This is a genomic window from Streptomyces sp. Ac-502 (assembly GCF_045222935.1).
GTDB lineage: Bacteria > Actinomycetota > Actinomycetes > Streptomycetales > Streptomycetaceae > Streptomyces > Streptomyces monomycini.
This window is the reverse complement of the sequence record NZ_JBHFFO010000001.1, coordinates 6,365,984-6,481,326: the sequence shown is the minus strand read 5'-3', so window position 1 is coordinate 6,481,326 and position 115,343 is coordinate 6,365,984. Positions and strand designations below refer to the sequence as shown.

Below are 115,343 nucleotides of genomic sequence, written 5' to 3'. Positions count from 1 at the left end.
GAGGGCCGACTGCCGACGGCCGACGGCCGGCTGCCTGGCCGAACGGTAGCCGCAGCGGACCGTCCACGGCAGTCGGATCGGGGGACTGTCGGCCGATCGGGGGAACGAGGGTCGGTCGGGGGTTGAACGCCAATCGGGGGTTGAAGGTCAATCGGGGTGGTGGAGGTCGATCGAGGCGGTGGAGGCCAGGAGATCAGCGGACCGACGGCACCCAGAATCTGTCGATGTCGGTCAGTACGCCGGCACGGAAGCAGTACCGGGTGAGTTCCAGCCGTCCGCCAATCGCCTCGTCGCCGGTGTACGGGAAGATGCACTCGGTGCCGCTGGGCCGGCGCGGCTCGTGGCCCGCGGCGGCGGCGCGGGCGAGGTCGTTGTCGTACAGGTACGCGGATTCGACGTCCTGCCGGCCCATGCCGACATGGACGCTGTCCGGGGAGAGGGGTTCCTGGACCGGCCGGGAGCTCTGCACCAGGCCCAGTCCGAACACCAGCATCGCCCCCACCCCCACGAGTCCGAGGACGCCGGTCGCCAGGCCGGGCAGGTGGCGCAGGACGCCGGGCAGGGCGCCGGACTGCTGGTGTTCTTCGGCGGTCAGGAGGAGGGGAAGCCTCCGGGTGGGCGGCGGACGCCGAGGGCGAGGCGGGGTGCGCGGGGACCGTCGCCTCGACCAGGAAGCCGCCGGCGCCGGTCGGTCCGGTGCGCAGCTCGCCGCCGAGCAGGCCGACCCGTTCGCGCAGGCCGGTCAGTCCGCGGCCGGTGCCGAGGCCGGTGGCGGCCTCGGGGGGCGCCGGGGGCGCGCCGTTGCGGACGGTGACGCGTACGCGGTCGTCGGTGTGCTCCACGGTCAGTTCGACGGTCGCGCCGGTCGCGTAGCGGTGGACGTTGGTCAGCGACTCGCGGACGACGCGGTGCACCGCGCGCCGTACCCGCGGTTCGAGGGCGTCGAGGTCGGAGCCCTGCCAGCGGACGGTGACGGCGATGCCCGCGGCGCGGGACTCCTCGGCCAGCGCGTCGATGTCCGCGCGGGTGCCGGTGGCGTCGGTGAGGGCCTCGGTGCCGGTGTCGCGGCCGAGCGGGCCGAGGACGCCGAGGACCGCGCGCAGTTCGTTCATGGCGTCCCGGGTGGCGGCGCGGACCTGCGCGGCCTCGTCCTTCAGCTCGGGCGCCTTGGTGGCGAGCGCCATCTCCAGGCCGCCGCTGTGCAGCGAGATCAGGCTGAGGCGGTGGCCCACCAGGTCGTGCATCTCGGCCGCTATCCGGGAGCGCTCCTCGACGCGGGACGCGCTGTCGATCAGCCGCCGGGCCTCCTCCGCGGCGGCGGCACGTTCCCGCAGGGCGACGACCAGGCGGTCCTGTTGCCCGCGTGAGCTGCCGACCAGGCCGGGGACGAGGATGCCGACGCCGCCGACGACCAGGCCCAGGGCGAAGCCGTAGCGCCAGCTCCCGTACCCGGTGCAGACCGTGCCGACGATGGCGGTGAGCACCGGGATCATGGTGGCGGTGAACAGGACGACGGTACGGCGGCGGGGGCCGTCGACGCGGCGGATCGCGTCGAAGGCGACGAGGGCGGTGAGCATCCCGCCGATCGGCAGGATGCCCGCCACCGCGGCGAGGACCAGCAGGCAGGTGACGGGGATGCGCCTGCGGAAGGGCAGCAGCGCCGCCGCCCCGGCGCACAGGGCCAGTTTCCCTTCGAACGGCAGCAGCCCGAAGAAGCCCATTTCGTTGGCACCCTCGGCGCCCAGGGCGGCCAGGTAGACGAACGCCGTGCCGGCCTCCAGGAGGACGGTCGGGCGGCGCCGCTTGCGCCGTCGCGGCGGGGCGGCCTCGTACGGCCGGGGCGTCGGCGACGTGAAGGGCATGGTCTCGATTATCCGTACGACGCGGGCGGAATCGCTGAACCCTGAGAAGGAGGAAGGGCCGGGCGGGTCTGTCCGAAGACAGACCCGCCCGGCCCCGGCCGGTTCCCGGCGGCTACCGCCCGGTTACTTCTTCGGCAGCCACTTCTTCCAGACCTCCGGGTGCTTCTCCACCCACCGCTTGCCCGCCTCGTCGGCGGACAGGCCGTCGGCGGCGATCATCTCGGAGACCTCGTTCTGGTTCTCCTTCGTCCACCGGAAGTTCTTCAGGAAGGCCGCGGCCTCGGAGCCGCCCTTGGCGAATTCCGTGTTGAAGAACTTCTGGAGCGGTGTCGTCGGATAGGCGCAGTCGATGCTCGACGGGTCCTTCGCGCCCTTTTCCGCGCAGGCGTCGGTGTATTCGGGGAGTTTGACCTCCACCATCGGCACCTGGTTGAACAGCCACTGCGGCTCGTACCAGTACGTGAGGAACGGCTTTTTCTGCTTGGCGAACTGCTGGATCTGGGTGATCTGCGCCGCCTCGGAACCCGCGAAGACGACCTCGAAGTCCAGCTTGAGGTTCTTCACCAGCGCCTTGTCGTTGGTGACGTAGGACGGCGAGCCGTCCATCAGCTGGCCCTTGCTGCCGCTCTCGGAGGTGCGCAGCTGGTCGGCGTACTTGTTGAGGTTCTTCCAGTCGGTCACGTCCGGGTGCTGGTCGGCCCAGTACTTGGGGACCCACCACCCGATGTGGCCGGTGACGCCGTTGCCGCCGCCCGCCGTGATCGTCTTCTTGTCCTTGATGTAACGCTTCTCCTGGTCCGGGTGGCCCCAGTCCTCCAGGATGGCGTCCACCCGGCCCTGGCTGAGCGCGTCCCAGGCGGGGATCTCGTCCACCTGGACCGTGTCGACGTGGTAGTCCAGCTCGTGTTCGAGCAGGTACTTGGCCACCGCGACGTTGGCCTGCGCGCCGACCCAGGTCTGCGTGGACAGGGTCACGGACTTGGAGCCGCCCGGCGCCTGGAAGGGCGAGCCCTGCTTGGTCATGTCGGCCTTGCCGCAGCCGGAGAGGGCGAGCAGCGTCGCCCCCGCCAGCGCGGCGGCCCCCAGTACGCGTATACGGGTACGGGCCATGGTTACGCTCCCTTCCCCGTCGTACGGCGCTGCGTCGGCTGGGTGACCCGGTCGAGCATCAGGCCCAGGCAGACGATGGCCACGCCCGCGACCAGACCGAGGGCCAGGTCGCCGGTCGCCAGGCCGGTGACGACGTCGTAGCCCAGCGCGCCACCGCCCACCAGGCCGCCGATGATGACGACGGCGAGGACGAGGACGACGCCCTGGTTGACGGCCAGCAGCAGCGCGGGCCGGGCCAGCGGGAGCTGGACCTGCCGAAGGGTCTGCCATCGGGTGGCGCCGAGCGAGCGGGCGGACTCCATCGCGGCCGGGTCGACCTGCCGCAGGCCCTGGGTGGTGATGCGGATGACCGCGGGCAGCGCGTACACGACGGCGGCGGCGGCGGCCGGGGCGCGGCCCACGGCGAACAGCGCGACCACCGGGATCAGGTACACGAACTGCGGCATGGTCTGCATGACGTCCAGCACCGGCCGCAGGATCGCCTCCAGGCGCTTGCTGCCCGCGGCGAGGATGCCGACGGCGAAGCCCAGCACCAGGGTCACCGCGAGGGCGGCGAGGACCTGGGAGAGGGTGTTCATGGACGGCTTCCAGACGCCGAGGACGCCGATGGCGGCCATCGCGAGCGTCGCGGTCAGCGCGGTGCGCCAGGTGCCGATCACCCAGGCCAGCGCGGCGACGATCAGCAGCGCGCCCCACCAGGGCAGCGCGGTCAGGCCGTCGCGCAGCGGGTCCAGGACCCAGGAGGTGAAGTGCGCGGCCCAGTCGGCGGTGCCGCCGACGACGGGGACTCCGGAGTAGAGGTGGTCGACCATCCACTCCTTGAAGTCGTTGACCGGGCGGGCGACGGCCACCGTCCAGCCGGACGGCCAGACGGTCGAGCCGGCCAGCCGGCCCGCGGCGGTGACCAGCGCGGTGAGGACGGCGATGCCGGCCCAGGCACGCCAGCCGCGCAGCAGCTTCGGGCCGCGCGTGGCCGGGTCGGCGCCCATCCGCTCGCCGGCGGCCGCGGTCGTCCGGTCCATCACGATGGCCAGCAGCACGATCGGTACGGCGGCGGCGAGCGCGGCGCCGACGTCCACCGAGGCGAGGGCCTGGTAGACGCGGTCACCGAGACCGGCCGCGCCGATCATGGAGGCGATGACGGCCATGGACAGCGCCATCATGATCGTCTGGTTGAGGCCGAGCAGCAGTTCCTTGCGGGCCAGCGGCAGGCGGGCGGTCAGCAGCCGCTGCCGGCCGGTCGCGCCGAGCGAGGCGACGGCCTCCAGGACGCCCGGGTCGGCGCCGCGCAGGCCGAGCGCGGTCAGCCGGGCCATCGGCGGGGCCGCGTAGACGACGGTGGCCAGCAGCGCGGCGGGCACGCCGATGCCGAAGATCAGTACGACGGGCAGCAGGTACGCGAAGGCCGGCAGCACCTGCATGGTGTCCAGCACCGGCCGCAGGATCTTGAACAGCCGCTCCGAGAGGCCGCCCGCCAGGCCCAGCAGCGCGCCCACGGCCACCGAGGCGAGCACCGCCACGATCATCAGGGCGAGGGTCTGCATGGTCGGCAGCCACATGTCCAGGACGCCGCTGACGGCGAAGGAGATCAGCGCGGTCGCGGCGATGCGGACACCCGCGACACGCCAGGCGACGAGGGTGACGCCCGCGGTGACGCCGGTCCAGCCGAGCAGCAGCAGGAGCTGGTAGACGGCGCGTACGGAGATGACGACGGCGTTGCTGAGGTGGCCGAGGAAGTACACGAACAGCGGGTGGCTGTCGCGGTTGTCGATGATCCAGTCGCTGGTCCGGCCGAGCGGGCCGGTCAGGTCGACGGTCAGGTCGCTCGGCCAGGTGCCGCTGGACCACTTGGCGTGGGCGAGCGGTACGAGGACCGCCGCGGCGACGGCGAGGACAAGGATCTTGCGGAGGCCGCGGCTCTGGAGGGCGGCTCGCAGGGCGCCCGGCTGGTCGGGCGCGGCGGTGGCGGTGCTCGCGGTGGGGGTGGCGGCCGTCATGCGCGCCCCCGCTTCACCGTGCCGGCCGGTATCTGCATCGCCGCGGCGCGCTGGGCCTCGTGCCAGCGGCGCTGTACGGCGGTGCGGAACCGGTCCGCCAGGGAGTGGACTTCAGGGACGTGCCGGGCCCGGCCCCGGGTCGGCGGCTGGAGCGTCCGCACCTGGGCGGGGGCGACCCGTACGGGCCGCCGGGTCGGTGGCCAGCCGGCCGCCACCGCGGCGGCGTCGGCGGTACTGGAATGCGCGGACATCAGGCAGCCACCTCGCCGGCGTCGATCTTGGCGACGACGTTGAGCAGGCAGGTGCTGTCCACGATGCCCAGGCAGCGCTTGCCGTCCATCACACGGGCCGCGCCGCCGGAACGGGCGACGGCCTCGATGGCGTCGGCGACCAGGGTGTCCGGCGCGAGCGCCGCTCCGGTCTCCGTCTCGCCGCCCTCGGCCGGGCGCATGGCGCGCCGTACGGTCAGCACCTGTTCGCGCGGTACGTCCTGGACGAAGTCGCGCACGTACTCGTCGGCCGGGGAGCCCACGATCTCCTCGGGCGTGCCGAGTTGAACGATTTTCCCGTCGCGCATCAGGGCGATCCGGTCACCGATGCGCAGTGCCTCGGCGAGGTCGTGCGTGATGAAGACCATCGTGCGGCCCTCGTCCTCGTGCAGCCGGACGACCTCTTCCTGCATGTCCCGCCGGATCAGCGGGTCGAGCGCGCTGAACGGCTCGTCGAACAGCAGGACTTCGGGGTCCACGGCGAGCGCGCGGGCGAGCCCGACGCGCTGCTGCTGGCCACCGGACAGCTGCCCGGGGCGGCGATTCTCCAGCCCCGCGAGGCCGACCTTCTCCACCATCTCGGCGGCGCGCTCGCGGCGTTCGGCCCGCGGCATGCCCTGGATCTCCAGGCCGTACGCGACGTTGTCGATCACCGAGCGGTGCGGCAGCAGGCCGAAGTGCTGGAAGACCATCGCGGCGCGGCGGCGGCGCAGTTCGCGCAGCTTGGTCCTGTCCATGGCGCGGACGTCCTCGCCGTCCATGTCCAGGCCGCCGCTGGTCGGCTCGATGAGCCGGGTCAGACAGCGCACCAGGGTGGACTTGCCGGAGCCCGACAGGCCCATGACGACGAAGACCTCGCCCTTGTGGACGTCGAAGCTGACGTCGCGGACGGCGGCCGTGCAGCCGGTCCGCTCGCGGAGTTCCTGCGCGGACAGACCGGTCAGCTCGGCGTCCTCCGGGACGCGCTCGGCCTTGGGACCGAAGACCTTCCACAGGTTGCGGACGGAGAACACGACGTCACGAGGGTCCTGGGGAGACCGGGCTTCCCCGGCCGCCAGGTTGTCGGCGGCCTCGCGGGGCTGGGGTATACCGGCTTCAGGGGCGGCGGCGGCCATCACGCACCACCTCCCTGGGTCGGGGAATCAACCAGCAGCTCAGCTGCCTTCTCCCCCACCATCAGCACGCCGATCATCGGGTTCACGGCGGGCATCGTCGGGAAGACCGACGCATCGGCGATCCGGATGCGGGACAGGCCGCGGATCTTCAGCTCGGGGTCGACGACCGCCAGCTTGTCGTCCTCGGCGCCCATCTTGCAGGTGCCCGCGGGGTGGTAGACGGTGTGCGCCGCCTTGCGGACCAGCTCGCTGATCTCGGCGTCCTCGGTCACGTCCGGGCCGGGGAAGACCTCGCGCTTGAGCCACTTCTTGAACGGCTCGGCCTCGGCGACCTTACGGGCCAGCTTGATGCCGTCCACGAGGGTCTTGCCGTCGTAGTCGCCCTCGTCCTCGAAGTACTTGAAGTCGAGCGCGGGCTTGACCTCGGGGTCCTTGGAGGTCAGGTAGAGCCGTCCGCGCGCCCGGGACTTGGGGATGTTTGGCGTCATCGACACGCCGTGCTCGGGCCGCTCGTACCCCAGCCGCTCCGGGTTGTCGGTGAACGGGATCTGGTAGAAGTGGAACATCAGGTCCGGACCCTTGTGGTCCGGGTCCCGCTTCACGAACAGGCCCGCGTCGGAGTCCATCGCGGAGTTGTCCGGCAGCGGCCCGTTGGTCTCCCAGACGATCACCGACTCGGGGTGGTCGATGAGGTTCTCGCCGACGCCCGGCAGATCGACCTTGCAGTCGATGCCCAGCGCCTCCAGGTCCTTCTTCGGCCCGATGCCCGAGTGCATCAGCAGGCGCGGGGTGTCCACCGCGCCGGCGCACACCAGCACCTCGCGCGCGGCCTCGACGTACGCCTCCTCGCCGTCCTTGGTACGGACGTGGACGCCCTTGGCGGTGGTGCCGTCCAGCTCCAGCTTCGTCGCCCAGGTCTCCAGCATCAGCGTGAGGTTGGGGCGGTCACCCGCCTCCATGTGCGGGTGCAGGTAGGCGACCGAGGCGGAGGACCGCTTGTTGTTCTCCGGGTGGTACGACAGATCGAAGAACCCGACGCCCTCCTCGAACGGCTGGTCGTTGAAGCCGACGACCTCCGGCACGCCCAGCGCGCTCTTGGTGGCCTCGATCCAGTCCGTGGCGATCTGGTTCTGGTCCTTCTTCGCCACCCGCACGATGTTGTTGCGCAGCTTGCCGAAGTAGGGGTCCATGTTCTTGGCGCCCCAGCCGGTGGCGCCCGCCGCCTCCCACTCGTCCCAGTCGGACGGCAGCGGCTTGAAGGAGATCAGGGTGTTGTGCGACGAGCAGCCGCCCAGCACCTTGGCGCGGCTGTGCAGGATGTGCGAGTTGCCGCGGGGCTGTTCGGTGGTGGTGTATTCGTAGTCCAGCTCGCCGCCGAGCAGGCCGAGCCACTTGCGCAGCGTCAGCACGTCCTCGCGGTCGATGTCGGAGGGGCCGCCTTCGATGACGGCGACGCTGATGCCGGGGTCCTCGGTGAGCCGGGAGGCGATCACCGATCCGGCGGTGCCACCGCCGACGATCACGTAGTCGTACACGGGCATGAGGTGGTGCTCCTTCTGCAAAGTTCGTGCGAGCGTGGTGCGGTGAACAGACGGGGCCTCAGCCCGCGAACCAGCGGACCGGTTCCGGCCGGAGGTTCTCGTAAACGTGCTTGCTCTCGCGGTACTCGTCCAGACCCGCGGGGCCCAGTTCCCGGCCGATGCCGGACTTGCCGAAGCCGCCCCACTCGGCCTGCGGGAGGTACGGGTGGAAGTCGTTGATCCAGATGGTGCCGTGCCGCAGGCGGGCGGCGACCCGGCGCGCGCGGGCGGTGTCGGCAGACCAGACGGCGCCGGCCAGACCGTACTCGGTGTCGTTGGCCAGCGCGACGGCCTCGTCCTCGGTCGTGAACGTCTCCACGGTCAGGATCGGGCCGAAGGTCTCCTCGCGGATCACCTTCATGCCGCGGTGGCAGCCGTCCAGCACGGTCGGGCTGTAGAAGTAGCCGGTGGCCGGGCGGACGTCACTGGCCTCGGGGCGGCGTCCGCCGCACCGCAGCTGGGCGCCCTCCTGAAGGGCGGAGGCCACGTACGCCTCGACCTTGTCCAACTGCTGCTGCGAGACGAGCGGGCCGCACTCGACGCCCTCTTCGGTGCCGCGGCCCAGCTTGATCTTCTCGGCGCGCCGGGCCAGTTCGGCGACGAAACGGTCCCGCACCGACTCCTCGATGATCAGGCGGGCACCGGCCGAGCAGACCTGGCCGCTGTGCGCGAACGCGGCGTTCAGCGCCTGGTCGACGGCGGTGTCGAAGCCCTCCTCGGTGGCGCAGGAGTCGGCGAAGACCACGTTGGGGTTCTTACCGCCCAGCTCCAGCGCGATCTTCTTGGCGCCCGCGACCGCCGCCGCACCGGCCTTCGTGCCGCTGGCCAGCCCACCGGTGAAGGAGAACAGATCCACGTCCGGGTGCTCGGCCAGCCGCTGGCCGACCGGCAGGCCCGCGCCGGTGACGATGTTGGCGACCCCGGCCGGCAGCCCGGCCTCGACCAGCAGCTTGATCAGGTACACCGTCGTGAGCGGCGTGACCTCACTCGGCTTGATGACGAAGGTGTTGCCCGCGGCGAGCGCCGGGGCGACCTTCCAACTCGCCTGGAGCAGCGGGTAGTTCCACGGCGTGATCATCGCGCAGACACCGACCGGCTCGTGCACGACGACACTGTGCACGTCCGGGCTCCCGGCGTCCACCACCCGCCCGCCGCTCTCGTTGATCACCAGATCCGCGAAGTAACGGAAGGCGTTGGTGACGTCGTCCACGTCGACCCGGCCCTCTTCGAGGGTCTTGCCGGTGTCCCGGCTCTCGATGAGGGCGATCTCCTCGCGATCCCGCTGGAGCAGGTCCGCGACCCGCCGCAGCAGCGCGGCCCGCTCCGCGACGAGGGTACGGGGCCACTCGCCCGCGCCGTTGTCGAAGGCGCGGCGTGCCGCCTCGACCGCCGCGTCGGCGTCCTCGGCGCCACCCTCGGCGACGACTTCGAGCGTCTTCGCATCGGCGGGGTCCAGAATCTCCCGAGTGGCGCCGGATACGGCGGAGCGCCACACCCCGTCTACGTGAATCGTCTCGCTTGCCGACACGTCTGATCTGCCTTTCGACTTCCGGTTTGCTGCCACTGGTTCACACCAGCAACGAGGACCCCTCCCCGGAACCCCTTTACCTATGCCGAAACGTCGAAGGAAAGTGACCCGACTCACTCTTCCGGCCCCCGGAATGCAGGTTTGCGGGGGCCGATCCGGGTCACTGGACGGTCCTTATGGCCCACCGCCCGAGGGGGCGAACGTCCGTTCAGGAGGGCCTGGTGTCCCCCACCGACGCTGCCCGTCTTCTCAGGTCGCCGGGCCGCCGCGCTGCCGCCCCGCGACGGTCCACGCCCGCACCGGATCGTCGTGCGGCGGCCGCGGCGCACGGCCCACCACGGGGTCGCCGTACGCGCTGCCCTTCCCTGGCTCGTGGCCGCACTCGGTGCCGCACGGGCGCGCTTCGAGGCTCCCTGGACTCGCTGGAACCTCGTGCGCACCCTCACCACCACGGCCGCCCTCGGCTGCCTGATCCGCGGTCTGGTCGTGCACGGACGTCTCACGGGCAACGGTGGTTGAGGCGCCGCAGCCGCCGCTCAGGAAGCCCGAGGATCGAAGAACTTCAGCGCCGTCTGCTGGATACGGCTCTGGGCGGGCCAGTCCGCGTCCGGGCCGAGGACCAGGACGGCGAACTGGCGGCCGTCGGGGACGGTGAAGGCGCGGTCGGTGACGCGGGCGCGGACGCCGAGTTTCTCGCTGTCGTAGGCGTAGACGAGTTCGACCGTGCCGGAGCTGACGCCGACGTCCTTGGCGGGGCCCAGGCTCATCTCGACGTATCCCGGCTTGTCGGCGAGGCTCTGGGAGGTGGCCGTGAGGGCTTCGTGCGGGGTGATGTCGGGCTCGGTGACCTCGAAGATCTGGAGGAGGTACCGCTCGTCGGGGGCGGTGTAGAAGACGCCGTCCGAGCGCTGGGTGCGCTGCCAGTTCCGCGGTACGGCGATGGAGAAGCCGGCGCTGTCCCGGGCCAGACGGTAGCCGGGCGGGACCGTGCCCGAGGGGGACGGGCTGCCGGTCGCCGGGTCGTCCGTGGCGGAGCCGGTCGGTGCGCCGGGCGGGGCGGTCGCCCCGTTCGGGCCCGTCGACGAGACCGCGGTCCCGGGGTCGGTACGTACGGTGGTGTCGTCGCCGCCCCACAGCAGCCAGCCGCCGCCGAACCCCACGGCGACCACGGCGGCCGCCGCGCCGACGACGAGCGGCGTCGGCCAGGTGCGCGGGCGGGTGGCGGACAGGCCCGTGCCGGGTGCCGCCGCCGGGTCGTGGCCCGGCGGGCGGGGCGGCGGGTAGGCCGGGAGGTGCGGCGCGTCGGCCGTGTCGTCGGTGAAGAAGCCCGCTTCCGGTGCGGACGCGGGGCCGGGTACGAATCCGGGCTTGGGCGGTGGCGGGCCCGTGTACGGCGCTGGAGCCGGGCCGCCGGAGTCCCAGCGCTGTTCCTCGTCGTTCCAGCGCGCCCCGCCCGCGCCGCCCCCTGCTCGCCCATGCTCAGCCTCCCAGCATTGCGGCCACGGCCTGCCCCACGGCGGCGCCCGACGCGAGCATGCCGGTGACCGCGCCCGCGTCGGCCAGCGCCGTGCGCAGCCGGTCCAGGCGGCCGGGCGCGGTGCGGCCGGTGGTCTCGATCTCGTCCTGCGCGTCGGCCAGTTCGGCGGTCAGCAGGGTGACCTGCGGGGTGTCGACGACCCTGGCCAGGTCTTCGCGCAACTGGCGTACGGCGGTGAGGAGTTCTTCGTGCGCGGGGTCGGTACCGGGACGGTCCGAGGTGTTCTCGTGGTGGGTGACCGTGTTGTGGTCGCCGATGGCGAAGGCGCCGTGCACCTCGCCGATGTGGATGCCGCGGTTGCGTTCGTCAGCCGTTGCCATGTCTGCCTCCCCGTTCGTCCGCTGCGTTCGTCCGCCGTGGTGCCGTGTGCGCCGGCCGTGGCCCCACGATTGTGCCTCGCCCCGGGCGGGTCCGTACCGCCGGTTCGCCGGGTCCGTACCGGTGGTTCACCGGCCCGTGTCCCCGGGCGCGGCGGGCCCGCCGGCAGCTCTGGGGGCTCCGCCTGCCCCCGCGCCCGCCGCCCCGCCGAGCCCTCCACTGCTGATGATCGTGTTGTGGTCGCCGATGCCGATGGCGCCCTGCGCCGACTCGATGAACACTCCGCCGTTGGTGACGTTGACGACCCGCTGCTCGAATTCGTCGGTCTGCCAGCCCGCTTCGTACAGCGCGCTCCGCACGCCGCCCGCCACCCGGTCCTGGATGCTCTTCAGGTAGCGGGTGACGTCCATCTCCTGGAAGAGCGAGGCGTCCCCGTCGGAGCCCAGTTCGCGCACCGAGGCCGCCGGGCCGTCCGGCAGCGCGCCGCCGTGCCCGCCGGTGAGCAGGCTCCAGGCGGACACGAAGCCGCGCCACAGGCTCGTCACCGCGCGCCCCGCGGAGCGCGGGGTCTGCGCGAGGGCCCACACCGCCTTGCCGAACGGGTTGTTGCCGCGGTGGCGGTGGGCGATCCGGTCGGCTTCGCGGTACAGCGCGCGCACCGGCCACAGTACGTGCGGGGCGACCTCCAGCATGAGCATGCCGCCCTGCGTGTGGACGCGTACGAAGACCGTGGTGACGATGCCTTCGCCCCAGCCGCCGACCCGTACGCGCAGGAAGTGCCGCCGGGTTTCGCCGCCCTCCTCGACCGCGCGGGCCCGGTGCGCGGCGAAGCCGTCGGGGCCGTACGGGGCGGCGTCACGGGACGGCAGCCCGGCCACCGGCAGGAAGACGCACTCGTCGATCTCCAGCTCGCGCAGCCGGTCCCGCACCGCGGCGGCGGCCCGCGGCGAACCGTGCGCCGAGGGCTCGCGGAGCGCCGCCACCAGCGGAATGACCCGCTGGAGGACGGTGTCGTTGTCCAGCGGCACCGGCCCGCCGGCGCCCCCGGCCGGGTCCGGCGCCGCGTCCTTGCGGGGCCGGAGTTCCACCGACAGCGACCAGGTCGCGTACGGGGTGCCCGCGCCGCAGAACGGGTCGGCGGCGCGGTACATGACCAGCGGGCCGTGCTGCTCGGTACGGATGCGGTGGCGCAGCCGGTGGAAGCGCGCGCCCTCGGCCCGTTCGGCGGGGTCGGCGGCCGCGTCCGGGAACCGGTCCCTGGACAGCTCGGTGGTCAGCACCTTGGCGATGTGGCTCTGCTGCGCGCCGACGGCCCAGGCCAGGGCGAAGGGGAGCGCGAGGGCGACCCAGACGTGGAGGTGCTGCGCCGCGTACAGGTGCAGCCCGAAGAGACCGGTCGGCTGGAACAGCAGCAGCGGGTCGACGGGCAGGTTGGCGATGCCGCCGGAGTAGGCGCTCGCCGATGCGCCGGAGCCTCCGAAGGCCATGGTCAGCAGGGCCACGGCCGCCAGCACCAGGCTGAGCCGCCCGTACCAGCGCAGCAGCCAGCCCACGAACCGCCGGTACCAGGGCGGGTGCGCGGCGCGGCCCCGTACGAAGGAGGCCAGCGAGAGCAGCAGCACCGGCAGCAGGTAGAGCAGGGTCAGGCCGGAGGAGAGCGGGACGGACACGATCCACAGCAGCAGGACGGCGGCGGCCCAGGCCAGTTCCATGCGGCGGGCGCGCAGCGCGTGGGCCAGCACGCGGGCCGCGTCGAAGCCCAGCGACGGGGCCGCGACGCGCTCTTCGTGGACGTACAGCTCGTCGATCACCGCGTCGCGGTAGGCGGGGTCGAGGTAGGTGCCGGCGCACAGCAGCCGGGTGGCCTCGCTGGCGCCGGGCGGCCGGGGATCCGGGGCGTGCGGGAGGCCAGGGGCGTGCGGGCCGCTCTGCGAGCCGGAGTGCGAGCCGGTTGGCGAGCCGGAGTGCGAGCCCGACTGCGGTACGGGCTGCGAGCCGGACTGCTGCGGCGCGTGCGGATGCGTCACCTGGTTCCCCCGGGTGGCAACAGCCCGTACGGACGGGCGGGTTGCGTGTCGTGAACGCCGCAGCATAAAGGAGGCCGGTGAGCCGTGCCAGGCGCTTGCCCGGAAGATCACACCAAGGTGTGAATCCGGGGGTGGACAGGAACGCCGGAGCCCGTACGGGCCCCCGAAGGGTTCCGTACGGGCTCCGGTCGTGCGGGCGCGTCGGAGGGCGCCGCCCTCAGCAGGTCAGAGCAGACCGAGACCGCGCACGGCCTCGCGCTCCTCCGACAGCTCCCGGACGGACGCGTCGATGCGCTCGCGCGAGAAGTCGTTGATCTCCAGGCCCTGGACGATCTCGTACTTGCCGTCCTTGGTGGTGACGGGGAAGGAGGAGATCAGGCCCTCCGGGACGCCGTAGGAGCCGTCCGAGGGGATGCCCATGGAGGTCCAGTCGCCGGCCGCGGTGCCGTTGACCCAGGTGTGCACGTGATCGATGGCGGCGTTGGCGGCGGAGGCGGCCGAGGACGCGCCCCGGGCCTCGATGATCGCGGCGCCGCGCTTGGCGACGGTCGGGATGAAGGTGTCGGCCAGCCACGCCTGGTCGCCGACGGCCTCGGCGGCGTTCTTGCCGGCGACCTCGGCGTGGAAGATGTCCGGGTACTGGGTCGCGGAGTGGTTGCCCCAGATCGTCAGCTTCTTGATGTCCGAGACCTGCGCGCCGGTCTTCTGCGCCAGCTGCGAGATGGCGCGGTTGTGGTCCAGGCGGGTCATCGCGGTGAAGCGCTCGGCCGGTACGTCCGGGGCGGCGGCCTGGGCGATCAGGGCGTTGGTGTTGGCGGGGTTGCCGACGACCAGGACCTTGATGTCGTCCGCGGCGTGGTCGTTGATGGCCTTGCCCTGCGGCTTGAAGATGCCGCCGTTGGCCTCCAGCAGGTCGCCGCGCTCCATGCCCTTGGTACGGGGGCGGGCGCCGACGAGGAGGGCCACGTTCGCGCCCTCGAAGGCCACGTTCGGGTCGTCGGAGATGTCGATGCCGCGCAGCAGCGGGAAGGCGCAGTCGTCGAGCTCCATGGCGGTGCCCTCGGCGGCCTTCAGCCCCTGGGGGATCTCCAGGAGGCGCAGCTTGACCGGCACGTCCGCGCCGAGCAGGTGACCGGAGGCGATGCGGAAGAGGAGGGCGTAACCGATCTGGCCGGCCGCGCCGGTGACGGTGACATTGACGGGAGTGCGGGTCATGGCGATCTCCTGCGCGCTGTTTTCTGGGGGCCGAGCCCCCGTGCCGCGTAGGTGGCGGTGGGAACCCCTGCCCATGTACCGAGATCTCTTGGTGTCGAGAGACCCGGCCGTCAGGCTATCGGACCGCCGCGGCGCACCGCCCCCGGGCCGGTGTGGAACGCCTCACCGGCCGGCCCGCGGGCCCCGCGGACGCGGGGCGGGCGGCCGTCCGCTCAAGGAGGGGGAGCGCGGACGGCCGCCCGGTGATGCCGCACCCGTGGGGGTCATTGATCCCCCTGCCCCGGATCCGCGCGGGCAATCCCCCTCACCGTGGATCCTCTCGCTACGGGTGGTATGCGGCGTACATCCTGGTACGTACCGGCTGTTGGCGGCGTCCTGATCGGTTACGACGGGCCGCCGCCCCGGGGCACCTCACCCGGTGGTCTGCCCTGTACCCGTACCCGAACTCGATCCCGACCCGGATCCCGAACCCGACCCCGCCGGCACCGGCTTCGCGCAGCCCTTCCCGCCCGCCGTGGTCGTCCCGCACGCGGTGACCTTGGCCGGGTCCCCGGGCACCGGGACCATCGCGGTGTACGCGTCGCCGTCCTGCCCGGCAGCGGCCTTCTCGGTCCGGCCCGCCGAACTGATCGACGCCTCGTCTCCCGGCGCGGCCCCGGTGATACGCGCCCAGGCGGCGCCGCACACCTTGCTGTAGCGCACCTCTATCAGGGAGCTTCCGGCGAACCCGCGCGACGGGCTGGTGGCGTTCCGGCCGCCGCACCCCATGGCCTCGGGGTCCTTGCCCGCGCAGTCCGTCCCGGCGCACTTCACGCCCGCCGGCAGCACCGGCTTCTTGCTCGGGGACGCCGACGGCGCGGGCGTGGCCTGCTTGCCTTCCTTGCCGCCGCCGATGTCGAGCAGCAGCACCGCGGCGGCGATCATCAGCAGCGCGCCGACGACGCCCGCCAGGAACATGGTCACGCGCCGGCGCCGGAGCTGCCGGTCGGCGTCGTCCGGAGGGCTCGCGGGCGGCACGGGCCCCGCCGGGTGGCGCGCCGCCTCAGGCCCCGTCGTACGGCCGCCGGAGCCCTGCCGCGGCACGTCGTACGGAGATGCCTCGTGGCGGGGCGGCGGGGGCACGGGGGCGGCGACCGGGTCGGCGGACAGGCGGGGCCAGACCACCCGGTCCGGCCGGTCCGGCCGGTCGGTCCGGCCGGGTTCCTTCGCGACCGGCTTCAGCGGCGTCGTGCCCGGTGACGTGGGCGGTGCGGGCGGGGAAGTGGGCGACGCGGGCGGTGCGGGCGGGGACGCTGCCATGCCGGGGAAGTCCGCGGCGGACGGCAGTTCGTCGCCGCGCCGCGGCGGCGCGGCGGGCGACGGCGCCTTCCCGGACCCACCACTCTGCTCTTCGCCCTTGTCGCCCCCTCGGCGTCCCGGTCCTTGGCCTTGGTCTTGCCCTTCTCCTTCGTACGGGACTTGGCCGACTTGCCCGGCACCGGCCCGAACTCCCCCAGCGCGGCCCGCGCCTGGGCCACCCGGATCGCCTCCATGGTGACGTCGTGCCGCATCTCCGAGCGGCTCCAGGCGCGTTCGGCCAGTTCCCACAGGGTGGTCAGGTACCCGGTGTGCGTGCCGGTCGCCTCGGCCAGTGCGATCACGGCGCGCTGCGGCGGCAACAGCCGTCCGTTGAGGTAGCGCTCCCACGAGGTCTTGCTGTACCCGGTGCGGTCCGCGACCGCGGCGACACTCAGGCCGCTGCGCTCCACGAGTCCGCGCAGCTGTCCGGCGAACTCCTTGACCTGTGGGTCGAGTTCTTCCGGTAGCGCCCTCCAGCGAGGCATTGCCTCCCCTAACCCCCCGTGTGCGCCTGGTTGCGCCTGTCGAGTGCTCTGGTGCTCCGCTCCTTCGCCGGGGCGCGACCCCCGCGGCCCGCCCGGCCGTTACTCAAAGAGATGCTCAGAGCCAGGATGCCAGTTCCCTTCTCCCGGGCGCACGGGAGCGTTCGGGTACCGGACACGCGGACGTGCACGCCCGTACACTTCCGCCCTCCCCGCTCCGGCCACGCCGGGCGCGTCCCCGCCCGGCCGCCGCTCAGGCCACCAGGCCCCCATAGCGCCTCAGCCGCCGGCCATCGCCTTCCGCACCCCGATGTCGAGCGCGTCCAGGAACTCCTCCGTGGTCAGGTACGGCTGGTTCGCCGAGACGAGCCGTGCCAGGTCCTTGGTCATCCGGCCGCCCTCGACCGTCTCCACGCAGACCCGCTCCAAGGTCCGGGCGAACCCGACGACTTCGGGGGTTTCGTCCAGTGCGCCGCGGTGGGCCAGGCCGCGGGTCCACGCGAAGACCGAGGCGATCGGGTTGGTGGAGGTGGACTTGCCCTGCTGGTGGCGGCGGTAGTGCCGGGTCACCGTGCCGTGGGCGGCCTCGGTCTGCACGGTCCGGCCGTCGGCGGACATCAGGACCGAGGTCATCAGGCCGGGTGAGCCGAACCCCTGGGCCACCACGGCGGACTGGACGTCGCCGTCGTGGTTCTTGCAGGCCCAGACGTAGCCGCCCGGCCACGTGAGCGCCGCGGCGGCCAGGTTGTCGATCAGCCGGTGTTCGTAGGTCAGGCCGCGGGCATCGAATGCGGCCTTGAACTCGGCGTCGAACACCTCTTGGAAGAGTTCCTTGAACCGGCCGTCGTACTTCTTGAGGACGGTGTTCTTGGTGGTCAGGTACACCGGGTACGAACGGGCCAGACCGTAGCGGAAGGCGGCGCGCGCGAAGTCGCGGACCGACGCGTCGTGGTTGTACATGGCGAGTGCGACGCCGGGCCCGGGGAAGTCGTGGACCTCCAGCTCGACCGGGTCGCCGCCGTCCCGGGGCGTGTAGGTCAGGGTGAGGGTTCCGGGGCCCGGGATCCTGAGGTCGGTGGCGCGGTACTGGTCGCCGAAGACGTGCCGGCCGACGACGACGGGCTCGGTCCAGCCCGGTACGGGCCGCGGCAGGTTCGCCATGATGACCGGCTCGCGGAAGAGGGCCCCGCCGAGGACATCGCGGATGGTGGCGTCGGGCGAGCGGTACATCGCCTTCAGGCCGAACTCCTCGACGCGCGCCTCGTCCGGGGCGATGGTGGCGCACTTGACGCCGACGCCGTACCGCTCGATCGCGTGCGCGGCGTCCAGGGTGACCTGGTCGCCGGTGGCGTCCCGGTGCTCGATGCCGAGATCGAAGTACTCCAGGCCGACGTCGAGGTGGGGCAGGACCAGCCGGTCCCTGATGGACGACCAGATGACGCGGGTCATCTCGTCGCCGTCCAGCTCGACGACGGGCCGGGCAACCTTGATCTTGGCCATGAGGCGCCAAGCTACCCGGCGGCGGGACGCCGCGGCCGCCCCTGGGGGGCGGCGCGCGGGCGGACGTCACGCGAATGGCGTGCGGGAGCCGGTGCGGCCCCGGCTCACCACACCGTGAGGTGCACCAGGTCGTCCAGGAACGAGATCTTCAGCCACGGCTTGGGCTGCGCCATCAGGGCCAGCAGGACGATGGCCAGGCCCAGCCCGCCGTACGTCGCCATGTCCGTGAAGCGGGACCGTACGGCCAGCATGCCCACCTTCGGCAGCACCCGCCGCAGCACCGCTCCGCCCAGCAGGGACAGGCCGATCAGGAGCGTCCCGATACGGAAGCCGTCGAGGGCGACGATGAACAGCCCGAGGGCCACCCCGCCCATGACGGCCAGCAGCGGCCACTGCCGGGCGGGCGGGGCGGCGCTGCCGGGCGCGGTACGGGCGCCGCCCTCCGGCCGTGCGGTGTCGGTGGTGATCCGCGGGAAGCGGCGCGAGGGCCGCTGCGGCTCGGAGGCGCCTTCCGCGTGCGCTTCGGCACTCATGGGTGGCAGTCCTTTCCCTGTCCGTTGTCCCTGTTCCGTTCTGGTGCCGCGGGCGGCCGCCGGTTCAGCCCGCGGCGCGCTCGGCCGCCTCGACGACGTTGACCAGCAGCTGGGCGCGGGTCATCGGGCCGACGCCGCCCGGGTTCGGGGAGATCCAGCCGGCCACCTCGGCGACGCCGGGGTGCACATCGCCGACGATCTTGCCGTGCTCGTCCCGGCTGACACCGACGTCCAGCACGGCCGCGCCCGGCTTGACGTCCTCGGGCTTGATGATGTGCGGCACCCCGGCGGCCGCCACGACGATGTCGGCCTGCTTGAGCTGCGCGGCCAGGTCACGGGTGCCGGTGTGGCACTGGGTGACGGTGGCGTTCTCGGACTTGCGGGTCAGCAGCAGCGGGATGGAACGCCCGACGGTGATGCCGCGGCCGACCACGACCACCTGCGCCCCGTTGATCGTCACGCCGTGGTGGCGGAGCAGCTGGATGATGCCGTACGGGGTGCAGGGCAGCGGCCCTTCGATGCCGAGCACCAGACGGCCCAGGCTCACCGGGTGCAGGCCGTCGGCGTCCTTGGCCGGGTCCATCAGTTCCAGGACGCGGTGGGTGTCGATGCCCTTGGGGAGCGGCAGTTGGACGATGTAGCCGGTGCAGGCCGGGTCCTCGTTCAGCTCCCGTACGACGGCCTCGATCTCCTCCTGCGTGGCGGTGTCCGGCAGTTCCTTCTGGATGGAGGCGATGCCGACCTGGGCGCAGTCGCGGTGCTTGCCGTTGACGTACCAGCGGCTGCCCGGGTCGTCACCGACCAGGAGGGTGCCGAGTCCGGGCGTGACGCCGCGGGCCTTCAGTGCCTCCACACGGACGGCGAGTTCGGACTTGATCGCGGCGGCGGTGGCCTTGCCATCGAGAATCTGGGCGCTCATACCCCCATCCTCCCGGATGAAGCCTCTCCCGTTCCAATCAGGGCGCCCTATCGGGGCGCGCTATGGCCGCTGGCAAGAGCGATGACCGGAGATGACCGAAATGAAATTGCGCAAGCGATCATTGCGCTTGCACAACACCTGCCCCTCTTGACTGGACAAGAATATTGCGCAACTAGAAAGATTGCCGTTCAGTGCCGCAGGCATCATCGGGGGCGGGCCACTGATCCCAAGGTTTCCTCCGAGCACGCCCTGCCGTCCCCCACTGAACACCAACGGAGGAAACCAGCCAATGAGCTTTGGCGACCCGAACAATCCCTACGGCCAGCCGCAGGGGCAGCCCAACCCGTACGGCCAGCAGCCGCAGGCCCCGTACGGCCAGCCGCCCCAGGCACCGCAGGCCCAGCCGGGGTACGGCTACCCGCAGCAGGCGCAGCCCCAGCCGGGCTACGGCTACCCGCAGCAGGCCCCGCCGCAGCCGCAGGCCCCGTACGGCCAGCCGCCGCAGGTGCCCCAGCAGCAGGCGTACGGCTACCCGCAGCAGGGCTCCCCGTACGGCCAGCAGCCCGGAATGCCGGGAATGGGCGGGCCGCAGCCCTACGCCAGCTGGGGTGCGCGGGTCGGCGCGGCGCTGCTGGACGGTCTGATCGTCGGTGTCGTTCCGACGATCCTGTACGTCGTCGCGGGCTTCGTGGCCGCGTCCAGCACCGTCTCGGTGCCGGACACGTCCTACTGCGGCACCGATTACCAGTGCATCTCGGACGCCTACCACAACGCCAACAACACCAGCACGCCCGTCTTCGCCGTCATCCTCATGGTGGTCGCCGCCCTGATCACGCTCGCCGGCGGCCTCTTCCTGATCGCCAAGGAAGGCTCCACCGGCCAGACCCCGGGCAAGAAGGCGCTGAACATCCGCGTCGTGCGGGAGGCGACCGGGCAGCCGCTCGGCTTCGGCCTGGCCCTCGGGCGCAAGATCTGCCACGCGGTGGACGGTCCGCTGTGCGGCCTCGGTTACTGGTGGCCGCTGTGGGACGAGAAGTCCCAGACGTTCGCGGACAAGATCGTCAGCACCGTGGTCGTCCGTACTCAGTAAGACTCCGTACGGCAGCTCATCCAGCCCTGGGCCCCCTCGCGCGAAAATGGCGCGAGGGGGCCTTCGCCGCCCCTTAGGCTCTTACCGATCTCTTACTTCACCCGGGACCGCCGGAACCGTGCAGCACCGGCTGACACCAGGTCACACCGCTCGAAGGACACGCTCGTGAGCTATCCGAACCAAAACCCCTACGGTCCGCCGCAGGGCCAGCCCCAGGGCCCTCCCCAGCCCCAGTACGGCTACCCGCAGCAGCAGCCGATGCAGCCTCAGCAGCCGTACGCGCCGTTCCCGGCCGGTCCCATGGGCCCCGGCGGCATGCCCGGCATACCCGCGCCGCAGCAGATGCCCAGCAGCACCAAGGCCGCCCGCGTCATGCTCTTCTTCCTCGCCGCGACGGGCGTCATCGGCATCATCATCATGGCCTTCAGCCTGAACCAGCTCAGCAGCGCCTCGGCGGACTACAACGGTCTCGGCGGCGACCCCGAGACCATCTTCGCCATCGGCAAGGGCGCCATGGTCTTCGTCATGATCCTCCAGGCCGCCTACGCGGCGGTCGCGCTGGTGCTCGCGCTCCAGTTCTCCAAGGGCGCCAACGGAATCCGTATCGGCACGATCATCTTCGGGTCCGTGTCGATCCTGTGCAGCATTCCCTTCGCCTTCGCGATCTACGGCATCCCGAGCTTCGTGCTCTCCATCCTCATCATCGTCTTCGCGGCGAAGCAGGAAAGCCAGGCGTGGTTCATGCGCCCCCGGTTCTGACTCTCCTGAGCCGGCCGGGCGCGCGCCCGGCACACGCCGAGGCCCGTCCCCGCAGCACGCGGAAGACGGGCCTTTCGGCTGAGGGGGCTCACGGACGGGCCCCGGCGGGCTCAGTGGAAGAAGTGCCGGGTCCCGGTCAGGTACATCGTCACGCCCGCGGCCTTCGCCGCCTCGATCACCTGCTCGTCACGGACCGAACCGCCGGGCTGCGCGACGGCCTTGACGCCCGCCTCCAGCAGCACCTCCAGGCCGTCCGGGAACGGGAAGAACGCGTCGGAGGCGGCGTAGGAGCCGCGCGCCCGCTCCTCGCCCGCCCGCTGCACGGCCAGCTTCGCCGAGTCCACACGGTTGACCTGGCCCATGCCGACGCCGACCGTGGCGCCGTCCTTGGCGAGCAGGATCGCGTTGGACTTCACGGCGCGCGAAGCCCGCCAGGCGAAGGCCAGTTCGGCCAGCTCGGCGTCGCCCAGTGCCTCACCGGCCACCAGCGTCCAGTGGGCCGGGTCGTCGCCCTCGGCCTGGAGGACGTCCTTGACCTGGGCCAGGCCGCCGCCGTCGATCGGCTTGAACTCGGCCGGCGGCTGCGGGCCCTCGGGGCAGCGCAGCACCCGGATGTTCTTCTTACGGGCCAGCACCTCGACGGCGCCGTCCTCGTAGTCCGGGGCCACGATAACCTCGGTGAAGATCTCCGCGACCTGCTCGGCCATCGCCACGGACACCGGGCGGTTGACGGCGATGACACCGCCGAAGGCGGACAGCGAGTCGCAGGCGTGCGCCTTGCGGTGTGCCTCTGCGACGTCGTCACCGATCGCGATGCCGCACGGGTTGGCGTGCTTGATGATGGCCACGCAGGGCTCGGTGTGGTCGTACGCGGCCCGGCGCGCGGCGTCGGTGTCCGTGTAGTTGTTGTACGACATCTCCTTGCCGTGCAGCTGCTCGGCCTCGGCCAGGCCGCCGCAGCCACCGGTGTAGAGGGCGGCCGCCTGGTGCGGGTTCTCGCCGTAGCGCAGCACGTTCTTGCGCGCGTACGTCACACCGAGGAAGCCGGGGAACTCGCCGCCGTCACCCGCGTAGTCCCCCGCGAACCAGGAGGCCACGGCCACGTCGTACTCGGCGGTGTGCCGGAACGCCTCGGCGGCCAGCCGCCTGCGCTCCTGAAGGTCGAAGCCGCCGTCCGCGATGCTCTTGAGCACGTCCGCGTAGCGGTCCGGGTTGACGACGACGGCGACCGAGGGGTGGTTCTTGGCGGCGGCGCGCACCATCGAGGGGCCGCCGATGTCGATCTGCTCCACGCAGGCGTCCGGTTCGGCGCCGGAGGCCACGGTGTCGCTGAACGGGTAGAGGTTCACGACCACCAGGTCGAACGGCTCCACGCCCAGCTCGGCCAGCTGCCGCCGGTGGTCCTCCAGCCGCAGGTCGGCGAGGATGCCCGCGTGCACCTTCGGGTGCAGCGTCTTGACCCGGCCGTCCAGGCACTCGGGGAAGCCGGTCAGCTCCTCGACCTTGGTCACCGGGACGCCGGCCGCCGCGATCCTCGCGGCCGTCGAGCCGGTCGAGACGAGCTGGACGCCCGCCGCGTGCAGCCCCTGGGCCAGTTCTTCCAGGCCCGTCTTGTCGTAGACGCTGACCAGCGCCCGGCGTACGGGCCGCTTCGTTGCTTCGGCGGTCACGGGATCAGTACCTTTCGTCCCTCAATGCGGTAGCCGTGCCGGGCCAGCAGCCCCACGACCTCGACGAGCAGCTTGCGCTCGACTTCCTTGATGCGCTCGTGCAGCGCGGATTCGTCGTCCTCGTCCCGGATGCCGACCACGCCCTGGGCGATGACCGGGCCGGTGTCGACGCCGTCGTCGACGAAGTGGACGGTGCACCCGGTGACCTTGGCGCCGTACGCGAGGGCCTCGCGGACACCGTGGGCACCGGGAAAACTCGGCAGCAGGGCCGGATGCGTGTTGATGATCCGGCCGCCGTACCGGGCGAGGAACTCCGCGCCCAGGATCTTCATGAAACCGGCCGAGACCACGAGGTCCGGCGCGTACGCGGCGACGGCCTCGGCCAGCGCGCGGTCCCAGGCGGCCCGGTCGGCGTGGTCCTTGACCCGGCACACGAAGACCGGCAGCCCGGCCCGCTCGGCCCGCTCCAGGCCGGCGATGCCGTCGCGGTCGGCGCCGACCGCGACCACCTCGGCCCCGTACGCGGCGGCCCCCTCGGCGGCGATGGCGTCCAGCAGCGCCTGCAAGTTCGTACCGGAACCGGAGACGAGCACGACGATGCGGGCCGGGGAACCGGAAACGGCGGCGGAAGCGGATGAAGAGGAAGCGGAGGCCACGGCGGGACTCTTTCTCGCGCGGTCTGCTGTACGGCGGTACTGCTGTACGGCGGTGTGCATGTTGTGCGGTCGTACAAAACCATGGGTAGCCGAAAACCGGGGAACCCTACGAAGGCGCCGACCGTCAGCAACGATACCGGCACACCGCGCGGCCCCCACGGGACGGGGGCGCACGCGAGAGGTAGCGTCGGGCGTGAGAACGCACGCTGTTCGTGGTATCCGCCCGCCCGGCCACCCGTCGGACGTACGGACGAGACAAGGGGAAGACACACTCCAGATGCCGGACCGACGCCGCCGCGCGGCCCTCCTCCTCGCTCCCCCAGCCCTCGCTGGGAGGTACCCCCAGCCAGCAGCCGCTCCCGGGGCGGTGCTGCTGCGCGAGCGCAAGCCGTCCTCCGATGCCGCGGGGGCGGGTGCTTCGGGCTCGTCCGGCTCGTCGGGTTCGTCCGGCTCCGGCTCGTCCGGCTCCGGCTCGTCCGGGGGCCGGCCAGGGAGCGGGCCCATTCGCACCCCTCCAGTCAGGACTCGGGAGGGCAGGGCGGGAGCGGGCCGGGTGGAAGCGGTCAGGACGGAAGCGGCCAGGACGGGCGGGACCGTGACAATCCGTTCGCGCCGCCGCCCGCCGACGCTCCCGAGCAGCCGTGGCAGCCCCGCGACCACGGGCAGGACCAGGACGGCGGCCAGGACGGCGGCCAGGAGGGGCCGGGCGACCGGCAGCAGTCCTCCTGGGGCAGTCACTGGAGCAGTCGGCAGCCGGGCCGCCAGGGCGGCGGCTTCGGTTCGCGCCAGGGCGGCCGCAACAACCAGCAGGGCCAGAGCGGACAGGGCGGTTCCGGAGGCGGGCTGCGCTGGGACCCGACCGACCCCGCCCAGCGCCGCGCGCGCTACGCGCTGCTCGCCGGCATGTGGGGCTTCTTCTTCGTCCTGTTCAACCTGCCGGAGATCGCCCTGCTGCTGGCGGCGCTCGCCCTGTACTGGGGCATCAGCTCCCTGCGCGCCAAGGCGGCGCGTACGGGCAACGGCGCACGGTCCGGCAGCGCGCGCGCCACGATCGCCGACCTCACGGGCCAGGCCGAGCCCCGTACGGACTCCGGCGCGTCCGCCGCAGGCCGCACCCCGCCCGTCTCCACCCGCCCGCAGACGACCGCCGCGGTCGCCGGCCTGGTCACCGCGACACTGGCGCTGGCCATGGTGGCGGCCACCTACACGGTCCAGCTCGTCTACCGCGACTACTTCACGTGCGTGAACGACGCCCTGACCCGCTCCGCCCAGCACGCCTGCGAGAAGCAGCTCCCCGAGCAGCTGCGCCCGCTGCTCGGGGCCGACAAGGAGTAGCCCGGTCGGAGCCGGACCCCGCGTCTCTCTCAGCCGCCGCCCCCGGGGTCGGCGGCTGAGGTGTTTCCGGGGTCTGCGTCATGGGGCGGTGCGGCGGGTTCGAAGGCGGTCATCAGGCCGCCGGAGGAAGCCCGGAGCGCCGACCAGCGGGCCCGGCGGGTACTGGCGTCGTGCCAAGGGGCGGGTGGGGGTGACGGGGATGACGGGGGTGACTGGGAGGACGTAGGTGACAGGGATGACGGGTGTGACGGGGGCGTGAGAGATCCGGGGGCCGTGGACGGCGGCGGGGTGCGGGGGCTCGGGTGGTCGCGGCCGTACGGGACGTCGCTGCCGGCCGTACGGCGGTGCCGGGCCCGGTGGCGGGCCCGACGGCGGGGAGGCCGGGCAGCGGTACGCCGTACGGCCCGTCGTCGGGCTCGGAGGACCGTACGCCGCAGCGCCGCCCAGCAGAGGCGGCAGGCGGCCCCCGCCCACCCTCCGGCAGCGCGGAGAACCACCACGGCGAGCCGTTTTCCACCGCGCCACACCCGCTTGCGGAGCTTTTCGCGCGGCTTCCGTACGGGCTTCGGCGGGCGCGGCACACCGCGCAGCCACCAGGCCCGCACGACGAGAGCGCCCGGAATGCCGATGAGCGCCGTCCAGCTCAGCGCCGCCAGCCCCGTCTGCCACCAGCTGGGCCCGAAACGGGCCAGCGCCGCGGTGCCCAGTGCGCCGCCCGCCAGGCCGGCGAGCAGCGCCGACGCCACCGCGCAGCCGAGCGCCGCGAGCCCGGCGGCCGCGGCGGTCCCGCGCCAGCCGGTCCATGCGGGGGCCGGCGTTGTCGGGGCGGGGGCTGGCGTCGTCGGGGCGGGGGGCGCGGCGTCGGGACTGGTTCCGGGACCGTGCCCGGTTTCGGTCCCGGTTTCGGTCCCAGTCCCGGTTTCGGCCTCGGCCCCGGTTTCGGTTCCGGTTCCGGTTTCGGTCCCGGCCCCCGTCCCGGCTTCTGGCCGGGCAGCGGTTCGGGAGGCGGCCGCGTACGCCTTCGCGGGCAGCGCGGCGTACCGGGCCAGCACCACGCCGACGGCGAGCGGCACCACGGCGGTCAGCCAGTGCAGCGGAGCGGTGTCGCCCGCGTCCGGGACCATGCCGAGCAGCGGGAAGTGTGGCAGGGCCGGATGGCCGGTGGTCGCGAGCGGGCCGACCGTGCTGCCCGCGCCGAGCGTGAAGCCGGGGCCGAGCCCGTAAGCGACTCCCCATACGACGGTGTTCGGCAGCAGTACGAGGCTGAGCAGCAGCACGGTGCACCGGCCCGCCCAGTCGTGGGTGAGCGCGAGGAACTCGGACCGGACCGCGGGCGCGTGCCAGCCGAGCGCGAGGAGCGCCAGCAGGGCGCCGCCCAGCAGCAGCGCCAGGAGAGCCGCGGCACCCGCGCGCGCCGCGGCGGCCAGCCGACGGCCTCGCAGCGAGGCCCGCAGCCCGACCGGCAGCCGGTCGTGCGCGCGCTGGACCGGGTCGGGCAGCGGCACGAAGGCGGCGGGCCCGAGAGAGCGCCAGGCCGCCACGGCCAGGGTCGCCACGGCGACCAGCGGTACGTACAGCAGCGCACTGAGCGGTTCGACGCGCAGCGGGCCCGCCGAGGCGTACAGCAGGGCGGCGGCCGCGACGAGCAGATACCCCGTCAGCAGCCAGCCGAGCAGCTGGCGGGGCGTGGGCTCCGGGTCGATGTCCTCGGGGTGGAGGAGGCTGGGGCAGGCGGGCTTCGGAGGGCGGGCGGGCTGCGGCGGGACTTCGAGGATGTGCCGGCCGGACCGGTACAGCAGCCAGAGGGGCAGGGCCATCAGGAGCAGCGGCGTCACGGCGACGGGCGAGGCGCCGCCGGTGGCGGCCACGGTCCGTACGAGGTCGCTGCCGTGCGCGAGGAACCACAGGTCGGCGGCGAGGTGCAGGGCGCGCGACGGGTCGGTGTCCGGGTACGGGGAGACCACCCAGAGCAGCAGTACCGCGACGGCGAAGGCCCCGAGCCCGAGCCCCGCCGCCAGCACTCCGCCGAGGAAGGCGGTGCCGAGCGCGGAGGACCGCTGGGTGGAGGCCCGGCCGCGCGACGACAACGTCGGGCCGCGGTCGGTCAATTGGCTCACACGGCCATGCTGCCAACAACACACGTTTCCGCCATGGAGCAGGCGATTACCGGCCGTGTCGCTCAATATATGCTTATGTACCTTTTCACGTTGCCGCGACGCGTCGGACGCAGGGAACACACGGAACGCACGGGGAAGACTTCCGGAACGACGCCGGGAGCATCCGACGCCCCGTCAGCAGAGCAACCACAGCCTCGACCTGACGTAGCATCAGCGACCGCACACCTCACCCCCGCAGCCGCCTTCGACGCCCTGTACACCCGGCACGCCCACGACCTGACCCGCCAGGCGATCGTGCTCACCGGCCAACCTCACCTCTCCCAGGAAGCCGTCGAACGGTCGTTCCAGGCGGCCTGGCAGCGCTGGCCCGAGGTGGCGGTCGACCCCGACCCGGCGGGCCGGTTGCGCGCCATGGTGCACGAGTACGCGCTGTCGCCCTGGCACCGTATGCGCCCGGGTCTGCGCGCCGGGCAACGGCCGTCGCCCAGGGTGCCCGCCGCGCCGCCCGCCGCTCCCCCGCAGCGCGCGCTGCGGGACGCTCTGCTCAGCCTGCCCGCGACCTACCGGCGGGCGCTGCTCCTGCACGACGGCCTCGGCCTGGACCTGAGCGAGACGGCGGCCGAGGTGGAGGCCAGTACGCCCGCGACGGCCGGGCGGCTGCTGCACGCGCGCCGGGCCGTGGCCGAACGGGTGCCGGCGTTCGGTCTGGCCGCCGCGACGCCGGTACGCCAGCGGGAGATCCTGCGCGAACGGCTGGCCGGGCTGGCCGCCCTGTATCCGGTGGCGCCGCCTGCCGCCGCAGCCGTACGCACGGGCGGCGAGCGGACGGCCGGCCGGATGACGCAGGGCGCGTTCGGGCTCACCGCTGTCATCGCGGCGGCGACGGCCTTCACCCTCGTCAACGCGACGACGGGCCCGCTCCCCGGTCGCCCCGAGGCCGGCCCCCGGCCCTCTCCGCGTCCCCCACACCTGGCGCGAAGGCCCAGGGCCCCCGTACGGAGCAGGCGCAACACGCCCGCACCCGGCAGCAGGCCGCGGCCGGCGAACCGGTCCGGCGGAAGGTGGTCCGGTCCGGCCTCCTCGCTCCGGAGGCGCGGTAACCGGGGGCAAGGCGGGGAGAGGAGGCGGGGACGGATCACGGGCACGGGCAGGGCCGGGGGGCGGAGGCCAGTGTCAGCGTCAGGGACGGAGGCCGGGGGCAGCCCCGTACAAGAGGCCGGGAGTCAGGCCCGTACAAAAGGCCGGGATCAGGCCCGTACAAAAGGCCGGGATCAGGCCCGTACAAAGGCGCGGGCCCGCACCCCCGCGAGGGGTACGGGCCCGCGTCCGACGCGTGGCGCGATCAGCCGACGAGGATCTCGCGCGCCAGGCGCGCGGTCTCCGACGGGGTCTTGCCGACCTTGACGCCGGCGGCCTCCAGGGCCTCCTTCTTCGCCTGGGCGGTGCCGGAGGAGCCGGAGACGATGGCGCCGGCGTGGCCCATGGTCTTGCCCTCGGGCGCGGTGAAGCCCGCGACGTAGCCGACGACCGGCTTGGTGACGTTGGCCTTGATGAAGTCGGCCGCACGCTCCTCGGCGTCGCCGCCGATCTCACCGATCATGACGATCAGCTCGGTCTCCGGGTCGGCCTCGAAGGCCTCCAGGGCGTCGATGTGGGTGGTGCCGATGACCGGGTCGCCACCGATGCCGACGGCCGAGGTGAAGCCGATGTCCCGCAGCTCGTACATCATCTGGTAGGTCAGAGTGCCGGACTTCGACACCAGACCGATCTTGCCGGGCTTGGTGATGTCGCCCGGGATGATGCCGGCGTTGGACTGACCGGGGGTGATCAGGCCGGGGCAGTTCGGGCCGATGATGCGGGTCTTGTTGCCCTTGCTCGACGCGTACGCCCAGAAGGCGGCGGAGTCGTGCACCGCGATGCCCTCGGTGATCACGACGGCCAGGCCGATCTCGGCGTCGATCGCCTCGACGACGGCGGCCTTGGCGAACTTCGGCGGCACGAAGATGACGGAGACGTCGGCGCCGGTCTTCTCCATCGCCTCGGCGACCGAGCCGAAGACGGGTACGGAGGTCCCGTCGAAGTCGACCTCGGTGCCCGCCTTGCGCGGGTTCACGCCGCCGACGACGTTGGTGCCGTCGCCCAGCATGAGCTTGGTGTGCTTCATGCCCGTGGCACCGGTCATGCCCTGGACGATGACCTTGCTGTCCTTGGTGAGGAAGATAGCCATGGTGGTCTGGTTCCCTCTGTCCCTTACTTCGCGGCCGCGGCGAGCTCGGCGGCCTTGTCGGCCGCGCCGTCCATGGTGTCCACACGCTGGACCAGCGGGTGGTTGGCGTCGCTCAGGATCTTGCGACCGAGCTCCGCGTTGTTGCCGTCCAGGCGGACGACCAGCGGCTTGTTGACGTCCTCACCCTTGGACTTGAGCAGCTCCAGGGCCTGGACGATGCCGTTGGCGACCTCGTCGCAGGCGGTGATGCCGCCGAAGACGTTGACGAACACGGACTTGACGTCCGGGTCGCCGAGGATGATCTCCAGGCCGTTCGCCATGACCTCGGCGGAGGCGCCGCCGCCGATGTCGAGGAAGTTGGCGGGCTTGACGTTGTCGTGCTTCTCACCGGCGTACGCGACGACGTCCAGGGTGCTCATGACGAGACCCGCGCCGTTGCCGATGATGCCGACCTGGCCGTCGAGCTTGACGTAGTTCAGGCCCTTGGCCTTGGCGGCGGCCTCCAGCGGGTTGGCCGCGGCCTTGTCCTCCAGGGCCTCGTGCCCGGGCTGGCGGAAGTCGGCGTTCTCGTCGAGCGAGACCTTGCCGTCCAGGGCCAGGATGCGGCCGTCCTTGGTCTTCACCAGCGGGTTGACCTCGACGAGGAGCGCGTCCTCGGCGACGAAGGTCTCCCACAGGGTCACCATGGCCTCGGCGACGCCCTCGGCCACCTCGGCCGGGAACTTCGCCTGCGCGACGATCTCGCGGGCCTTCTCGATCGTGACGCCCTCGTTGGAGTCGACCGCGACCTTGGCGAGCGCCTCGGGGTCTTCTCCGCGACCTCCTCGATGTCCATGCCGCCCTGCACCGAGGCCATGGCCAGGAAGGTGCGGTTGGTGCGGTCGAGGAGGTACGAGACGTAGTACTCCGCCTCGATCTCCGGGGACAGCTCGGCGATCATCACCTTGTGGACCGTGTGGCCCTTGATGTCCATGCCGAGGATGTCCGTCGCACGGGCGACGGCCTCGTCCGGGTTCGCCGCCAGCTTCACGCCGCCGGCCTTGCCGCGGCCGCCGACCTTCACCTGCGCCTTGACGACGGACTTGCCGCCGAGGCGCTCGGTCGCCGCGCGTGCCGCCTCAGGCGTGTCGATGACTTCACCGGCCAGCACCGGTACACCGTGCTTGGCGAAGAGGTCCCTCGCCTGGTACTCGAACAGGTCCACGCGCGTCCGTCCCTTGTCTACTCAGAATCGCCGTAGTGATCGCGGTTCGTTGTCTGCATGGGCGTGCCGCGAAGGGCAACGTGACTGCGCTGTCACTGAGGGAGGCGTACACGGTGACCGGTACGCGGCATGTCCGTCTCGCAGGTTATCCCCGCAGGACCGGCCTCCCTAAATCGCAGATCACACTGCGGCGGTGATAACAGTCACAGAGACGGTGGTCACAGATCACACAGGGGTACGGGCGGGTGGCCGCCAGGTGGACGAGTCGCTTCGCCCGTCCGCCCGGTCCGCCCGTCCGGTCCCGCGCACAGCGCGAAGCCGGGCGGCTCCCTTCCCAGGGGGAACCGCCCGGCTGCTCACGCACTGCCGTCACGGGCGGCGGTACGGGCGCACGGCACACCACCCTGTGCGCACGCCCGGCCGCCTGGCGGGGAGGGTCAGGCGTTCTGGGTGGAGAGGGTCGGGAGGGTAGTGGTGCCCGGGAGAGTCGGCAGGGTCGTGGCGCTCGGGAGGGTGGGGAGGGTGGTGCCTGGGAGGGTGGGGAGGGTCGGGACGTTGGCGGGGTTGGTCAGGTCGGTGGGGACGGTGGGCACCGCAGGCACGGCGGGCACGGTGGGCACGGCGGGCACGGTGGGCGCGGTCTGGCCCGGGAGCGCACCCCGCAGCCCGGTGGTGGCGCCCTCGGCGATGCCCGAGGCGTCGTCCTTGACGGTGCTGACCAGGCCCTGGGCGAACGGGGTGGCGTCCGTGGCCACGCCCTGCACGAACGGGGCCGCCTGCCCCTCCACGTCACCGGCCAGCTGACCGACGCCGCCGAGGGCCCCTGGACGACCGGCACGAGCTTGCCGACGACACGCTGGGCGACGGGCGGCAGGACGTCGGCGGTGGTGGTGTCGAGGTCGGCGGCCTTACCGAGGTCCGCGACCTTGCCCAGGTCGGTGGCCTTGCTCAGGTCCGCGACCTTGCCCAGGTCGGTGGCCGTGCCCAGGTCCGCGGCCTTGCCCAGATCCGCTGCCTTGCCCAGGTCACCGACCGCGGGCAGTTCCGGGGTGGCGGGCACCTTCGGGGTGGTGGGCAGTCCCGGGGTGGCGGGCAGGTCCTGAGTGTGGACGTCCCCGCCGGTGACCCCGGCGACCTGACCGGCTACGCCGTCCACGGTCTTCTCGGCGGTCTTCTTGACGGCCTTCTTGACGGTCTTCTTGACGGCCTTCTCGGCGGTACCGGCCACGTCACCGGCCGGCAGCTTGTCCCGCACCGCTCCGCCGACTGTGCCGCTCACGGTGTCGGTGACCGTGTCGGTGACGGCGCCCTTCACCGCACCGGCGGCGGGCAGGTCTGCGGTGCCGGGCAGACCGGCCGCGTTGGCGGCGACGGAGCCGAGGGCCCACAGGCCGGAAGCGGCGGCGGCTACGACGATGGAACGACGGATGTGCGTACGCATGGTGGTGAAACTTCCTTCGAATTCAGGGGGTTCGACGGGCAGACCTGTCCCGCCCCCGCGCGGCAGGTCCTGTGCAGACGCGTGGTCTGCGGACGGGGGCCCCGGACGCTGAAGGTCCGGAGGTCTGCCCTAGCCCGGGAATTCGAGGATGTCGGCGGCGCGCTGCCGCGTGGGCGGCTCGGCGGCCGCGAGAACGCCTCCGGGCACCAGCCCGAAGTGTGCGGGATGTGCCGGTACGGCGGCGAACTGGTCCCCGCCACGAGGCCCGTGGCCGTCACCGGTGATGTGCGAGGCCGACGAGGCGGGTGCCTGCGGAAGCTGACCGGGAAGACCAGGGAGCCCGGGGAGCCCGGGAAGGCTGCCGTGGCCCTGGCCGGGCCGCCGCTCCGACGCCGAGTCGGCGCGCTGCACGGGCTGCGACGACGCGCCCATCAGCTCACTCACACTCGCCCAACCAGGCGCACAGTTACCCGAGTTGCCGCTCCCTACGTCCTGCTGATCACCGGCTCCGGAATACTGCGGGCCGGTGCCGCGCTGCGCCCCGGAGCCCTGCCCCGGCTGCTCGCCGTGCTCGTCACCACGCCCGGTGTCGCCGTCGCCGTCCTCGTCGCCGCCGACACCGGGAATCCGGTCCGGCAGCTCTACGGGGAGCGAGTCCGCGTCGGCCATCTGGCGCACCTTGCGCACCACGTCCCGAACCGGCGCGGTGACCGGCGCGGCGACCCGCTCGGCCACTGGCCCAGTGACCGGCTCGGCAGCCTGTGCAGCGGCCGGTGCGGTGCGCTCGGCAACAGGCCGTACGGCCTTGCCGACCGGCGTCTCCGCCACCGTGCCCGCGGCCGTCTTGCCGCCGTGCTGCACTTCCCGTCCGGCGGCGTCCGCCGAGGCCTTGACCGATGCCTGCGGATCAGCCGGAGTTACCGCCCCGACCTGCGGGCCCGTGCTCGCCGAACCGTCCGCCGCCTGCGCGCCGCCGCCGAAAGCGAACCCCAGCACCACGAACCCCGCCAGGAACAGCCCCGCCAGCAGCGCACGCCGCACCGCCGCGGTGCGCGGCAGGCGCGCAGCGGCGAGAGGGGCGGGCGAAGCAGACACGCGAAGATCCTTTGCGACGGGCCGGGGAACGAGGGAAGCCAGGGCGTACGGGAAGCCGGGCATGACCGGCCACGACTCCGCGGCCGATGCAGGCGATGCAGGCCATGCCGACGCTTCGGCGACGCCGACGACCCGGCCAACACGTCGGCGGGCCCCGATCCTTGCACGACAGACCAGGTGCCCCGCAAGCCCCCTGGGGCTCTCGTTACCGTTGCTCCGTCATGTCCGGTATCGGCAGCGGCCGCTTCTCGATCGCGGCCGCCATCACCTCCGGGAAGAGGTCCGGTGTGCAGGCGAACGCCGGTGCCCCGAGGGCCGCGAGAGCTGCCGCGTGGTCCCGGTCGTAGGCGGGTGCCCCTTCGTCCGAGAGGGCGAGCAGTGTCACGAACTGCACTCCGGACGCCTTCATCGCCGCGACACGTTTGAGCATCTCGTCGCGTATGCCGCCTTCGTAGAGGTCGCTGATCAGTACGACGACGGTGTCGGCGGGCCGGGTGATCTGCGACTGGCAGTAGGCCAGGGCGCGGTTGATATCCGTGCCGCCGCCGAGCTGGGTGCCGAAGAGCACGTCCACCGGGTCGTCCAGCTGGTCCGTCAGGTCGACCACCGCGGTGTCGAAGACGACCAGCCGGGTCGCGATGGCCCGCATGGATGCCAGTACCGCGCCGAACACGGAGGCGTAGACGACGGAGGCGGCCATCGACCCGGACTGGTCGATGCACAGCACCACGTCCTTCTTCACCGACTGCGCGGCCCGGCCGTGGCCGATCAGCCGTTCGGGGACGACCGTGCGGTGCTCGGGCAGGTAGTTCTTGAGGTTCGCGCGGATCGTACGGTCCCAGTCGATGTCCCGGTGCCGGGGGCGGCTGACGCGGGCCGATCGGTCCAGGGCGCCGCCCAGCGTGGCGCGGGTACGGGTCGAGAGCTGTGCCTCCAGTTGCTGGACGACCTTGCGCACCACGGCCCGCGCGGTCTCCTTCGTCGTCTCCGGCATGACCTTGTTGAGCGAGAGCAGCGTCCCCACCAGATGCACGTCGGCCTCTACGGCCTCCAGCATCTCCGGTTCCAGCAGCAGCGCGGACAGTCCGAGCCGTTCGATCGCGTCGCGTTGCATGACCTGGACGACGGAGGTGGGGAAGTACGTACGGATGTCCCCCAGCCAGCGGGCCACGCTCGGCGCCGAGGCGCCCAGGCCCGCCGTGCGCGAACCCGGGCCGCCCGGCCCGTCCGGGCGACGGCTCCCGTAGAGGGCGCTGAGCGCCCCGTCCATGGCGGCGTCCTGCCCCCGCAGTTCGCAGCCGGTCCCGTCGGCACCGCCCCCTCCCAGCACCAGCCGCCACCGCCGCAGCCGCTCCTGTGCCTGCGCCTCGCTCGTCCCACTCACTCCGCTCATCCCCGCACCCCCGTTGTCGTCCGCCCCTCCGCGGCGCTCTCCCCGAAGCCCTTCTCCTCGGTGCTCTCCTCCTGGCTCTCCCCGGAGCCCTCCACGAAGCCCTCCTCCTCGGTGCTCTCCCCCTGGCTCTCCCCGGAGCCCTCCACGAAGCCCTCCTCCTCGATGCTCTCCCCCTGGCTCTCCCCGGAGCCCTCCACGAAGCCCTCCTCCTCGATGCTCTCCCCTGGCTCTCCTCGCCTCCCTCGGAGCCCTCCCCGAAGCTCGCCCCGAAGCCCTCTGTGAGGCCCAGCAGGACGCGCAGGGTCGGCAGCACTGCTGCCGCCCGGTCGCGGTCCAGGCCGGGGCCGAAGCCCGGTATCGCCGCTTCCTGGTCGGCGCGCCCCGCGCCGGGCCCGGTGCCTGGCCCGTCGGGGCCGTCGGGTCCGGCCGGGCCGCGGCGTATCAACTCACCGAGCGTGCGCCGCTCTTCGGCCTCGTACTCGGCGAACGTCCGGCGCAGCAGCGGCAGGACGTCCGTGAAGGAGTCCGCCGGCACCTGGGCCAGCCAACGGTCCACCAGGGCGAGCAGGCGTTCGTCGTGCACCAGCAGCAGCCCTCCGGCGTCGCCGCCCGCGAACCCCTCGACCCAGCCCGCCGCCTCGGCCGGCGGGGTGCCGGGTGACAGGGCCAGCCCCATCAGCCGGCCCGCGTCTTCGGAGGTCAGCCGCCCGTCGTCGAGCAGCAGCCGGACCGTGCGCCCACGCAGCAGGCCCGGCACCGTCTCCCGTTCGGCCAGCTTCCGCAGCACCGCCGCCCAACGCTCCCGCAACCCGCCACCCTGGGCCCCCACCTCGCCCCAGGCCCGCGCCTCATCCGGGGTCCCTGCCTCGCCCCGGTCCCCTGCCTCACCCGGACCTGCTGCCCCACCCGAGGCCGCCACCGCCCCCGAGACCACTGCCTCCCCCAGGACCGCGGCCCCGGCCCTGGCCCCAGCTGCCGCTCCCCTCACCGGCCCTTCGTCCATCAGCCCCACCGCGTGGTGCGTCGCGTCCAGGTGCCGGCGCATGTCGGCGGCGCCGTCCGCGTCCAGGCCGGAACAGGCCGGCGGCAGGCCGACGAAGACCCGTTCGGCCAGCCCGGTGGCCACCTCGCCGAGCGCGGCGGCGTCCGTGCCGCGTACGTCGCCGTAGCGGACCGAGCGGACCAGCGCGGGCAGCGCCTGGGCCAGGTGCCCCACGTCCGCGTCGAGTGCGGCCCGGTCCGTGAGCACCCGCACGACCACGGGCAACGCCTCCGGGAGGGTGGCGAGCAGGCAGCGCTCGGCCAGGGCCGTGACGTCGGCGAGGGCGGTGGTCCCCAGGGCGTCGGACGCCGCCTTGGCGGTCGCGGCCGCTTCCACCGTCGTGCCCCAGACACCGGCCTCGGCGGCCCTGACCGACAGTTCGGGCTCCCACCGGAGACGCCAGCTCTCCCGGAACGTGCCGGTGCTCGCACGGGTCCGCACAGGCTCGCCCCACGGCACGCCGAGCAGCCGCAGCCGGTGCAGCAGCCGGCTGCGCCCGGCGTCCGTCTCCTTGCGCAGGTCGAGGTCCAGCTCCCGGTCCGCCGCCTCCGGCTTGAGGCGCAGCGAGCGCTGGCTGCGGGCGATGTCCCGCTGGAGCGGTACGGCCGGGGCGCTGTCCGGCACCTGTCCCAGCACGTCCCCCACCACCAGGCGGTCGTGGATGAGGGCGGACGGCGCGTCGGAGCCCTCGCCGAGCACCGCGCGCACCGCGTCACCGGCCTCGGCCAGTCCCGCCAGCGGTCGGCCGCGCATCGCGGCCAGCGCCTCGGCGAGCCGTACGGCCTCGATGACGTGGGCGGAGGAGACGGCGTAGTCCTCCGCGCGCAGCAGTCCGGCGACCTTGGTCATCCAGCGTTCGACGGGGCGGTCGGGGGCGCTGAAGAGGTGGCCGTACCAGCCGGGCGAGGAGATGCCCGCGCCGTACCCGCTGCGGCGGGAGAGCCTGCGGTGGGTCCACGGCACCCACGTCACCTCGGGCTTCACCTTCGCCAGGCCCTTGAGCAGCTGCCGGTCGGCGGTCACGGTCGTACGCCGGGCCAGCGCCGGGACGTGCCACGCCCCGCACACCACGGCGACGGCGTCCCCGAACTCCCGGCGCGCTTCGCGCAACCGGAGCCGCATATGGGCTTCGCGCACCAGGTCGCGGTCCTGCCCGCCGACGCCGTACGCCTCGCGCAGTGCCCCCATCGCCTCGGCCAACGCCTCGAACGGCGCGAGCGGGTCGGCGACGCCCGCCACACCCCCGCTCCCGGCACCGGTCCCAGCACCGCTCCCGGAACCCTGCCCGCTCCCGGAACCGTCTCCGTGGGCCCGGTGTTCGATCACGTCCTCCCACCAGCGCTCCGGGTCGTCGTACCCGGCGGTCTCGGCCAGCACCGCCACCGGATCGATGCGCGCCTCCACCGCCCGGTCGGCCCCCGTCGTCCCGCCGGGACGGCCGTCCACGCCCGCACCGCCCCCGCCGTCCTCTCCGCCCCGGCCGCCCCCTCCTGCTCCGTCCCCACCATCCCCACCGTCCACGCCGAACGCCCCGTCCTCCCCGAACGCCAGGGAATGCGCCGCGGGCAGATCGATGAAGCGCACCGGTACGTCACGGGCCAGGGCCCACCGGATCGCCACCCACTCCGGAGAGAACTCCGCCAGCGGCCAGAACGCCGCCCGCCCCGGGTCGGCGGGCACATGGGCCAGCAGCGCGACCGGCGGCCGCATCGCCTCGTCGGCGGCCAGGGCCACCAACGCGTCGGCCTCCGGCGGTCCTTCGATCAGCAGGGCGCGGGGCGCGTGGTGCTCCAGGACCTTCCGGACCGCCCGCGCCGAGCCCGGTCCGTGGTGCCGCACCCCCAGCAGCAGCGGCCCGTCCGCCCGGGTGTTCATGCGCCGGCCTCGCGGCAGGCGCGGTAGAAGTCCTTCCAGCCGTCGCGCTCGCGCACCACGGTTTCGAGGTATTCCTGCCATACGACGCGGTCGGCCGCCGGATCGCGTATCACCGCGCCGAGGATGCCCGCGGCCATGTCACCGGACCGCAGTACGCCGTCCCCGAAGTGGGCGGCCAGCGCCAGGCCGCTGGTCACCACGGAGATGGCCTCGGCCGTGGAGAGGGTGCCCGACGGGGACTTGAGCTTGGTGCGGCCGTCGGTGGTGACGCCGTCGCGCAGCTCCCGGAAGACCGTGACGACGCGGCGGATCTCGTCCGTCCCCTCGGGGGCGGGCGGCAGGTCCAGCGAGCGGCCGATCTGGTCGACGCGCCGGGAGACGATGTCGACCTCCTCCTCGGGTGTCGCGGGCAGCGGCAGCACGACCGTGTTGAAGCGGCGGCGCAGGGCGCTGGAGAGCTCGTTCACCCCGCGGTCACGGTCGTTGGCCGTGGCGATGAGGTTGAAGCCGCGCACCGCCTGGACCTCCTGGCCCAGCTCCGGGATCGGCAGCGTCTTCTCCGACAGGACGGTGATGAGCGTGTCCTGGACGTCAGCGGGGATGCGGGTCAGCTCCTCCACCCGGGCGGTCATGCCCTGGGCCATCGCCCGCATGACCGGACTCGGCACCAGCGCGTCCCGGCTCGGGCCGTGGGCGAGCAGCTGTGCGTAGTTCCAGCCGTAGCGGATGGCTTCTTCCGGTGTGCCGGCCGTGCCCTGCACGAGCAGGGTCGAGTCACCGCTGACGGCTGCCGCCAGGTGCTCGGACACCCACGTCTTTGCGGTGCCGGGGACGCCGAGCAGCAGCAGCGCGCGGTCGGTGGCGAGGGTCGTCACGGCGACCTCGACGATCCGGCGCGGGCCCACGTACTTCGGTGTGACGACCGTGCCGTCCGGCAGGGTGCCGCCGAGCAGGTACGTCGCCACCGCCCACGGCGACAGGCGCCAGCGCTCGGGGCGCGGCCGGTCGTCGGCGGCCGCCAGCGCCTTGAGTTCGTCCGCGAACGCGTCCTCCGCATGGGGCCGCAGCACCTGCGCTGAGCCGTCGGCGCCGGGGCCTGCGGCGCCTTCTCCGGTGGTGTACTCGGGCATGGTCTCCCCCTCGTCGCAAGGTCTGCGGCCGGTACCCCGCCTCCGCCGGCCGCTTGCGTGAACCACCTTGCACCACACCACTGACAATCACCGGAGCCCCGGCCCTGACCTGCTACTTCAGCGGCGACATGGCCACGCACCGCGCGGACTCGAAGGCGCCCTTCGCGGTCCGCTTCGTCAGCTGACGGTCCTGGTACGTGACGGAGCAGCTCACCTCGCCGCCGCCCTCGCCGCCGCCCTCGGCGACGACGGCCATGACGGTCGGCGCGGCACCGCGCTTGAGCATGACGGACTCCTGACGAAGAGGGCGGAAAACCCGGAAGACCGCGCCAATCGACCCCGACACGCAAATAGAGTCAAGGTCACGACAAGGGAGTATTTGCTGGTCAGGGCGATTGTCAGTGGGGGCTCGTAGCGTTGGGAACATGAATCCGCAGGGGGAACGCTGGACGTCGGATCACGTGCTCGCGCTCGCGCCCGACGCGCCGTCACGCAAGGCGGGCAGCAGGCTCGCGACACCGGGCTCGTGGCCGGAGACCGGCACACGGGACGGGGCGGTGTGGGGCCTGTGCGAGGGCAGCGGCAGCAAGCCGTACCGCACCGTCGTCGACACGGCCGGGCCGGCCTTCACGTGCAGTTGCCCGAGCCGCAAGTTCCCGTGCAAACACGCACTGGGACTGCTGCTCCTGTGGGCGGGCGAGGAAGGTGCCGTGTCCGGCGGCGAGCCTCCCGCGTGGGTGGAGGAGTGGCTCACCGCCCGTCGGCAGCGCGAGCGGAAGAAGGCAACGGAGCACGTCAACGGCGGTACGGCGGCCGCTGATTCACCGTCAGCGGCAGCGCCCGAGGCCGCGCGGCGGCGGGCGGCGCTGCGCGCCCAGCGGATCGCCGCCGGTGCCACCGAGCTGGAACAGCGGCTGGAGGACCTGCTGCGCTCCGGACTGGCCACCGCGGACCGCGCGGGGTACGGCACCTGGGACGAGACCGCGGCGCGCATGGTCGACGCACAGGCACCCGGCCTTGCCGCCCGCGTACGGGAGTTGGGTCCGACCGTGGCTTCCGGGGCGGACTGGCCGTCTCGGCTCCTCGCGGAGTGCGCTCTGCTCCACCTTCTCGACCAGGCATTCCTGGGCATCGACCGGCTGCCGACCGCGCTGGCCTCGACGGTCCGCACCCGCGTCGGGCTGACCACCGACACGGCGGACGTGCTGGCCGGCCCGGACACCGCCGTCGTGCGCGACCGCTGGCTGGTGCTCGCCCAACAGGACGCCGTGGAGGGCGTACTGACCAGCCGCCGCATATGGATGCGCGGCGAGCGGACCGGGCGTATGGCCCTCCATCTCTCCTTCGGCGGACCTGACCGGGCCCTGGATCTCTCGCTGCCCGGCGGACTCGTCCTGGACGCCGACCTCGCCTACTACCCGGGCGCGCGCCCACTGCGCGTCGTCCTGGGCACCCGGCACGCCGATCCGGTCCCGGTCGCCGGCCCGCCACCGGGCGGCGGCACCGACGCCGCGCTGGCCGCGTACGGCGACGCGCTGCGCGACGACCCCTGGCTGGACACCTGGCCGGTGGTCCTGACCGACGTCGTCCCCATACCGGGGCAGGGGGCGAGCCGTGGCAACTGGCCGACGCGGACGGCGAATCAGCGCTGCCCGTGGACCCGCGCTGTGTGGAGCGGGCGGGGCTGTGGCGCCTGACCGCCATATCCGGCGGCGAACCGGTCACGGTCTTCGGCGAGTGCGGGCACTGCGGCTTCGTGCCCCTGACCACCTGGGACCCGGCGCCGGTCGCTCTGTGACCCGGCCACCCGTCAGCCACCCTCCGCGCCGCCCGCCCAGTCGCCGGTCAGTCGCTCGACCAGCCAACCGCCCAGCCACCCGCGCAGCCAACCGCCCAGCCAACCGATGTCCGATCACCGTCCGGGGGAAGACCATGATCGAAACTCGCAGCACCCACGGCGCCCGCCTCGGCCCCACCGCCGGACCCGGCCCCTCCTGGGAGGAGCTGGTCAGCTCGGCGCTGCTCGGTACGGAGCGCCGCACGCCGCCGGTCGCCGCCCGCGAGGGCCGGAGCACCGCGGCCGCGCTGCTGGACGCCGCCGCGGTGAGCACGGTCCGGCGCCGGGCCGCCCTGCGCCCGGCGCCCGCCCGTGAGCGCCCCGTACCGGCTCCGGCCGACCCGCGGCCGCCGCTGCCACCGGCCGCGCGGCACCGGCTCGCGCTGCTGCTCGCCGACCGGAACGGCACCGGCGGCGGCCACCGCCGCGGCACGGCACCCGACCTGACCGAGCTGCTGCCGCAGTGGCTGGCCACGGCCGCCCAGTACGACTACCGCGCCCCCGAGGCGCTGCTGCCCGCGCTGCTCGACGCGGCCCGCGCGCGGACGGACCTGCGCGCGGCCGCACTGGCCTTCGCCGGGCCGCGGGCCCTGTGGCTGGCGCGGCTCAACGACGAGTGGAAGTTCGCGCTGCGCGGCGTCGGGAGCACGGCCGCGCTGCCCGGCACCGACGAGCCGGAGGCCGTCCACACGCTGTGGGAGGAGGGGCTGTTCGCGGAGCGGGTCTCTCTGCTGGCGGCGCTGCGCCGCCGTGACCCGGCGGCCGGGCTGGCCCTCCTGGCCACCACCTGGCCGAGCGAGCCCGCCGAGGACCGGCTGATGTTCCTCGACTCGCTGCGGGAGGGCCTGTCGATGGCCGACGAGCCGTTCCTGGAGCGGGCGCTGTCCGACCGCAGCCGCAATGTCCGCGGGACGGCCGCCGAGTTGCTGTCGGCCCTGCCCGGCACCGCGCTCGCCGCCCGTATGGCGGACCGGGCCCGCGCCTGCGTCTCCCTCGTCCGTACGGAGGGCGACGCGGATCCGACCGTCACGGGCCCGTCCGTCACGGGCCCGTCCGGCACGGACCCGACCGGCACGAACCCCTCCGGCACGGACCCGACCTGCACGAACCCGACCAGCGCCGCCGGACACGCGGCACGCCCGCCCCGTACGGAAACCGTGGGTACCGACGGCGCCTGGGCGCTCGTCGTCCAGGCCCCGCGTGCGTGCGACGCGGCGATGCAGCGCGACGGTGTGGTGCCCAGGCCGCCGAGCGGCCGGGGCGAACGGGCCTGGTGGCTGAGCCAGCTGCTGGAGGCCGCGCCGTTGGAGTGCTGGAGCGGGTGGCTGGGCGGCCTGGAGCCGGCGGAGATCGTCGCCCTTCCGGTGGCGGACGGCTGGCGGACCGAGTTGCACGACGCCTGGTGCCGGGCCGCCGTACGCCAGCGCGACGCGGCCTGGACACGGGCCCTGCTCGGCCCCCGGCCACCGCCACAACCACCACCGCCACCGCAACAACCACCACCGCCACCGCAACAACCACCACTGCCACTGCCACTGCCACTGCGACGTCCGGCTACGCCTCCCCCGACAGCCCGGCCGGCTCGTCGCGTGACCTGGCGCGGCTGCTGACCGTGCTGCCCGAGGACGAACGGGCCCAATGGGTCGCGGAGTACATAGCGGCCCACGGCTTGTCCGACGCGTTCCGGATGCTCGGGGTGTGCGCGGTGCCGTGGACCGAGCCGCTGGGGCGGGCGGTGGTGGACGCGCTGGACATCGCCCGGGACGCGGGCAGTTATCCGTGGAGTTTCAGCGGCGTGATGGGCCTGGCCGAGCGCTGTCTGGACCCGGACGCCGCGGACCGGCTCGCCATGCTCACGACGCTGACGGACGAGCCGGCGGACGGCTCCCCCGGTGCGGTCGGCTACTGGTCCGAGGCGTTCCTGCGCCTGGTGGGCACGCTACGGCTGCGCGCCACGATGCGGGCGGAGCTGGCCCCGTGACGCCGCCCCGCCCGGTCGGTGTCGCGTCAGGCTGCCAGCTGGCGGACGTTGGCGCGGACCCACTCCACGATCGACGTGGTCGTCGCTCCGGGCGTGAAGATCTCCGCGACGCCCAGTTCCTTGAGGGGCGCGATGTCCGCCTCCGGGATGATCCCGCCGCCGAACACCTTGATGTCCGCCGCGTCCCGCTCCTTGAGCAGCTCTATGACCTTGGCGAACAAGGTGTTGTGCGCACCGGACAGGATGGACAGGCCGATCGCGTCGGCGTCCTCCTGGATCGCGGTGTCCACGACCTGCTCCGGGGTCTGGTGCAGCCCCGTGTAGATGACCTCCATGCCGGCGTCGCGCAGCGCCCGCGCGATGACCTTGGCTCCCCGGTCATGACCGTCGAGTCCCGGCTTGGCCACCACCACGCGGATCGGACCCTGCACACCCATCACTGCCTCCCAGCCCTGCACGGCACGACACGGCTCCTGCACGGGGCAGGGCCGCCGGACCGACATCCGAATGGCGGCCGCGCCGGCCGCCCCAAGCGTGAACGAACGTTATCGCCAGCATCCCGTACCCGGCCGTTTCGTGACACGGAGGGAGGGGGAAATCACACGTTGGGACACGTTCGCTACGCGTTGCGTTCCGCGGTGGTTCACCGGCGGGGCGGACGCCCGGGGAGCCGCAGTGAGGTCGCCGCGCCTCCGCGCCGTCAGCCGCACGGCACGGAGGCCCGGCCGTTGAACGCATCCGTCTTCGTATCCGTACGTCCGGGCAGCAGCTCGTTCACGTACTTGTACGTTGCCGGAAGCGGCTGCCCACGACGGGCTACGGGGGACAGAGTCGTCTCCCGCGTGCCATTCGGGAGGTCGGCCATGATGGCCTTGCCCTTTCTCTGCTGTCTGGCCCGCCCCACCGCGCTGCTGCGCGCGACGGTGATGGAGCTGGCGATCCTCGTCGGGCATCTTCTGCTGTACCCGACCGGCATCCAGCAGGAACAGCACAGCGCCCTCCCCGGCACGCCCCCGGACCCCGGCCCCGACACCGGCCCCACCTCCGGCCCAGAGATCGCCCCTGCCCCCACCCCCGCCTCGCCCCTTTCCCCCGTCCCTTCCCCCTCCTCTCCTCCCCGAGCCCCCCTGCTCCCCACAGAGGGCCGCGCCCACCCACCGGTGCTCCTGCTGCACGGCTTCATCGACAACCGTTCCGTCTTCGTGCTGCTCCGCCGCTCACTGCTGCGGCACGGCTGGCGTCACGTGGAAGCGCTCAACTACTCCCCCTCACCTGCGACCTGCGCAAAGCGGCCGAGCTGTTGGGCCGTCACATCGAGCAGATCTGCGAGCGCACCGGCCACAGCAGGGTCGATCTGGTAGGTCACAGCCTCGGCGGCCTGATAGCGCGCTACTACGCCCAACGGCTCGGCGGCGACCTCCGTGTGCGCACCCTGGTCACTCTCGGTACGCCGCACGCCGGCACCCGCGTCGCGCCGCTGATGTCCGCCCACCCCCTCATACGGCAGATGCGCCCGCATTCCGACGTGATCGAGGAGTTGGCGCGGCCCGCCCCGAATTGCCGTACGCATTTCGTCTGCTTCTGGAGTGACTTGGACCAGCTGATGGTCCCGATCGAGACCGCGCGTATCGATCACCGGGATTTGATCACCCGCAGCGTGCGGGTATCCGGTGTCGGGCATCTCGCCCTCCCGGTCAACGGCGCGGTGGCGGCCGGAATACGGGAGGCGCTCGGTGCCGAGGAGGCCGCGGAGGAGAGCGCGAGCGCCACGTCGGTGGCCTGACCTCCACGGAGCCCGGTCGCCGCCCGCCGACGCCTCGGCGGATCTTCGCCGTGGGCACTTTCCAAGGTCGCGCCCGCCCATTCGATCTTCTGGCGCGCACTCCCGCAGCCCCACGGCGCTTCGAACGCGCTTCGAACGCGGCGCCAAGAACGCGCATAGTGTCCGCCGAAAGGCGGCCAAATGCCCGTTGCCGAGAAGCCCGAAACCTGCCGAAGATTGTCGCCGTCACGTACTGCCGGGTACAGTCGCCGCTAATTCTCCTGCTGCCGAGGCGAAAGAGAAGTGGTGGTGAACGACCGTCACTCGCCGGAGTCCCCTGCTCCGGCTGTCCCCTCTCCCGACGCCTCGTATGCGCACTACCCGGCCTACGGGTCCTACGGACATCAGGACCCCCAGACCGGCCATGCCGCATACGGCGGCGGCGACCCGTACTTCGGCGCGCTCCCCGGCCACCAAGCCCCCGGTGCGCACGACACCGCGCCGTACGGCACCGACGCGTACCGCACCGACGCGTACGGCACCGCCCCGTACGGGACCGACGCGTACGCCGCGTACCCCGCCGATGCCCGGAACGGCGGCTACGACCCGGGTACCCACTCCGCGGGCGCCCATGACACCGGAACGTTCAACTCCGGCGTCCAGGCCACCGGCACCCACCCGGACGCGGCCTACGACCCGTACTCCCACACCGCGTACGACAGCGCGTACGGCGCCACCCACGACGCCTCCTACGACGCCGCGTACAACACCGGTGGCTACCGAGCCGAGGCCCCGGCCGGGCCCGACGGCTACGAGGCCACCGCGGTCTGGGGCGTCGTCGGCGAAGGCCTGATTCCCGGCATCCCCGCGCAGGCGGGCCCGCCGGAGCCGGGCGTTCCGTACGGCGCCGACGCCAGCTCCCAGTGGGAGACCATGACTTGGGCCGGACCGGGCATTCCGGGCCTGGGCCGCCACGGGAACGACCCGTACGAGCCCGGGCAGCCTTACGGTTCCGAGCCTTACGGTTCCGAGCCTTACGCGAACACAAACGATCAGTACCCGTCCGCTTACGGCGGGTACGAGGCGTTTTCCGCCGCCGACCCCGCGGACAACCGATTCGCCGAGGCCCTGACCCAGACCACCCCGGCCATCGGCCCGGACTTCGACGGCGTCAAGCCTGTCGACGACGGCGAGCCCGTCGACGGCCTGGACGACATGCACGGCCCGGACGACATCCACGGCGCCGACGGCGTGTACGCGGACGCCGCCGACATCACGCCCGACGGCAACCCCGCCGCCTCCGCCCCCGCTTCCGTCCCCGGCGCACGCGCCTCCCGCTCACGCCGGGCCGCACCGGGCGGCGGTACGTCCGGCCGCGGCCGCCGCCGTACCGCGAAGCGTTCCGCGCTGCTCACCGTCGCGGTGCCCTCGGTCGCCGCGATGGGCGTGTGCGCCGTGGCCGCCGCCTCCGTCACCAGCGGTGCGGAGAACGGCGCCAAGGACAACACGACGACCCGGGCAGCCGGGGACCCCGCGGCCGTACAGCCGGCCGTGGCCAACAACAAGCTCGACACCCAGCTCGCCAGCCTGAGCGCGGGCGCCGACGATTTCGCCGACCGCGCCAGCCGTACGCAGGAGCGCATCGACCTCAAGGCCCGGCAGGCCGCCGAGAAGCGGCGCAAGATCCAGGAGGCGGCGCGCAAGGAGGCCCTGCGCCCCAAGTTCGCGCTGCCGGTCGCGCAGCACGGGCTGAGCGCGCTGTACGGGCAGGCGGGCCTGAACTGGATGTCCGTACACACCGGTATCGACTTCCCGGTCGACTACGGCACGCCTGTCATGGCCGCCACGGACGGCACCGTACGCACCCAGTTCAACGTCGCTTACGGCAACATGGCGATCGTGACCGCCCCGGACGGCACCGAGACCTGGTACTGCCACCTGAGCACCACGAAGATCCGGGCGGGCAAGGTCAAGGCCGGGGACCAGATCGCCTACTCGGGCGACTCCGGCAACTCCACGGGACCGCATCTGCACTTCGAGGTGCGCCCCGGCGGCGGCTCGGCCGTCGACCCGCTGCCATGGCTGCGCAGCCACGGCCTCAACCCGAACTGACCGGCTGACCGTCCGGCGTCCCGCTCCGGGACGCCGGACGGCCCCGGGACGCCGGACGGCCCCGGGACGCCGGACGGCCCCGTCAGGGCCTCAGAGCTTCTCCACCGGCGCGTACCGCAGCAGCAGCCGCTTCGGCTTCTCGCCGCCGAAGTCGATCGTCGCCTCCGCGTTGTCGCCGCTGCCCTTGACCGCGACGACCGAGCCCAGCCCGAAGCTGTCGTGCGTGACGCGGTCGCCGACCGCCAGCGAGACCACCTCGCGGTCCTTGGCGCGCCGGGTCGCGAAGCCGCTCGGCCCGGCCTTCGTACGCGAGGAGGACAGCCCGGAGCCGAAGCCCCCGCCGCCCGTGCCCGAGAGCGCGCCCATCGAGGCGGAGGGCGTCGCGGGGCCGGTGCGCCGCCAGTCGAGGTACTGCTCCGGGACCTCCTCCAGGAAGCGGGACTGCGGGTTGTACGACGGCTGGCCCCAGGCGCTGCGCATCGTCGCGCGGGTCACGTAGAGCCGCTCGCGGGCGCGGGTGATGCCCACGTACGCCAGGCGCCGCTCCTCCTCCAGCTCCTTGGTCTGGCCGAGGGCGCGCATGTGCGGGAAGACGCCGTCCTCCATGCCGGTCAGGAAGACGGTGGGGAACTCCAGGCCCTTGGCGGTGTGCAGCGTCATCAGGGTGATGACGCCGGAGCCTTCCTCGTCCTCGTCGGGGATCTGGTCGGAGTCGGCGACCAGCGCGACCTGCTCCAGGAAGTCGGAGAGGGTGCCCGGGTTCTCCTCGCCGCGGTCCTGCTCGAATTCCAGGGCGACGGCGGCCAGTTCCTGGAGGTTCTCGATGCGGGTCTCGTCCTGCGGATCGGTGGAGGCCTGTAGCTCGGCGAGGTAGCCCGTACGCTCCAGCACCGCTTCCAGGACCGTGGCGGGGCCCGCGCCGGACTCGACGATGGTGCGCAGCTCTTCCATGAGCGTGTTGAAGCGCTTGACGGCGTTGGCGGAGCGCGCGGCCATGCCGTACGCCTCGTCGACCCGGCGCAGCGCCTGCGGGAAGGTGATCTTCTCGCGGGCGGAGAGCGCGTCGATCATGGCTTCGGCGCGGTCGCCGATGCCGCGCTTGGGCACGTTCAGGATGCGGCGCAGCGGGACGGTGTCCTCGGGGTTGGCGAGGACGCGCAGGTACGCGAGGACGTCGCGGACCTCCTTGCGCTCGTAGAAGCGCACGCCGCCGACGACCTTGTAGGGCAGGCCGACCCGGATGAAGATCTCTTCGAAGACGCGGGACTGGGCGTTGGTGCGGTAGAAGACCGCGACGTCGCCCGCCTTGGCGTCGCCCGCGTCCGTCAGCCGGTCGATCTCGTCGGCGACGAACTGGGCCTCGTCGTGCTCGGTGTCGGCGACGTAGCCGGTGATGCGGGGGCCTTCGCCGGCGTCCGTCCACAGGTTCTTGGGGCGGCGGTTCTCGTTGCGCTCGATGACGGCGTTGGCGGCGCTGAGGATCGTCTGCGTGGAGCGGTAGTTCTGCTCCAGCATGATCGTCGTGGCGTCCGGATAGTCCTCCTCGAACTGGAGGATGTTACGGATCGTGGCGCCGCGGAAGGCGTAGATCGACTGGTCGGCGTCACCGACCACGCACAGCTCACCGGCGGTCTCGGCCGGTCCCACCAGCTCCCGGACCAGGGTGTACTGGGCGTGGTTGGTGTCCTGGTACTCGTCCACGAGGACGTGCCGGAAGCGGCGGCGGTAGTGGTCGGCGACATCCGGGAACGCCTGGAGGAGGTTGACCGTGGTCATGATGATGTCGTCGAAGTCCAGGGCGTTGGCCTCGCGCAGCCGCGCCTGGTACATCCGGTACGCCTCGGCGACCGACTTCTCGAAACCGTCGGCGGCCTGGTCCGCGAAGGTCTCCTCGTCGATGAGCTCGTTCTTGAGGTTGGAGACCTTGGCGCTGAAGGACTTCGGCGGGAACCGCTTGGGGTCGAGATCGAGGTCCCGGCAGACCAGGGCCATCAGGCGCTTGGAGTCGGCCGCGTCGTAGATCGAGAAGGACGACGTGAAGCCCAGCTTCTTGGACTCGCGGCGCAGGATGCGCACGCACGCGCTGTGGAAGGTGGAGACCCACATGGCGTTCGCCCGCGGGCCGACCAGCTCCTCGACGCGCTCCTTCATCTCGCCCGCGGCCTTGTTGGTGAAGGTGATCGCGAGGATCTCGCCCGGGTGCACACCGCGCGCGCCGAGCAGATGCGCGATGCGGTGCGTCAGGACGCGGGTCTTGCCGGAACCGGCGCCGGCGACGATGAGCAGCGGGCCGCCGGTGTGGGCCACGGCGGCCTTCTGCTGATCGTTGAGCCCCTCCAGGAGGGCGGCCGGATCCACCGCGGGGCGGGGGCGCCGTCGCGGTAGTACGGGTCGCGGCCCGGCCCGACGGCGTGCGGGATGCCGCCGGGCACGTCGAAGCGCCCGCCGAACAGGTCGGCCGGGATCTCCTCCGGTGCCGGACCGTCCTCGTCCTCGGGAGGCGGCGGGGGCCCTTCACCCGTGGGTTCGAGGTCCGCCAGGAAGCTGTCGTCAAAGAGGCTGCTCATCGCCCACCGAGTCTAGGCCGCCGCACTGACAGCCCGGCCCGTACCGGCAGAACCGGCCGTGTGAGGTGGCCCGCCCCGCCCCGTCCCGTAGCGGACGGTCACGGTCGGCCACCGCCCCCGTACCGGCCGGGTACGACAGCCACCGTCCCCGTACGGTCACAAGTGACTCGGAACACGCCCCGGACTCGGCAAGATAACGAAAAGGTTTCGGGCATATCGAACATCAGCCTTCACAGGAGCCACACGGGTTGGCTACCGTGCTCGCTCGGGCAGCCCGCGTCCCCGCGGCCGACAGCGTCCGCACGGGCCGCCCCCGCCGAGTCCGGCCCTGCCGCCAGGCACCCGGAGCCGGGGACCCACACGTACCACCGAGGTGAATCGGCCGGTACGGCACACGACGAGAGGCGCCTCGGCGCACCGCCCGGAGCACCACTCGGGGCACCGCCCGGAGCACCCGCTCGGGGCACCGCCCCCGCCCCTCTCCCGCAGCCGTACGGACCGTAGGGCACCCTTCCGTACGCCCGAACCTGACAGCTAACCCGGTAGGCGGTCCACGGAAGGAGTCGCCGGCCTTGGCGTCGCACCGCAAGCCGCGCACCCGCATACTCACCTCCCCCGGCAGCCGCCGTACGGCCGCCGGGCTCACCACCGCCGCCCTCGCCTCCGTCACCCTGCTCTCGCAGACCGCCGAGGCCGCGCCGCGTCAGCCCCGGCAGTCCGTCGAAGAGGTCAGGCAGAAGGTCGACGACCTCTACCGCCAGGCCGAGGTGGCGACCCAGAAGTACAACGGCGCCAAGGAGCAGGCCGACCAGCAGCGCGGCACCGTCGACCGGTTGCTGGACGAGTCCGCCCGGCGCACCCAGAAGATGAACGACGCGCGGCGTGAGCTGGGCGTCTACGCCTCGGCCCAGTACCGCACCGGCGGCCTGGGCCCCACCGCCCAGCTGATCCTCGCGCAGAACCCGCAGCAGTTCGCCGACCGCAGCCACCTGATGGACCGGCTGACCGGCCGGCAGCAGCAGGCCGTCACCGACTACCAGGAGCAGCAGGCCGCCGCCGTACGGCAGCGTGCCGAGGCGACGCGGAGCCTGGAGCGGCTGACCGAGACCCAGGCGTCCCTGAAGGAGTCCAAGAAGGACGTCCAGGACAAGCTGGCCGAGGCCCGGCAGCTGCTGTCGCGGCTGACCGCCCAGGAGAAGGCGCGGCTGGCGGAGCTGGAGCGCAAGAAGGAGGCCGAGGCCAAGCGCAAGGCCGAGGAGCTGGCGCGCAAGCAGGCCGAGAAGGAGCGCAGGGAGCGGGAGGACCGCGAGCGGCACGACGGTCCTGGTCAGGGCACCGGTTCCGGGTCGCCGGGCAGCGGTACCGGCGAGGGCTCCGGCGGCGGGACCGGGGGTGGCTCGGTGGACGACGGTTCGTACGCGACCAAGGCCGCCAAGGCGCTCGCGTTCGCCCGCGCGCAGACCGGCAAGCCGTACGTCTGGGGCGCGATCGGCCCGAACTCCTACGACTGCTCCGGTCTGACGCAGGCGGCCTGGAAGGCGGCGGGGGTGTCCCTGCCGCGTACCACCTGGGACCAGGTGAAGGCCGGCGACCGGGTGGCGACCAAGGACCTGAAGCCGGGTGACCTGGTGTTCTTCTACGACGACATCAGCCATGTCGGGATGTACATCGGCGACGGCAAGATGATCCACGCGCCGAAGCCCGGCGCGAGCGTACGGGTCGAGTCGATCTACTACATGCCGATCTACGGAAGCGTCCGGCCGGCATGAGAAGAGGGCCGTGGGGCACCCGCCCCACGGCCCCCGGCAGGCCCTCGTCAGCCGTCGCTCACGTCCACAGCAGGGCGATGAAGATGTTGACCACCGTCAGCAGCCCGACGGCCAGGAAGAGGGGCTTGTCCACCTTCTCCTCGTCGCGCTTCACGTAGACCAGGCCCAGGATCACGATCAGTACACCGAGTTTGACGCCGAGCTTGACGTTGTCGAGCGAGTGGTCCTGGGCCTGGTTGAGGCCGACCAGGGCGATGCCGGTCACCAGCATCGTCAGCGCGCCGTGCAGCATGGCAGGCGTGAAGCGGGCGGTGCCCGCGCTCATCGGCTTCATCTGGGTCAGGAAGCCACCGAGCAGCGAGGCGATGCCGATGATGTGCAGACCCACGAAGACCTTGGTTACTACGTCCATAGTGGTGGATCGTAGCCCTGGCCTCGCGCCACTTCTCACTCAGGTCTGCCTCTCCTGGCGTTCCGGTGCGGCGTTCCGGTCTGGCATTCCGGCCTGGCGTTCCGGTCACAGCCCGTACTCAGCCCGCCTCCGAGGCGTACGAACCCGGACACCGGCGCCCATCGCCGGACCGAAAACGAGCAATACCCGGCAACCGGCCGCTTTTCCGGGGTCCCGAGGTTTAGCGTCCTTCATCAGGCGGCCGACTCCCCACCGCCGCCGGATTCCGCCCCGGCGGTCGTCGGCCGTCCCCGCCGAGAGGAAGGGCGGCGGCCCGCTCCCCCTGTTACGGGCCGCCGCCTGACCCAGCCGGTGCACCGGGTGCGTACGACGCCCGATCGGCCGGGACGGATATGCACGGGCGCCGCGCAGCGTCCCGTCTTAAGATCGGCCGCATGAACCTCCCTATAGACAACCCCCCTATAGATACGACCGGTTCACCCCTCTCCTCCCTCATCTCCCCCGCGCCTCTCCCGCCCCACCTTCCGGATCTCGTCCGGATCTGGGTGCACGGCTGGACGCGCTGCCGCGGCACCGCCGCCCCCGTCGCCACGCGAGGCGGCTTCCACGTCGAGATCGGCCGTCCGGGCCAGCCGGGCCGTTACGTCTTCCCCACCGCCGACCCGGACGTCCTGCGGAGCCTCACCGCCTCGATCACCGCCCCCAACCTGTGGGTCAAGGTCTGCGCCCCGCGTGCGGTGGTCGCCCCCTTACTGCCGTCGGGCTGGGAGTTCGACGAGCCGCAGTTCCTGATGTCCGTCACGCCGGCCGCCCCCGGCGAGCCCTCGGCCCGCCGCCCCCACGCCCCGGCCCGCTACACGGTCGAAACGGTCGACAAGGACGGCAACGGCATCCTCGACTGCCGGGTCCTGCACACCGCGACCGGTGACCTGGCAGCCCGGGGCCGGGCCGCGGTCACCGACGCCGGGACGCCTCCGGCCGTGATATTCGACATGATCAACACCAGTGCGGGGCACCGCCGCCGCGGTCTGGGCGGCCTCGTCATGAACGCGCTCTCCGCGCACGCCGCCGAACTGGGCGCGGCCCACGGCCTTCTGGTGGCCAGCCCGGAAGGCCAGGCCCTCTACCGTTCGCTGGGCTGGCGGCTGCACGCCCCGGTCACGGCCGCCCGTATCCCGCCGCCTGGCGGCGGGCCCGCTGCCACCCCGCCGCCCGCCGGGACGTGATCACGTCCCCCGTCAGGACGTGACCACACCGCTGAGCCACCGGAAGACCTCCGGTATCTGGTTCTTCCACACGGCCGTGCCGTGGCCGCCCGCGCCCGGCGGGATCAGCTTCACCTTGACCGTGGTCGGGTTCTGGGCGAGCTGCTTGAGAGCGAGCCCGGCCTCGTAGCCGTCCCCGGACGCGCCGGAGACGTAGAGCGCGGTACGCGGCGGCTTGCCCGCCTTGTTGGCGGACTTGAGGATGGTGACCGGGTTGCTCTCGACACGGAGCTTGGGGTCCTTGCCGGCCAGGGAGGCGGGCTCCAGCTTCGGGTCGTTGAAGCCGGAGAGGCTGACGGCGGCGCGGTAGCGGTCGGGGTGGGCCAGCGCGAGCTTGGTGGCGCAGTGCGCGCCCGCCGAGTAGCCCGCCAGCGCCCAGGATTCGGCCTTGTCCTCGGCCCGGAAGTTGTCGATCACCATCTGGCGCACGTCGACGCTGAGCCAGCTGTCGGCGTTCGCCTTGCCCGGTATGTTCACGCAGCCGGTGTCCACGCTGCCCAGGAGGGTGGTGCGCGGCGAGACGAGGATGAAGGGCTTGATCTTGCCCCGTTCCATCAGCGACTTCAGCTGCTCGGGCGCCTTGAGCGTGCCCATCCAGGACTTGGCGGAGCCGGGGAAGCCGGGCAGCATCTGCACGACGGGGAACTTCTTGTCCCGGTACGCCGGGTCGTCGTACTGCGGCGGCAGCCACACGTACACCTCGCCGCTCACACCCGAGATCCGCCCCTTGAACTCGCCCTCCTGGACGCCCGGGCCGACCACCGAGTCCTTCGGCGGCCCGAACGCCACCCGCTGCTTGGGCTCGTCCTTCAGCTTCAGCCCGCCCAGGCCGTCCGGCCCGAGGTCCTTGGCGGCTTCGACGTGGTCGGACGTGCCGAGCAGGTCGTCCCAGTTGTCGTAGAGGCTGTTGGCGTTGTTGACGGCGACGAACACCAGCGTGATCGCGGTGGCCTGGGCGAACAGCAGCATGCCCAGGCGCGCCAGGCCCCGTACGAACTGGGGACCGCGGACGCGGCTCCACAGCGCGAACGGCAGCACGACGGCGACGACCAGCAGCGCGATCGCAGTGAGGAAGAAGGGCGTACCCGTCAGACTCATCGGGGATCTCGCTTCCAGGGGACGGTGCGGCGTGGGCATGGTTCTGGCCCTGCCGTCGGCAGCGAGCCTCTCCGCAAGATTAGATGGTCATCCGACAGCGCTCGGTTGCCCCCTTGGGACCTTCTTTGCACACATCGGCCCACGGGTGTCCGCGCGGGATAAACCTGACAATCGTCATACGAACGTGTGGGCGATGCAGTACTAAAGACAGATGTGCGGGGGCGTCGCAGCCGAGAAGATCGCAGGCAAGCCGGAAACCCGGCCATGCGAAGACCGGCAAGGGCTCGCCGGAGCCCCCGGTCACGACCTGACGGAGATCACCATGCCCCTGCACCCTCCGACCCGCCCGAGTCGCCGCCGGTTGAGACTGGCGGCCACCACCACGGCCGCCACACTGGCTCTGCTCGCACCGGCCCTCCCCGCCTCGGCCGCCGGGACGGCCACCCCACCACGCCCCACGCCCGCCGCGACCGCCTTACCCACCCTGGTCACCGCGCCCACTCCCCCCGCGGTGCCGGCCCCGCCGCACCACACCGGCTCGGACGACCGCACGACACCGGACCGCAAGGCTCTGGACCGCACGGCTTTGGACCGCAAGGCTCTGGACCGCACCTTGCAGAATCTGCACGACGTAGGCATGTACGGCGCCTACTCCGCCGTCCGGGACGGTGACGCGTCCTGGCAGGGCGCCTCCGGCGTCGCCGACGTACGGACCGGCCGCCCCACGACGCCGCAGCTCCAGCACCGCATAGGCAGCATCACCAAGACGTTCACCGCCACCGCCGTTCTCCAGCTGGCCGGCAAGGGCCGCATAGACCTGGACGCGCCGATCGGCCGCTACCTGCCCGACCTCGTCCCCGGCGAGCGCGGCCGGGCGATCACGGTACGGATGCTGCTCAACCACACCAGCGGCATCGCCGATTACGGCTACGCCATCTGGCAGAAGCCGGAGGACCTGGAAAAGCAGCGCTTCCACCGGTGGGACCCGCGCGAGCTGGCCAGGCTGGGCCTGGCAGCGACACCGACCGGCAAGCCCGGCGAAACCCATCACTACGCCAACACCAACTACGTGATAGCCGGGTTGCTGCTCCACAAGGTCACCGGGCAGACGCAGGAGAGGTACATCACCGACCACGTCATCCGCAGGGCCGGGCTCCAGAACACCTACTTCCCGGCCTCCCCCTGGATCGCCGGACCGCACTCCAAGATGTACGAGGGCCTGAACGGGGAGTTCGACCCGCCGCGTGACTTCAGCGTCCACGACATGTCCTGGGCCGGTACGGCCGGTTCGCTGGTCTCGACGATGGACGACCTCAACCAGTTCTTCCGGGCCCTGCTGACCGGCAAGCTGCTGGGCCCGGCGGAGCTGCGCGAGATGCAGACCACGGTGCCGACGGAGAATCCCCTGCTCCGGTACGGGCTCGGCATGTTCTCGCTGGATTCGGCCTGCGGCCGGTTCTGGGGCCACAACGGCATTGTCTCGGGCGCAGCGACCGACTCCTTCTCCAGCCCGGACGGCCGGCGGCAGGTGTCCCTCGGCACGAACCTGGTGCGCTACTACGGCCTGAAGGCGGACGGCACCGAGATACTGGGCCCGATAGACGACGCCAAGGCCATGCACATAGGCCAGGCCCTGTGCGGCACTCCCCCAAGGGGACGGAGGGCTGAAGGAGCGTTCCGGAGTGAGGTCCGCAGGCGGCGGTTCGAGCAGGGCCGTGGACGCCTGGGTTCTAACGCAGCGCGGCGGCGACCAGGCCGTCCAGGGCCGTGCGCTGCACTTCGCCGCCGCTCACCAGTCGATCGAAGACCAGTCCGTCTATGCAGGTCAACAGCGTGTGAGTGCGGTTCTCGACGTCCGTGACGCCGTGCGTGGCGAGGAACAGCCGGACGGCCTCACGGCCGGCGTTCTCGCGGGGCACCAGGATCTCCCGTAGCTCCGGGTTGCGCACGCTCTCGATGGCGCAGGCATGGCGGGCGAGCGAGCGGCGGCGGCCCTCGCCGGTGAGTCGCTGCCGGGTGAGCAACACCATGCCGTTCACCAGCTCCTCGACGGTACGCAGGGGGAAAGCTCTTCGGCCATCGTCTGAAGTTCCGCCTGGTCGAGGTGGACCAGCCGGGTCACGAGCCCGGTCAGCAGTGCGGCACGGGTGCGGAAGTAAGCCGAGGTGGTGCCGGGCGGCATGGCGGCTTTCCGGTCGACCGCGCGGTGGGTCAGGCCGCGTATCCCTTCGTCGACGAGCACGTCGAGAGCCGCATCTGCCAGAAGGGTGCGCCGGTTCGAAGCCATACCCCCTTTCTACACCCGTAGAGACTCGGCTTAAGGTGGCTTCTACAGGTGTAGAAAAAGGGGGCTCTGGCATGGTGAACACGGCAGTGGTGGTCGGAGGGGGCATCGCCGGGCTGGCCGCCGCGATCGGTCTGCACCGCATCGGATGGGACGTGACGGTCCTTGAGCGTGCGTCCATGGTCGAGGACGCGGGGGCAGGCATCTCATTGGCCGCCAACGGCCTGCGGGCACTGGACGAACTCGGTGTCGGCGGGGCGGTCCGGAATGCGTCACAAGGCCAGTACAGCGGCGGCACCCGGACGCCCCGGGGCACCTGGCTGACCCGGCTGGACGGCTCGGTGCTGGAGAAGAGGGTGGGCACGCCGATCATGGGCATCCCCCGCTCCGTCTTGCACCGGCTGCTCCGCGACTCCCTGCCCGCCGGATCGCTGCTCATCGGCTCGGAGGCAACCGGGGTCGAACAGGCCGGCCCTGAGAAAGTTCACGTCCACAGCGGCACCACGGTCCTGAACGCCGATCTGGTGGTGGCGGCCGACGGCATCGGCAGCAGAGTCCGCAGCCGTCTGTTCCCAGACCATCCTGGCCCGGTCTACAGCGGCTCGACGGTGCTGCGCGCCATCACCGAGGGCGCGGTCGACCTGCGCGCCGACTTCGAGCTGACCTGGGGCCGAGGCGCGGAATTCGGGCACATCGCCTTCCTGGACGGGCGGGCCGAGTGGCACGCCGTCCTCAGCCACCCCGCCGGAACACGATTCGTCGACCCGCTGGCCGAGCTGCGCCGACGGTTCCGTGCCTGGCACGACCCGATCCCCGCCCTGCTCGACGCGACCCGGCCCGAGGCCGTGTTGCATCACGATGTGAACGAACTCCGCACGCCGCTCCCCTCATACGCGGTCGGTCGGATCGCGCTTCTCGGCGACGCGGCTCATGCGATGACCCCCAACCTCGGTCAGGGCGCCTGCCAGGCTTTGGAGGACGCGGTCACCCTGGCCGCCGCCCTCGCCACCGAGTCCACCGTCGGGGCCGCGCTCGCCCGCTACGACGCCGAGCGCCGGCCGCGCAGCCAGGCCGTCGCACGGGCTGCCCGGCAGGCCGGGAGAATGGGCCAACAGCTTTCCCGGCCGCTGGCCGTCACCCTGCGGAACACGGCGATGCGACTGACACCGTCCCGGGTCACCACCCGCATGATCTTGCGTCATCACGCCTGGACCCCTCCGACGCTGAACTGATCCGGTTCGCCCCCGCCGCCGACGGACCCCATGGGCTGTACTGGTGTGACGGCTGACGCCGCGTCGGGCGCTCGTGGGTTTGCGGCGGCAGGAGCCGGGTGACGTCATACCGGTCGTCACCGTCAACGGGTCCGGTCTGGGCAAGGCGCGCCGGGCCGGGACGCCGGGTCAGGCGCGGCGCTCGCGGCTCAGCCACAGGCCGGTGCCCGCACTGAGCGCGCCGACGCCGCACGCCACGCTCAGCAGGATCTGTTTCACACCGTCCTCGACCATCATGTTGACGAACACGTTGGCCAGCAGACAGACGGCGAGCAGAAGCCAGAGCAGGGCCTTCATGGGGTTCCTCCGTGGCGATGAGGGTGACGGTGAGGCGGTACGGCTTCGACTCTTCCGGACGCAGACGGCGCCGACGAGGGGGCCAACACCCCGACCGGGGTGTGGCCAGCACCCCGGTCGGGGACGGCGCGGGGGCCCGTATGAGGACGGGCGCGGGGGCCGGCTCGGACAGGGAGATGAGTCTGGTCGGCGCCTGCCGGACTGGTGCCGGACGAGCTGGTTTCACATCTCGTGAGGTGAGGGCTGGGGAGGGTCTGCGATGATCACGATGTGAACGTGTTCAAATTGGGGGTGGCCGGGTGACTGTCAGGACGATCCGGCCGGGGGCTCGGCGGGAGCTTGCGGAATGGTGGCTGCTGGACTGCGCGCTGCGGTACGTGGTGATCTTCTGCGCCGGGTGGGCGGCCACGTGGGTGACGTCTCCGAGGCATATCGGGGAGGCGACCGAGGTGCGGGTTCAGCTGGAGCGGATGTCGATCGGCGGCGTCTGGGCGTTCCTCTTCTTCGCGCTGCTGTCGCTGCTCATCCTTGTGGGCCTGTCGGCTCGCAGGACGCTGCGGGAGCAGGACGAATTCCGGGTGCTGACCAGCGTGTTGTTCATGATTCCGATGGCTCCCCTGCTGTTCACCCTCCGCTGGGGATACGCGTGGTTCTTCCTCCCCGCCGCTCAGGTGGTCTTCGCCTTCGCGTTCTTGCCGCTGCCGACGCGCTGCATCGTGTCGTGGGTCGAGCCCGGACGGGAGAAGGAGCGGGCGAGGTGGGCGAAGTGACGGGTGCGTTCGGCGCGGAGGTGTTCGGCGGCCGGGTCGGGGGCGGTGAGTCGCCTCGGCAGGGGCGGCAGAGGCCGCCGGGAAGGGCTTCCGGACGGCCTGGGACGCCACACTCGGTGCATTCCAGGAAGCGGGTGCGGGCCGGGGCGCAGCCTGAGGCGGGGGCGGTTCCGCCCTGCGGCGGGGGGAGTTTGTCGGTGAGGCGCCTACGGGCGATGGCGCCTGCGGAGTGCACCTCGGGCGGCAGGCCGGCGGTGAGGGCGGTGACGAGGTGGGCGCTGGACACGCCCCGGGCCAGCCACTCGGTGGCCTGCCCTTCGAGTGCGGCGCATTCGGCGGCGGAGAGCATCATGCGGGGGTCGGCGCTGCCGAGGGTGGCGAGGGCCGCGTACGCCGGGGAGGGGGCCGGTGGGGCCGGGCGGGGGTTGGCGGGTACCACGCGACGGGAGGGCTGCGGTCGCTCGTCCGGTTGAACCTGCGGGAGGGGCGGGGGCGGCGGCAGTTCTGAGGGCGGGGTCGCGGGCGGCGGCGGGGGCGGGGGCAGTTCTGAGGGCGGGGTCGCAGGTGGAGGCGGGGGTGACGGTGTGGGCGGGGGTGACGAGGCGGGCGGGGGTGACGGTGCGGGGGATTGTGCGGGTGTGTCGACGGCCAGGAAGTCGCACCACCAGGTGTCGTCGCGGGCGGTGCGGGTGAAGTACGTGCGGTAGACCCACTGGGAGCGGCCGTTGCCGACGGTCTCCTGGACGCGGCGCAGGTGGCCTGCCGTGGAGAGGCGGGTGAGGGCGGAGCGGACGGCTTGCTGGCCGTAGCGGGGTTGCGCGGCGGCGAGCGTTTTGACGTCCATCGCGGCGCCGTCCGGGAGCCGGTCGATGAAGGCGCCGAGGTACGCCTCGCGTTCGGGGAGGTGGGCGAAGTCGTCCGGACGGGAACGTGCCTGGTCAGGGGCGCTTCGCTTGCCGTAGCCGGTGGCGGCTTCGGGGTGTGCGGGTACGGGCGCGCAGGGTGCCGTAGTAAGTTTGGCGTCAGCCACGAGATCGCTCGTTTCGATCTTGGAGGTCAGACCCCGGTTCGGTGTTGGCGCACCTGCCGGGGTTGCTTATTGCTCGCAACGCGCAACCGCTGCTCGCTGTCGCGACGGTAGAGCCTCGCGACGCTCGGTGGCAAGCCGGTCACGTGAAGTCATCCGCGCTGGTATGCGCGGGGGTTGGGAGGGCGGGTGGGTTGTCCCAACCCACCCGTTCCTTACAGAAGGAGCTCGACGCCCGCCCCCCGAAGCTCGGGTATCAAGCGCCGGAGGCGACCAACGGCGCCTTCCGCGTTGCCGGGACGCTCACAACTCCTTCGCCACCTGCCGGATGAACTCGTCACTGTCCTCCACACTCAGCGCTTGCATGCGCACCATGCCGAATGCGCGACGATGGCGGCTCACATCGCTCGGATCGGATTGCAAGACGCTGACCCCCTGCCCAGTCATGTACGCATACGTCTCGTGCTCGACGGTTTCGATCAGCACCACCGGACCGGCGAGCGCGCAATAGGGAGCGCGGTCGACCGGCAGGATCTGCACGCACACGTTACGAATCCGCTGGATCTCCAGCAGGTGTTCGAGTTGTCGCCTCATCACTTCGGCATCACCCACCCTCGCGCGTAACGCTGCCTCATAGATGACAAAGGCGTAGTGCGCATCAGGCTTACCGTCCAACAACTGCTGCCTCTGGAGCCGGAAGGTGATGCGTTCCTCCACCGTCTCGTCGCTCAACGGCGGGAGGCCACGGTTCATCAGGTCGCACACATACTCCTCGGTCTGCAACAAGCCCGGAATGTAGAGCGGTTCGTACCAGTACAGCCCGATGGCGGTCTTTTCGAGGTCCATGTACTCGGCGAGGCGCCTGGTGCACTTCTCCGGCTTCAAGTACTCGTGCGCCGCCTCCAGGAAGCCGTGCGTACCGCACATCTGGTCCGCGACCTGGAGCATGCGCAGGGTCGGCCTCCGGCGGCCCTGTTCCATGGACTTGACGTACTCGGCGTCGTAATTCGCCTCGTCGGCGAGTTCCTCGCGGGACAGGCCCGCTTGGGTCCGCCACAATTTCAGCTGGTTACCGCAGTAGCGCCATGTCGCCGGCGGCTGTACGGATTCCTCGGGCACCGCGCCCCTTTCCTCGGCACGACCGGTACAGCCTGGTGCGTACCCTTGTCGCGGCTGCTGACGGTACGCCCGCGCCGACAGGCTCGGGATCGTGAACGACGGAAATTCCCCCTTCAGAATGAATGGTGGCTGCCGCGCCATCCCCGGAGCGCGCGGCGGGCGCGTAAGTACCTGCGTGAACTCGCGGAGGTGTGGCAGTTGCGGGCCGAGGCGACCGACACCGCCGTGCTCATGCTCAGCGAACTGACGGCCAACGCCTGTGTCCACTCACGCTCTCCGCGCGGCCGCTACGTACGGGTGCGGTGCCTGCTCCACTCGGGACGGCTGCGTGTCGAGGTGTCCGACGCCGGTTTCGCGATGCCCGAGCCCCGGGTGGCGGGCTGCTACGACGAGGACGGGCGCGGCCTGGCGTTGGTCGCGGCGTTGGCGGACGAGTGGGGGTGTACCCGCGCCCGTATGGGATCGGGAAGGTGGTGTGGTTCGAGCTGAGTCACTGCATCAGCTCTCCCGACCCCAGCCCCAACCCCAGCCCCGGCCCCGGCCCCGGCTCACCGCGCCGGGAGACGGCGGATGAAATCCAGTAGCAGCGTGCAGATCGCCGTGGGGCGTACGTACCGGGGCGGGTACCGGTGGATGATTTCTGCCCGCGCACGCCACGTTCACCGTCGCCGGTGGTTTCGCCCGTGCTGCCGCTTCTGTCGCCAGTGTCCGGGAATGGTGCCGGACATGGCCGCTGCTGAACCCGGGGACACGCACCAACCGTGCCCGTACCCGTTCCCCATGCCCCCACCGGGCAGCATGGGCCCGCCGCCGCAGTACGCGGCGCTGCGCCGCAGATGCCCGGTCGTCCAGGTCACCACGCCTTTCGGTGCTCCGGCGTGGTACGTCACCCGCTACGACGACGTACGCGAGCTGCTCGCCGACGGCCGGTTCGTCCGGCCGACCATCAACGACTGGCCGGTCGACGCGGACGCCGCCGCCCGTGGTCCCGGCCTGGTCACCATGATGGAACTCGAAGGGCCACGGCATGCGGCCCTGCGCCAGGCGCTGGCGGAACCGTTCAGTGTCCGCGCGACGAGGCAGCGGCGGCCGGCCCTCCGCGCCGCCGCCGACCGCCTGTTGGAGCCGATCACCGCCGGCGGGCCGCCCGGCGACCTCGTGACCGGCTTCTTCGAGCCCTTCCCCTGCTGGTGATGTGCGAACTGGTGGGCATTCCCTACGAAGAACGCGCGTCCTTCCTCGCCGCGGCGGACGCCGCGCTCGGCGCGCTGGTCACCTTGGAAGAGGGCCGGGAGGCCACCCACCAGCTGCGTACGTACATGACCGCGCTGCTGGAACGTCGCCGTCGCGCGCCGGGCGGGGACATCCTCAGCTCGCTGGTCAGGGCGAGTGACCGCGGCGTGACGGGCGAGGAGAGCGGGGTGGACGAGGAGAGCGTGCTGGCGTTCGGGCTGTCGATGCTCGTGGCCGGTTACCGCACCACCACCATGTTCCTGGCCAACGCCGTACTGGCCCTGCTGACCGAGCCGGACCGGTACGACAGGCTGCTGGGCGACCGCGCGTTACTGCCCACCGCGGTCGACGAGCTCCTGCGCTTCCTGCCTGTGCAGAACGGCGTCACCGTCCTCCAGGCCCGGCAGGACGTCACCGTGGGCGGGCGCACCATCCGTGCCGGCGAGGCCGTACTCCCCGTACTGGCTGCCGCCAACCGCGACGAGCGGACGTTCCCGGAGGCGGATCGCCTGGTGCTGGACCGGCAGCCCAACCCCCATCTGGCCTTCGGGCGGGGCCCGCACAACTGCATCGGCGCCCACCTGGCTCGCGCCCAGTTGAGCGTCGGCCTGGAAGCCCTGCTCGACCACTTCCCCCGGCTCCGCCTCACGGGGCAGCCCTCCGCATGGGAGGACCACTCCCCCGTCCGGGCACCGCTCACCCTGCCCGTGACCTGGTGACGCCCCACGCGAGCCCCCATGCACCACCGCGGGCCGGGTCCCGCGCACCACCACAGGACGGCCCCGCCCACCACCGCAAGACGGGTCCCGCGCACCACCGCAAGACCAGAAAGGGAAGACGCCTCATGCCATCGGATACCGCGAGCCCTGAAGAGTTCGATGTCGTCGTGGTCGGCGGCGGGCCCGGCGGCTCCACCACCGCCGCCCTGGTCGCCATGGCCGGTCACCGCGTCCTGCTGCTGGAACGAGAACATTTCCCCCGGTATCAGATCGGGGAGTCCCTCCTGCCCTCGACCGTCCACGGCATCGGACGCCTCCTGGGCGTGAGCGACGCCCTGCGCGACGCCGGTTTCATGCGCAAGGGCGGCGGCACCTTCCGATGGGGCTCGGCGCCCGAACCGTGGACGTTCTCCTTCGCCGACTCGCCCGGCCTCGGTGCCTCCGCGGGCTACGCCTACCAGGTGGAACGGACGCGGTTCGACGCGCTGCTGCTGGATCACGCCCGGCAGGTCGGGGCCGTCGTACGCGAAGGGTGCACCGTGCGGCGCGTCCTCCGCGCGGACGGCCGTGTCCACGGCCTGGTCCATCGCACACCGGACGGCTCGGAGGCCGAGGTACGCGCCCGCTATGTCGTGGACGCCTCCGGCAACACCGGCCGTCTGCACCGCGCGGCCGGGGGCGAGCGGGTGTACTCCCCGTTCTTCCGTAACATCGCGGTCTTCGGCTACTTCGAGAACGGACGCCGCCTGCCGCCGCCGAACCAGGGCAACATCCTGTGCGCCGCCTTCGACAGCGGCTGGTTCTGGTACATCCCGCTCAGCGACCGCCTCACCAGCGTCGGCGCCGTCGTCCACCGAGAACACGCCGACCAGGTGCAGGGAAACCCCGAGCGGGCGCTTGCCGGGCTGGTGGACCAGTGCGCTCTCGTGCGGGACTACCTCTCCGGCGCCCGGCGCGTCACCGAAGGGACGTACGGCGCCGTGCGGGTCCGCAAGGACTACTCCTACTGCGACACGCGGTTCTGGGCGCCGGGAGTGGCGCTGGTCGGTGACGCCGCGTGCTTCATCGACCCCGTCTTCTCCTCCGGTGTGCACCTGGCGACGTACGCCGCCATGCTCACCGCCCGCTCGATCAACACCGTACTGAGCACCGCGATGGACGAACGCCGGGCCTTCGACGAGTTCGAAGCCCGCTACCGCCGCGAGTACACCGTCTTCCACGACTTCCTCGCCGCCTTCTACACCATGCAGGCCCCGAGTGACGCCTACTTCCGGCAGGCCCACAAGCTGACCGGCGGGCAGGCGGGCGCGGTGGCCTCCTTCATCAACCTGGTGGGCGGGCTGGCCTCCGGCGACCGGGCGCTCACCGACGCCGAGCAGGTCACCGCACGTCTCGGGACCGCCGCTCGGGTGCTGGACGAGTCCGCCCACCACTACCAGGCGTCCCCGGACGGCGACCCGTGGGACGAGAGTCCGATGCTCGGCGAGACCTTCGCGCAGAGCGACCTGCTCGCCGAGCAGGGAGCCACCGGCAGCGGCTTCGCGGAGACGGCCCCGCAGTTCCCGGGCGGACTGGTCGCCACCGAGGACGGCCTCCATTGGGCGGAGCCGACGGGGCCCGCGCGTTCTTGAACGATCGGTCAGCTATCCCCTAGGGTGCTCACATGGGCAGAACCAAGGAGTTCGACCCGAGCGCCACCCTTCAGGCCGCCCTGGAGCTGTTCTGGCGCAAGGGGTACGAAGCCACCTCGATGCAGGACCTCGTCGAGCACCTAGGCATCAACCGGGGGAGCATCTACGCGACGTACGGCAGCAAGCACGAGTTGTACCTGCGCGCGCTGGACCGTTACTGCGAGAACGAAGGGTCGGTGGCGCTGGAGCGGCTGAACCAGCCGGGCCCGGCGCTGCCCGCCGTCCGCGCGTTCCTGCGGGCGTTCGCCGACGAGGCGCTGGCGGACCAGGACCGCAAGGGCTGCCTGGTGACGAACACCGCCGTGGAGCTGCTGCCGCGGGACGCGAAGGCGGAGCGGCGCGTCGAGACGGCGTTGCACGAGGTGGAGTCGGCCGTCACCGGGGCGCTGATCCGGGCCAAGGCGCAGGGCGAGCTGGCGGAAGGGGCGGACGTGCGGGCGCAGGCCCGTTTCCTGGTGACCTTCGTCCAGGGGCTGCGCGTCATCGGCAAGACGGGCGACGAGCGGCGGATCAACGACGCGGTGGAACAGGCGATGACCGTACTGCGCTGACGGCGGCGGCCCCGTACTGGCACGCCGACACACCCCTCCCCCGCCACTGTGCACGGAGGGGGTTTCATCCGCCCATTTACTGGAACGATCGGTTAGGAAAAGAGGGGGATCATGCGCGTACCACGCGCCGTGTACGTCCTGGCCCTGGGCATTTTCGCCATGGTGACCAGCGAGTTCGTCGTCGCCGGGCTGATGCCGCAGATGGCGGAGGGGCTGGGCGCCACCGTGCCGCAGGCCGGCTATCTGATCACCGCGTTCGCGGTGGCCATGGCCGTCGGCGGGCCGTTCCTGACGGTCGGTGTCATGCGACTGCCGCAGAAGCGCGCGCTGGCGGTGCTGTTCGCGGTGTTCCTGGTCGGCAACGTGCTGGCGGCCGTCGCGACGGACTACTGGACCATGATGGTCGCGCGCGTCGTCACCGGCATCGCCTCGCAGGCCTTCTTCGGGGTGGCGCTCTCCGTCTGCGCCCAGCTCACGCCCCCGGAGGCGCGCGGCCGGGCCGTCGCGGTGGCCATGAACGGGCTGATGCTCGGCACCTTGCTCGGCCTGCCGATGTCCACGCTGATCGGCGAACACCTGGGCTGGCGCGCGGCGTTCTGGACGATCGCCCTGCTCACGGTGGGCGCGGCGGTGTGCACGGCGGTCGGCGTACCGAAGCTGGAGCGCGCCGACGCGGGCGGCGGCATACGGGAAGAACTGGGCGCGTTCCGCAATCCCCGGCTGTGGCTGACCCTGTCGACCAGCACGCTGATCATCGGGGCGACGTTCTCCGTCTTCAGCTACTTCAACCCGATCCTCACCGAGGTCACCGGGTTCGGGACCGGGACCGTACCGCTGCTGCTCGTGGCGTACGGGGCGGCCACCGTCGTCGGGAACACCGTCGTCGGTCGGCTCGCCGACCGGCACACCGTCGCCGTACTGCTCTGCGGCCTGGTGCTGAACCTGGGCTTCCTCGTGGGCTTCGCGCTCTGCACCCACCTCGCCGTCCCGGCGGTGGTGTTCATGATGGGGATCGGGCTGGCCGGGGTCACGATGAACCCGGCGATGGTCACCCGCGTCCAGCGCGCCGGCAACGCGCGGGCGCTGGTGAACACCGTGCACTCGTCGTTCATCACGCTGGGCGTGATCGTGGGGTCACTGGTCGGCGGACTCGCCATCAGCGCGTACGGGCTGCGGGCGCCGATCTGGCTGGGGGCCGGGCTGGCGGTGCTCGGGATCGTCTCCCTGACGCCGGAGTTCGGGCGGCGGGAGCATCGCCGTACGGGGCGTGTGGTCGCGGGGGCGGGCGGCACCGGGGCCGCCCCAACGGCCTCGGCCGTCTCGGCTACCTCGGCTGCCCCTGCCGCCCCGTTTGCCCCGGCCGCCCCCGAAGCCGCCCGCGTCAGACCAGCCGCCGGGCCGTAGCCCACCGGGTCAGCTCGTGCCGGTTGGAGAGCTGGAGTTTGCGCAGTACCGCCGAGACGTGCGACTCGACCGTCTTGACCGAGATGAACAGCTGCTTGGCGATCTCCTTGTACGCGTAGCCACGGGCGATCAGGCGCAGCACCTCGCGCTCGCGCTGGGTCAGCCGGTCCATGTCCTCGTCCACCGGCGGGGCGTCCGTGGAGGCGAACGCGTCCAGTACGAAGCCGGCCAGCCGCGGGGAGAAGACCGCGTCGCCGTCCGAGACCCGGAAGATCGCGTCGACCAGGTCCGTACCGGTGATGGTCTTGGTGACGTAGCCACGGGCGCCGCCGCGGATGACGCCGATGACGTCCTCGGCGGCGTCGGACACGGACAGCGCAAGGAAGCGCACCGGGCGCTCGGGGTCGGCCATCATCGAGGCGGAGCGGCGCAGCACCTCGACGCCGCCGCCGCCCGGCAGGTGCACGTCCAGCAGGACGACCTCGGGGCGGGTGGCGGTGATGACCGTGACGGCCTGGTCGACGTCGGCGGCCTCGCCGACGACCTCCACACCGGTCTCGTCGGTGCGGCCGATCTCGGCCTGGACGCCCGTACGGAACATCCGGTGGTCGTCGACGAGGACGACTCGCACGGTGCGGGCGGGGCCGCCGGTCTGGTCGTCCTGTGCGGCGTCGCTGTTCATCTCGTCCGTCCGTCCCTCGTTGGCGTTGGCGCCGGCGTGCGCGGCGGTGGCGTCGGGGCCGGCGTCCGTTGCCCGGGGACGCCGTGCCGTCCTCTCATCATCCGTCATCCGGCAGGCGCTCCGCCTCCAGCTCGACCACGGTGCCGCCGTCCGGCGCGGAGCGCAGCCGGGCCGTGCCGCCGTTGCGCTGCATCCGGCCGATGATCGACTCCCGTACGCCCATGCGGTCGCCGGGGACCGCGTCCAGGTCGAAGCCGGGGCCCCGGTCGCGCACCGAGACGAAGACCGTACGGCCCTCCACCTCGGCGTACACCTGCACGGCGCCGCCCTCGCCGCCGTACTTGGCCGCGTTGACCATCGCCTCGCGCGCGGCCTGCAACTGTGCGCTCAGCCGCTCGTCCAGCGGGCAGTCGCCGACCACCACGACCTCGATCGGCACGCCGTGGTGGTCCTCGACCTCGGCCGCGGACTTGCGCACCGCCTCGGCGAGGGTGTCCGGCTCCTGCTCCTCGTCCTTGCCGCGGCCCTCCGGCTTGTAGAGCCAGGCGCGCAGTTCGCGTTCCTGGGCGCGGGCGAGGCGGGCCACCTCGCGCGGGTCCTCCGCGTTGCGCTGGATCAGGGTGAGGGTGTGCAGGACCGAGTCGTGGACGTGTGCGGCGACTTCGGCGCGCTCCTGCGCGCGGATCCGCATCAGGCGTTCCTCGGAGAGGTCCTGCGTCATACGCACCAGGTACGGGCCCGCGAGCAGCGCGATACCGACCAGGACGGCCAGGGCGGCCTGGAGCACCGAACCGAGATGCCGGACCGAGCCCTGAAGGACGACGATGCCGGTCACCCCGACGCCGACCAGGACCACACCGGCCGCACCGCGCACGACCGGCAGCACCCCCTTGCGGCGGCCCATCTCCAGCCACTGCGCGCGCCGCGCGTTGTCCGCCTGCCGCCAGACCAGCGCGACGCCCGCGCCGATCAGCAGGATCGGCCACACGTAGGCGTTCGCCCGGCCCAACTGGAAGCGGGACGCGACGGCGGCCGCACCGGCGAGCAGGGTGAGCAGCGCGAATATCTGCCCCTTGTCGGCCTTACGGCCGCCCGCCGCCCGGCCCTTGCGGCCCCACGCCAGGCGTCCGGCGGTGGTGGTGGACGCGCTCGCGCGCGCCGCGTCCACACCGCCCACACCCAGCGGCACGATGAACCAGAAGGCCGCATACAGCAGTGCGCCCATGCCCTCGGCCATGAACAGCGCGATGAACACGACCCTGACCCAGGACACCGGCAGCCCCAGGTGCCCGGCCAGCCCGCGCGCGACACCGCCGAGCATCCGCCCGTCGGCGCTGCGGTAGAGCTTGCGCAGGGGCGGGTCGTCGGGGTCGGGCACCGGGGCGTAGCTCGCCTCGGGCCGGGTCGGCGCGGTGGTCATGACACCGATCGTCACACGCGGGAAGGCTGCGGGGCATCAGGGTGGACCCTGACGGCACCCCTAACCGTTCGCGACTTTGGATGTGGGTGGGCCGGAGCTTTCGATACAGGAGGCCGGTGACAGGGCACCCCGTACCCGGCCTGCCCCCGTCTACTGCTTGGCGTCCTCGGGCAGCTGGAGCCCGGCCAGGACGTTGTCGAAGACCTTCTTGTACCGCTCCCACTCGGCGTCCGGCGCGGAGAGGTAGACCGCGTACTCCTTCTCGCCGGGCCGGCCGAACCCCAGGTCCACGGCGCGGAAGTCCCGCTTGCTCCCCGCCCATCTCCACTCCCACAGCGCGGCGGGCCGCTCGCGGAAGACCGTGCCCTGCATCCGCAGCTGCTGGTACCCGGGGAACTTGCCCTCGCTGATGGCGTTGCGCTCGTTGTCCTTCCAGTGCTGGAGCGGATCCGAGCTCGCGAAGTCGAGGACCTCGATGCGCAGCCCCACCAGCTGGTTCGGGTTGAGGTAGGTGGAGCCGTTGCCGTTCGCCTGCCGCTGGCGCGTCCAGCCGTCGGGCAGCGGGAAGGTGACGTCGGCCGCCGGGTCCTTGACCCAGTGGTAGCCGGCGGGCAGGGGCCGGGGGTGGGCTTCGCGCTGGGCTTCGAGGGGGCGGGCGACGGCGCCTCGGTCCGCGGGGTACCGCCGTCGGACGCCTGCGCGTCCTTGCCGCCCGGGCCGAAGCCGAGGGCGTACAGGGTGCCGCCCGCGACCACCAGGACGGCGACCACGGCGACGGCGCTCAGCAGCAGCGTACGGCCGCGCTTGCGCTTCTTGCCGGAGCCGGGGACGGCCGGGTCGGCCGACGTGCGGTGGACCGGGGAGGTGGGGCCTTCCACCGGGACCCCGGCGGCCGCGCCGCCCGTGGTGGCCATGCTGCCGGTAGCGGCCGTACCGTCCGCGGCGGGAGACGCCAGGTACGCGCCGGAGGGCGGGGTCTGGGCCGGGCCCGGGACCGGAGCCGCGTACGGGTTGTTCGGGGCCGGCTGCGGGGCCGGGCCCAGGTGCGGGACCGCGGACGAGGGGCCCGTGGCCGAACGGGGGTCCTGGACCGGTGACGCCATGCCGCCCGTCGCCGCGGTGCCGCCGTCCCCGGCGGTGTCCCCTTCGCCCGCCGCGGCCCGCGCACCCGGATTGCCGTTCGACGTACCCGACATACCGGGCGTTCCCGATACGCCGGATGTGCCCGACATCCGCATCCACGCGGTGTCCGTGTACGCGGTCGGCGTGCGCAGCGCCTGTTCCACGGCCTCGGCCGAGGGGCGGTCGGCGGGCTCCTTCGCCAGCAGCGCCTCGATCAGCGCGGTCAGCGGCCCGGCGTTGCGCGGCGGGTCCAGCGGGTCCACGGCGATCGCATACGCCGTCTCGACCGCCGTGAGCTTGCGGAACGGGGGCCGGCCCTCCAACGCCTGGTAGAGCGTGGCGCCCAGCGCCCACAGGTCGGCGGCCGGGCCCGGCGTATGGCCGCGGACCCGCTCGGGGGCGAGGTAGTCGATGGAACCGACCAGTTCGCCGGTCTTGGTGAGAGTGGACGTGCCGGTGGCGACCGCGATGCCGAAGTCCGTGAGGACGACCCGGCCGTCCTCCCCGAGCAGGACGTTGCCGGGCTTCACGTCACGGTGCAGGACACCGGCGGAGTGCGCGGCCCGCAGCGCGGTGATCATGCCACGGCCGATCCGGGCCGCCTCTCCCGGCGGCACCGCGCTGTTCGAGAGCATGGCCTCCTTGATGACGTCGCCGAGCGTCACCGACGGCACGTACTCCATGACGATGCAGGGCAGGCCGGCGTCGTCGACGACATCGTGGACGCTGACCACGTTGGGGTGGTTGATACGGGCGGCGGCCTGCGCCTCGCGGCGGGTGCGCTCGTTGCGGCGGGCCAGCTCGTCGGCGTCCAGTTCCGGGGAGACGTGCAGCCGCTTGACCGCCACCTGCCGGCCGAGCAGTTCGTCGTGGGCCCGCCAGACGGTGCCCATACCGCCCCGGCCTATCTCCTCCACCAGGCGGTACCGCCCGGCGACCAGTCGCCCGTCGTCCACCGCCGCCTCCGTCACCGCGCCGCGCCCCTTCGGTTCCCCCCGTACACGTGTCCGGCGCAACGATAGTCGTCCTGCGGCCGTCCGCAGAGGGGCGGGGCGCGATCACCGGACGCGTACCGGGACATCCGTCCCCCAACCGGAACCCCACCGGAACCGAGCCGGCACCGGGCGGAAACCGAGCCGGAGCGCAGGCGGTACCGAGCCGGAACCGGCCCGGACCCACCCGGGAATTCAGCGGGGCCCGCGACGCCGGAACCTCAGCCGTGCTCCGGGCCGACCTCCACGCGCCGGCTCTCACCGTCGGACAGGAAAGCCGCCGTCGCCTCCCCCTCCTCGCCCACGGCCGTGCGCTCGGCCCGGGAGAAGCCGCGCAGCGGGGAGACCGTCACCGTGCCCTCCCTGGCCGTCCAGGTCGCGGCGACCCGGCCGTCCACCAGGACGACCCGCTCACCGGCGACGGACAGGCCGCGGTGGGCGTCGTCGATGATCCGGCCGCGGTCCTGATAGCCGAGGATCGCGTTGTCGAACGCGGGCAGGAACCGTACCGGAGCAGGCGTTTCCGGGTCGGGACGCGGCGCGCCGGGGAGGTCCAGCAGCTCCCGGCCACGCTCGTCGCGGAAGCTGACCAGCTCCTCGCGTACGGCGGCGATCGCGCGCGGCAGCCCGGCGAGACCGCACCAGGCCCGCAGGTCGGCGGAGGCGGCGGGGCCGAAAGCGGCCAGGTAGCGGCGGACGAGGGCTTGGCCCACGGGGTCGGAGGCGTCGGGCACACCGGGGACGGGCCGCTCCGTACCCGCGCCGTTCGGAGCCGGCGGGACGGGGCTGTCCGTACCCGCGCCGCTCGGAGCCGGCGGCGCGGGCTCGCGGCCCAGCCACACGGCGAGCGGTACGTTCCGTACGCCTGCCTTCGTGCGCCACAGGCCGCGCGGCGGCAGCTGCACCATCGGAATGAGCGCCGCGACCAGCATCTCCCCCAGCGGCCGCGGCCCCGGCCCGGGCCAGCGGCCGGCGACGGCACGGGCGAGCTCGGACATCGAGCGGGGCTCGCCGTCGGCCATGACCGCGCGGCCCGCCGCGGCGAGTTCTTCGAGGTCCACCCCTTCCAGCTCGCGGCGGTAGGCGCCGAGGGCCCGCTGCCGCAGCATCGCGTCGTGACGGCCGCGCCAGGCCAGGGCGTCGTCGGCGGTGAGCAGGTGGACCGTGCGGCGCATGAGGTGGGTGCGCACGACGTGGCGTCCGGTCAGCAGGTCGGAGAGCTGCGCCGGGGCGAACCCGGACAACCGCGACCAGAGACCGACGAACGGCTCCTGCGGCTCCTGCGCCTGGAGGCCGCACAGGTGCGCCACCGCGTCGAGAACCGGCAGTTCAGCGCGGTCGAGCAGCAACTGCCGGGCGAGCGTGGCGCGGTTGAGCGCCCGGGTGTCGAGAACGGTCATCCGCTTCCTTGCCTACTGCCTTCTCGGGCCGCGCGACGTCCGTGGCCTGCCCGGCCTGTGCGGCCTTCGGGGCTGCGATGTCTGCGCGGCTTCTTGTCCCTGCGGACACCACATTCCCGTAAGTAGAGGACAGGGTGTGTCCTCTACCCGAGGCGGGATGAACACCATGCAGAAGACATCGGCGCGCCTGCTGTCCTTGCTCTCACTCCTCCAGGCACGCCGGGACTGGCCGGGAGGGCTGCTCGCCGCACGCCTGGACGTCAGCCGGCGCACCGTACGCCGCGACATCGACCGCTTGCGCGAACTCGGCTACCCGATCGCGTCGGCCAAGGGCCCGGACGGCGGCTACCGGCTCGACGCCGGCTCGGAGCTCCCCCGCTGCTGTTCGACGACGAACAGGCCGTCGCCCTCGCCGTCGCGCTCCGGATCGCCACCACCAACGGCGCCGGCGTCGAGGACGCCGCGGCGCGCGCCCTCCACACCGTCCGGCAGGTGATGCCCGCACGGCTGCGCCGCCGGATCGACTCCCTCCGGGTCACCGCCGTCGCATCGCCGGCCGCCCGGCCGAACCCGCAGGTCGACAGCGGCGTCCTGATGGCGCTCGGCGCGGCGGTGCACGCCTGCGAGGTGCTGCGCTTCGACTACGCGCCGGTGGATCATGCACCGGTGTCTCACGCCCCGGGGGACCACGCATCGAAGGATCACGCGCCGGGCGATCACGCGCCGGGGGTCCACACATCGACGGGCCCCGCTCCGGCGGGCCGCACACCGATGCCGCCGCCGGAGACCGCTCAGGGCACCCCGGCCCCGCCGCGCCGGGTGGAACCGCACCACCTCGTCACCTGGGCGGGCCGCTGGTACCTCGTCGCCTGGGACCTCGACCGCGCGGACTGGCGTACGTTCCGCGCCGGCCGGATCGCGCCGCGCACCCCGACCGGCCCCCGCTTCACCCCGCGCGAGCTGCCCGGAGGCGATGTCGGCACCTTCGTGCTGAACAAGTTCCAGGGGGCCGACGGCTCGGGCGGCCCGCCCTGCCAGGGCGAGGTGATCCTCGCCCTGCCCGCGGCCGTCGTGTCCCGGTACACCCGGGACGGCATCGTCGAGGAGCTGGGCCCCGACCGCTGCCGGCTCGTACTGGGGTCCTGGTCGTGGCCCGCCCTGGCCGCCTCCCTCGGCCGGTTCGACGCCGACATGGAGATCGTCGGACCGGACCGGCTCAGGGAGGCCTGCGCGCGCCTGGCCCGCCGCTACGCCGAGGCCGCGGACGGGACCGGGTAGCCGCCTGCGGCCACGCGAGCGGTCACGGGAGCGGCCCCAAGACGAGCCCCCGGGCCCGGACCAGGAAGCACCGGGCCGGGCACCAGGGTGATCTCAGGGACCAACCAGGGTTCCCACGGATGCCGTCCGCCCGGCCCGCTTGCCACCATGGGCGCATGAACGATGCCGCGCCCGCCGCGGAGACGACGGGTCCCGCCGGGGCCACGTCCGCCTCCGCAGGCACCCCGCCGCCCGCCGACGCACCGGGCCGCCAGGTGCCGCCGACCCCGCTGCGCCGCAGCCGGCGGCACAAGGTGGTCGCCGGTGTGTGCGGGGGCTGGGCCGGCACTGGGGCCTGGACCCGGTGATCTTCCGCATCGTGCTGGCCGTGCTGGCGGCCTCCGGCGGCATCGGCCTGATCGCGTACGGCTTCGCCTGGCTGCTCATCCCGCAGGACGGCGAGGACGAGAACGAGGGCCGCAAGCTGCTCTCCGGCCGCGTCGAGGGCACGGCGCTGACCGCGCTGCTGTTCGCGCTGGTCGGCTGCGGCTACTTCCTGACCTCCCTCGCCAACCGCGGCGTGCTGACCTTCACCGTCATGCTCGCGCTGGCCGTGGGCGGTTCGGCCTACTGGTCGCGGCAGCGCCGCGCGGAGGGCGCGGACAGCCCGGGGACCACCGACCCGGCCGCCGCACCGACCGTCGTGGACGCGCCGCCCGAGACGACGGCGCCGCCCACACGGAACACCCCGTCCTGGTGGCGGGACCCCTCTCCAAGGAAGGGACGGCCGGCGTGGGCTACCTCTGGGGACCGAGCGACACTCCGTACGGACACGAGCAGGCGCACGCCGCACCCGGGGCGGCCGGGGCGGCGGGCCGGCCCTCCGGCGCGACCGCGTGGGCCGGACGCGGCACCCCACCGCCCGCCCCACCGGCCCGGCGCCGCCGGACGGGCCGCCCGATCGGCGGCTGGACGTTCCTGCTGGCGCTCGTCGCGGGCCTGGCGACGGGCGGGGCCGTCGCGGACGCCCACCCGCTGAACACCGCCCTCGTCGCCGGGCTGTCCGCCGCACTCGTCGTCTTCGGCCTCGGCCTGGTGCTCAGCGCCTGGTTCGGACGGACCGGCGGCGGCACGGTCTTCATGGTGATCCTGACGTCCCTGCTGCTGGCGGGCGCCACGGTCCTGCCGGACAACATCACCGCCGACTGGCGCGACCGCGTCTGGCTCCCGATGGACGTCGCCTCCGTGCGGCCGGGTTACGAACTGGGCGCGGGGCGCGGGGAGCTGGACCTGAGCCACGTACCGTTCAAGGACGGGCAGACCGTACGGACCGAGGCCACCGTCGGCGCCGGACAGCTCAGCGTGACCGTGCCCGACGGCGTCACCGCGCGGCTGCACATCGACGTGGGGCTCGGCGACGTCCGGCTGCCGGGCGAGACACCGGAGGACTTCAACCTCCAGGCCCACCAGGAGCAGACCGTCACACTGCCCGCAAGGGGCCTGAAGAAGGGCGAGAAGCCGCACGGCACACTGGACCTCGACCTCAAGGTGGGCGCGGGACAGGTGGATGTGCAGCGGGCCGCTTCGCAGACGGGAGAACAGCAGTGAAACGCCACCGCTTCGAGCCCGCCCGGCTCCTCACCGGCCTGACCGCGACGGGCGTGGGCGGTGCCTACGTGGGCGAGGCGGCCGGGGCCTGGGACCTGCCCGGCGCGCTGCCGGTGCTGGCCGTGCCGGCGGGCCTGTGTCTGTCGGGCATCACGGCGGCCGTCTGGGCCGCGGTGCGCCGCCATCGGGCGGCGTCGGCGGGAGGCGGCCAGGAGTAGCGGGGCAGGAGCCGTTCCCTCGGCCGACACCCCATGTACGGGCGGCCACGGTCAGCTGGGGGGCCGCTCACCCGAACAGCTGCCTCCCCTGCCTGCCGCGCCGCGCCGCCAGAGCCGCGTCCAGGGACAGCATCGGTGCCCCGGCCAGCACCAGCGGCAGCCACGCCATCAGATACGCCAGGTCGTTGCCGTAGTAGTACGGCTCGGCCGACCAGCTCACGGTGAGCCACAGGCTCAGCGAGATCAGCGCGCCGCCGAGCGCGGCGACCCGCGTGAACAGCCCGGCGAGGGTGCCGATGCCGACGGCCAACTCCCCGGCGGCGATGGCGTAGCCGAAGCCCGCCGGGTTCTTCAGGGCCAGGTCCACCAGGGCGGGCGCGGCCGAGGTGTCCCGTACCTGCCGCATCAACTCGCCGACCGAACCCGTACCCGCGGAGGCGAAGAAGGCCGGGTCGGTCAGCTTGTCGAGGCCCGCGTAGACGAAGGTCACGCCGAGGAAGATCCGCAGCGGCAGCAGCGCGTAGCGCGCCATCGCCTGGCGCGGACCGCCTCCCCTGCCCGCCCCGGCCCCGCCCAGGCCGCTGCCGCCGACCGCACGCTCCGCATGAGCCATGGCGTCCCGCCTCTCCATCGCCGCCGGACGCGGATGATGGTGTGCCCGCGGCCAGGTGTTCCACAAGGGGTACGGACCGTGGCGCGCCCGGCGTTCAACGCGGCGCGCCGGCCCCGCATGCCGGTCCCGTATGCCGATGTCGTGCAGGCGCCGACCGCGTACACCGGTCCCGTATGCCGAACCCCGTACACCGAAACCGTACGCCGGCCCGTACGTCGGCCCCGTACACCGTTCGCGCGGGCCTCAGTCCTGGACGTCGATCGTGTAGGCGTTCGTCTCCGCGCCCGCCGCCGTGACGACCCTGACCTCCACCCGGCCCGGTTCGACGTCCGCCGGGACGGGCACGGTGAGCACGCCGTCCGTCGGATTGCCGAACCCGCCGGCGACCGGCACCAGCGGTACGTGCACATGGACCGCCCCGATGCGTACGACGGTACGCGCCAGCAGGTCCGCGCCCTGCGCACCCGGCGGCACGAAGCCGGTGCCGCGGATCTCGATGTCGTCGCCGATACGGATGGGCGCGGCCAGATCGCCCGGCTCGCGGGCCCGGACGACCGACAGTACGACCGGACGGCCGCCTTCCGCGTACTTGCCCGCCACGTACATCACCGCGCCCACCACCACGACGACGGCGAACGCCCACGGCAGGTCCGGCAGCCGGGACGGGTCGCGGGCCAGCCGGACCACGGCGAAGGAGACAGCGGCCACGTTCAGCAGCAGGAACTGCGTGTCGGTGAGGCTGCCGCGCCCCGCGTCGTCCGTGAGCAGGTCGGCGGCGCGCGGCCGTTCCGCGCGCACCTTCTGCAAGCGCCGCCCCTGAATGCGTACGGCGACGACCCGGCGCACCAGCACCGCCACCGCGCACGTCACCGCCAGGACCGTGAGCAGCCCGGCGCCGCGCGGCAGTTCGAGTCCGTCCACCAGCGCCTGGCGGGCATCCGCGTCCGTCACCAGCGTCAGGTGGACGGCCTGCACGAGGACGGCGTACGCCACCAGCAGCAGCCAGCCCGCCGCGACCGTGCGCGAGGTCGAGAGCCGGTTGTCCTCGCCGATCAGCGGCGCCAGCAGGCCGCCGCGCGCCCGGTGGCGCCACCCCGCGCCCGTCAGGGCCAGCGCCATGATCACCGCGGCGGCCAGCCCCGCCGTACGCGGCGCCGTCCAGCCCGTACCGATCGCGGTGACGGCCTGCATGATCACCAACACGGCGATCCCGGGCCACAGCACCAGCAGCGTGCGCCGCCACACCGCGTCCAGCCAGGCCGCGCCCTCGGCGGCGGCACGCTCGGCGACCGCGCGGGCCGACAGCGCCAGTTCGTCCGACACCCACTGCCGCGCCGCACCCGCCGAGTGGGCCAGCGCGGCCGGCACGCCGCGGCCCGCGGCGTACTCCTCGCGCAACGCCACGAACGCGGCGACCGCCCTGCGGTGCCCCTCGCGTGCGCCGCGCGGGCACTTTCCGCAGGTGCAGTCACCGCCGTAACCGCCTGTCCCGGCCGCCCCGGGCGCTCCCGCCGCCGCTCCAGGCGCCGGAAACCCTTCAGTCCCTCCGGGCGATCCGGACGCCCCCGTCGTCCCGCCCGCCGTCTCCTCCGACACGTCCGCTCCGCCCAGCCACCAGTCGCCGCCAACTCCACCGTACCGAGAGGAAATTGTGCCGTAAGTGGCGAGGGCGAAAAGCCGGGCGGGCGGCTTTACGGGCAGTGACGGGAGATGTGGAACGGTGACGGGCGGTTCCGCATGTTGACGCGGGGGCGTACGGGCACCCGGCCGGCGGCGATCGGGCGGCCGGGCGGCCGGACCGGGCTCAGCCGAGCAGGTCCGGTTCGCTGCGGGTGATCTGCTGGTACAGCGGCTGATAGTTGATCCACGCCACCAGGTCGTTGCCCAGTTGCTCCCGCGTGTGCACGGCGTTCCCGTGGTCGATCAGTACGGGCTTGCCGGCGGCGCGCGCGGTCAGCTGCACCTGGCAGGAACGTTCCATCGTGATGAACCACCAGGCCGCCGCGTCCACCGAGTCACCCACCGTCAACAGGCCGTGGTTACGCAGGATCACTGCCTTGTGCGGCCCCAGCGCGACCGCGATCCGGCGGCCCTCCTCCTCGTCCACCACGACACCCGTGTAGTCGTCGAACAGCGCGTGGTCCTCGTAGAACGCACACACGTCCTGGGTGATCGGGTCCAGCAGCTCGCCGAGGGTGGACAGGGCGCGGCCGTACACCGAGTGGCTGTGCGCGGCGGCGACGACGTCCGGGCGGGCCCGGTGGACCTGCGCGTGGATCGCGAACGCCGCCTGGTTGACGTGGTGGCGCCCCTCGACGACCTTGCCCTCGTGGTTGACCAGGATCAGGTCACCGACCGTGATGTGCTTGAACGACATCCCGAACGGATTCACCCAGAAGCAGTCGGTGAACTCCGGGTCCCGGGCGGTGATGTGGCCCGCCACCCCCTCCTCGAAGCCGAACCGCCCGAAGAGCCGCAGCGCCGCCGCGAGGCGTTCCTTGCGGTGGCGGCGCTCCTCCTCGACGGTCGCGTGCCGCGGCGGCAGGGCGAAGTGCAGCTGGTCGGTGGGCACGGGGGCGGGTGGGGTTTTCGGGTTCATCGGGGAGGCCGGGGTGTTCGGGGAGGCCGGGGTGGACGGCGTGGGTTCGGGCATGGGGGCTTCCTCCTGACGCGCGTACAGCTCCCAGCGGAAGCTACCTGCCGGTAGTGGAGGTGAACAGGGGGTACCGCCGTTTTCCCCTGACTGACCCCGTCCGCATGGGCGTTAGCCGGGTGTTAGCGGTGCGGCAGTACGGCGCCAAGGCCGCCGGACAGAGTGGTGGACGTACCGAGGAGAGACCGTAACCGACCGCCCTGGGGGACCCGAAATGACTGCCAACACCCGTGCCCGTACCGCCCGTCGCCGTACCCTGCGCATCGCCGCCGCGACGCTGACCGCCGTCGCCGGGCTCACACTGACCGCCTGCTCCGGCTCGGACGCCGGTGGCGCGAACCGGGCGGACTCGGGTGTGGCCGCCGCGGAGCCCGATGGCGCGGGTTCCTCCGCGTCGGTGCAGGGATCGGTGCCCCAGACGCCCGCCGGGGGTCAGGCCGGTTCCGAGGCGAAGGCCGGCTCCGGTAACGGCAGCGGCTCCGGTACCGGCGGCAAGTCGGGCGGCGCGGGCAAGCAGGCGGGCGGCTCGCACGCCACCGGCGGCGGCAAAACCGCCGCGGGCACCGAACGCTGCCACACCTCCGGCCTCACCGCCGCCTTCGCCACCGGCGAAGACGCGACCCCGGACCCGGACGCCGACGGCCCCACCACCACCAGCATCGTGCTCACCAACAAGAGCAACCACACCTGCAAGATCGGCGGCTTCGCCGGCATCGACCTCAAGCCGGACGCCGGCGGCCCCGGCTGGTCCCTGACCCGCTCCACCGCCCAACACGGCTCCCTCACCCTCGCCCCCGGCGAAAGCACCGACTTCACCCTCAACCTCGGCATGGCCAAGGAAAACGCCGAAGACTCCTGGCTGCCCCGGACCGTCACCGTCACCCCGCCCAACGAGACCACCTCCCTCACCCTCAAATGGCCCTGGGGCCCCCTCGTCGACCAGCGCGGCGCCACCCACCCCGCCACCTTCGTCAACCCCATCGGCTGACCCGAGCCGGCCAGGAAAATCCACTACGGCAGCGGCGAACCGGCCGCTACCGTGCCCCCATGGCTGCCACGACCGGTACTCCCCTGATTTATGACCGCTACTGCGCCGAAATCGTCCACCAGGCCGACCAGCTGCGGTCCACCGTCCAGGACACGGACCCGGCCAGTACCGTGCCGACCTGCCCCGGCTGGAACCTCGGCCAGCTGATCCGCCACGTCAACGGCGCGCACCGCTGGGTCGAGACGATCGTCGGCACCCGGTCGACGGAGCCCGTCTCCGACGAACTGGTCAACGAGACGCCGAAGCTCGCCGACGAGGACCCGGCCGCGCTGGGCGCCCTGCTCGCGGAGGGCGCCGGCCGGCTGTCGGACACGCTGCGGGCCGCCGGCCCCGAGGTGCCGGTGTGGACCGTGGCCCCCGGCGGGACCCCCGTCTTCTGGGCCCGCCGGATGACCCACGAGACCGCCCTCCACCGGGCCGACGCCGCCCTCGCCGCCGGCCGGGAGTACGTCCTCGACGCGGACGTGGCGCGCGACGCCCTCGACGAGTGGATGGGATTCCACGCCGTCGAGGAGATCGCCGAGGAGCAGCCGGGCGCACCCGTCCTGCTCGGCCCCGGCCGTACGCTGCACTTCCACGCCACGGACACCGAGGCGGAGTGGTTCGTCGACCTCACCGGCGAGGCCCCCGTCTGGCGCCCCGCCCACGAGAAGGCCGCGGTCGCCGTCCGCGGCACCGTCACCGACCTGGTGCTCTTCCTCTACGGCCGGCCCGCCGTCGCCGGGGGCGTGGAGACCATCGGCGACCGGGAACTGCTCGACGTGTGGCTGGAGCGGACGCGGTTCTGGCTCCGGTGAGGTGAGCGGGGGCCGCCCGTGGCCGCTGCCGGGCGTCGCGCGTTAGGCTGACGCGGACGTAAACGGAACGGTGTTCCAGGGCGGAGGAGGCACATGAGCGAGGGCGCGCGACAAAAGACCGGCGCGGACGCCCCGCCCGCTCGCCCCGCCAAACGCGTACGCGCCGACGCCCAGCGCAGCACGGACGCCCTGCTCACCGCCGCCGCGGAAGTCTTCGCCACCTCGGGGGTCGACGCCCCCGTACGGCAGATCACTGCCAAGGCGGGCGTGGGCGCCGGGACCCTCTACCGCCACTTCCCGCAGCGCGCCGACCTGATCGCCGCGGTCTTCCGGCACGAGGTCGACGCCTGCGCCGACGCCGCCCCGTCCCTCATGGCCCGGTACGGACCGGTCGACGCGCTCGCCCGCTGGCTCCAGCGCTTCGCGGGCTTCATCGCCACGAAGCGCGGCCTCAGCTCCGCGCTCCACTCGGGCGACCCGGCCTTCGACAGCCTGCCCGGCTACTTCCAGCAGCGCTTCGTGCCCGTCCTCAGCGCCCTCCTCGACGCCGCGGCGAGCGCCGGTCACATCCGCTCCGACCTGGACCTGGACCCCGAAGACCTGCTGCGCGCCGTCGCCAACCTGACCCTGCCCGCCGCCGAGGACGACAACGACCCCGCCCAGCAGATGGTCACCCTCCTCGTCGACGGCCTCCGCTACGGCGCCCGCACGCCGGCCCCGTCCTGAGCAGACGAGCCCTACGCGAACTCCTCATACCGCTGAGCCGCTGCACGCCGCGCAACAGCTCCGAGTGTTCCAGCTCGCCGTCACCGCACGCACGCGTCAACGTTCACCAGCGGATCGCGGTGAGGTCGATGTCGAGGGCGGAGGGGGCACCGAGCGTCACCCGCTCCCGAAAGGTGTCGACAAGGTGCAGCTGGTCCGCGCCCCGCACCGCCGCGGCCCGCACGACCGTGACGTCCGGCTCAGGAGCGTTGTGCTCGTCGATCACCACGGTCATCTGACGCCGCACCCTCAGGGCGGGCGGCGCGGTACTGCGGAGCCCGGCGGCCAGGAGGCCGGTCATGACGCTGTGGAAGAGCTGCTGCGGTCCGTCGGACCACAGCCATCCGTCGATCAGTCCGGGTGTGCGGGGATGTCGGGCGGCGACAGCAGGTCGTGGACGGGGTAGCCGTCCGGCGGCGGTACCGGCGAGGGCTGAGAGGGCCTGGTGGTCATGGTCATCGGCGCGGGCCGATGGCGGTGAGGTCGATGTCCAAGGCGAAGGGCTCGGTGAGCTTGAGGCGGTTGTGGTGGATTCCCGTGGGGACGTAGGCCCGGGTGGCGGGGTCGAGTTCGTAGACGTACACCACCGGGAAACCCTCACTGCCTTCCTCCACCCGCCAGAAGTGCCGGATGCCGTGGGCGGCGTACTTGCGGGGCTTCGCGTCCCGGTCACGTGCGACGGAGTCTCGCGAGACGACCTCCACCGCCAGGATGACGTCCTCCGGCCGCTTGAGGTAAGTCTGTCGCGGCCCGACCTCGGCGCCGAGCGGGACCACCAGGACGTCAGGCTCCGGACGGTTGCGCTCGTCCAGTTTCACGCTGAACTCACGCAAGACGTCAAGACCGTCCGGCGCCTGGGCCACCAAGGCCCACTCCAGGAGTCGCATGGCTCGCAGATGGAAGAGGGTCTGCGGACTCACGAAGACGAGACTCCCGTCGATCAGCTCAGTGTGCCTGGGCAGATGGGGGAGCTGGTCAAGGGCGTCCGCAGTCCAGCCTCCGGGCGGCGGAACGGGGTAGGTGCACTGCGCGTACCGCTCGTAGTTCCAGTCCTGCTCGTCTTCGGATGCGGCACTCATCATGCTTGCTCCCCTGCGACGGAGTCTCGCGCGTACGGCCAGCGTACCCACCGGCAACGCCGCAGCCGCCGCTCAAACTGATGAGCGACGGCTGCGGCGTTGACCTGGTGCGGGGACCTACGAGGGGTCACTCCCACTCGATGGTGCCCGGGGGCTTGCTCGTCACGTCGAGGACGACGCGGTTGACGTCGGCGACCTCGTTGGTGATGCGGGTGGAGATGCGGGCCAGGACGTCGTACGGCATGCGGGTCCAGTCCGCGGTCATCGCGTCCTCGGAGGAGACCGGGCGCAGCACGATCGGGTGACCGTAGGAGCGGCCGTCGCCCTGGACGCCGACGGAGCGGACGTCGGCGAGAAGGACCACCGGGCACTGCCAGATCTCGCGGTCCAGGCCGGCCGCGGTCAGTTCCTCGCGGGCGATGGCGTCGGCCTCGCGCAGCAGGTCCAGGCGCTCGCGGGTGACCTCGCCGACGATGCGGATGCCCAGGCCGGGGCCGGGGAAGGGCTGGCGCTGGACGATCTCGTCCGGCAGGCCCAGCTCGGCGCCGACCGCGCGGACCTCGTCCTTGAAGAGCTGGCGGAGCGGCTCGATGAGCTCGAACTCCAGGTCCTCGGGGAGGCCGCCGACGTTGTGGTGGGACTTGATGTTCGCGGTGCCGGTGCCGCCGCCGGACTCCACGATGTCCGGGTAGAGCGTGCCCTGGACCAGGAACTTCACGGGCTCGCCGGCCGCGCCGGACTCGGCGACGATCTCCGCCTGGGCCTGCTCGAAGACCCGGATGAACTCGCGGCCGATGATCTTCCGCTTCTGCTCCGGGTCGGAGACGCCGGCCAGCGCCTTCAGGAAGCGCTCGGAGGCGTCGACGACCTTCAGCTGGACGCCGGTGGCGGCCACGAAGTCCTTCTCGACCTGCTCGGTCTCGCCCTTGCGCATCAGGCCGTGGTCGACGTAGACGCAGGTCAGCTGGTCGCCGATGGCCTTCTGGACGAGGGCGGCGGCCACCGCGGAGTCCACGCCGCCGGACAGGCCGCAGATCGCCCGCGCGCTGCCGACCTGCTCACGGATGGCCGCGACCTGCTCGTCGACGACGTTGGTCGTGGTCCACACCGGCTCGATGCCCGCCCCCGGTAGAGGAAGTGCTCCAGGACCTGCTGGCCGTGCGTGGAGTGCATCACCTCGGGGTGGTACTGCACGCCGTACAGCTTCTTCTCGTCGTTCTCGAAGGCGGCGACCGGGACCATGTCCGTGGAGGCCGTGACGGTGAAGCCCTCGGGCGCGGCGGAGCAGGCGTCGCCGTGCGACATCCACACGGGCTGCTCGGCCGGGGTGCCCTCGAAGAGGGTCGAGGCGTTCTTGGAGACGTGCAGGTCGGTACGGCCGTACTCCCGGGCGCCGGTGTTGTCGACCGTGCCGCCGAGGGTGGTGGCCATGAGCTGGAAGCCGTAGCACATGCCGAAGACCGGGACACCGGCCTCGAACAGGGCACGGTCCAGGCTGGGCGCGTCCTCGGCGTAGACCGACGACGGGCCGCCGGAGAGGATGATCGCCTTGGGGTTCTTGGCGAGCATCTCGGCCACCGGCATGGTGGACGGGACGATCTCGCTGTAGACCCGGGCCTCGCGTACGCGGCGGGCGATGAGCTGGGCGTACTGCGCGCCGAAGTCGACTACCAGGACGACGTCGGGGGCGGCAGCAGATGACGCTGATGGCACTTCGGCGGCCTTCCGGCGGTGGTGGTGCAGGGGTTGGACTTTCGATTCTAACGGGCTCATACTGGGCGCCATGTACAAGCAGCTGACCTTCGTCTTTACCTATGGCACCGGCCCGTCCGGCTGCCATGGTCGTGCTGCTTGATCAACTGACGAGCGACTTCCCAGGCGCCCCGGGCCGGTACAGGCCCGGGGCGCTCGGTTTTTCCGTGGGCGGCGGGCCGTAGGCGGTGCGGACGGCGGCTGCGGGGTCATGATCCGTAGGAGTGACGGACATGAGCGGTATCCAGGCGATCACGGACCCGGCGGCGGTTCCTGTGGCCAAGGCCACGGACAGGGCCGTGCGTGCGAGCACGGGCTCGGGCTCGGGCTCGGGCAGGGCCACGGTGAAGCCCGACACCGGCGCGCGCACCGAGGCGGCGGCCGGGGTGATCACGGACGCCCGCGGGCGGATCGACGATCTCGACGGCCGGATCATCGGCCTGGTCCAGGAACGGATGGCCGTCTCGGCCGTGATCCAGCGCGAGCGCATCGGCTCCGGCGGGCGCCGGGTGAACCTGTCGCGCGAGATGGAGGTGCTGGAGCACTACCGGGGGCAGCTCGGCCGGCCCGGCACCGCCCTCGCCATGACGCTGCTGGAGCTGTGCCGCGGCCGGATCTGACCCGTGGGCGGCGACTCACCCGTACGGCGCCGTGACGGCCCCCGCCGCACTTCGTTGTTCCGGATGCCACGCCAGCCAGGTGCGGTCTGCAGGACTACGCGTAGACGCCGCCCGTGGGCGGATCCGCCGGAGCGATGAGACGCCGACCGACTTGGAGCGGTCCGCGTCGTGGGACCTCGCTACGGTGCCGTGACCGGTCAGCAGGGGACAGCAGCCCGGTCACATCCGATGGGGCGGTCGGTCCTGGGGACGCCCGGGGCCGACCGCATCCGGTCGAAACGGTTGCGCCGGATGAGGCGCGTCCAGCACGATGCAGAAGAGCGGCACACCGTGCCCGGAGCGTGGCGGTGAAAGCGGCACGCCGTGCCCCGAGCGGGAGACGGCAGCCGTCGGCGGTCCGGACCGCCGTACGGCGTACGGACGCCGGAGCCACCGGCGCCGGCAGACGGCCGAGGCCGCGATCGCGGGGGTCCCTCCCCGGACAACTTGAGAGCCAGCGGCGCCATCCCCCCCGGCGCCGCACCCTCGGCGCCGACGCTGCCCTGACGCCGGCGCCGAAAGCCAAGGGCCCCGCGGCCGTCCGCACCCCCCTCGCGGGCGGCGTCCCGGGGCCCTTCGCTGTGTACGGGGACAGGCGCCGCGCGAGGATTCCGGCGTCACTCGCGGCGCTCGGGCCGCGGCGTGCAACCTTTTCCGCTCATGGCCGGTCAGTATCTGCAACCGCCCGGCCATCCCGCGCCCCACCGCGACGGCCCGTCCCGAACCGGTGCCGTGCTCACGGCACTTCGGCTCCGAGAGGTCTTCACGATGAAGCTCCGCCGCGCCCTGGCCGCCGTCGCCGCGACGGCCGCCACAGCCCCTGCCGCCCTGCTGGCGGCCCCCGCCACGTACGCCGCCGAGACGCCCGGGCAGGCGCCGACGGCCAGCACGACCACCACCGCCACCGCCACCGCCGCACCGACCGCGACGCCGACGCCCGGCGCGTCCGGGACCTCCGGATCCCCCGCGCCCGGTGAGAGCGGCAAGCCGCCGCAGGGCGAGGGCGGGCCGAAGACCGCCGCACCGGCCCCGCCCGAAGGGGCGCTCTCCGGGAAGAACGCGGAGCCGGGCACGCCGACCACCCCCTCCGCCACCCCGGAGTGCGAGGACTGGTCGAGCGAGCGGTCGGTCAAGGCCGAACTGCGCGGCCTGCCCAGCAAGCTCGTCGCCGGGTCCGGGTGGGTGGACTTCACCTACCGCGCCACCAACACCTCCACCGGGCACATCCTGTCGGTGGAGGCATTCGCGCAGGTCTTCGCGCTGGACAACAAGACCGGCGACGATGTCTCCAAGCACCTGACGCTCGAATGGTTCGACGCGGCGACGGGGCAGTGGAAGCCGGTCGCGGGCCCGGAGGAGGGCGACGGCTACTTCGCCTCGATCGGGGACGCCGACGGCCTGCGGCCCGGACAGTACGCGGAGGCCAAGCTGCGGCTGAAGGCCGACGCCGGGACGCCCGCCAGCCACGGCGGCGCGGTCAGCGTGGGCTGGTACCTGAACGCGGACCTGAAGTGCGGCTTCTCCGAATCCGCCGACTACCCGTTCGACATCCTGCCCGCCGGCAGCACCCCGCCGGGACACGTACCGGACGCCCAGGGACGGCCCGGCACCCGCCCCAACCACCCCTCCCCGCACGGCGGATCGAAGAAGCGGCAGGCGCAGTTGCCGGTCACCGGGAGGCTGGCCGAGACCGGCGCGCCCTCCGGACTGCCGGCCCTGGCGCTGTCGGGTGCGGCGGCGGTCGCCGTCGGTGCGGGCGCGGTGTTCACCGTTCGCCGCCGCAAGGGCGCCGACGCGGCCTGAGCCCGGGGAAGAAACGGTCAAAGACGTGGGTCAGCTCTCCGCCGGGGCCGTGACCTGCGGCTTCGGCGGGACGGCCGGTACGGGCAGCAGCGGCAGCCGCAGCGCCGCGAACGCCTCCTCCGGCACGGCCGGGCGGTGCGGCGCCACCGCGGACAGCCGCTGGTAGGCACGGCCCGGCGCGGGACGGGGGTCCGCCTCGCCCTTGTTCGGCCACAACGACATGGCGCGTTCGGCCTGTGCGGTGATGGTCAGCGACGGGTTGACGCCGAGGTTCGCGGAGACCGCCGAACCGTCGACCACCGAGATGCCGGGGTGCCCGTACAGCCGGTGGTACGGGTCGATCACGCCGTGGTCCGCGTCCTCGCCGATCGGGCAGCCGCCCAGGAAGTGCGCGGTCAGCGGGGTGCCCATCAGCTCGCCGACGTTGCTGCCCGCGAAGCCGTTGATCTCCTGGGCGAGCAGGGTGGCCGCCGCGGTGGCCTCGGGGATCTGCTGGGGGTTGGGCGCGCCGTGGCCCTGGCGGGCGGTGAGCAGCCCTTTGCCGAGGCCGCCGGGCTTGCGGTACGTGGTCAGGGAGTTGTCCAGGGACTGCATGACCAGGCCGATGATGGTCCGCTCGGACCAGCGGCGGTTGGACAGCGAGCGCAGCAGCAGGAGCGGGTGGCGTACGCAGTTGGCGGCCCAGGCGAGGGCGCGAGGCGCGCGGGACGCGATCGGGACCTGAAGGATGGAGAGGCTGCCCATCGCGTTGGAGCCCTTGCCGTAACGGACCGGCTCGATGTGGGTGCTGTCGTTCGGGTGGATGGACGAGGTGATCGCGACGCCGCGGGTGAAGTCGGCCTTCGGCGCGCCGTGCGCCTTGCGGTAGCGGCGGTCGTCGGTCTGCGCGCCGACCAGCGCTTCGGAGTTGGTGCGGGTCAGCTCGCCCAGCCGGCCGGAGATCCGGGGCAGCAGGCCGCTGTCCTTCATCCGGTGCAGGAGCGTCTGGGTGCCGTACGTACCGGCGGCGACGACCACCCGGCGGGCGGTGAACGTGCGGCCCTTGCCCTTGCGCTTGTCGTCGGTGGGCAGCGTGCCGACGGCGAAGCCGCCGCGGGAGTCCTCGGTGACGGTGACCACGGACGTCATCGGGTGGATGACGGCACCGGCCCGCTCGGCGAGGTGGAGGTAGTTCTCGTTGAGGGTGTTCTTGGCGCCGTGCCGGCAGCCGGTCATGCACTCGCCGCATTCGGTGCAGGCCGTACGGGCGGGGCCCGCGCCGCCGAAGTACGGGTCGGGGACCTCGGTACCGGGGGCGGTCCGCGCCGTACCGTCGGCGTCCCGGCCGTCGCCGAAGAAGACGCCGACCGGCGCCAGGTGGAAGGAGTCGCCGACGCCCATCTTCTCGGCGGTGGCCCTGAGGTGGACGTCCGAGGGGGTCATGGTCGGGTTGAGGCGGACGCCGAGCATCCGCCGCGCCTGGTCGTAGTACGGCTTCAGCTCGTCCTGCCAGTCGGTGAGGTGCCCCCACTGCGGGTCCTCGAAGAACTGTTTCGGCGGTACGTAGAGGGTGTTGGCGTAGTTCAGCGAGCCGCCGCCGACGCCGGCGCCCGCCAGGACCATGACGTTGCCGAGCAGGTGCACGCGCTGGATGCCGTAGCAGCCGAGGGCAGGCGCCCACAGGTAGTTCTTCAGGTCCCACGAGTTCTTGGGCAGCGTGGCGCGGGTGAAGCGGCGCCCGGCCTCCAGGACGCCGACGCGGTAGCCCTTCTCGGTCAGGCGGAGCGCGGAGACGGAGCCGCCGAAGCCCGAGCCGATGACGAGGACGTCGTAGTCGTCACCCTCGTCGCAGGTGTCGCGCTGTTTCTGGGCAGGGTGGTCCTGGGGCACTGGCACTCCCTTGCTTCTCGGGCGGGCCCGCGGGCCCGTGTCACGGCGGCGGCTCAGCGGAGGCGCAACGCCTTCATCGCGCGCAGGCTGCGGGTCATGAACGCCGCGTACTTCTCGTCGTCCATGCCGAACGACGGGGCGAGCGGCATGAGGCGCTGGTGGGCGACGGTCTGGGCCTCGGTGTACTTCAGGATGCCCTCGGAGCCGTGACGGCGGCCGAGGCCGGAGTCGCCCATGCCGCCCATCGGGGACTGGACGCTGCCGTAGGCCGCGGCGTACGCCTCGTTGACGTTGACGGTGCCGGTACGCAGCCGGGCGGCGACGGCGCGGCCGCGGCGGCCGTCCTTGGTCCAGACGCTGGAGTTCAGGCCGTACGGCGTGGCGTTGGCGCGCGCCACGGCCTCGTCCTCGTCGGTGAACCGGTAGACCGAGACGACCGGCCCGAAGGTCTCCTCCTCGCAGACGGCCATCGGGGACTCGACGCCGTCCAGGATGGTGGGCTCGTAGAACAGCGGGCCGATGTCCGGGCGGGCACGCCCGCCGGCGACCAGGGTGGCGCCCTTGGCGACGGCCTCGTCCACGTGCCGGGTGACGGTCTCCAGCTGGCGTTCGCCGACCAGCGAGCCCATGTCGGCGCCGTAGGCGAGGGCACTGCCCAGGCGCATCGCCTTCGTGCGGGCGGCGAAGCGCTCCACGAAGGCGTCGGCTATGGACGCGTGGACGTACAGCCGCTCGATGGAGATGCACAGCTGGCCGGCCGAGGAGAAGCAGCCGCGTACAGCGCCCGCGGCGGCCTTGTCCACGTCGGCGTCGTCCAGCACCAGCATGGCGTTCTTGCCGCCGAGTTCGAGGGAGACGCCGACCAGGCGGGCGGCGGCGCCCTGGGCCACCTCGCGGCCGGTGCGGGTGGAGCCGGTGAAGGAGACGTAGTCGGCGTGCTTGACGACCTCGGGGCCGACGACCGGGCCGTCGCCGAGGACGACCTGCCAGACCTCCGGGGGCAGCCCGGCCTCGATGAGCTGCTCGCGGGCCCACAGGGCGGTCAGCGCGGTCTCCGTGTCGGGCTTCATGACGACGGCGTTGCCGGCGGCGAAGGCGGGCAGCGCGTCGCCGACCGACAGCTCGAAGGGGTAGTTCCAGGGCGCGATCTGCCCCACGACCCCGCGTGGCTGCCGCAGTTCGGTGACCTTGGTGAGGGTCGGCACGACACCGGTGTGGCTCCGGGGGCGCAGGTACGCGGGTGCCTTGCGGCCGTAGTGGCGGGCCGCGACGGCGACGGCCTGGATCTCCTCGTGGGCGTGCAGCCGGGCCTTGCCGGTCTCCAGCTGGATCAGGTCCAGCACCTCGGCCTGGCGGCGGAGCATCAGGTCGTGGAAGCGCAGCAGGACGGCGGCGCGCTGCCGTACGGGCACCTCGGCCCAGGCGCGCTGGGCGGTACGGGCCCGCTCGAAGGCGGTGGCGACGTCCTCGGGCGTGGACTCGGGCAGGTCCGCCAGCTTCTCGCCGGTGAACGGCGTGTGGTTGGCGGTCCGGCCGCTGCCGGTGACGCCGCGGGTGAGGCGGGTGACCAGGTGCGGGGTGACCACGTCGGCGGCGGTACGGGTGCCGGCGGCGGCGCGGGCGACGGGGTTGCCGCCCGCGGGGGCGTCCCGGTCGGCGGCGGGCGCGGCGCCGACGGGTGCGGCGGAGCGGGTTCCGGTGTCCTGCGAGTCCGTCATGCGGGCGAGCGTATGACGCGCCGGACGCTTTGGGTACCCACCGGTAACGAGTTTTCACGCGGTGGGCACAATCGCGCCAGTGTTTGCTGGCCACAAGGGCGCTGTGCTGGGGGTTAGGGGTGCGGGGCGAAGCGGGGGACGGGGCGCGGGCGGCACCCGAGCGGTATGGGGGCGGTGCGCATACGGGTCCCCGGCGCTTGCGGCGAACGGTACGGCGGGGACGGGCCCCGTCACCGTGCCGGGGAGCCGACGCCTACCGGATGGAACGTCCGCGACGCGACCGTGAAGTGCCGTTTCGCCCGGTCGCGTTCGGCGAGCGGCGCCGAGACCCAGACGTCGTACGTCCTGCCGCTCTCCTCCCAGAGGAGGTCGAAGGTGTGCCGGGGGCCGCCGTCCTCCGGCCCGCCGTCCCAGGTGAACTCCCACCGGGCCGCGGGCAGGCCGCGGTGCGTGGCGCGCGTGACCGTGCCGTCGCGGTACCCGGGGTACTGGTCGGGGCCTTTCGCGTGGGCGTGGCGCAGGGTGTCGAGCGGCCCGGCGGGGGTGGCTTCCCTGAGACGGATGCCGAGCCGGTAGCGCCTGCCCTCGGAGGAGTAGAAGACGCGGGGTTTCTCGTACGAGCGGGTGGAGCCTTCGGGGACGGCGAGGGCGAAGCCGAGCGGGTCGCGCACCATGACGTAACCCGGTGGGACGGTGGCGGTGGCGGCCGTACCAGGGGTGCCCGAACGTTCCTGCGACGGAGACGGAGACGATGACGGAGACGGAGACGGAGACGGAGACGGCGACGCTGATGGCGACGGCGGCGACTGCGTCGCCCGGTGCCCGCCGCCCTTGCCGTCCCCACCCTCACCCCCGTCCCTGAGAAACAGCGCCGCGAGCCCCACCCCCACCCCCGCCAGCACACACACCGCCAGGCCCACCAGGAAAGCGGTGCGCGCCCGTCCGGTGTGCGGGCGGGCCGCGGCGGCCAGCGCGCGGTTCGCCAGGGCGTCCGGTATCGGAACACCGTGCGTACGGCCCGGCTCCGGCGCGGGCACCGGGCGCTCGGGTGCGGCGGGCGGGGGCGGCGGGGTCTCGGGCGCGCGGCCCGACTGGAGGTAGCCGCGCAACAGCCGTTCGGTGCCCGGGATGTCCAGCCGCCGCTCCGGGTCGCGTTCCAGCAGGCCGCGGACCACGGCCAGGAGGGGGCGGGCCGGTTCCGGCAGTTCGATCTCGTCGTGCACGACCGCGCTCAGCACGCCGCCCAGCGAGTCGCGGTGGAACGGCGACCGCCCGCTGAGCGCCGCGCACAGCAGCACACCGACCGACCACAGGTCCGCCGCCGGCCCGGCGTGCCGGCCGGCCATCCGCTCGGGCGCGGTGTACTCGGGCGAGCCGACGAAGCCGCCGGCCTCGGTCAGCGTCGGGCTGCCGGGGAGCTGGGCGACGCCGAAGTCGGTCAGGACGACGCGCCCGGTGCCCTCCTCCAGCAGGACGTTGGCGGGTTTGATGTCGCGGTGCAGGACGCCGCGCGCGTGCGCCACGCGCAGCGCGCCGAGCAGGGCCAGGCCGATGCGCGCCGCCTCGCGGGGCGCCAGCGGGCCGCCGCCGGACAGCCGGTCGTCGAGGGAGGCGCCGTCGACCAGCTCCATGACGATCCAGGGGCGCGCGTCCTGTTCGACGACGTCGTGCAGGACGATCACGTTCGGGTGCTTGATCCGCGCGACCGAGCGGGCCTCGCGCATCGCGCGCGCCCGTTCCGCTTCGGGGTCCGCGCCGGCCGGGCCGTCGTCCAGATGCAGTTCCTTGACCGCGACCTGGCGGCGCAGCATCTCGTCGGTGGCGCGCCAGACCGTTCCCATGCCGCCACGGCCGAGCCGTTCGCCCAGGCGGTAGCGGCCGGCGATGAGCCGGCCCTCGCCCCGCAAGCTCCCCATGGGGTCATCTTGCCCCAACGGCCGGGCGCAGGCGGCGGATGTCGGGGGGACACGGGGTGGACGAGAGGCGCACGGGTCGGTTGCGCACGATTGGGGCGCGCGCCCGCGGGCAGGGAGTGGGAAGCCTGGCCGGACGGTGTGCGGTGGGGCACGGTGACCCCGTGTACGGCAGTGCCGCACGACACACGCGGGGGAACCTCCGCCGCCTCCGCCGCCGTCCTTGACACAGTGAGGCGGCAGCAGCACACAGCAGTGGCAACAAGGCAGCGGCAAGCAGGCAGTCGGCAGCACCCGGGCTCTGAGCACGGCGCGGCGGATCGGGGGTCGGACATGGTGATGCAGGACGGCGGTGCGGTGGACGTCCGGCCCGGTGCCGACCCCGGGCGGGCGGCGGCCGGGCACGAGCGCGCGTACCGCACGGCGGGGACCGCCCTCGCGGTCTACGGCGGCGCGCTGACCGCCTGGACGGTGTACGGCATCGTCCAGGGCGACGGGAGCGTCTGGGACTTCTTCGAGGGGCTCTTCAACCCGCGCGCCTCCTTCTTCATGTGGACGCTCGGGCCGGGCGAATGGGCCCTGGTCGTCGCGCTGCTGGCGGTCGCGGCCGGAGCGCTGGCCCTGCGGCGGGTGGCGCGTACGGGTGCCCTGCTGCTGGGCTGGGTGATCCTCGCCCAGTCCGCGCGCGAGATCGTCGGCCTGTGCCACGCCGGGTACCGGCACGTGTACGCCCTGGAGCCGCTCGGCGGCTGGGTGCTGGCGACCCGGGCCCTGGGGCTGCCGACCGCCCTGATCGTGATCGTGGCGCTGCTCCGGGCCACCGAACGGCCGGGGGCGGCCGGGGCCGCCGCGGACGGCGGGGAGGACGACACCCGGACAGAGGCGACAAAACGGTCGTGCGCCGACGCCGACTCCTGGTGGCGGCGCCGGCTCTCCCGTATCTGCGGAGTGCTCTTCCTCGTCATGGGCGCGACCCGGCTCGTCTGGGCTGCGTGGGGCACGGCCGAGGAGCACATCGGCCTGGCCACCTATCTGCGCCGGGCGGTGGACGGCTCCGCGACCGGCGACGTCGTCCAGCTCTCGCAGTCCGGCGAGTTCACCACGCTCTCGTCGGTCACCGTCCTGCTGGTGCTCGGCGTGCTCGCCGTCCGCAGCAACCGTGACGTGCGCGGCGCCCTCCTGGTGTTCGCCGCGGTCGAGCTGTACCTGACCGTGCGGACGGTGGTCCTGCTGACCGTCACCGGGTTCTTCGGCGGCCCGCTCGTCACGGGCGAGAGCGCGGCGTCGCTGGTGATCACGGCGTACGAACTGGCCGCCACGACCTCGGTGGTGGTCCTGGCGACCGGCCGCTCGTTCAGTGCCTACGGCGCGTACGAGTCCCGGGTCAGCGGCCCGTATGGCGGTGGAAACCGTCGATCATCGCCTGACGGCCGGGCAGGTTGAACTCCCGGCCCAGGGTCCGCATGATCGAGTTCTCGGTGGGCCGGTTGAGGCCGCGCGGGTAGTAGCCGCCGCCCTCGAAGGCGCCGACCTTGCCGCCGTCCGGCGAATTCTGGCCGAGGTAGCGGTACCACTTGGCCTTCTTGGCCTTCATCTCCGCGACGCTCATCCTGGTGATGTTGGGCGCGTCCGGCTCCGGTCCGCTGTACGTGCCGTTGGTGTCGTACACGTACTCGTCGGCCAGCTTCCCGAGGGAGTGCCCCGTCTCGTGCACCGCCACCTGCGCGGAGTCGCGGTGGTCGGAGGAGGCGGTGGCGATGCCGTCGTACCCGACGGACGAGGTGATGCCGTTGTAGCCCGCGCCGCCGTACTTGGCGGAGTTGCCGAGGACGAGCACGAGGTCGGCGTCCGGGGCCTTGGAGGCGTACGACTCGACCTTGCCGGTGTCCACGCACAGCAGGCGCTCGATGTCGTCGCACCAGAAGCGGGCGTCCAGCGCGGTGTCCTTGACCACGCCCTTGGCCGGGTCGCCGGAGACGCCGGACTGGTTGGAGACGGCGTCCACGGTCCAGACGTTGAACAGCGAGCGGTTCGAGGCGTACGGCTCGACGGCGGATATCTGCGCCCACTTGGCCTTGGCGTCGGCGTGGAAGTCCTTCTGCTGGGCGAGCGTGTAACCGTCGCCGATGACGACGACGTCGACCTTCTTGTCGGTGGGGCCGTTGCGGACGACCGAGGTCACGGTGCCGTCGGCGGCCAGCTCGGCGGCGGAGCGCGCGCGGTGGGCGCTCAGCAGGCTCTTGGGCGTGGCGACCGGGACGGTGGTGTGCCGGGGGTGCCCCTGCGGGGTGAAGTACTCGACCTGCTGGGTACGGGCGGCCGCGGAAGGGGCGCCGAAGCGGCGGCGGGGGAAGCCGACGCGGCGGGGGCGGTGGCCGCCATGCCGCCGACGAGCACGAGGCCGGCCGCGGCGGCGGCCACGCGGACGCCCGTACGGCGTCGGGTGGCCGCCCGGTTCCGTATGCGGGTCCGTATGGAGGTGCCGGGCGGTGTGGGGATACGCCGGGGTCTGTGCACGAAGAAGCCTCCGAAGCGATGCCGAGCCGTGCCCCGGGGGGGCCGTGCTCCGAGGGGGTGGTGGCCCGCGCGGCGCCCAACGGGCGGGCGTACGGCGGATCGCGGCCAACCTAGAGGCGGCCGTGACGGGAGGCAACGGGCGGGGCGGAAGTTGTCCGGAGGTGACCGGCGCCGGGCAGGTCACCGGTGCGGACCGGGCCCACGGGGCTCGACGGCGACGGCCGCCACGTGTGGGGGTCGCGGCGGCCGTCACTGTGAGCTGCACCGCCTCGGCGGCTCGTGGCCTCCTCGGTGGTGCAGCATGAAAGGCACTCTGCCCGCGGGCGCCGCCTCACGGCATCCTCCGCAGGTCGTGCACCGACCCCCGCCGTCCGGCGGGGGTGGGCCACGGTGTGCGGCGGGCAGGCCCATGGACGCGATGCAGAGAGGGGCGGCCGGTGATCCGTGTCGCGGTGGTGGACGACGAGCGGCTGGTCAGATCCGGGCTGCGGATGATCCTGGGCACCGCCCCGGACATCGAGACGGTCGCGGACTGCGGCGGCGGCGAGGCCGTGGACACCGTGCTGGACAGCGCGGCGGACGTCGTACTGCTCGACATCCGGATGCCGGACGTGGACGGGCTGACCGTCCTGCGCGGCCTGCGCGCCGCCCCCGAACCGCCCGCCGTGGCCATGCTGACGACCTTCGACGCGCAGGAGTACCTGACCGCGGCGCTGCGCGAAGGCGCGGCCGGTTTCCTGCTCAAGGACTCCGACCCCGGACAACTCGTACGGGCCGTGCGGACCCTGGCCGAGGGCGGCAGCGTGCTCGACCCGGGCGTCACCCGGGCCGTGATCGGCGGCTTCCTCACCGCCGAGGACCAGGCCGCGGCGGTCCGCGCCGTAGCGGCGCTGACGCCGCGGGAGTCCGAGGTGCTGGCGCTGCTCGGCGAGGGCCTGGGCAACGCGCAGATCGCGGAGCGGATGGGCCTGGCGCCGAGCACCGTCAAGGACCATGTGCGGGCGCTGCTCGGCAAGCTGGGCGGGCTCAACCGGATCCAGGCGGCGATCCTCGCGGACCGCGCGGGCCTCGTCGCGGGCGGCCCCCGGTGAGCGCGGGCGGCGGCCTCCCCGGTGGCATACGCCGGGCCGTGCCCGCGGTCGCGCCCCTGGCCGTGCCGATGCTGCTGTCCATGGTGGACGCCTTCCTCGTCAACGGCCTGGACCTGGGCCTGGAGTTGGGCGTCTCCCTGGTCGCCGCCGCCGCGCTGCTGCTGCGGCGCCGGCTGCCGCTCGCCGTCTTCCTCGGCACCCTCCCCGGCCTCTACATCGGCTACATCTGGTTCGCGCCGATGATCGCCCTCTACACCCTCGCCGCACAGCGCCCCGGCCGCGCCCGGCTCGGCGCCTGCGCCGCGCTGCTGATCGCCGCGCACTGCCTCCCGTACCCGCTCTCCGACCTGGACCCGGGCGCGTACCGCGAGAACATCCAGGTGCTGATCGACGCGACGGTGACCTCCGCCGCGCCCATCGCGCTGGGCCTGCTGGTGCGCACCCGCCGCGAACTCGCCGCCCGGGTCGACGACCTGACCCGCAGCCTGCGCCGCGAGGACCGGCTGAACGCGGACCGGGTGCTGGCCACCGAGCGCGCGCGGCTGGCCCGCGAGATGCACGACGTGGTCGCGCACCAGGTGAGCCTGATCAGCCTCCAGGCCGGGGCGGTGCAGGTGAGCGCCGGGGAGGACGCCGTACGGGAGGCGGCCCGGACGATCCGCGAGCTGTCCGTACGGACCCTGGAGGAACTGCGGCACATGGTCGGCATCCTGCGGGCGGCCGGCGGCGGCAGCACGGACGCGCGGGGACCGGCACCGCAGCCGGACCTGGCCGAACTGCCGCGGCTGATCGAGATGAGCGCCCTGGACGTCGTGTACGAGCACGAGGTGCCGGACGGGGCGGCCGGGGCCAAGGCCGTGGAACGGGCGGCCTTCCGTACCGTCCAGGAGGCGCTGACCAACGTACGCAAGCACGCGCCGGGCGCGCGGGTACGGGTGCGGGTCGCGGCGGTGGGGGCGGAGCCGGACGCCCGCGACGGGGAGCCGGTGGCCCCGCAAGGGCTGCGGGTGGAGGTGCGCAACGGGCCGCCGGACACCTCGGCACCCGCCCCGGCGCTGCCGGGCGGGGGCCACGGCCTGGTCGGCCTGCGCGAGCGCGCCCAGAGCCTGGGCGGACTGCTGGAGGCCGGGCACACGGCGGACGGGGGATTTCTCGTGCGGGCGGAATTTCCCCGGGGTGCGGGGTGAGGATGTGGGGCGAGGGTGCGGAGAGAGGATGCGGGGCGCGGATTCCGCCGTGTTTATGGCGAGTTGAATTGATCAGGAGAAGGAAAGGCGGATCCCGCTCCACTTTCCATCACGTTGGGTAATTCATGGACAACTCTGCGCCATCGTCGACCGACGGGGCCCGCCGCCCGGCACCCCGCCCCCGGCGGGCCGCGCGGAGTTACGCGGACAGCGGGGCGGCCGCCTCGTCGACGGCCGTGTCCAGGTCCGGGTAGACCTCGAAGAGACGGCGCACGCCGAGCGCCGCGAGCACCCGGTTGACGTGCGAGCCGTCCACCGCGCCCTGCGCGGGCAGGATCAGCCGCAGCCGCCCCTGGCAGGACCGCATCAGCCGACGGGCGGCGATCAGCACGCCGACGCCGCTGGAGTCGCAGAACTGGACCTCGGAGAGGTCGAGCACCACGCTGCGGCGGCCCTCCGCGACCGCGTCGTGCACGTGCTGGCGCACCGCCGGCGACGTGACCAGGTCCATCTCACCGGAGACCTGCAACACGGCCCAGCGGCCCTGCACGCCTTCTGCCACCTTCAACGACACGCGCTCGAAGCCTTTCGCTCGCTTGCGGACGGGACACTTCCCGATACCCACCGGAATGCGCCCTTCCCGCCTCGACTGCCCGGCCGTTCTCCCCTGAAACTCTTCAGAATTCTGTGCGCAACGGACCGTTCCTCTCCAAGGCTATGCCCAGTGAGCGGGGAACTTTCCCCCGGAACCGGTCACACACGGATAACACATCGACAGATACAGACGCGAACGGTTGCGCTTCGATCCACTGTGAGCGGGCAATACCACCAAAAGTGACCGTCTCCATACCATCCGTGGACCACCGACAGGGCGGGTTTGCCGCAAAGGGGCAACAATGTCGGACCGGACCACTACATTCGATGGCACGGTGGAGTGCGGGACCGCGGGGCACGGCGGCGGCGAGGGATGGGGGCCGGATGGGACATGACGCACCACCGCGCTGGGACAGGCGGATGCAGCAGCGGCTGGCGCGCGGCGAGGCGGCCGCGCTCGGCGAGCTGTACGACCGGTTCGCTTCGCTTGTGCACAGCCTTGCCCGCCGGGTCCTCGGCAGCGAGACCGCCGCCGACCGCATCACCCGTGAGGTCTTCGGCTACATCTGGGAGAACCCCGACTCCTACGACCCCAAACAGGGGTCGCTGCGCTCCTGGGTGGCCCAGCTCGCCCACCGCCAGTCCGTGCACCGGCTGCGGCAGGCCGGGGCCGCCTCGGCCCGGGACCGCGGCGAGGACGCCCCCGAGCCCGCCGAGCTGGAACGCCAGATCCGCGCCGCCTCCACCGCCGCCCGCGCCGACTACATCGTCACGTCCATGCCCGCCCCGCTGCGTGCCGCCCTGGAGCTGGCCTACTTCCAGCGCCGTGACTACCGCCAGACCGCCGCCGACCTCGGCGTCACCGAGGACGAGGCCCGGCGGCGGCTGCGGCTGGGCCTGCAACTGCTGTCCACCGCGCACAACCACCAGGCCCTGCCGCCCGCGCGGCCGGCGGAGTCCCCGCCGAGCGGCCCCGCCCCCGGACGGCAGCCGTGAACGGCCCGGAGGAGTGGGACCGGCGCGACCCGGACGATCCACGCGACCCGGCCGCCCCGAACGCCCGGCGCGACGCGGACGGTCCGCACGACCCGACCGTCCGGCGCGACCCGGACGACCCGCACGATCCCGGCGTACCGCAAGGGCCGGGCACCGGTGGCGCGTCCCGCCCCGGCGGCCCGCCCCGTATACCGTCCCCGCGCACCGCGGCCGAGGACGACGGACCGCTGCCCGACGCGACCCCGCCCGCGGCGGAACCGTCCCCCTCGGAACCACCGGCGCCGGAACCAGAACCGGAACCCTCAGAACCGGAACCGGAACCAGAACCGTCGACACCGGAACCGGCGGCACCGGAACCGGCGACCGCCCCCGCGAACGCCGGGAGCGGACCCGCCCCCGCGCCGCCTCCCCACCGGGTCCTGAAGTCCCTGCTGGGCGCCTGGGCCCTGGCCGCCTGTTCCGCCGAGGAGACGGCCGCCGTCGAGGACCACCTGACGGACTGCGCGCCCTGCGCGGACGAGGCGCTGCGCCTGCGGGACGCGGTCGGCCTGCTGCATCCGGCCGACCCGCTGGACCTCGACCCGCTGCTGCGCTCGCGGGTGCTGGAGGGCTGCCTGGGGCGGCGTCCGGCCCGTATCCCGGTTCCGGAGTGGGCGGCTCCGTACGACGCCGAGACGGCCAAGCTGGACGCGCTGCTCAGCGACATGGGCGAGGCGGAGTGGCAGGCTCCGGTGCGGCTGCGCTGGTTCGAGGACGAGCGGGCCGCCGAGCGGCGCACCACCGTGGCCGGGGTCATCGGGCATCTGATGGCGGTGGACGGCCTGGTCGCCACCGCGCTCGGCCTCGGCGACCCGCTGGGCGCCGCCGCCCCGCACGGACCGGCCGGGCCCCGCGACCGTACGGAGGCCTGCTGGCAGGCGATCGCGGACGGCCGCGCCCCGCACGCCACCCGCACACCGTGGCGCGACCAGAGCCACACCCTGATCCGGACGGTCTCCTTCGCCGGCCACGGCGTCACCGAACTGGCCGTGCCGTACGGGGGCGGCGCCCGGCTGCCGCTGCGCGACGCCTTCCTGGACCGCGCCTTCGAGTGCTGGGTGCACGCGGGCGACATCGCCGAGGCGGTGGACTACCCGTACGAGGCCCCGGCCGCCGGGCATCTGCACCTCATGGTCGACCTGGCGGCCCGGCTGCTGCCCCGCGCGCTGGCCTCCCGGCGCCGGGCCGGGCTGGCGCCGCCGCCGCGGCACCTGGTCGAGGCGGGCGCGCCCGGCCGTACGCTGCACCTGGAGGTCGAGGGCTGCGGCGGCGGGCACTGGTACATACCCCTGGACTCGCCGGGAGCCGTCGGCACACCGGACCGCACGGTCGCGCACATCGCGCTGGACAGCATGGAGTTCTGCCAGCTCGCGGCCGGGCACGTCCCTCCGGAGGAGACGGCCGCCGGACAGCACGGCGAGCCGGAGGCGATCCGCGACGTCCTGTTCGCCACGGCGTCGCTCTCCCGGCTGTGAGCGTGAGCGAGCCCGTGCCCCGCCGGGGGCACGGGCAGCGGCCGCTCGTTACGCGAAGACGACCGTGCGCGAGCCGTTGAGCAGGACGCGGCGCTCGCTGTGCCACTGCACGGCGCGCGCCAGGGCCCGGCACTCCACGTCCCGGCCGACCGCCACGAGCTGGTCCGGCGTGACGCCGTGGCCGACGCGCTCGACCTCCTGCTCGATGATCGGGCCCTCGTCGAGGTCCGCCGTGACGTAGTGCGCGGTGGCGCCGATGAGCTTCACACCGCGCGCGTGCGCCTGGTGGTAGGGCTTGGCGCCCTTGAAGCTCGGCAGGAAGGAGTGGTGGATGTTGATGATCCGCCCGGACAGCGCCTTGCACAGGTCGTCGGAGAGCACCTGCATGTAGCGGGCCAGTACGACCAGCTCGACGTTCTCCTCGCGCACCAGCTCCAGCAGCCGCGCCTCGGCGGCGGCCTTGGTGTCCTTCGTCACCGGGATGTGGTGGAAGGGGATGCCGTAGGAGCCGGCCAGCTCGGCGAAGTCGGTGTGGTTGGAGACCACGGCCGCGATCTCGACCGGCAGCGCGCCGATCCGGGAGCGGAAGAGCAGGTCGTTGAGGCAGTGCCCGAACTTGGACACCATCAGCACGATGCGCATCTTCTCGTCGGCGCGGTGGATCTGCCAGTCCATCTGGAAGGAGTCGCCGACCGCGGCGAAGCTGGCACGCAGCTTCTCCACGCTGACCGTGGCGTCCGCGCTGAAGTGGACCCGCATGAAGAAGAGCCCGGTGTCGTGGTCCCCGAACTGCTGGCTGTCCTCGATGTTGCAACCGGTCATGAACAGGTAGCTGGACACCGCGTGCACGATGCCCTGCTTGTCCGGGCAGGAGAGGGTGAGGACGTACTGGTCGGGGGTACTGGGCTGCGAGTCGCTCATGACCTCATAGGGTCGCACATTCCCGGCCGTGGTCCGTCCCGCTCCCGCGTCTCAGGCCGGGGCGCCCTGCCCCCGCGTCATGATCGCCAGGACTTCGAGCGAGTGCGGCGCCACGTCCGGGTCCTCGCTGTCCGCCGTGGCCATCCGTACGTGCGCGTCGCGCGCGGCCCGTACCGCCTCCGGCCAGCCGTGGTGCTCCAGGTAGGCGGTCACCGGGGCGTCCGGGCCGACCTGGTGCATGATGCGCAGCACCCGCAGGACGGCGACGTCGACCAGCGACGCCTCCTGGGAGTCGCGGAAGATCGTGCCGACGTACTTCTCGGCGGACCAGTTGTCCAGCCAGGTGTCTTCGACGAGCCGGTAGACGGCGTCGGTGACGTCCCCGTAGCCCGGGAGACCGGCCAGCCAGGTCTCCCGCTGGAAGACGGGGTCGGAAAGCATGTGCAGCGCGGAGCGCACATTGCTGCGCCAGCGCCACCACGGCATGTCGGTCAGCGGCATGGCGCCCATGGTGGTCGAGCGACGGCCGCGACGGGAAGACTTCTCCGAACCTTGCACAGTATTCGATCGTACGTTCTCCGCCGATGATCACCGTCGGCCCCCGGAGTTCACCCCGCTGTCACCGCTCGTTGCACCGGCGTCACTCACGCGTTCCGGGCGAAGCGGAATGCTCCGTGCACATGACCGGACGGCGACGCCCCTCCTCCCCCGCCCCTTCCCCCGCGTCCTCGCGGCAGCCACCGCCGCGACGGCCTGCACGGCGGTCCTGGCGTCACTGCTCTCGGCCTGCGGCTCCCTCCCCGGCGCCCCGGAAGGCTCCGGGGAGAAGGAGCCGCTCACGGTCATGACCTGGGCGCCGGTGGACACCAAGGCGACCAACATGCCGGGCATGCCCGCCATGGCCGAGGCGTACGCCCGCTGGGTCAACTCCCGGGGCGGCCTCGACGGCCACCCGCTGAAGGTCGTCACCTGCAACGAGCACAACGACTCGGTGGCCGCCGCGCGCTGCGCGCAGCGCGCCGTCGACACCAAGGCGGTCGCGGTCGTCGGCTCGTACAGCCAGTTCGGCCGCTCGTTCATCTCGCCCCTGGAGCGGAACGGCATCCCCTACCTCGGCGGCTACGGCGTCTCCGACGAGGAGTTCGCCAGTCCGCTGTCGTATCCGGTCAACGGCGGTCAGGCGGCCCTCCTGGCGGGCAACGGGCGCCAGCTGGCGAGCGTCTGCGACCGGGTCTCGCTGGTGCGCCCGGACACCATCCAGGGCGACCAGATGCCGGCCCTGCTCAGCGCGGGCCTGGCCGACGGCAGCCGCGCCGCCGCGAAGGACGTCCGCGCGCCCGAGGACGGCACCGACTACGCCGACGCGGCACGGCGCGCCCTGGACGGCGTGGGCGCCGCCTCGGGCGGAACGGGCACGGCGGGCGGCACCAAGGGGGCGGGCGGCTGTGTGACGGCCACGCTCGGCGAGCGCACCGACACGTTCTTCGACTCCTTCCGCCGGCTCCAGCCCGACGGTTCGAAGGTGCGGATCGCCTCGGTGCTGGGCAGTGCCGGCCAGGCGCTGGTGGACCGTACAGGCGGCCGGGCCGGGCCGCTGGAAGGCGCGTACCTCACGGGCTGGTACCCGGTCGCGAGCGATCCGCGCTGGAACCCGATGCGCAAGGTCATCAACGACCACGCCTTCGGCGACAACCGCATCGACCCGGCCGACCCTGGCGTCCAGACGACGTGGATCGCCTACACGGTGCTGCGCGCGATCGTCGAGCGGCTGGGGAAGCAGGGTGTCCAGGACATCACGGCCCACACCGTGCAGCAGGCGCTGGACCGCGGCGAAGAGGCCGTGGACACCGGCGGCCTGACGCCGAAGTTGCGCTGGCGCTCCGAGGACATGCTCGCGGTGCAGGACTTCCCGCGCACGGTGAACGCCCTGGTGACCTACCAGGCCGTACGGGAAGGGCAGCTCGTGGCGGCGAAGGAGGGCTTCGTGAACGTCGCGGGGACACTGGAGAGGCCGCGGGCGGACGGCTGAGGGGCGTCCGTGGCCGCGCCCTGAGGGACACCCGTCGCACCCCGCTAAGGGGGCCGCGCTGACGGGTGACGCCCGTCGCCTCCCCGCCGCCCGCCCGTACGGCCGTCCGCTCAGCTCTTCTTGGCGAGGGCCTTCTCGACATCCGTCAGGACCGCCTCCGCGGCGAGCGGGCCGCCCGAGCTGTTCCACGCCGAACCGTCGATCACCACGACATGGTGCTTCTCGACGGCCTTGAGCTTGCCGAAGTTCGGTACGGCCGTGGCCTCCTTCAGCCCCTTCTCCCCCGCGGCCTTGTCCCCCAGCGCGCCGAGGAACAGCCAGTCGCCGTCGATGGTCTCCAGGCGCTCCAGGCTCACCGGCTCGCTGTGTCCCGAGCTCTCGCCCTGCTGTCCCTGGGGCCGCTTCAGGCCGAGCGCGGTGAGGGTGTCGCCGACGTGGCCCTTGCCCTTGCCGACGACCGAGGGCGCGCCGTTCTGCCAGCGGATGACGCTGGTGACGGCCCCGGCGTTGTCCCCCAGCTCGTTCTTCACGGTCTTCAGGCGCGCGTCGAAGGTGTCCAGCCACTTCTGGCCGTCGGCCTTCTTGCCGAGGGCGTCGGCGGTCGCGGTGAAGGCGTCCCGCCAGGGGGCGTTGAGCTTGGCGGTGAGCACGGTGGGCGCGATCCGGCTGAGCTTGTCCTGGACGCGCTTGGCGCCCACCGTCTCGTCGAGCAGGATCAGGTCGGGACGGAGGGCGGCGAGCTTGTCCAGGTCGGGCTCGGCGACATTGGCGACGATCTGGGCGTCCTTCGCCTTCGGCGCGAGGTAGCCGGCCACGCCGTTCTGGCCGCGGCCGCTGGTGGCGCCGATCGGGTGGGCGCCGAGGGCGAGGGCGGCGTCGAGGGTGGGCTCGCTGAGCGTGACCACCTTCTTCGGGGCGGCGGGTACGTCCACCTTCTTGCCGTTGGCGTCGGTGACGGTACGGGTGCCGGAGCCGGCCGCCTTGGCGTCGGCGCCGGCCTTGCCGCCGGAGTCGCCGTCGCCGCAGCCGGCGAGGGTCAGGGCGCCGGCCAGGGCGACGGTGAGCAGGGCGGCGGGTCGGCGGTAACGCATCGGAGGTGCTCCTTGGGTGTGCGGAAGAGTGCGGGGGAGGTCAGTGGGTGCCGCTGGCCGGGGGCGCGGTGGTGTCCCGTTGGCCGGGTGGCGTGCCGGGGCCGAGGAGGGTGATCAGGCCCTGGGCCAGGCCGACGGACCAACAGGCGTAGTCGTGGCCGCCGTTGAAGTCGGCGCCGGTGACGGTGTGGCCGTCGGCGCGGAGCGCCCGGCGCAGGTCGCGGGTCTGTTCGAGCATGCCCCACTCGTGCAGCCCGACATCCAGGTGCAGCCGCAGTCCGCGCGGTGCGCCTTCGGCGTAGCGGCGGGTGATCCAGGCGGTCTCCTCGGCCGGTTCGCCCGGGGCCGCCACCACATGGAGGGGGACTGGGCCAGGACGTTGCCGAAACGATTCGGCGCTGTGTGGCCCGCGTACAGGGCGGTGAGTCCGCCCAGGCTCTGCCCGGCGACGACCGTACGCGCCGGGTCCGTGCCGACCGGCAGCCGGCCGGCGGCCCAGGGCAGCAGCTCCTCGGCGAGGAAGGTGACGTACTCCGGGTGGCCGCCGAGTTCCCTGGCGCGGGTGGCGTTGTCGACGGTGTGCGGCGCGAGCACGGTCAGCGGCGGGATCAAGCCGTCGGCGACGAGGCCGTCGAGCGCGTCCTCCAGGTTCAGCTGGCCGAACCACATGTCGCCGTCGAGCAGGACGAGGGTGTCGGTGCGCCCGCCGGGGCCCGTGGCGGGCACCGGCGGCTCGTACACCCACACCTCGCGTTCCGCGCCGAGCGCGGCGCTGGCCACCTGGTGGCGCCGGACCGTGCCGCGCGGGGCGCCGGACCCCGCGGGGTGGGTCCACGGGCGGGCCGGGGCGTGCGGGAGTTCGAAGACGGAGCCGGGCGGGCCGTGCCAGCGGGTGGCTATCGTGCGGGGGTTGAGGGGGTCGCCGACACCGGTGGCGGCCAGCGCGCCGAGGTCGTCCGGCGCCCGGCCCTCCGTGTCGGGGGCGATGCGGTACGAGCCGCGGTGGTCGCCCCGCAGACGGTAGGTCAGATGCCACACGTCCGTACCGGGCAGGTGGCGCATCAGGCCGGCGGGCAGGTCGGAGCGGTCCATCAGCCGGTTGACCATCAGCAGCACCTGACGGGTCGCGGTGTCACCACGCCACAGGAAGGTGACGCCTCGGTGGTCGGGATCGGCGTCGAGCGGTTCGACCAGCGGCGTGCCGCGGGCCTTCACCTCGTCCCAGAACCGGTCCAGCACCGCGGCACGCGCCTCCGCCGACCCGGCCGCGGCCCGTTCGGCGGTCAGGCGCCGCACCCGCGGGCTGTCCGTGGTCTCGGCCGGGTGGGGCCGGGGGTGCGGGGCGGCCCGACGGGAGCTGCCAGGGCAGTGGCGGTGCGGGCGCCGGCCGCTGTGGTGCCGTCCGCGTGGGTCATCTGTTCACTCCTTGGGAGAGGGCCAGTTCGACGAGCCGGGGCACGGCGTCGGCCGGGCTGGGCATGACGGCCATCTCCTCGGCCGTCTCGCGGGCGGCGGTGGCCAGCGCTCCGTCCTCCAGGAGCCGGCGGACCAGTTCGCGCCCGGGGCGGTCGGGCCCCGCGAGGGCGGCCGGGTCCTCCGGCACCAGCCCGCAGCCGCGCCTCCGGACCGCCGCCGCGTTGGCCGGACGGTCGGCACCCTCGCCGAGGACGAGCTGCGGCAGGCCGGCGTCCAGGGCGGTCAGGGTGGTGCCCGCGCCGCCGTGGTGGATGGTGGCGTCACTGCCCGCGAGCAGCGCGCCCAGGGGCGTCCACTCCACGGGGCGGACGTTGTCGGGGAGCGTGCCGAGCGCGGACAGGTCGGCGCCGCCGAGGGCGAGGACGAATTCGGCGTCGGTGACGCGGGCGGCGTCCACGACCCACTCGACGGGCGAGACACCGTCCACGACCGGGCGGACCGTGCCCAGAGTGACCGCGATCCGGGGGCGCTTGCGGTCCTCGAAGAGCCAGCGCGGGAGCGCGCCGCCGCCGTTGTACGGGACGTAGCGCAGGTAGCGGCGGTGCGGTTCGGCGGTGACGCTCATGGCGGGCGGGGTGACGTCGAGCCAGGCGGCCACCGGGCCGGGGCCGGCGAGGCCGTGGCGGGCGTATCCGTCGGCGAGGGCGTCGTTCATCATCGCGACGTGCCGCCCGGTGTGGCCAAAACCGACCGCGTGCACGACCGAGGGAATGCCGAGCGCGGCGGCCACGAGCTGGCCGACGACGCCGTTGGGGGTGTGCACGACGAGGTCGGGGCGCCAGTGGCGGGCGACGTCGACCATGGTGTCCGCCATCTCCTCGCTGAAGAAGGAGAAGCCCTTGCCCTTGGGTGCGGTGCGCTGCTCGCCCGGGGCCGGAGGCTTGCCCTGGCGGCCCTTCTCCATGGCCGTGTAGAGGGCGTCGGGGTCGATGCCGGGCGCGCAGTCGACGGCCGGCAGCCCGGCGGAGACGGTGTGGCCGACGGCCCGTCCGCAGGTGGCGACGAGGACGTCGTGGCCCGCGGCGCGGAACGCCTGGGCCAGCGGGACCATCGGGTAGAGCAGCCCGAAGAAGGGGGCCCGGCGAACAGGACACGCATCGAACTACCTGCTTTCTTTCCCGACGGCCCGTCAAGACGCTGTCGGGTCACGGGTGGTACGGCGGGACGGCTGAAACGGGTGGGACACGCGTACATGTGCGACAGGTCACACACCCCGAGTGACGACCAGGCACTTAGGTAAGCCTAAGCTAACCACGTGCTCAGCAAGTCAACAACGTCCCCCGGCTGGATACGCAGGCTCGGTGCCGCGTGCCGGCACCACCCCCGACTCCTCCTCGCGGTCGCCGTGAGTTCCGTGTTCGGCACGGGACTTGAAGCGGTCGGCCCGCTGCTGGCCCGGCTCGGCGTCGACGACGCCGTGGTCGGCCGCACCGGCCGCATCGGCTGGCTCGCCGCCGCCATGGCCGGCCTCGCGCTCGTCCAGTTCGGCGCCGAGTTCACCCGCCGCTACGCCGCCGGAAAACTCGCCCTCGGCGTCCAGCACCGGCTGCGCACCCAGGTGTTCGACTCCCTCCAGCGCCTGGACGGCGTCAAACAGGACGCACTCCGCACCGGCCAGGTGGTCTCCCGCGCCAACAGCGACCTGACCCAGGTGCAGATCATGCTCGGGATGCTGCCGATCCCGCTCGGCACCTCGGCCCTCTTCCTCGTCGCCGTCGGCGCGATGCTCTGGCTGTGCGCCCCGCTCGCCCTGGTCGCGCTGACCGTGGTACCCGCCACCGCGTGGGCCGCCGCCCGCAGCCGCACCCGGCTCGTCCCCGCCACCCGTGCGGCCCAGGCCGGCGCCGCCCAGGTCGCCGAGCAGGTCGAGGAGGCCGTCACCGGCGTACGGGTGGTCAAGGGCTTCGGCCAGGAGGACCGCGAGACCGACCGGCTGGCGCGCGCCGCCCGCGGCCTGTTCGGACGGCGCATGCGCGTGGCGCGCATCCAGGCGGGCGCCACCGCCACCCTCGCCGCACTGCCCGCGCTCGGCCAGGTCGGCGTGCTCGCCCTCGGCGGCTGGCTGGCGCTGCACGGCACCATCGGCCTGGGCACCTTCCTCGCCTTCGCCGCCTACATGGCGCTGCTGGCCGGGCCCGCCCGGCTGTTCGCCAGCTTCCTGGTCACCGCCCAGCAGGCGCGCGCCGCCGCCGAACGCGTCAACGAACTCATCGACGCCCGGCCCGAGATCACCGACCCGGCCGATCCGGTCGCCCTGCCCGCCGGCCCGGTCGGCCTGGAACTGCGCGACGTCCGCTTCGGGTACGCGCCCAGCGACCCGGTGCTCGACGGCGCGTCCCTGACCGTACGGCCCGACGAGACCGTCGCCCTGGTCGGCCCGTCGGGCTCCGGGAAGTCCACCGTCTCCCTGCTGCTCCCCCGCTTCTACGACCCGCAGGCCGGCTCCGTGCACGTCGGGCCGCCCGGTGCGGCCCCCGACGTCCGCGAACTGTCGCTCGCCGACCTCCGCGCCACCATCGGCGTGGTCTTCGAAGAACCGTTCCTGTTCTCCTGCTCGGTCCGCGACAACATCGCCTACGGGCGCCCGGACGCCACGGACGAGCAAGTCAGGGCCGCCGCCGAGGCCGCCGAGGCGCACGGGTTCATCGCCGCGCTGCCGGACGGCTACGCCACCGAGGTCGGCGAACGCGGACTGACGCTCTCCGGCGGGCAGCGGCAGCGCGTGGTGCTCGCCCGCGCCCTGCTGGCCGATCCGCGCGTCCTCGTCCTGGACGACGCGACCTCCGCCGTGGACGCGGCCACCGAAGCGGCCATCCACCGCACGCTGAGCGCCGTCACCGGCGACCGTACGACCCTGCTGATCGCGCACCGCCGCTCCACCCTCCAGCTCGCCGACCGCATCGCCGTCCTCGACGAGGGCCGGGTGGTGGACACCGGCACCCAGGAGGAACTGGCCGAGCGCTGCGCGCTGTTCCGCGAACTCCTGGCCGGGCCCGGCGACTCCCTCGACGTACGCGTCACCGCCGACCCGCACACCACCGACCGGGGCGTCACCCCGGACCTCTGGCCCGAACCGCCCGCCGACGCGGACCGGAACACGGCCGAGGAGAGCACCGAGGACCCGCGCCTGGACGAAGCCCGGCTGCGCGCCCCCGACCCCGACGCCCGCTTCCGGCGCCTGCTCGCCCCCGTACGCGCCGCCCTGCTGCTCGGCCTGCTCCTCGTCGTCGCCGACTCCCTCGCCTCCCTCGCCCTGCCCCTCCTCGTACGGCACGGCCTGGACGCCGGGGTCGGCGCGGGCGACGGCGGCGCGCTCGCCAGGACCGTCCTGACCGCCCTGCTCGTCGTCGTCCTCGCCTGGGGCGTGCTCACCCTCCAGGCGCGCATCACCCGGCGCGCCGGGGAACGGGTGCTGTACGGGCTACGGGTGAAAACCTTCGCCCACCTCCAGCGGCTCGGCCTGGACTTCTACGAACGCGAACGCGGCGGCCAGATCATGACCGCCATGGTCAACGACATCGACGCGCTCTCCGCCTTCCTCCAGACGCACCTGCTGACCTCGGTCGCCGCGCTGGCCACGCTGTGCGGCGCCGTGATCGCGATGCTCGCCGTCGACCTGCCGCTGGCCCTGACCGCGCTCGCCCTCGTCCCCCTGATCGCCGTCGCCACCGCCGTCTTCTGGCGGCTGTCCTCCGCGGCGTACACCGATGCGCGCAAGCGGGTCGGCGAGGTCAACTCCAGCCTCCAGGAGAACGTCTCGGGCCTGCGCGTCGCCCAGTCCCAGAGCCGCGAGGGCAAGACCGCCGAGGCGTTCGGCAAGCTCTCCGAGAGCTACCGCGCCGCCCGGCTGCGCGCCCAGCGTTACGCCGCCGTGTACTTCCCGTGCGTCAACCTCACCGCCGAACTCGCCAAGGCCACCGTCCTGCTGTCCGGCGCCCACCGGGTCGCGGACGGCGGCCTCAGCCCCGGCGTGTTGGTCGCCTTCACCCTCTTCCTCGGCATGTTCTTCTCGCCGATCCAGCAGCTCTCGCTCGCCTTCGACAGCTACCAGCAGGCCTCCGTCGGCCTGCGCCGCACGATGCGGCTGCTGCGCGTCGAGCCGTCCGTACGGCCCCCGCCGACCCCGCGCCCGTACCGGACCGGCTGCGCGGCCCGATCGAACTGCGCGACGTCACCCTCCGCTACCCGGGCACCGAGCAGCCGTCGCTGGACCGGGTCAGCCTGCGGATCGAGCCCGGCGAGACGGTCGCGCTCGTCGGCACGACCGGCGCCGGCAAGTCCACCGTCGTCAAGCTGCTCGCCCGCTTCCACGACGCGACCGAGGGAACGTTGCTGGTGGACGGCGTGGACGTGCGCGCCTACGACCCGCCCGAGTACCGGCGGCTGCTGGGCGTCGTCCCCCAGGAAGCCCACCTGTTCACCGGCGACATCGCCGACAACGTCCGCTACGGACGGCCCGACGCCACCGACCAGGAGGTCGAGGCGGCCGTGCGCGCCGTGGGCGCGCTGCCCGCGGTCGCCGCCCAGCCGTACGGCTTCCGCCAGCCCGTCGGCGAACGCGGCCAGCGCCTGTCCGCAGGCCAGCGCCAGCTCGTCGCACTGGCCCGCGCCCACCTCGTCGACCCCGGCCTGCTGCTTCTGGACGAGGCGACCGCCGCCCTCGACCCGGCCACCGAGCGCACGGTGCTGGACGCCGGGGACCGGCTCGCCGACGGCCGCACCACCGTCCTGGTCGCCCACCGCCTGGCCACCGCCGCGCGGGCCGACCGGATCGTCGTCCTGGACGCCGGGCGGATCGCCGAGCAGGGCTCCCACCAGCAGCTCCTCGACGCCGACGGCCCGTACGCCCGGCTGTGGCACCACCACACCCCGACCGCCGCCGAACCCGCCCCCTCACCCAAGGATGACCCGCTCATGAAGGCACTTGTCCTCTCCGGAGGCACCGGCAGCAGGCTGCGGCCCATCACCCACACCGCCGCCAAGCAGCTCGTCCCCGTCGCCAACAAGCCGGTGCTCTTCTACGGCATCGAATCCCTGGTCGCGGCGGGCGTCACCGACATCGGCATCATCGTCGGCGACACCGCCGCGGAGATCCGTACGGCCGTGGGCGACGGCTCCCGCTTCGGCGCCCGCGTCACCTACCTCCCCCAGGAACAGCCCCTCGGCCTGGCGCACGCCGTCCTGATCGCCCGAGATTGGCTCGGCGACGACGACTTCGTGATGTACCTGGGCGACAACTTCGTCGTCGGCGGCATCGCCGAACTCGTCGACGAGTTCCGGGAGACCCGCCCCGACGCCCGCATCCTGCTCACCAAGGTCCCCGACCCCAGCTCCTTCGGCGTCGCCGAACTCAGCCCCGAGGGGCACGTCGTGCGCCTGGAGGAGAAGCCGAACGCCCCGCGCAGCGACCTGGCGCTGGTCGGCGTCTACCTCTTCACGCCGGGCGTGCACGACGCCGTACGGGCCATCGAGCCCTCGGCGCGCGGCGAACTGGAGATCACCGACGCCCTCCAGTGGCTGGTCGACGCGGGCCGCACCGTCCAGTCCACCGTCATCTCCGGCTACTGGAAGGACACCGGCAACGCCACCGACATGCTGGAGGTCAACCGCACCGTGCTGGAGGGCCTGCCGCCCGCCGTCCTCGGCGACGTGGACGACGCCAGCGAACTGGTGGGCCGGGTCCGTATCGAGGCCGGGGCCAGCATCGAACGGTCCCGGATCGTGGGGCCGGCCGTCATCGGCGCGGGCAGCGTCGTCCGCGACTCCTACATCGGCCCCTCCACCTCCGTCGCCGACGGCTGCCTGATCAGCGGCAGCGAGGTGGAGTTCTCCATCGTGCTGGGCGACTCCCGCATCGAGAACGCCGGACGGATCGAGGGCTCGCTCATCGGCCGCATGGTCCGTATGAGCGGCGCCGCCCGCGCGCCCCGCGCGCACCGCCTGGTCCTCGGCGACCACAGCCAGGTGCAGATAGCGCCCTGACCGCTCCCCTCGCCCGACCGCACCCCTTCCTCCCTGGACTGACGCCTTGAGAATCCTCGTCACCGGCGGAGCCGCTTCATCGGCTCCCACTTCGTCCGTACCCTGCTCACCCCCGAAAGCCCCGGCGAGAGCACCGGTCCGCACGTCGTCACCGTGCTGGACGCCCTGACCTACGCCGGGGACCGCGCCAACCTCCGGCCCGTCGCGAGCGACCCCGGTACACCTTCGTGCACGGCGACATCCGCGACCAGCCGCTGGTGGACGACCTGCTGGCCGACCACGACGCGGTGGTGCACTTCGCCGCCGAATCGCACGTGGACCGCTCCATCGCGGGCGGCACCGACTTCGCGTCCACCAACGTCCTGGGCACCCAGGTCCTTCTGGAGGCCGCGGTACGCCACCGCATCGCCCGCTTCGTGCACGTCTCCACCGACGAGGTGTACGGCTCGATCGCGGAAGGCTCCTGGACCGAGGACGAGCCCCTGGCGCCCAACTCGCCCTACTCCGCCAGCAAGGCCGGCTCCGACCTGCTCGCCCTGGCGCACCACCGCACCCACGGCCTGGACGTGTCGGTGACCCGCTGCTCCAACAACTACGGGCCGTACCAGCACCCCGAGAAGGTCGTCCCGCTGTTCGTCAGCCGCCTGCTGGCCGGTGGGCGCGTCCCGCTGTACGGCGACGGGCTCAACGTCCGCGACTGGCTGCACGTGGACGACCACTGCCGGGCGCTGCGCCTGGTCCTGGAGGGCGGCCGGCCCGGCGAGGTCTACAACATCGGCGGCGGCACCGAACTCACCAACAAGGACCTCACCGAACGCCTCCTCGCCGCCTGCGGCGCCGACTGGGACCGGGTCGACCACGTCGCCGACCGCAAGGGCCACGACCGGCGCTACTCCGTGGACTGGACGAAGATCCGTACCGAACTCGGCTACGTACCGCGGCGCTCCTTCGAGGACGGGCTCGCCGAGACCGTCGCCTGGTACCGCGAGCGTCCCGGACGGTGGGCGCCGCCGGCCGAGGGCGCCGCCACCGCCGCTGTGGGAGGTGCCGCCCGGTGAACCGCTGGCTGATCACCGGCGCGAGCGGGATGCTCGGCCGCGAGATGTCCCGTCTGCTGGCCGCCGAAGGCGCATGCGCGCTCCCCTGGACCGCCGGACCCTGGACCTCACCGACACCCGCGCAGTGGAGTCCGCCCTGCGCCGCGTCCGCCCGGCCGTGGTCGTCAACTGCGCCGCCTACACGGACGTGGACGGCGCCGAGTCCGACGAGGAGCAGGCACACCGCGTCAACGCCGACGCGGTTCGCGGCCTGGCCCGTGCCTGCGCCGGCACCGGCGCCCGGCTGCTGCACGTGTCCACCGACTACGTCTTCTCGGGCGACGCCGCCACCCCGTACACCGAAGGCGCGCCGACCGGGCCCCGTACCGCCTACGGCCGCAGCAAGCTCGCCGGCGAACAGGCCGTCCTGACCGAACTGCCGCACACCGGCACCGTCGTCCGCACCGCCTGGCTCTACGGCGCCCACGGCCGCAACTTCGTCCGCACCATGGCCGAACGCGCCACGCGCGGCGCCACCGTGGACGTCGTCGCCGACCAGACCGGCCAGCCCACCCCGGCCCGCGACGTCGCCGGCCGGCTGCTCGCCCTCGGCCGCGGGCCCGCCCGCCCCGGCGTCTTCCACGCCACCACCGGCGGCACGACCACCTGGTACGGACTGGCCCGCGAAGTCTTCCGGCTGGCCGGCGCCGACCCGGACCGCGTCCGGCCCACCGACAGCACCACCCTGGACCGGCCCGCCCGCCGCCCCGCCTGGAGCGTGCTGGGCCACGACCGCTGGGCCGCCGCCGGGCTGCCCGCGCCCCGGCACTGGCGCGACGCGCTCGCCGCCGAGTACACCCGGGTGTCCGCCGCACTGGAAGGAGCCGTCTCATGCGCCCGCTGAGCATCGAAGGAGCCTGGGTACGCGAACCGCTCGTCCACCGGGACGACCGGGGTTCCTTCCACGAATGGTTCACCCAGCCGGAGTTCACCGGCGCCACCGGGCGCGCCCCGATACTGGCGCAGGCCAACTGCTCCATCTCCCGCCGCGGCGTGCTGCGCGGCGTGCACTTCAGCGAGGTGCCGCCCGGCCAGGCCAAGTACGTCACCTGCGTACGCGGCTCCGTCCTGGACGTGGTGGTGGACCTGCGGACCGGCTCCCCCACCTACCGCGCGTGGGAAGCCGTACCGCTGGACGAGGACGGGCTGAGCGCGGTCTACCTCTCCGAAGGGCTCGGCCACGCCTTCATGGCCCTGTCCGACGACGCCACCGTGGTCTACCTCTGCTCCACCGGCTACCAGCCGCGGCGCGAACACGGCGTCCACCCGCTGGACCCGGCCCTGGGCATCGAATGGCCTGCCGGGGTCACCCCGCTGCTTTCCGCCAAGGACACCGCCGCGCCCACCCTGGAAGAGGCCGAGCGGCGGGGGCTGCTGCCGTCGTACGAGGAGTGTGTACGGCATCGGGCGGCTGCCCGGGGCGCCGAACGGGGCGCTGCTGGGGGCATTGACCGGGCTGCTGATCGGGCTGCTGATCGCACCGTTGATCGGGCCGTTGATCAGGCCGTTGATCGGGCCGTTGATCGCGCCGCCGCTCGGGAAGGCAGCGCGGCGTGACGACGACGGCGACCGCGGCGCGCACCGTCGCACCCGCCCCGGAGGCCAAGCCCGCACCGCCCACCGGGCGCCGCGTGATGCGGGCCGGCGGGCTGCTGCTGGGGCTGGCGCTGCTGGCCGTCGTCGTCCTGGCGAGCATCGCCGTGGGCGCCAAGGCCATCCCCCTCGACCAGGTGTGGCACGGCCTGTTCGGGCCGACCGGCACCGCCGACGACCGGATCGTGCGCGAACTGCGGCTGCCGCGTACCGCCCTGGGTGTCGCGGCGGGCGCCGCCCTCGGACTGGCCGGCGCCGTGATGCAGTCCCTCACCCGCAACCCGCTGGCCGACCCCGGCCTCCTCGGCGTCAACGCGGGCGCCTCGGCCGCCGTGGTCACCGCGATCAGCGTGCTGGGCATCACCTCCTTCACCGGCTACCTGTGGTTCGCGCTGGCCGGCGCCGGTGTGGCGGCCGTCCTGGTCAACGCGCTCGGCGGCAGCCGCGCGGCCACCCCGTACGCCTGGCCCTGGCCGGCACCGCCGTCAACGCCGCCCTCTTCGGCTACGTCAACGGCCTGCAACTGACGGACCTGGGCGCCCTGGAGACCATGCGGCACTGGTCGGTCGGCACCCTCACCGGCCGCCGCGGCGACCTGCTGCTGACCGCGCTGCCGTTCCTGCTGGCTGGCGCCGTCCTCGCCCTGGCGGTGGCCCGCCCGCTGAACGCGGTCGCCCTGGGCGAGGACACCGCCCGTTCCCTCGGCGCCCGGCTGGGCCGCACCCGGGCGCTGTCCATCGTCGCCATCACCCTGCTGTCCGGCGCCGCGACCGCCGTGTGCGGGCCGATCGGCTTCATCGGGCTGATGATCCCGCACGCCGTACGGGCGTTCTGCGGCCCCGACAACCGGTGGCTGTTCCCGTACTGCGCCGTCTTCGCGCCGGTCCTGCTCCTGGGGTCGGACATCATCGGCCGGGTGCTGGTACCGCCGTCCGAGATCGAGGTCGGGGTCGTCACCGCGTTCTTCGGCGGCCTGCTCTTCATCCACCTCGTCCGCCGCCGGAAGGTGGCCCAGCTGTGACCGCCGTACGCACCTCCCCCGCGCGCCGCACGGCGCCCCGCCCCACCGTCCTACGCACCCGCGGCGGACTGTCCCTGCGGCTGGGCCGCCGTGCCCTGCTGGTCTGCGCGGCACTGGCGCTGACCGGCATCGTGGTGGCCGTCCTGTCGCTGGGCATGGGCAGCTACCGCCTCGGCCCCGCCGAAGTCGTCGCCACCCTCTTCGGGGACGGGCCGCCCGGCGCGGACTTCGTCGTGTTCGACCTGCGGCTGCCCCGGGTGCTGGACGGGCTGCTGGCCGGCTTCGCGATGGGCATGAGCGGCGCGGTCTTCCAGTCGCTGGCCCGCAACCCGCTGGGCAGCCCGGACGTCATCGGCTTCGGCAGCGGCGCTTCGGCCGGCGCGCTCGTCTCCGTCATCCTGCTGGAAGCCGGCACCGCGCAGATCGCCCTCGGCGCGGTGATCGGTGGCCTGGCCACCGCCGCCGCCGTCTACCTGCTGGCCTGGCGGCGCGGTGTGCACGGCTACCGCCTGGTGCTCGTCGGCATCGGCGGCTCGGCGGTCCTCGGCTCGCTCACCAGCTACCTGTACGTACGGGCCGACATCGGCAAGGCCGCCGAAGCCGCCACCTGGATGATCGGCAGCCTCAACGGCCGCGGCTGGCCCGACGTGAGCGTGGCCGCACTCGGGGTCGTCGCGCTGGCACCCGCCGTCCTGGCGCTGGCCCGGCGGCTGTCCCTGCTGGAGATGGGCGACGACACGGCGGCCGCCCTCGGCGTCGCCCCCGAACGCAGCCGCCTGGCCCTCCTCGCCACCGGCACCGGCCTGACGGCACTCGCCGTCGCCGCCGCCGGACCGATCCCCTTCGTCGCGCTCGCCGCGCCCCAGCTGGCCCGCCGCCTCACCCGCTCCCCCGGCCCCAACGTCCTGCCCGCCGCCTGGATGGGCGCCGTCCTGGTCACCCTCGCCGACTGGTCGGCGCAGCGCGTGTCCGGTACGGGCATCCTGCCGGTCGGCGTGATCACGGGTGTGGGCGGCGGTGTGTACCTGGCGTGGCTGCTGTTCCTGGAGCGGAGGTCGGGCAAGCTGTGAACAGGCGTGTGCCCCGCGCGAAATGGTTCTTCACTGCCGCGGGACGTCGATGCCGGCCGCGCGCAGCTCCGCCTCGACCAGCGCGTTCAGCCGGGCGATGGCCGGTCCCTCGGCCTCCCGGTGGTGGTTGACCATCCCGTAGCGGGAGGCGGCGTCGGACCGGTTCCGGAAGCCGTCCGGCATCGCCAGCGTCGCGCGGTCGGCCAGCACCTTGCCGGCCAGGGCGGCCGCCAGTTCCTCGATCCGCGGGTCGTCCGGGTCCC

General features: G+C 72.9%; 84 protein-coding genes and 17 pseudogenes (2 of these 101 running past the window's edge). 44 read left to right on the top strand and 57 right to left on the bottom strand.

Going from position 1 to position 115,343, the window contains the following annotated elements; translation table 11 throughout:
- From ACEXOX_RS29570 to ACEXOX_RS29540, 7 genes are all read right to left on the bottom strand, one after another.
- Positions 1-1,862, bottom strand: the 5' portion of a protein-coding gene (locus ACEXOX_RS29570; RefSeq protein ID WP_406524161.1) for a histidine kinase. Its footprint begins 67 nt before the window's first position; only the first 1,862 of its 1,929 coding nucleotides appear in the window; the start codon lies at positions 1,860-1,862; its stop codon lies off the left edge, out of view.
- 123 nt (positions 1,863-1,985) lie between these two features.
- The gene (locus ACEXOX_RS29565; RefSeq protein WP_406524160.1) at positions 1,986-2,972 is read right to left on the bottom strand and encodes an ABC transporter substrate-binding protein; all 987 of its coding nucleotides are present in this window, start codon (positions 2,970-2,972) and stop codon (positions 1,986-1,988) included.
- Positions 2,973-2,974: 2 nt separating this feature from the next.
- Positions 2,975-4,969 carry an ABC transporter permease gene (locus ACEXOX_RS29560; protein WP_406524159.1) on the bottom strand — a complete coding sequence of 665 codons (1,995 nt, stop codon included), beginning with the start codon at positions 4,967-4,969 and terminating at the stop codon, positions 2,975-2,977.
- The gene (locus tag ACEXOX_RS29555) at positions 4,966-5,220 is read right to left on the bottom strand and encodes a hypothetical protein (RefSeq protein ID WP_406524158.1); all 255 of its coding nucleotides are present in this window, start codon (positions 5,218-5,220) and stop codon (positions 4,966-4,968) included. Before ACEXOX_RS29555 ends, ACEXOX_RS29560 begins: the two co-directional genes overlap by 4 nt.
- Entirely contained in the window at positions 5,220-6,353 is a 1,134-nt protein-coding gene (locus tag ACEXOX_RS29550) for a glycine betaine/L-proline ABC transporter ATP-binding protein (RefSeq protein ID WP_406524157.1), read from the bottom strand. Before ACEXOX_RS29550 ends, ACEXOX_RS29555 begins: the two co-directional genes overlap by 1 nt.
- Complete coding sequence (locus tag ACEXOX_RS29545; protein WP_406524156.1) at positions 6,353-7,894, bottom strand: GMC family oxidoreductase; 1,542 nt, start codon at positions 7,892-7,894, stop codon at positions 6,353-6,355. Before ACEXOX_RS29545 ends, ACEXOX_RS29550 begins: the two co-directional genes overlap by 1 nt.
- Positions 7,895-7,952: 58 nt before the next feature.
- Positions 7,953-9,461, bottom strand: coding sequence for an aldehyde dehydrogenase family protein (locus ACEXOX_RS29540; protein ID WP_406524155.1), 1,509 nt, complete (start codon positions 9,459-9,461; stop codon positions 7,953-7,955).
- A gap of 372 nt (positions 9,462-9,833) precedes the next feature.
- On the opposite strand from ACEXOX_RS29540, the gene ACEXOX_RS29535 reads away from it, so the two are divergent.
- Positions 9,834-9,980, top strand: a complete 147-nt coding sequence (locus ACEXOX_RS29535) for a hypothetical protein (protein WP_406524154.1) — start codon at positions 9,834-9,836, stop codon at positions 9,978-9,980.
- A 17-nt stretch (positions 9,981-9,997) separates the two neighbouring features.
- On the opposite strand, the gene ACEXOX_RS29530 is transcribed toward ACEXOX_RS29535, so the two are convergent.
- The 9 genes and pseudogenes from ACEXOX_RS29530 to ACEXOX_RS29490 form a co-directional block, all read right to left on the bottom strand.
- Complete coding sequence (locus tag ACEXOX_RS29530; RefSeq protein WP_406524153.1) at positions 9,998-10,630, bottom strand: hypothetical protein; 633 nt, start codon at positions 10,628-10,630, stop codon at positions 9,998-10,000.
- A 310-nt stretch (positions 10,631-10,940) separates the two neighbouring features.
- Positions 10,941-11,318 carry a hypothetical protein gene (locus ACEXOX_RS29525; RefSeq protein ID WP_406524152.1) on the bottom strand — a complete coding sequence of 126 codons (378 nt, stop codon included), beginning with the start codon at positions 11,316-11,318 and terminating at the stop codon, positions 10,941-10,943.
- Positions 11,319-11,444: 126 nt separating this feature from the next.
- Positions 11,445-13,343, bottom strand: a complete 1,899-nt coding sequence (locus tag ACEXOX_RS29520; protein WP_406524151.1) for a hypothetical protein — start codon at positions 13,341-13,343, stop codon at positions 11,445-11,447.
- A 225-nt stretch (positions 13,344-13,568) separates the two neighbouring features.
- Complete coding sequence (locus ACEXOX_RS29515; protein ID WP_406524150.1) at positions 13,569-14,558, bottom strand: malate dehydrogenase; 990 nt, start codon at positions 14,556-14,558, stop codon at positions 13,569-13,571.
- A 411-nt stretch (positions 14,559-14,969) separates the two neighbouring features.
- Positions 14,970-15,857, bottom strand: coding sequence for a DUF2690 domain-containing protein (locus ACEXOX_RS29510; RefSeq protein WP_406524149.1), 888 nt, complete (start codon positions 15,855-15,857; stop codon positions 14,970-14,972).
- A gap of 175 nt (positions 15,858-16,032) precedes the next feature.
- Positions 16,033-16,381: pseudogene (locus tag ACEXOX_RS29505) on the bottom strand (helix-turn-helix domain-containing protein); the annotation flags it as partial.
- Positions 16,382-16,657: 276 nt separating this feature from the next.
- Positions 16,658-17,878, bottom strand: a complete 1,221-nt coding sequence (locus ACEXOX_RS29500) for an NADP-dependent isocitrate dehydrogenase (RefSeq protein ID WP_406524148.1) — start codon at positions 17,876-17,878, stop codon at positions 16,658-16,660.
- Between the two features lie 104 nt (positions 17,879-17,982).
- Positions 17,983-18,411: a DUF3017 domain-containing protein gene (locus ACEXOX_RS29495; protein ID WP_030024561.1), complete on the bottom strand. Its 429-nt coding sequence runs from the start codon at positions 18,409-18,411 to the stop codon at positions 17,983-17,985.
- A gap of 64 nt (positions 18,412-18,475) precedes the next feature.
- A complete protein-coding gene (locus tag ACEXOX_RS29490; protein WP_406524147.1) occupies positions 18,476-19,330 on the bottom strand; it encodes a bifunctional methylenetetrahydrofolate dehydrogenase/methenyltetrahydrofolate cyclohydrolase in 855 nt (284 codons plus the stop codon).
- A 289-nt stretch (positions 19,331-19,619) separates the two neighbouring features.
- Between ACEXOX_RS29490 and ACEXOX_RS29485 the strand changes: the two genes are divergently transcribed.
- Positions 19,620-20,420, top strand: a complete 801-nt coding sequence (locus ACEXOX_RS29485; protein WP_406524146.1) for an RDD family protein — start codon at positions 19,620-19,622, stop codon at positions 20,418-20,420.
- Between the two features lie 165 nt (positions 20,421-20,585).
- Positions 20,586-21,179 carry a hypothetical protein gene (locus ACEXOX_RS29480; protein ID WP_406524145.1) on the top strand — a complete coding sequence of 198 codons (594 nt, stop codon included), beginning with the start codon at positions 20,586-20,588 and terminating at the stop codon, positions 21,177-21,179.
- A gap of 110 nt (positions 21,180-21,289) precedes the next feature.
- Here ACEXOX_RS29480 and purH read toward each other — a convergent pair whose 3' ends face one another.
- The gene (gene purH / locus ACEXOX_RS29475) at positions 21,290-22,849 is read right to left on the bottom strand and encodes a bifunctional phosphoribosylaminoimidazolecarboxamide formyltransferase/IMP cyclohydrolase (protein WP_406524144.1); all 1,560 of its coding nucleotides are present in this window, start codon (positions 22,847-22,849) and stop codon (positions 21,290-21,292) included.
- Positions 22,846-23,505 carry a phosphoribosylglycinamide formyltransferase gene (gene purN, locus ACEXOX_RS29470; RefSeq protein ID WP_406524143.1) on the bottom strand — a complete coding sequence of 220 codons (660 nt, stop codon included), beginning with the start codon at positions 23,503-23,505 and terminating at the stop codon, positions 22,846-22,848. Before purN ends, purH begins: the two co-directional genes overlap by 4 nt.
- Positions 23,506-24,408: 903 nt before the next feature.
- On the opposite strand from purN, the gene ACEXOX_RS29465 reads away from it, so the two are divergent.
- The gene (locus ACEXOX_RS29465; protein ID WP_406524142.1) at positions 24,409-24,840 is read left to right on the top strand and encodes a hypothetical protein; all 432 of its coding nucleotides are present in this window, start codon (positions 24,409-24,411) and stop codon (positions 24,838-24,840) included.
- A 29-nt stretch (positions 24,841-24,869) separates the two neighbouring features.
- Here ACEXOX_RS29465 and ACEXOX_RS29460 read toward each other — a convergent pair whose 3' ends face one another.
- Complete coding sequence (locus ACEXOX_RS29460; protein WP_406524141.1) at positions 24,870-26,957, bottom strand: DUF6350 family protein; 2,088 nt, start codon at positions 26,955-26,957, stop codon at positions 24,870-24,872.
- Positions 26,958-27,047: 90 nt separating this feature from the next.
- On the opposite strand from ACEXOX_RS29460, the gene ACEXOX_RS29455 reads away from it, so the two are divergent.
- On the top strand, positions 27,048-28,361 hold the full coding sequence (locus tag ACEXOX_RS29455) for a sigma factor-like helix-turn-helix DNA-binding protein (RefSeq protein ID WP_406524140.1): 1,314 nt from the start codon (positions 27,048-27,050) through the stop codon (positions 28,359-28,361).
- Here the strand turns inward: ACEXOX_RS29455 and sucD are convergent.
- The 10 genes and pseudogenes from sucD to ACEXOX_RS29405 all read right to left on the bottom strand — a co-directional run bounded on the left by sucD (position 28,300) and on the right by ACEXOX_RS29405 (position 38,650).
- Entirely contained in the window at positions 28,300-29,184 is an 885-nt protein-coding gene (gene sucD, locus ACEXOX_RS29450) for a succinate--CoA ligase subunit alpha (protein WP_030024570.1), read from the bottom strand. The genes ACEXOX_RS29455 and sucD overlap by 62 nt on opposite strands.
- Positions 29,185-29,207: 23 nt before the next feature.
- A pseudogene (sucC, locus tag ACEXOX_RS29445) lies at positions 29,208-30,388 on the bottom strand (ADP-forming succinate--CoA ligase subunit beta).
- A 437-nt stretch (positions 30,389-30,825) separates the two neighbouring features.
- A complete protein-coding gene (locus ACEXOX_RS29440) occupies positions 30,826-30,990 on the bottom strand; it encodes a hypothetical protein (RefSeq protein WP_406524139.1) in 165 nt (54 codons plus the stop codon).
- Positions 30,957-31,829: a hypothetical protein gene (locus ACEXOX_RS29435; RefSeq protein WP_406524138.1), complete on the bottom strand. Its 873-nt coding sequence runs from the start codon at positions 31,827-31,829 to the stop codon at positions 30,957-30,959. The genes ACEXOX_RS29440 and ACEXOX_RS29435 overlap by 34 nt, the downstream gene beginning before the upstream one ends.
- Before the next feature lie 129 nt (positions 31,830-31,958).
- Positions 31,959-32,924, bottom strand: a complete 966-nt coding sequence (locus ACEXOX_RS29430; RefSeq protein ID WP_406524137.1) for a hypothetical protein — start codon at positions 32,922-32,924, stop codon at positions 31,959-31,961.
- A gap of 205 nt (positions 32,925-33,129) precedes the next feature.
- Positions 33,130-34,317, bottom strand: a complete 1,188-nt coding sequence (locus tag ACEXOX_RS29425; RefSeq protein WP_406524136.1) for a VWA domain-containing protein — start codon at positions 34,315-34,317, stop codon at positions 33,130-33,132.
- Entirely contained in the window at positions 34,314-34,514 is a 201-nt protein-coding gene (locus ACEXOX_RS29420; protein WP_406524135.1) for a hypothetical protein, read from the bottom strand. The genes ACEXOX_RS29425 and ACEXOX_RS29420 overlap by 4 nt, the downstream gene beginning before the upstream one ends.
- A gap of 83 nt (positions 34,515-34,597) precedes the next feature.
- A pseudogene (locus ACEXOX_RS29415) lies at positions 34,598-37,234 on the bottom strand (DUF5682 family protein); the annotation flags it as partial.
- Entirely contained in the window at positions 37,231-38,364 is a 1,134-nt protein-coding gene (locus ACEXOX_RS29410; protein WP_406524134.1) for an AAA family ATPase, read from the bottom strand. The gene ACEXOX_RS29410 and the pseudogene ACEXOX_RS29415, both read right to left, overlap by 4 nt.
- Before the next feature lie 112 nt (positions 38,365-38,476).
- Positions 38,477-38,650, bottom strand: a complete 174-nt coding sequence (locus ACEXOX_RS29405; RefSeq protein ID WP_406524133.1) for a hypothetical protein — start codon at positions 38,648-38,650, stop codon at positions 38,477-38,479.
- Between the two features lie 139 nt (positions 38,651-38,789).
- Between ACEXOX_RS29405 and ACEXOX_RS29400 the strand changes: the two are divergent.
- The 3 genes and pseudogenes from ACEXOX_RS29400 to ACEXOX_RS29390 all read left to right on the top strand — a co-directional run bounded on the left by ACEXOX_RS29400 (position 38,790) and on the right by ACEXOX_RS29390 (position 42,182).
- Positions 38,790-40,162 (top strand): annotated as a pseudogene (locus ACEXOX_RS29400) (SWIM zinc finger family protein).
- Between the two features lie 134 nt (positions 40,163-40,296).
- Positions 40,297-41,811 carry a DUF5691 domain-containing protein gene (locus tag ACEXOX_RS29395; protein ID WP_406524132.1) on the top strand — a complete coding sequence of 505 codons (1,515 nt, stop codon included), beginning with the start codon at positions 40,297-40,299 and terminating at the stop codon, positions 41,809-41,811.
- A 2-nt stretch (positions 41,812-41,813) separates the two neighbouring features.
- Positions 41,814-42,182, top strand: a complete 369-nt coding sequence (locus ACEXOX_RS29390; RefSeq protein ID WP_406524131.1) for a hypothetical protein — start codon at positions 41,814-41,816, stop codon at positions 42,180-42,182.
- Between the two features lie 26 nt (positions 42,183-42,208).
- On the opposite strand, the gene ACEXOX_RS29385 is transcribed toward ACEXOX_RS29390, so the two are convergent.
- Positions 42,209-42,619, bottom strand: a complete 411-nt coding sequence (locus ACEXOX_RS29385) for a cobalamin B12-binding domain-containing protein (RefSeq protein WP_030024580.1) — start codon at positions 42,617-42,619, stop codon at positions 42,209-42,211.
- 426 nt (positions 42,620-43,045) lie between these two features.
- Between ACEXOX_RS29385 and ACEXOX_RS29380 the strand changes: the two are divergent.
- Positions 43,046-43,965: pseudogene (locus ACEXOX_RS29380) on the top strand (esterase/lipase family protein).
- A 288-nt stretch (positions 43,966-44,253) separates the two neighbouring features.
- The gene (locus ACEXOX_RS29375; protein WP_406524130.1) at positions 44,254-46,056 is read left to right on the top strand and encodes a M23 family metallopeptidase; all 1,803 of its coding nucleotides are present in this window, start codon (positions 44,254-44,256) and stop codon (positions 46,054-46,056) included.
- A gap of 90 nt (positions 46,057-46,146) precedes the next feature.
- Here ACEXOX_RS29375 and pcrA read toward each other — a convergent pair.
- Positions 46,147-48,623: pseudogene (pcrA, locus tag ACEXOX_RS29370) on the bottom strand (DNA helicase PcrA).
- Positions 48,624-49,195: 572 nt separating this feature from the next.
- Here pcrA and ACEXOX_RS29365 point away from each other — a divergent pair.
- On the top strand, positions 49,196-50,392 hold the full coding sequence (locus tag ACEXOX_RS29365; protein ID WP_406524129.1) for an NlpC/P60 family protein: 1,197 nt from the start codon (positions 49,196-49,198) through the stop codon (positions 50,390-50,392).
- A 58-nt stretch (positions 50,393-50,450) separates the two neighbouring features.
- Here ACEXOX_RS29365 and ACEXOX_RS29360 read toward each other — a convergent pair whose 3' ends face one another.
- A complete protein-coding gene (locus ACEXOX_RS29360) occupies positions 50,451-50,804 on the bottom strand; it encodes a hypothetical protein (RefSeq protein WP_406524128.1) in 354 nt (117 codons plus the stop codon).
- 434 nt (positions 50,805-51,238) lie between these two features.
- Here ACEXOX_RS29360 and ACEXOX_RS29355 point away from each other — a divergent pair, with 434 nt between their 5' ends.
- Positions 51,239-52,030, top strand: coding sequence for a GNAT family N-acetyltransferase (locus tag ACEXOX_RS29355; protein ID WP_406524127.1), 792 nt, complete (start codon positions 51,239-51,241; stop codon positions 52,028-52,030).
- Positions 52,031-52,042: 12 nt separating this feature from the next.
- Here the strand turns inward: ACEXOX_RS29355 and ACEXOX_RS29350 are convergent, their stop codons facing one another.
- Positions 52,043-53,167: an esterase family protein gene (locus ACEXOX_RS29350; RefSeq protein WP_030025108.1), complete on the bottom strand. Its 1,125-nt coding sequence runs from the start codon at positions 53,165-53,167 to the stop codon at positions 52,043-52,045.
- Between the two features lie 211 nt (positions 53,168-53,378).
- On the opposite strand from ACEXOX_RS29350, the pseudogene ACEXOX_RS29345 reads away from it, so the two are divergent.
- Positions 53,379-54,650, top strand: a pseudogene (locus ACEXOX_RS29345) (serine hydrolase domain-containing protein); the annotation flags it as partial.
- Between the two features lie 247 nt (positions 54,651-54,897).
- Here the strand turns inward: ACEXOX_RS29345 and ACEXOX_RS29340 are convergent.
- Positions 54,898-55,454, bottom strand: a pseudogene (locus tag ACEXOX_RS29340) (TetR/AcrR family transcriptional regulator).
- Between the two features lie 71 nt (positions 55,455-55,525).
- On the opposite strand from ACEXOX_RS29340, the gene ACEXOX_RS29335 reads away from it, so the two are divergent.
- Positions 55,526-56,683, top strand: coding sequence for an FAD-dependent monooxygenase (locus ACEXOX_RS29335; protein ID WP_406524126.1), 1,158 nt, complete (start codon positions 55,526-55,528; stop codon positions 56,681-56,683).
- A 168-nt stretch (positions 56,684-56,851) separates the two neighbouring features.
- Here ACEXOX_RS29335 and ACEXOX_RS29330 read toward each other — a convergent pair whose 3' ends face one another.
- Positions 56,852-57,019, bottom strand: a complete 168-nt coding sequence (locus tag ACEXOX_RS29330) for a hypothetical protein (RefSeq protein WP_167745497.1) — start codon at positions 57,017-57,019, stop codon at positions 56,852-56,854.
- 299 nt (positions 57,020-57,318) lie between these two features.
- On the opposite strand from ACEXOX_RS29330, the gene ACEXOX_RS29325 reads away from it, so the two are divergent.
- Entirely contained in the window at positions 57,319-57,789 is a 471-nt protein-coding gene (locus tag ACEXOX_RS29325) for a hypothetical protein (protein WP_406524125.1), read from the top strand.
- Between the two features lie 1,330 nt (positions 57,790-59,119).
- Here ACEXOX_RS29325 and ACEXOX_RS29320 read toward each other — a convergent pair.
- Complete coding sequence (locus ACEXOX_RS29320; protein ID WP_406524124.1) at positions 59,120-59,935, bottom strand: helix-turn-helix domain-containing protein; 816 nt, start codon at positions 59,933-59,935, stop codon at positions 59,120-59,122.
- Positions 59,936-60,124: 189 nt separating this feature from the next.
- On the opposite strand from ACEXOX_RS29320, the gene ACEXOX_RS29315 reads away from it, so the two are divergent.
- The 6 genes from ACEXOX_RS29315 to ACEXOX_RS29290 all read left to right on the top strand — a co-directional run bounded on the left by ACEXOX_RS29315 (position 60,125) and on the right by ACEXOX_RS29290 (position 65,533).
- On the top strand, positions 60,125-60,424 hold the full coding sequence (locus ACEXOX_RS29315) for an ATP-binding protein (protein ID WP_406524123.1): 300 nt from the start codon (positions 60,125-60,127) through the stop codon (positions 60,422-60,424).
- A 291-nt stretch (positions 60,425-60,715) separates the two neighbouring features.
- Entirely contained in the window at positions 60,716-61,129 is a 414-nt protein-coding gene (locus ACEXOX_RS29310) for a hypothetical protein (RefSeq protein ID WP_406524122.1), read from the top strand.
- Complete coding sequence (locus ACEXOX_RS29305; protein WP_406524121.1) at positions 61,129-61,887, top strand: cytochrome P450; 759 nt, start codon at positions 61,129-61,131, stop codon at positions 61,885-61,887. The genes ACEXOX_RS29310 and ACEXOX_RS29305 overlap by 1 nt, the downstream gene beginning before the upstream one ends.
- Positions 61,888-62,012: 125 nt before the next feature.
- A complete protein-coding gene (locus ACEXOX_RS29300; protein ID WP_406524120.1) occupies positions 62,013-63,518 on the top strand; it encodes a tryptophan 7-halogenase in 1,506 nt (501 codons plus the stop codon).
- Between the two features lie 32 nt (positions 63,519-63,550).
- On the top strand, positions 63,551-64,129 hold the full coding sequence (locus ACEXOX_RS29295) for a TetR/AcrR family transcriptional regulator (RefSeq protein WP_406524119.1): 579 nt from the start codon (positions 63,551-63,553) through the stop codon (positions 64,127-64,129).
- Positions 64,130-64,240: 111 nt separating this feature from the next.
- Positions 64,241-65,533: an MFS transporter gene (locus ACEXOX_RS29290; RefSeq protein ID WP_406524118.1), complete on the top strand. Its 1,293-nt coding sequence runs from the start codon at positions 64,241-64,243 to the stop codon at positions 65,531-65,533.
- Here ACEXOX_RS29290 and ACEXOX_RS29285 read toward each other — a convergent pair.
- The 4 genes and pseudogenes from ACEXOX_RS29285 to ACEXOX_RS29270 all read right to left on the bottom strand — a co-directional run bounded on the left by ACEXOX_RS29285 (position 65,511) and on the right by ACEXOX_RS29270 (position 71,149).
- Positions 65,511-66,215 (bottom strand): response regulator transcription factor, encoded by a 705-nt coding sequence (locus ACEXOX_RS29285; protein WP_030024483.1) that lies wholly within the window; start codon positions 66,213-66,215, stop codon positions 65,511-65,513. The genes ACEXOX_RS29290 and ACEXOX_RS29285 overlap by 23 nt on opposite strands.
- 97 nt (positions 66,216-66,312) lie before the next feature.
- Entirely contained in the window at positions 66,313-67,635 is a 1,323-nt protein-coding gene (locus ACEXOX_RS29280; RefSeq protein ID WP_406524117.1) for a PspC domain-containing protein, read from the bottom strand.
- Between the two features lie 1,261 nt (positions 67,636-68,896).
- Positions 68,897-69,650, bottom strand: a pseudogene (locus ACEXOX_RS29275) (serine/threonine-protein kinase); the annotation flags it as partial.
- A 320-nt stretch (positions 69,651-69,970) separates the two neighbouring features.
- A complete protein-coding gene (locus tag ACEXOX_RS29270) occupies positions 69,971-71,149 on the bottom strand; it encodes a winged helix DNA-binding domain-containing protein (RefSeq protein WP_406524116.1) in 1,179 nt (392 codons plus the stop codon).
- A 166-nt stretch (positions 71,150-71,315) separates the two neighbouring features.
- Between ACEXOX_RS29270 and ACEXOX_RS29265 the strand changes: the two are divergent.
- The 4 genes and pseudogenes from ACEXOX_RS29265 to ACEXOX_RS29250 all read left to right on the top strand — a co-directional run bounded on the left by ACEXOX_RS29265 (position 71,316) and on the right by ACEXOX_RS29250 (position 74,232).
- Positions 71,316-72,427 (top strand): annotated as a pseudogene (locus ACEXOX_RS29265) (helix-turn-helix transcriptional regulator).
- 155 nt (positions 72,428-72,582) lie between these two features.
- Entirely contained in the window at positions 72,583-72,774 is a 192-nt protein-coding gene (locus ACEXOX_RS29260; protein WP_406524115.1) for a PspC domain-containing protein, read from the top strand.
- Positions 72,735-73,445, top strand: coding sequence for a PspC domain-containing protein (locus ACEXOX_RS29255; RefSeq protein ID WP_406524114.1), 711 nt, complete (start codon positions 72,735-72,737; stop codon positions 73,443-73,445). Before ACEXOX_RS29260 ends, ACEXOX_RS29255 begins: the two co-directional genes overlap by 40 nt.
- Before the next feature lie 565 nt (positions 73,446-74,010).
- Positions 74,011-74,232, top strand: coding sequence for a hypothetical protein (locus ACEXOX_RS29250; protein ID WP_406524113.1), 222 nt, complete (start codon positions 74,011-74,013; stop codon positions 74,230-74,232).
- 67 nt (positions 74,233-74,299) lie between these two features.
- On the opposite strand, the gene ACEXOX_RS29245 is transcribed toward ACEXOX_RS29250, so the two are convergent.
- The 3 genes from ACEXOX_RS29245 to ACEXOX_RS29235 form a co-directional block, all read right to left on the bottom strand.
- Positions 74,300-74,845 (bottom strand): DoxX family protein, encoded by a 546-nt coding sequence (locus ACEXOX_RS29245; RefSeq protein ID WP_406524112.1) that lies wholly within the window; start codon positions 74,843-74,845, stop codon positions 74,300-74,302.
- A 243-nt stretch (positions 74,846-75,088) separates the two neighbouring features.
- Positions 75,089-76,456: a hypothetical protein gene (locus ACEXOX_RS29240; protein WP_406526506.1), complete on the bottom strand. Its 1,368-nt coding sequence runs from the start codon at positions 76,454-76,456 to the stop codon at positions 75,089-75,091.
- 193 nt (positions 76,457-76,649) lie between these two features.
- Positions 76,650-77,444 (bottom strand): class II aldolase/adducin family protein, encoded by a 795-nt coding sequence (locus ACEXOX_RS29235; protein ID WP_406526505.1) that lies wholly within the window; start codon positions 77,442-77,444, stop codon positions 76,650-76,652.
- A 268-nt stretch (positions 77,445-77,712) separates the two neighbouring features.
- On the opposite strand from ACEXOX_RS29235, the gene ACEXOX_RS29230 reads away from it, so the two are divergent.
- The 3 genes from ACEXOX_RS29230 (at position 77,713) to ACEXOX_RS29220 (ending at position 80,069) form a co-directional block, all read left to right on the top strand.
- Positions 77,713-78,486, top strand: a complete 774-nt coding sequence (locus ACEXOX_RS29230) for a DUF4232 domain-containing protein (protein WP_406524111.1) — start codon at positions 77,713-77,715, stop codon at positions 78,484-78,486.
- Between the two features lie 59 nt (positions 78,487-78,545).
- On the top strand, positions 78,546-79,343 hold the full coding sequence (locus ACEXOX_RS29225) for a maleylpyruvate isomerase family mycothiol-dependent enzyme (RefSeq protein WP_406524110.1): 798 nt from the start codon (positions 78,546-78,548) through the stop codon (positions 79,341-79,343).
- Between the two features lie 93 nt (positions 79,344-79,436).
- Complete coding sequence (locus ACEXOX_RS29220) at positions 79,437-80,069, top strand: TetR/AcrR family transcriptional regulator (protein ID WP_406524109.1); 633 nt, start codon at positions 79,437-79,439, stop codon at positions 80,067-80,069.
- A gap of 103 nt (positions 80,070-80,172) precedes the next feature.
- Here ACEXOX_RS29220 and ACEXOX_RS29215 read toward each other — a convergent pair whose 3' ends face one another.
- The 3 genes and pseudogenes from ACEXOX_RS29215 to guaA all read right to left on the bottom strand — a co-directional run bounded on the left by ACEXOX_RS29215 (position 80,173) and on the right by guaA (position 82,900).
- A complete protein-coding gene (locus ACEXOX_RS29215) occupies positions 80,173-80,409 on the bottom strand; it encodes a hypothetical protein (RefSeq protein ID WP_406524108.1) in 237 nt (78 codons plus the stop codon).
- Between the two features lie 154 nt (positions 80,410-80,563).
- Entirely contained in the window at positions 80,564-81,187 is a 624-nt protein-coding gene (locus ACEXOX_RS29210; protein ID WP_406526504.1) for a Uma2 family endonuclease, read from the bottom strand.
- Positions 81,188-81,314: 127 nt separating this feature from the next.
- Positions 81,315-82,900: pseudogene (gene guaA / locus ACEXOX_RS29205) on the bottom strand (glutamine-hydrolyzing GMP synthase).
- 272 nt (positions 82,901-83,172) lie between these two features.
- Between guaA and ACEXOX_RS29200 the strand changes: the two are divergent.
- Positions 83,173-83,559 (top strand): chorismate mutase, encoded by a 387-nt coding sequence (locus ACEXOX_RS29200; RefSeq protein WP_406524107.1) that lies wholly within the window; start codon positions 83,173-83,175, stop codon positions 83,557-83,559.
- 807 nt (positions 83,560-84,366) lie between these two features.
- Positions 84,367-85,401 (top strand): LPXTG cell wall anchor domain-containing protein, encoded by a 1,035-nt coding sequence (locus ACEXOX_RS29195; protein ID WP_406524106.1) that lies wholly within the window; start codon positions 84,367-84,369, stop codon positions 85,399-85,401.
- Positions 85,402-85,431: 30 nt separating this feature from the next.
- Here the strand turns inward: ACEXOX_RS29195 and ACEXOX_RS29190 are convergent, their stop codons facing one another.
- The 3 genes from ACEXOX_RS29190 to ACEXOX_RS29180 all read right to left on the bottom strand — a co-directional run bounded on the left by ACEXOX_RS29190 (position 85,432) and on the right by ACEXOX_RS29180 (position 90,904).
- A complete protein-coding gene (locus tag ACEXOX_RS29190; RefSeq protein WP_406524105.1) occupies positions 85,432-87,270 on the bottom strand; it encodes a GMC family oxidoreductase N-terminal domain-containing protein in 1,839 nt (612 codons plus the stop codon).
- Positions 87,271-87,323: 53 nt separating this feature from the next.
- The gene (locus tag ACEXOX_RS29185) at positions 87,324-88,988 is read right to left on the bottom strand and encodes a succinic semialdehyde dehydrogenase (RefSeq protein WP_406524104.1); all 1,665 of its coding nucleotides are present in this window, start codon (positions 88,986-88,988) and stop codon (positions 87,324-87,326) included.
- 230 nt (positions 88,989-89,218) lie between these two features.
- Positions 89,219-90,904: a serine/threonine-protein kinase gene (locus ACEXOX_RS29180; RefSeq protein ID WP_406524103.1), complete on the bottom strand. Its 1,686-nt coding sequence runs from the start codon at positions 90,902-90,904 to the stop codon at positions 89,219-89,221.
- Positions 90,905-91,234: 330 nt separating this feature from the next.
- On the opposite strand from ACEXOX_RS29180, the gene ACEXOX_RS29175 reads away from it, so the two are divergent.
- Positions 91,235-92,344, top strand: coding sequence for a hypothetical protein (locus ACEXOX_RS29175; protein ID WP_406524102.1), 1,110 nt, complete (start codon positions 91,235-91,237; stop codon positions 92,342-92,344).
- On the opposite strand, the gene ACEXOX_RS29170 is transcribed toward ACEXOX_RS29175, so the two are convergent.
- Positions 92,286-93,527: a M64 family metallopeptidase gene (locus ACEXOX_RS29170; RefSeq protein WP_406524101.1), complete on the bottom strand. Its 1,242-nt coding sequence runs from the start codon at positions 93,525-93,527 to the stop codon at positions 92,286-92,288. The two genes, ACEXOX_RS29175 and ACEXOX_RS29170, sit on opposite strands and share 59 nt — an antisense overlap.
- A gap of 328 nt (positions 93,528-93,855) precedes the next feature.
- Here ACEXOX_RS29170 and ACEXOX_RS29165 point away from each other — a divergent pair, with 328 nt between their 5' ends.
- A complete protein-coding gene (locus ACEXOX_RS29165; RefSeq protein ID WP_406524100.1) occupies positions 93,856-94,509 on the top strand; it encodes a response regulator in 654 nt (217 codons plus the stop codon).
- Between the two features lie 68 nt (positions 94,510-94,577).
- Entirely contained in the window at positions 94,578-95,696 is a 1,119-nt protein-coding gene (locus ACEXOX_RS29160; protein ID WP_406526503.1) for a sensor histidine kinase, read from the top strand.
- Positions 95,697-95,895: 199 nt separating this feature from the next.
- Here the strand turns inward: ACEXOX_RS29160 and ACEXOX_RS29155 are convergent, their stop codons facing one another.
- Complete coding sequence (locus ACEXOX_RS29155) at positions 95,896-96,270, bottom strand: STAS domain-containing protein (RefSeq protein ID WP_406524099.1); 375 nt, start codon at positions 96,268-96,270, stop codon at positions 95,896-95,898.
- A 404-nt stretch (positions 96,271-96,674) separates the two neighbouring features.
- On the opposite strand from ACEXOX_RS29155, the gene ACEXOX_RS29150 reads away from it, so the two are divergent.
- Together ACEXOX_RS29150 and ACEXOX_RS29145 are read left to right on the top strand one after the other, a co-directional pair.
- Complete coding sequence (locus ACEXOX_RS29150; protein WP_406524098.1) at positions 96,675-97,286, top strand: sigma-70 family RNA polymerase sigma factor; 612 nt, start codon at positions 96,675-96,677, stop codon at positions 97,284-97,286.
- Between the two features lie 188 nt (positions 97,287-97,474).
- Positions 97,475-98,800, top strand: coding sequence for a zf-HC2 domain-containing protein (locus tag ACEXOX_RS29145; RefSeq protein ID WP_406526502.1), 1,326 nt, complete (start codon positions 97,475-97,477; stop codon positions 98,798-98,800).
- 48 nt (positions 98,801-98,848) lie between these two features.
- On the opposite strand, the gene purU is transcribed toward ACEXOX_RS29145, so the two are convergent.
- On the bottom strand, positions 98,849-99,721 hold the full coding sequence (gene purU, locus ACEXOX_RS29140) for a formyltetrahydrofolate deformylase (RefSeq protein ID WP_406524097.1): 873 nt from the start codon (positions 99,719-99,721) through the stop codon (positions 98,849-98,851).
- A 51-nt stretch (positions 99,722-99,772) separates the two neighbouring features.
- Positions 99,773-100,222 (bottom strand): hypothetical protein, encoded by a 450-nt coding sequence (locus ACEXOX_RS29135; protein WP_406524096.1) that lies wholly within the window; start codon positions 100,220-100,222, stop codon positions 99,773-99,775.
- Between the two features lie 166 nt (positions 100,223-100,388).
- Here ACEXOX_RS29135 and ACEXOX_RS29130 point away from each other — a divergent pair, with 166 nt between their 5' ends.
- Positions 100,389-101,750 (top strand): ABC transporter substrate-binding protein, encoded by a 1,362-nt coding sequence (locus ACEXOX_RS29130; protein WP_406524095.1) that lies wholly within the window; start codon positions 100,389-100,391, stop codon positions 101,748-101,750.
- Between the two features lie 110 nt (positions 101,751-101,860).
- Here ACEXOX_RS29130 and ACEXOX_RS29125 read toward each other — a convergent pair whose 3' ends face one another.
- The 3 genes from ACEXOX_RS29125 to ACEXOX_RS29115 form a co-directional block, all read right to left on the bottom strand.
- Positions 101,861-102,841: an ABC transporter substrate-binding protein gene (locus ACEXOX_RS29125; RefSeq protein ID WP_406524094.1), complete on the bottom strand. Its 981-nt coding sequence runs from the start codon at positions 102,839-102,841 to the stop codon at positions 101,861-101,863.
- 114 nt (positions 102,842-102,955) lie between these two features.
- Positions 102,956-104,137 carry an enterochelin esterase domain-containing protein gene (locus ACEXOX_RS29120; RefSeq protein ID WP_406524093.1) on the bottom strand — a complete coding sequence of 394 codons (1,182 nt, stop codon included), beginning with the start codon at positions 104,135-104,137 and terminating at the stop codon, positions 102,956-102,958.
- 115 nt (positions 104,138-104,252) lie between these two features.
- Entirely contained in the window at positions 104,253-105,368 is a 1,116-nt protein-coding gene (locus ACEXOX_RS29115; protein WP_406524092.1) for a glycosyltransferase, read from the bottom strand.
- 204 nt (positions 105,369-105,572) lie between these two features.
- Here ACEXOX_RS29115 and ACEXOX_RS29110 point away from each other — a divergent pair.
- From ACEXOX_RS29110 to ACEXOX_RS29075, 8 genes and pseudogenes are all read left to right on the top strand, one after another.
- Positions 105,573-108,272: pseudogene (locus ACEXOX_RS29110) on the top strand (ABC transporter ATP-binding protein); the annotation flags it as partial.
- Positions 108,200-108,913 (top strand): annotated as a pseudogene (locus tag ACEXOX_RS29105) (ATP-binding cassette domain-containing protein); the annotation flags it as partial. The pseudogenes ACEXOX_RS29110 and ACEXOX_RS29105, both read left to right, overlap by 73 nt.
- A 318-nt stretch (positions 108,914-109,231) precedes the next feature.
- A complete protein-coding gene (locus tag ACEXOX_RS29100; protein WP_406526501.1) occupies positions 109,232-110,299 on the top strand; it encodes a glucose-1-phosphate thymidylyltransferase in 1,068 nt (355 codons plus the stop codon).
- A 46-nt stretch (positions 110,300-110,345) separates the two neighbouring features.
- Positions 110,346-111,357, top strand: a pseudogene (gene rfbB, locus ACEXOX_RS29095) (dTDP-glucose 4,6-dehydratase).
- A gap of 29 nt (positions 111,358-111,386) precedes the next feature.
- Positions 111,387-112,240, top strand: a pseudogene (gene rfbD, locus ACEXOX_RS29090) (dTDP-4-dehydrorhamnose reductase).
- Positions 112,228-112,818 (top strand): annotated as a pseudogene (locus ACEXOX_RS29085) (dTDP-4-dehydrorhamnose 3,5-epimerase family protein); the annotation flags it as partial. The pseudogenes rfbD and ACEXOX_RS29085, both read left to right, overlap by 13 nt.
- A 212-nt stretch (positions 112,819-113,030) precedes the next feature.
- A pseudogene (locus ACEXOX_RS29080) lies at positions 113,031-114,010 on the top strand (FecCD family ABC transporter permease).
- Positions 114,007-115,080 carry a FecCD family ABC transporter permease gene (locus ACEXOX_RS29075; RefSeq protein ID WP_406524091.1) on the top strand — a complete coding sequence of 358 codons (1,074 nt, stop codon included), beginning with the start codon at positions 114,007-114,009 and terminating at the stop codon, positions 115,078-115,080. Before ACEXOX_RS29080 ends, ACEXOX_RS29075 begins: the two are co-directional and overlap by 4 nt.
- 30 nt (positions 115,081-115,110) lie before the next feature.
- Here ACEXOX_RS29075 and ACEXOX_RS29070 read toward each other — a convergent pair whose 3' ends face one another.
- Positions 115,111-115,343, bottom strand: the 3' end of a protein-coding gene (locus ACEXOX_RS29070; RefSeq protein ID WP_406524090.1) for a MerR family transcriptional regulator. Its footprint extends 544 nt past the window's final position; 233 of the gene's 777 nt are visible here — the last part of the coding sequence; its start codon lies beyond the right edge, outside the window — the gene reads right to left on this strand; its stop codon occupies positions 115,111-115,113.

Excerpts from the sequence above, each read along its gene's own strand:
- ACEXOX_RS29395 (WP_406524132.1), top strand. The coding sequence starts at position 40,297 with ATGATCGAAACTCGCAGCACCCACGGCGCCCGCCTCGGCCCCACCGCC.
- ACEXOX_RS29515 (WP_406524150.1), bottom strand. The coding sequence starts at position 14,558 with ATGACCCGCACTCCCGTCAATGTCACCGTCACCGGCGCGGCCGGCCAG.
- sucD (WP_030024570.1), bottom strand. The coding sequence starts at position 29,184 with ATGGCTATCTTCCTCACCAAGGACAGCAAGGTCATCGTCCAGGGCATG.
- ACEXOX_RS29245 (WP_406524112.1), bottom strand. The coding sequence starts at position 74,845 with ATGGCTCATGCGGAGCGTGCGGTCGGCGGCAGCGGCCTGGGCGGGGCC.
- ACEXOX_RS29270 (WP_406524116.1), bottom strand. The coding sequence starts at position 71,149 with ATGACCGTTCTCGACACCCGGGCGCTCAACCGCGCCACGCTCGCCCGG.
- ACEXOX_RS29125 (WP_406524094.1), bottom strand. The coding sequence starts at position 102,841 with ATGCGTTACCGCCGACCCGCCGCCCTGCTCACCGTCGCCCTGGCCGGC.
- ACEXOX_RS29310 (WP_406524122.1), top strand. The coding sequence starts at position 60,716 with ATGCCCCCACCGGGCAGCATGGGCCCGCCGCCGCAGTACGCGGCGCTG.
- ACEXOX_RS29565 (WP_406524160.1), bottom strand. The coding sequence starts at position 2,972 with ATGGCCCGTACCCGTATACGCGTACTGGGGGCCGCCGCGCTGGCGGGG.
- ACEXOX_RS29510 (WP_406524149.1), bottom strand. The coding sequence starts at position 15,857 with ATGGCAGCGTCCCCGCCCGCACCGCCCGCGTCGCCCACTTCCCCGCCC.
- ACEXOX_RS29525 (WP_406524152.1), bottom strand. The coding sequence starts at position 11,318 with ATGGCAACGGCTGACGAACGCAACCGCGGCATCCACATCGGCGAGGTG.
- ACEXOX_RS29225 (WP_406524110.1), top strand. The coding sequence starts at position 78,546 with ATGGCTGCCACGACCGGTACTCCCCTGATTTATGACCGCTACTGCGCC.
- ACEXOX_RS29495 (WP_030024561.1), bottom strand. The coding sequence starts at position 18,411 with ATGAGTGCCGAAGCGCACGCGGAAGGCGCCTCCGAGCCGCAGCGGCCC.
- ACEXOX_RS29555 (WP_406524158.1), bottom strand. The coding sequence starts at position 5,220 with ATGTCCGCGCATTCCAGTACCGCCGACGCCGCCGCGGTGGCGGCCGGC.
- ACEXOX_RS29115 (WP_406524092.1), bottom strand. The coding sequence starts at position 105,368 with ATGGTCCCGCTGGCCCAGGCGTTCCGCGCCGCGGGCCACGACGTCCTC.
- ACEXOX_RS29295 (WP_406524119.1), top strand. The coding sequence starts at position 63,551 with ATGGGCAGAACCAAGGAGTTCGACCCGAGCGCCACCCTTCAGGCCGCC.
- ACEXOX_RS29350 (WP_030025108.1), bottom strand. The coding sequence starts at position 53,167 with ATGAGTCTGACGGGTACGCCCTTCTTCCTCACTGCGATCGCGCTGCTG.
- ACEXOX_RS29130 (WP_406524095.1), top strand. The coding sequence starts at position 100,389 with ATGCTCCGTGCACATGACCGGACGGCGACGCCCCTCCTCCCCCGCCCC.
- ACEXOX_RS29300 (WP_406524120.1), top strand. The coding sequence starts at position 62,013 with ATGCCATCGGATACCGCGAGCCCTGAAGAGTTCGATGTCGTCGTGGTC.
- ACEXOX_RS29405 (WP_406524133.1), bottom strand. The coding sequence starts at position 38,650 with ATGCTCAAGCGCGGTGCCGCGCCGACCGTCATGGCCGTCGTCGCCGAG.
- ACEXOX_RS29545 (WP_406524156.1), bottom strand. The coding sequence starts at position 7,894 with ATGCCCGTGTACGACTACGTGATCGTCGGCGGTGGCACCGCCGGATCG.
- ACEXOX_RS29100 (WP_406526501.1), top strand. The coding sequence starts at position 109,232 with ATGAAGGCACTTGTCCTCTCCGGAGGCACCGGCAGCAGGCTGCGGCCC.
- ACEXOX_RS29195 (WP_406524106.1), top strand. The coding sequence starts at position 84,367 with ATGAAGCTCCGCCGCGCCCTGGCCGCCGTCGCCGCGACGGCCGCCACA.
- ACEXOX_RS29215 (WP_406524108.1), bottom strand. The coding sequence starts at position 80,409 with ATGACCGGCCTCCTGGCCGCCGGGCTCCGCAGTACCGCGCCGCCCGCC.
- ACEXOX_RS29360 (WP_406524128.1), bottom strand. The coding sequence starts at position 50,804 with ATGGACGTAGTAACCAAGGTCTTCGTGGGTCTGCACATCATCGGCATC.
- ACEXOX_RS29200 (WP_406524107.1), top strand. The coding sequence starts at position 83,173 with ATGAGCGGTATCCAGGCGATCACGGACCCGGCGGCGGTTCCTGTGGCC.
- ACEXOX_RS29135 (WP_406524096.1), bottom strand. The coding sequence starts at position 100,222 with ATGCCGCTGACCGACATGCCGTGGTGGCGCTGGCGCAGCAATGTGCGC.
- ACEXOX_RS29410 (WP_406524134.1), bottom strand. The coding sequence starts at position 38,364 with ATGCCCGAGTACACCACCGGAGAAGGCGCCGCAGGCCCCGGCGCCGAC.
- ACEXOX_RS29435 (WP_406524138.1), bottom strand. The coding sequence starts at position 31,829 with ATGCGTACGCACATCCGTCGTTCCATCGTCGTAGCCGCCGCCGCTTCC.
- ACEXOX_RS29305 (WP_406524121.1), top strand. The coding sequence starts at position 61,129 with ATGTGCGAACTGGTGGGCATTCCCTACGAAGAACGCGCGTCCTTCCTC.
- ACEXOX_RS29285 (WP_030024483.1), bottom strand. The coding sequence starts at position 66,215 with ATGAACAGCGACGCCGCACAGGACGACCAGACCGGCGGCCCCGCCCGC.
- ACEXOX_RS29160 (WP_406526503.1), top strand. The coding sequence starts at position 94,578 with ATGCTGCTGTCCATGGTGGACGCCTTCCTCGTCAACGGCCTGGACCTG.
- ACEXOX_RS29210 (WP_406526504.1), bottom strand. The coding sequence starts at position 81,187 with ATGAGTGCCGCATCCGAAGACGAGCAGGACTGGAACTACGAGCGGTAC.
- ACEXOX_RS29385 (WP_030024580.1), bottom strand. The coding sequence starts at position 42,619 with ATGGGTGTGCAGGGTCCGATCCGCGTGGTGGTGGCCAAGCCGGGACTC.
- ACEXOX_RS29235 (WP_406526505.1), bottom strand. The coding sequence starts at position 77,444 with ATGAACCCGAAAACCCCACCCGCCCCCGTGCCCACCGACCAGCTGCAC.
- ACEXOX_RS29260 (WP_406524115.1), top strand. The coding sequence starts at position 72,583 with ATGAACGATGCCGCGCCCGCCGCGGAGACGACGGGTCCCGCCGGGGCC.
- ACEXOX_RS29290 (WP_406524118.1), top strand. The coding sequence starts at position 64,241 with ATGCGCGTACCACGCGCCGTGTACGTCCTGGCCCTGGGCATTTTCGCC.
- ACEXOX_RS29180 (WP_406524103.1), bottom strand. The coding sequence starts at position 90,904 with ATGGGGAGCTTGCGGGGCGAGGGCCGGCTCATCGCCGGCCGCTACCGC.
- ACEXOX_RS29330 (WP_167745497.1), bottom strand. The coding sequence starts at position 57,019 with ATGAAGGCCCTGCTCTGGCTTCTGCTCGCCGTCTGTCTGCTGGCCAAC.
- ACEXOX_RS29185 (WP_406524104.1), bottom strand. The coding sequence starts at position 88,988 with ATGACGGACTCGCAGGACACCGGAACCCGCTCCGCCGCACCCGTCGGC.
- ACEXOX_RS29500 (WP_406524148.1), bottom strand. The coding sequence starts at position 17,878 with ATGGCCAAGATCAAGGTTGCCCGGCCCGTCGTCGAGCTGGACGGCGAC.
- ACEXOX_RS29220 (WP_406524109.1), top strand. The coding sequence starts at position 79,437 with ATGAGCGAGGGCGCGCGACAAAAGACCGGCGCGGACGCCCCGCCCGCT.
- ACEXOX_RS29150 (WP_406524098.1), top strand. The coding sequence starts at position 96,675 with ATGGGACATGACGCACCACCGCGCTGGGACAGGCGGATGCAGCAGCGG.
- ACEXOX_RS29485 (WP_406524146.1), top strand. The coding sequence starts at position 19,620 with ATGAGCTTTGGCGACCCGAACAATCCCTACGGCCAGCCGCAGGGGCAG.
- ACEXOX_RS29465 (WP_406524142.1), top strand. The coding sequence starts at position 24,409 with ATGTGGGGCTTCTTCTTCGTCCTGTTCAACCTGCCGGAGATCGCCCTG.
- ACEXOX_RS29560 (WP_406524159.1), bottom strand. The coding sequence starts at position 4,969 with ATGACGGCCGCCACCCCCACCGCGAGCACCGCCACCGCCGCGCCCGAC.
- ACEXOX_RS29490 (WP_406524147.1), bottom strand. The coding sequence starts at position 19,330 with ATGAGCGCCCAGATTCTCGATGGCAAGGCCACCGCCGCCGCGATCAAG.
- ACEXOX_RS29355 (WP_406524127.1), top strand. The coding sequence starts at position 51,239 with ATGAACCTCCCTATAGACAACCCCCCTATAGATACGACCGGTTCACCC.
- ACEXOX_RS29175 (WP_406524102.1), top strand. The coding sequence starts at position 91,235 with ATGGTGATGCAGGACGGCGGTGCGGTGGACGTCCGGCCCGGTGCCGAC.
- ACEXOX_RS29280 (WP_406524117.1), bottom strand. The coding sequence starts at position 67,635 with ATGACCACCGCGCCGACCCGGCCCGAGGCGAGCTACGCCCCGGTGCCC.
- ACEXOX_RS29425 (WP_406524136.1), bottom strand. The coding sequence starts at position 34,317 with ATGAGCGGAGTGAGTGGGACGAGCGAGGCGCAGGCACAGGAGCGGCTG.
- purU (WP_406524097.1), bottom strand. The coding sequence starts at position 99,721 with ATGAGCGACTCGCAGCCCAGTACCCCCGACCAGTACGTCCTCACCCTC.
- ACEXOX_RS29335 (WP_406524126.1), top strand. The coding sequence starts at position 55,526 with ATGGTGAACACGGCAGTGGTGGTCGGAGGGGGCATCGCCGGGCTGGCC.
- ACEXOX_RS29550 (WP_406524157.1), bottom strand. The coding sequence starts at position 6,353 with ATGGCCGCCGCCGCCCCTGAAGCCGGTATACCCCAGCCCCGCGAGGCC.
- ACEXOX_RS29230 (WP_406524111.1), top strand. The coding sequence starts at position 77,713 with ATGACTGCCAACACCCGTGCCCGTACCGCCCGTCGCCGTACCCTGCGC.